General features: G+C 68.0%; 98 protein-coding genes, 1 tRNA gene, 1 other RNA gene and 2 pseudogenes (2 of these 102 cut by a window edge). 30 read left to right on the top strand and 72 right to left on the bottom strand.

Translation table 11 applies throughout. The annotated features are described in order from the left end of the window. From WFH44_RS07065 to argS, 12 genes are all read right to left on the bottom strand, one after another. Nucleotides 1–163, bottom strand: partial view of a hypothetical protein gene (locus tag WFH44_RS07065; RefSeq protein ID WP_336712792.1) — the beginning only. 347 nt of this gene lie to the left of the window's left edge; only the first 163 of its 510 coding nucleotides appear in the window; the start codon lies at nt 161–163; the stop codon falls past the left edge of the window. Nucleotides 164–257: 94 nt separating this feature from the next. After that, entirely contained in the window at nt 258–1262 is a 1005-nt protein-coding gene (locus tag WFH44_RS07060; protein ID WP_336712790.1) for an MraY family glycosyltransferase, read from the bottom strand. Further along, nucleotides 1259–3073, bottom strand: coding sequence for a polysaccharide biosynthesis protein (locus tag WFH44_RS07055; RefSeq protein ID WP_336712789.1), 1815 nt, complete (start codon nt 3071–3073; stop codon nt 1259–1261). Before WFH44_RS07055 ends, WFH44_RS07060 begins: the two co-directional genes overlap by 4 nt. Next, nucleotides 3070–3828, bottom strand: coding sequence for an L-threonylcarbamoyladenylate synthase (locus tag WFH44_RS07050; RefSeq protein ID WP_336712940.1), 759 nt, complete (start codon nt 3826–3828; stop codon nt 3070–3072). Before WFH44_RS07050 ends, WFH44_RS07055 begins: the two co-directional genes overlap by 4 nt. Nucleotides 3829–3856: 28 nt before the next feature. Next, entirely contained in the window at nt 3857–4702 is an 846-nt protein-coding gene (prmC, locus tag WFH44_RS07045) for a peptide chain release factor N(5)-glutamine methyltransferase (protein ID WP_336712787.1), read from the bottom strand. A gap of 5 nt (nt 4703–4707) precedes the next feature. After that, nucleotides 4708–5787 (bottom strand): peptide chain release factor 1, encoded by a 1080-nt coding sequence (gene prfA, locus WFH44_RS07040; protein ID WP_336712785.1) that lies wholly within the window; start codon nt 5785–5787, stop codon nt 4708–4710. Between the two features lie 208 nt (nt 5788–5995). Beyond that, entirely contained in the window at nt 5996–8068 is a 2073-nt protein-coding gene (rho, locus tag WFH44_RS07035; RefSeq protein WP_336712784.1) for a transcription termination factor Rho, read from the bottom strand. Nucleotides 8069–8390: 322 nt separating this feature from the next. Continuing rightward, the gene (gene thrB, locus WFH44_RS07030) at nt 8391–9353 is read right to left on the bottom strand and encodes a homoserine kinase (RefSeq protein ID WP_336712783.1); all 963 of its coding nucleotides are present in this window, start codon (nt 9351–9353) and stop codon (nt 8391–8393) included. A gap of 7 nt (nt 9354–9360) precedes the next feature. Continuing rightward, nucleotides 9361–10461, bottom strand: a complete 1101-nt coding sequence (thrC, locus tag WFH44_RS07025) for a threonine synthase (RefSeq protein ID WP_262105338.1) — start codon at nt 10459–10461, stop codon at nt 9361–9363. Further along, nucleotides 10462–11781, bottom strand: a complete 1320-nt coding sequence (locus WFH44_RS07020; protein ID WP_336712782.1) for a homoserine dehydrogenase — start codon at nt 11779–11781, stop codon at nt 10462–10464. A 75-nt stretch (nt 11782–11856) separates the two neighbouring features. Next, on the bottom strand, nt 11857–13296 hold the full coding sequence (gene lysA, locus WFH44_RS07015; protein ID WP_336712781.1) for a diaminopimelate decarboxylase: 1440 nt from the start codon (nt 13294–13296) through the stop codon (nt 11857–11859). Between the two features lie 4 nt (nt 13297–13300). Further along, on the bottom strand, nt 13301–14944 hold the full coding sequence (argS, locus tag WFH44_RS07010; RefSeq protein ID WP_336712780.1) for an arginine--tRNA ligase: 1644 nt from the start codon (nt 14942–14944) through the stop codon (nt 13301–13303). 183 nt (nt 14945–15127) lie between these two features. On the opposite strand from argS, the gene WFH44_RS07005 reads away from it, so the two are divergent. Continuing rightward, a tRNA-Arg gene (locus tag WFH44_RS07005) sits at nt 15128–15200 on the top strand. Between the two features lie 77 nt (nt 15201–15277). On the opposite strand, the gene WFH44_RS07000 is transcribed toward WFH44_RS07005, so the two are convergent. Then, nucleotides 15278–16249 (bottom strand): GlxA family transcriptional regulator, encoded by a 972-nt coding sequence (locus WFH44_RS07000; protein WP_336712779.1) that lies wholly within the window; start codon nt 16247–16249, stop codon nt 15278–15280. Nucleotides 16250–16330: 81 nt separating this feature from the next. Between WFH44_RS07000 and WFH44_RS06995 the strand changes: the two genes are divergently transcribed. Then, the gene (locus tag WFH44_RS06995) at nt 16331–16492 is read left to right on the top strand and encodes a hypothetical protein (protein WP_336712778.1); all 162 of its coding nucleotides are present in this window, start codon (nt 16331–16333) and stop codon (nt 16490–16492) included. A gap of 79 nt (nt 16493–16571) precedes the next feature. Here the strand turns inward: WFH44_RS06995 and WFH44_RS06990 are convergent, their stop codons facing one another. After that, a complete protein-coding gene (locus tag WFH44_RS06990) occupies nt 16572–17129 on the bottom strand; it encodes a DinB family protein (RefSeq protein ID WP_336712776.1) in 558 nt (185 codons plus the stop codon). 230 nt (nt 17130–17359) lie between these two features. On the opposite strand from WFH44_RS06990, the gene WFH44_RS06985 reads away from it, so the two are divergent. Further along, entirely contained in the window at nt 17360–18331 is a 972-nt protein-coding gene (locus tag WFH44_RS06985) for a helix-turn-helix transcriptional regulator (protein WP_336712774.1), read from the top strand. Nucleotides 18332–18375: 44 nt separating this feature from the next. Here the strand turns inward: WFH44_RS06985 and WFH44_RS06980 are convergent, their stop codons facing one another. From WFH44_RS06980 to WFH44_RS06970, 3 genes are read right to left on the bottom strand one after another with little or no spacing between them, the layout of a single operon-like run. Beyond that, entirely contained in the window at nt 18376–19167 is a 792-nt protein-coding gene (locus WFH44_RS06980) for an ABC transporter ATP-binding protein (RefSeq protein WP_336712772.1), read from the bottom strand. A 2-nt stretch (nt 19168–19169) separates the two neighbouring features. Beyond that, the gene (locus tag WFH44_RS06975) at nt 19170–20075 is read right to left on the bottom strand and encodes an ABC transporter permease (RefSeq protein WP_336712771.1); all 906 of its coding nucleotides are present in this window, start codon (nt 20073–20075) and stop codon (nt 19170–19172) included. A 20-nt stretch (nt 20076–20095) separates the two neighbouring features. Further along, entirely contained in the window at nt 20096–21097 is a 1002-nt protein-coding gene (locus WFH44_RS06970) for an ABC transporter substrate-binding protein (RefSeq protein ID WP_336712770.1), read from the bottom strand. A 325-nt stretch (nt 21098–21422) separates the two neighbouring features. Between WFH44_RS06970 and WFH44_RS06965 the strand changes: the two genes are divergently transcribed. Next, a complete protein-coding gene (locus WFH44_RS06965; RefSeq protein WP_336712768.1) occupies nt 21423–22652 on the top strand; it encodes a multidrug effflux MFS transporter in 1230 nt (409 codons plus the stop codon). A 31-nt stretch (nt 22653–22683) separates the two neighbouring features. Next, entirely contained in the window at nt 22684–26685 is a 4002-nt protein-coding gene (gene hrpA, locus WFH44_RS06960; protein ID WP_336712767.1) for an ATP-dependent RNA helicase HrpA, read from the top strand. Between the two features lie 106 nt (nt 26686–26791). Here hrpA and WFH44_RS06955 read toward each other — a convergent pair whose 3' ends face one another. The 4 genes from WFH44_RS06955 to WFH44_RS06940 form a co-directional block, all read right to left on the bottom strand. Next, entirely contained in the window at nt 26792–27220 is a 429-nt protein-coding gene (locus WFH44_RS06955; RefSeq protein WP_336712765.1) for an HIT family protein, read from the bottom strand. After that, nucleotides 27217–28347: an NAD(P)-dependent alcohol dehydrogenase gene (locus tag WFH44_RS06950; protein ID WP_336712762.1), complete on the bottom strand. Its 1131-nt coding sequence runs from the start codon at nt 28345–28347 to the stop codon at nt 27217–27219. The genes WFH44_RS06955 and WFH44_RS06950 overlap by 4 nt, the downstream gene beginning before the upstream one ends. A gap of 25 nt (nt 28348–28372) precedes the next feature. Next, nucleotides 28373–29269, bottom strand: coding sequence for a sulfurtransferase (locus WFH44_RS06945; RefSeq protein ID WP_336712760.1), 897 nt, complete (start codon nt 29267–29269; stop codon nt 28373–28375). A 77-nt stretch (nt 29270–29346) separates the two neighbouring features. Next, nucleotides 29347–30003, bottom strand: coding sequence for an MBL fold metallo-hydrolase (locus WFH44_RS06940; RefSeq protein WP_336712757.1), 657 nt, complete (start codon nt 30001–30003; stop codon nt 29347–29349). A 101-nt stretch (nt 30004–30104) separates the two neighbouring features. Between WFH44_RS06940 and WFH44_RS06935 the strand changes: the two genes are divergently transcribed. After that, nucleotides 30105–30542 (top strand): Fur family transcriptional regulator, encoded by a 438-nt coding sequence (locus WFH44_RS06935; RefSeq protein ID WP_336712755.1) that lies wholly within the window; start codon nt 30105–30107, stop codon nt 30540–30542. Here the strand turns inward: WFH44_RS06935 and WFH44_RS06930 are convergent. The 6 genes from WFH44_RS06930 to WFH44_RS06905 form a co-directional block, all read right to left on the bottom strand. After that, nucleotides 30529–31419 (bottom strand): metal ABC transporter permease, encoded by an 891-nt coding sequence (locus WFH44_RS06930; RefSeq protein ID WP_336712754.1) that lies wholly within the window; start codon nt 31417–31419, stop codon nt 30529–30531. The two genes, WFH44_RS06935 and WFH44_RS06930, sit on opposite strands and share 14 nt — an antisense overlap. A 2-nt stretch (nt 31420–31421) precedes the next feature. Continuing rightward, complete coding sequence (locus WFH44_RS06925; RefSeq protein WP_442892880.1) at nt 31422–32318, bottom strand: metal ABC transporter ATP-binding protein; 897 nt, start codon at nt 32316–32318, stop codon at nt 31422–31424. Next, complete coding sequence (locus WFH44_RS06920; protein WP_336712753.1) at nt 32305–33276, bottom strand: metal ABC transporter solute-binding protein, Zn/Mn family; 972 nt, start codon at nt 33274–33276, stop codon at nt 32305–32307. Before WFH44_RS06920 ends, WFH44_RS06925 begins: the two co-directional genes overlap by 14 nt. Before the next feature lie 100 nt (nt 33277–33376). Next, complete coding sequence (locus WFH44_RS06915) at nt 33377–34438, bottom strand: hemolysin family protein (protein WP_336712752.1); 1062 nt, start codon at nt 34436–34438, stop codon at nt 33377–33379. After that, complete coding sequence (locus tag WFH44_RS06910) at nt 34435–35808, bottom strand: hemolysin family protein (protein WP_336712750.1); 1374 nt, start codon at nt 35806–35808, stop codon at nt 34435–34437. Before WFH44_RS06910 ends, WFH44_RS06915 begins: the two co-directional genes overlap by 4 nt. Before the next feature lie 242 nt (nt 35809–36050). Then, a complete protein-coding gene (locus WFH44_RS06905) occupies nt 36051–37505 on the bottom strand; it encodes a GuaB1 family IMP dehydrogenase-related protein (protein WP_336712748.1) in 1455 nt (484 codons plus the stop codon). Nucleotides 37506–37812: 307 nt separating this feature from the next. Between WFH44_RS06905 and WFH44_RS06900 the strand changes: the two genes are divergently transcribed. Both WFH44_RS06900 and WFH44_RS06895 read left to right on the top strand, forming a co-directional pair. Continuing rightward, nucleotides 37813–41619, top strand: a complete 3807-nt coding sequence (locus WFH44_RS06900; protein WP_336712746.1) for a multifunctional oxoglutarate decarboxylase/oxoglutarate dehydrogenase thiamine pyrophosphate-binding subunit/dihydrolipoyllysine-residue succinyltransferase subunit — start codon at nt 37813–37815, stop codon at nt 41617–41619. A gap of 82 nt (nt 41620–41701) precedes the next feature. Continuing rightward, nucleotides 41702–42301: a GDSL-type esterase/lipase family protein gene (locus WFH44_RS06895; protein ID WP_336712744.1), complete on the top strand. Its 600-nt coding sequence runs from the start codon at nt 41702–41704 to the stop codon at nt 42299–42301. 44 nt (nt 42302–42345) lie between these two features. Here the strand turns inward: WFH44_RS06895 and WFH44_RS06890 are convergent, their stop codons facing one another. Beyond that, complete coding sequence (locus tag WFH44_RS06890; RefSeq protein ID WP_336712742.1) at nt 42346–43293, bottom strand: zinc-binding dehydrogenase; 948 nt, start codon at nt 43291–43293, stop codon at nt 42346–42348. 127 nt (nt 43294–43420) lie between these two features. On the opposite strand from WFH44_RS06890, the gene WFH44_RS21435 reads away from it, so the two are divergent. Then, a complete protein-coding gene (locus WFH44_RS21435; RefSeq protein ID WP_369299106.1) occupies nt 43421–43495 on the top strand; it encodes a 50S ribosomal protein bL37 in 75 nt (24 codons plus the stop codon). Between the two features lie 112 nt (nt 43496–43607). Here the strand turns inward: WFH44_RS21435 and rsrA are convergent, their stop codons facing one another. Together rsrA and WFH44_RS06880 are read right to left on the bottom strand one after the other, a co-directional pair. Next, the gene (gene rsrA / locus WFH44_RS06885) at nt 43608–43883 is read right to left on the bottom strand and encodes a mycothiol system anti-sigma-R factor (protein ID WP_336712740.1); all 276 of its coding nucleotides are present in this window, start codon (nt 43881–43883) and stop codon (nt 43608–43610) included. Further along, on the bottom strand, nt 43880–44560 hold the full coding sequence (locus WFH44_RS06880; RefSeq protein ID WP_336712738.1) for a sigma-70 family RNA polymerase sigma factor: 681 nt from the start codon (nt 44558–44560) through the stop codon (nt 43880–43882). Before WFH44_RS06880 ends, rsrA begins: the two co-directional genes overlap by 4 nt. A gap of 319 nt (nt 44561–44879) precedes the next feature. On the opposite strand from WFH44_RS06880, the gene WFH44_RS06875 reads away from it, so the two are divergent. From WFH44_RS06875 to WFH44_RS06830, 10 genes are all read left to right on the top strand, one after another. After that, nucleotides 44880–45467 carry a DoxX family membrane protein gene (locus tag WFH44_RS06875; RefSeq protein WP_336712736.1) on the top strand — a complete coding sequence of 196 codons (588 nt, stop codon included), beginning with the start codon at nt 44880–44882 and terminating at the stop codon, nt 45465–45467. Between the two features lie 11 nt (nt 45468–45478). Further along, the gene (gene aroA, locus WFH44_RS06870) at nt 45479–46804 is read left to right on the top strand and encodes a 3-phosphoshikimate 1-carboxyvinyltransferase (protein WP_442892879.1); all 1326 of its coding nucleotides are present in this window, start codon (nt 45479–45481) and stop codon (nt 46802–46804) included. Between the two features lie 2 nt (nt 46805–46806). After that, nucleotides 46807–47907 (top strand): ribosome small subunit-dependent GTPase A, encoded by a 1101-nt coding sequence (gene rsgA, locus WFH44_RS06865; protein ID WP_442892885.1) that lies wholly within the window; start codon nt 46807–46809, stop codon nt 47905–47907. 67 nt (nt 47908–47974) lie between these two features. Next, on the top strand, nt 47975–48820 hold the full coding sequence (hisN, locus tag WFH44_RS06860) for a histidinol-phosphatase (protein WP_336712732.1): 846 nt from the start codon (nt 47975–47977) through the stop codon (nt 48818–48820). 37 nt (nt 48821–48857) lie between these two features. After that, nucleotides 48858–49595, top strand: coding sequence for a class I SAM-dependent methyltransferase (locus WFH44_RS06855; RefSeq protein WP_442892884.1), 738 nt, complete (start codon nt 48858–48860; stop codon nt 49593–49595). Between the two features lie 117 nt (nt 49596–49712). Then, nucleotides 49713–50624 carry a metal ABC transporter substrate-binding protein gene (locus tag WFH44_RS06850; protein WP_336712728.1) on the top strand — a complete coding sequence of 304 codons (912 nt, stop codon included), beginning with the start codon at nt 49713–49715 and terminating at the stop codon, nt 50622–50624. Next, complete coding sequence (locus WFH44_RS06845; protein ID WP_336712726.1) at nt 50621–51397, top strand: metal ABC transporter ATP-binding protein; 777 nt, start codon at nt 50621–50623, stop codon at nt 51395–51397. The genes WFH44_RS06850 and WFH44_RS06845 overlap by 4 nt, the downstream gene beginning before the upstream one ends. Continuing rightward, the gene (locus tag WFH44_RS06840) at nt 51384–52271 is read left to right on the top strand and encodes a metal ABC transporter permease (RefSeq protein WP_336712725.1); all 888 of its coding nucleotides are present in this window, start codon (nt 51384–51386) and stop codon (nt 52269–52271) included. The genes WFH44_RS06845 and WFH44_RS06840 overlap by 14 nt, the downstream gene beginning before the upstream one ends. A 21-nt stretch (nt 52272–52292) precedes the next feature. Next, complete coding sequence (locus tag WFH44_RS06835; RefSeq protein WP_336712936.1) at nt 52293–53018, top strand: metal-dependent transcriptional regulator; 726 nt, start codon at nt 52293–52295, stop codon at nt 53016–53018. 88 nt (nt 53019–53106) lie between these two features. Continuing rightward, nucleotides 53107–54207 (top strand): carboxylate-amine ligase, encoded by a 1101-nt coding sequence (locus WFH44_RS06830; RefSeq protein ID WP_336712724.1) that lies wholly within the window; start codon nt 53107–53109, stop codon nt 54205–54207. A gap of 103 nt (nt 54208–54310) precedes the next feature. Here WFH44_RS06830 and WFH44_RS06825 read toward each other — a convergent pair whose 3' ends face one another. Both WFH44_RS06825 and ssrA read right to left on the bottom strand, forming a co-directional pair. Then, nucleotides 54311–55039, bottom strand: a complete 729-nt coding sequence (locus WFH44_RS06825) for an AfsR/SARP family transcriptional regulator (protein WP_336712722.1) — start codon at nt 55037–55039, stop codon at nt 54311–54313. A gap of 257 nt (nt 55040–55296) precedes the next feature. After that, nucleotides 55297–55666: a transfer-messenger RNA gene (ssrA, locus tag WFH44_RS06820) on the bottom strand. 190 nt (nt 55667–55856) lie between these two features. Here ssrA and WFH44_RS06815 point away from each other — a divergent pair. Then, nucleotides 55857–56960: a carboxylate-amine ligase gene (locus WFH44_RS06815; protein WP_336712720.1), complete on the top strand. Its 1104-nt coding sequence runs from the start codon at nt 55857–55859 to the stop codon at nt 56958–56960. A gap of 12 nt (nt 56961–56972) precedes the next feature. On the opposite strand, the gene smpB is transcribed toward WFH44_RS06815, so the two are convergent. The 13 genes from smpB to prfB form a co-directional block, all read right to left on the bottom strand. Continuing rightward, nucleotides 56973–57440, bottom strand: a complete 468-nt coding sequence (gene smpB / locus WFH44_RS06810; protein WP_262105409.1) for an SsrA-binding protein SmpB — start codon at nt 57438–57440, stop codon at nt 56973–56975. A 49-nt stretch (nt 57441–57489) separates the two neighbouring features. Then, nucleotides 57490–58956, bottom strand: coding sequence for a peptidoglycan DD-metalloendopeptidase family protein (locus WFH44_RS06805; protein WP_336712719.1), 1467 nt, complete (start codon nt 58954–58956; stop codon nt 57490–57492). Between the two features lie 4 nt (nt 58957–58960). Further along, nucleotides 58961–59875 (bottom strand): permease-like cell division protein FtsX, encoded by a 915-nt coding sequence (gene ftsX / locus WFH44_RS06800; RefSeq protein WP_336712718.1) that lies wholly within the window; start codon nt 59873–59875, stop codon nt 58961–58963. Continuing rightward, on the bottom strand, nt 59872–60573 hold the full coding sequence (gene ftsE, locus WFH44_RS06795; RefSeq protein WP_336712716.1) for a cell division ATP-binding protein FtsE: 702 nt from the start codon (nt 60571–60573) through the stop codon (nt 59872–59874). Before ftsE ends, ftsX begins: the two co-directional genes overlap by 4 nt. A 279-nt stretch (nt 60574–60852) precedes the next feature. Then, on the bottom strand, nt 60853–61815 hold the full coding sequence (locus tag WFH44_RS06790) for an alpha/beta fold hydrolase (protein ID WP_336712715.1): 963 nt from the start codon (nt 61813–61815) through the stop codon (nt 60853–60855). Beyond that, nucleotides 61808–62458 (bottom strand): TetR/AcrR family transcriptional regulator, encoded by a 651-nt coding sequence (locus WFH44_RS06785; protein ID WP_336712714.1) that lies wholly within the window; start codon nt 62456–62458, stop codon nt 61808–61810. The genes WFH44_RS06790 and WFH44_RS06785 overlap by 8 nt, the downstream gene beginning before the upstream one ends. Then, nucleotides 62455–64023, bottom strand: a complete 1569-nt coding sequence (locus tag WFH44_RS06780) for an AMP-binding protein (protein ID WP_336712713.1) — start codon at nt 64021–64023, stop codon at nt 62455–62457. Before WFH44_RS06780 ends, WFH44_RS06785 begins: the two co-directional genes overlap by 4 nt. Then, nucleotides 64020–65240, bottom strand: coding sequence for a branched-chain amino acid ABC transporter permease (locus WFH44_RS06775; RefSeq protein ID WP_336712711.1), 1221 nt, complete (start codon nt 65238–65240; stop codon nt 64020–64022). The genes WFH44_RS06780 and WFH44_RS06775 overlap by 4 nt, the downstream gene beginning before the upstream one ends. Next, nucleotides 65237–66112, bottom strand: coding sequence for a branched-chain amino acid ABC transporter permease (locus WFH44_RS06770; protein WP_336712709.1), 876 nt, complete (start codon nt 66110–66112; stop codon nt 65237–65239). Before WFH44_RS06770 ends, WFH44_RS06775 begins: the two co-directional genes overlap by 4 nt. After that, nucleotides 66109–66960: an ABC transporter ATP-binding protein gene (locus WFH44_RS06765; RefSeq protein ID WP_336712707.1), complete on the bottom strand. Its 852-nt coding sequence runs from the start codon at nt 66958–66960 to the stop codon at nt 66109–66111. The genes WFH44_RS06770 and WFH44_RS06765 overlap by 4 nt, the downstream gene beginning before the upstream one ends. After that, nucleotides 66960–67724, bottom strand: a complete 765-nt coding sequence (locus WFH44_RS06760) for an ABC transporter ATP-binding protein (RefSeq protein WP_336712705.1) — start codon at nt 67722–67724, stop codon at nt 66960–66962. Before WFH44_RS06760 ends, WFH44_RS06765 begins: the two co-directional genes overlap by 1 nt. 89 nt (nt 67725–67813) lie before the next feature. Continuing rightward, nucleotides 67814–69010: a substrate-binding domain-containing protein gene (locus WFH44_RS06755; protein WP_442892878.1), complete on the bottom strand. Its 1197-nt coding sequence runs from the start codon at nt 69008–69010 to the stop codon at nt 67814–67816. Between the two features lie 449 nt (nt 69011–69459). Then, nucleotides 69460–70575 carry a peptide chain release factor 2 gene (prfB, locus tag WFH44_RS06750; RefSeq protein WP_336712702.1) on the bottom strand — a complete coding sequence of 372 codons (1116 nt, stop codon included), beginning with the start codon at nt 70573–70575 and terminating at the stop codon, nt 69460–69462. 108 nt (nt 70576–70683) lie between these two features. On the opposite strand from prfB, the gene WFH44_RS06745 reads away from it, so the two are divergent. Then, nucleotides 70684–71415: a DUF72 domain-containing protein gene (locus tag WFH44_RS06745; protein WP_336712700.1), complete on the top strand. Its 732-nt coding sequence runs from the start codon at nt 70684–70686 to the stop codon at nt 71413–71415. 93 nt (nt 71416–71508) lie between these two features. Here the strand turns inward: WFH44_RS06745 and WFH44_RS06740 are convergent, their stop codons facing one another. The 7 genes and pseudogenes from WFH44_RS06740 to WFH44_RS06710 all read right to left on the bottom strand — a co-directional run. Further along, nucleotides 71509–72015 carry a pilus assembly protein TadG-related protein gene (locus WFH44_RS06740; protein ID WP_336712699.1) on the bottom strand — a complete coding sequence of 169 codons (507 nt, stop codon included), beginning with the start codon at nt 72013–72015 and terminating at the stop codon, nt 71509–71511. Next, entirely contained in the window at nt 72012–72503 is a 492-nt protein-coding gene (locus WFH44_RS06735; protein WP_336712698.1) for a hypothetical protein, read from the bottom strand. Before WFH44_RS06735 ends, WFH44_RS06740 begins: the two co-directional genes overlap by 4 nt. Then, the gene (locus WFH44_RS06730; protein WP_336712696.1) at nt 72484–72894 is read right to left on the bottom strand and encodes a TadE family protein; all 411 of its coding nucleotides are present in this window, start codon (nt 72892–72894) and stop codon (nt 72484–72486) included. Before WFH44_RS06730 ends, WFH44_RS06735 begins: the two co-directional genes overlap by 20 nt. After that, entirely contained in the window at nt 72894–73079 is a 186-nt protein-coding gene (locus WFH44_RS06725) for a hypothetical protein (protein ID WP_336712934.1), read from the bottom strand. Before WFH44_RS06725 ends, WFH44_RS06730 begins: the two co-directional genes overlap by 1 nt. Nucleotides 73080–73185: 106 nt before the next feature. Beyond that, complete coding sequence (locus tag WFH44_RS06720) at nt 73186–74127, bottom strand: type II secretion system F family protein (RefSeq protein WP_336712695.1); 942 nt, start codon at nt 74125–74127, stop codon at nt 73186–73188. Continuing rightward, nucleotides 74124–74987, bottom strand: coding sequence for a type II secretion system F family protein (locus tag WFH44_RS06715; protein WP_336712693.1), 864 nt, complete (start codon nt 74985–74987; stop codon nt 74124–74126). Before WFH44_RS06715 ends, WFH44_RS06720 begins: the two co-directional genes overlap by 4 nt. Further along, nucleotides 74984–75748, bottom strand: a pseudogene (locus WFH44_RS06710) (CpaF family protein); the annotation flags it as partial. The pseudogene WFH44_RS06710 and the gene WFH44_RS06715, both read right to left, overlap by 4 nt. A gap of 32 nt (nt 75749–75780) precedes the next feature. Between WFH44_RS06710 and WFH44_RS06705 the strand changes: the two are divergent. Continuing rightward, nucleotides 75781–77028: a tyrosine-type recombinase/integrase gene (locus WFH44_RS06705; protein ID WP_336712691.1), complete on the top strand. Its 1248-nt coding sequence runs from the start codon at nt 75781–75783 to the stop codon at nt 77026–77028. Continuing rightward, nucleotides 77018–79354 carry a tyrosine-type recombinase/integrase gene (locus WFH44_RS06700; RefSeq protein WP_336712689.1) on the top strand — a complete coding sequence of 779 codons (2337 nt, stop codon included), beginning with the start codon at nt 77018–77020 and terminating at the stop codon, nt 79352–79354. Before WFH44_RS06705 ends, WFH44_RS06700 begins: the two co-directional genes overlap by 11 nt. A 45-nt stretch (nt 79355–79399) precedes the next feature. Here WFH44_RS06700 and WFH44_RS06695 read toward each other — a convergent pair. Next, a pseudogene (locus tag WFH44_RS06695) lies at nt 79400–79867 on the bottom strand (CpaF family protein); the annotation flags it as partial. 161 nt (nt 79868–80028) lie between these two features. Here WFH44_RS06695 and WFH44_RS06690 point away from each other — a divergent pair. After that, nucleotides 80029–81843 carry an ABC transporter ATP-binding protein gene (locus WFH44_RS06690; protein WP_336712688.1) on the top strand — a complete coding sequence of 605 codons (1815 nt, stop codon included), beginning with the start codon at nt 80029–80031 and terminating at the stop codon, nt 81841–81843. A 19-nt stretch (nt 81844–81862) separates the two neighbouring features. On the opposite strand, the gene WFH44_RS06685 is transcribed toward WFH44_RS06690, so the two are convergent. The 6 genes from WFH44_RS06685 to WFH44_RS06660 are packed head-to-tail and all read right to left on the bottom strand — an operon-like array spanning nt 81863 to nt 87378. Then, nucleotides 81863–82819: a glycosyltransferase gene (locus tag WFH44_RS06685; RefSeq protein ID WP_336712686.1), complete on the bottom strand. Its 957-nt coding sequence runs from the start codon at nt 82817–82819 to the stop codon at nt 81863–81865. Between the two features lie 47 nt (nt 82820–82866). Further along, nucleotides 82867–84015, bottom strand: coding sequence for a glycosyltransferase (locus WFH44_RS06680; protein WP_336712685.1), 1149 nt, complete (start codon nt 84013–84015; stop codon nt 82867–82869). Next, complete coding sequence (locus WFH44_RS06675; protein ID WP_336712684.1) at nt 84012–85190, bottom strand: glycosyltransferase family 2 protein; 1179 nt, start codon at nt 85188–85190, stop codon at nt 84012–84014. Before WFH44_RS06675 ends, WFH44_RS06680 begins: the two co-directional genes overlap by 4 nt. After that, complete coding sequence (locus WFH44_RS06670; protein WP_336712683.1) at nt 85183–85548, bottom strand: DUF2304 domain-containing protein; 366 nt, start codon at nt 85546–85548, stop codon at nt 85183–85185. The genes WFH44_RS06675 and WFH44_RS06670 overlap by 8 nt, the downstream gene beginning before the upstream one ends. A gap of 4 nt (nt 85549–85552) precedes the next feature. Beyond that, nucleotides 85553–86251 carry a glycosyltransferase family 2 protein gene (locus WFH44_RS06665; RefSeq protein ID WP_336712682.1) on the bottom strand — a complete coding sequence of 233 codons (699 nt, stop codon included), beginning with the start codon at nt 86249–86251 and terminating at the stop codon, nt 85553–85555. 8 nt (nt 86252–86259) lie between these two features. Beyond that, on the bottom strand, nt 86260–87378 hold the full coding sequence (locus WFH44_RS06660) for a glycosyltransferase (RefSeq protein WP_336712680.1): 1119 nt from the start codon (nt 87376–87378) through the stop codon (nt 86260–86262). 154 nt (nt 87379–87532) lie between these two features. On the opposite strand from WFH44_RS06660, the gene WFH44_RS06655 reads away from it, so the two are divergent. Then, a complete protein-coding gene (locus WFH44_RS06655) occupies nt 87533–88696 on the top strand; it encodes a hypothetical protein (protein ID WP_336712679.1) in 1164 nt (387 codons plus the stop codon). Between the two features lie 14 nt (nt 88697–88710). Here WFH44_RS06655 and WFH44_RS06650 read toward each other — a convergent pair whose 3' ends face one another. From WFH44_RS06650 to WFH44_RS06630, 5 genes are read right to left on the bottom strand one after another with little or no spacing between them, the layout of a single operon-like run. After that, entirely contained in the window at nt 88711–89871 is a 1161-nt protein-coding gene (locus tag WFH44_RS06650) for a glycosyltransferase (protein ID WP_336712676.1), read from the bottom strand. 4 nt (nt 89872–89875) lie between these two features. Next, nucleotides 89876–90898: a Gfo/Idh/MocA family protein gene (locus WFH44_RS06645; protein WP_336712674.1), complete on the bottom strand. Its 1023-nt coding sequence runs from the start codon at nt 90896–90898 to the stop codon at nt 89876–89878. 3 nt (nt 90899–90901) lie between these two features. After that, a complete protein-coding gene (locus WFH44_RS06640) occupies nt 90902–91996 on the bottom strand; it encodes a DegT/DnrJ/EryC1/StrS family aminotransferase (RefSeq protein ID WP_336712672.1) in 1095 nt (364 codons plus the stop codon). Next, on the bottom strand, nt 91993–92631 hold the full coding sequence (locus tag WFH44_RS06635; RefSeq protein WP_336712670.1) for an acyltransferase: 639 nt from the start codon (nt 92629–92631) through the stop codon (nt 91993–91995). Before WFH44_RS06635 ends, WFH44_RS06640 begins: the two co-directional genes overlap by 4 nt. Nucleotides 92632–92690: 59 nt before the next feature. Further along, the gene (locus WFH44_RS06630; RefSeq protein ID WP_336712668.1) at nt 92691–93980 is read right to left on the bottom strand and encodes a nucleotide sugar dehydrogenase; all 1290 of its coding nucleotides are present in this window, start codon (nt 93978–93980) and stop codon (nt 92691–92693) included. A 188-nt stretch (nt 93981–94168) separates the two neighbouring features. Between WFH44_RS06630 and WFH44_RS06625 the strand changes: the two genes are divergently transcribed. Next, nucleotides 94169–98074, top strand: coding sequence for an FtsK/SpoIIIE domain-containing protein (locus WFH44_RS06625; protein WP_336712666.1), 3906 nt, complete (start codon nt 94169–94171; stop codon nt 98072–98074). A 14-nt stretch (nt 98075–98088) separates the two neighbouring features. On the opposite strand, the gene WFH44_RS06620 is transcribed toward WFH44_RS06625, so the two are convergent. Continuing rightward, nucleotides 98089–98511, bottom strand: a complete 423-nt coding sequence (locus tag WFH44_RS06620; RefSeq protein WP_336712664.1) for a hypothetical protein — start codon at nt 98509–98511, stop codon at nt 98089–98091. A gap of 260 nt (nt 98512–98771) precedes the next feature. Here WFH44_RS06620 and WFH44_RS06615 point away from each other — a divergent pair, with 260 nt between their 5' ends. Continuing rightward, nucleotides 98772–99020, top strand: a complete 249-nt coding sequence (locus tag WFH44_RS06615; RefSeq protein WP_005267230.1) for a WhiB family transcriptional regulator — start codon at nt 98772–98774, stop codon at nt 99018–99020. 69 nt (nt 99021–99089) lie between these two features. Here the strand turns inward: WFH44_RS06615 and WFH44_RS06610 are convergent, their stop codons facing one another. The 4 genes from WFH44_RS06610 to WFH44_RS06595 form a co-directional block, all read right to left on the bottom strand. After that, the gene (locus WFH44_RS06610; protein WP_336712662.1) at nt 99090–100568 is read right to left on the bottom strand and encodes a sensor histidine kinase; all 1479 of its coding nucleotides are present in this window, start codon (nt 100566–100568) and stop codon (nt 99090–99092) included. Nucleotides 100569–100574: 6 nt separating this feature from the next. Then, nucleotides 100575–105407, bottom strand: coding sequence for an NAD-glutamate dehydrogenase (locus tag WFH44_RS06605; RefSeq protein WP_336712661.1), 4833 nt, complete (start codon nt 105405–105407; stop codon nt 100575–100577). Between the two features lie 72 nt (nt 105408–105479). Continuing rightward, a complete protein-coding gene (locus WFH44_RS06600; RefSeq protein ID WP_336712659.1) occupies nt 105480–106766 on the bottom strand; it encodes an AAA family ATPase in 1287 nt (428 codons plus the stop codon). Beyond that, the gene (locus WFH44_RS06595) at nt 106763–107338 is read right to left on the bottom strand and encodes a hypothetical protein (RefSeq protein WP_336712657.1); all 576 of its coding nucleotides are present in this window, start codon (nt 107336–107338) and stop codon (nt 106763–106765) included. Before WFH44_RS06595 ends, WFH44_RS06600 begins: the two co-directional genes overlap by 4 nt. 329 nt (nt 107339–107667) lie before the next feature. On the opposite strand from WFH44_RS06595, the gene WFH44_RS06590 reads away from it, so the two are divergent. Further along, complete coding sequence (locus WFH44_RS06590) at nt 107668–107886, top strand: helix-turn-helix domain-containing protein (RefSeq protein ID WP_262105486.1); 219 nt, start codon at nt 107668–107670, stop codon at nt 107884–107886. Nucleotides 107887–107914: 28 nt separating this feature from the next. On the opposite strand, the gene WFH44_RS06585 is transcribed toward WFH44_RS06590, so the two are convergent. Then, on the bottom strand, nt 107915–108454 hold the full coding sequence (locus tag WFH44_RS06585) for a hypothetical protein (protein WP_336712656.1): 540 nt from the start codon (nt 108452–108454) through the stop codon (nt 107915–107917). Nucleotides 108455–108632: 178 nt separating this feature from the next. Between WFH44_RS06585 and WFH44_RS06580 the strand changes: the two genes are divergently transcribed. Beyond that, nucleotides 108633–109385 carry a LysM peptidoglycan-binding domain-containing protein gene (locus WFH44_RS06580; RefSeq protein ID WP_336712655.1) on the top strand — a complete coding sequence of 251 codons (753 nt, stop codon included), beginning with the start codon at nt 108633–108635 and terminating at the stop codon, nt 109383–109385. Between the two features lie 27 nt (nt 109386–109412). Next, nucleotides 109413–110045: an Rv3235 family protein gene (locus WFH44_RS06575; protein WP_336712653.1), complete on the top strand. Its 633-nt coding sequence runs from the start codon at nt 109413–109415 to the stop codon at nt 110043–110045. Between the two features lie 13 nt (nt 110046–110058). Here WFH44_RS06575 and secA read toward each other — a convergent pair whose 3' ends face one another. Beyond that, nucleotides 110059–112803: a preprotein translocase subunit SecA gene (gene secA, locus WFH44_RS06570; protein WP_336712651.1), complete on the bottom strand. Its 2745-nt coding sequence runs from the start codon at nt 112801–112803 to the stop codon at nt 110059–110061. 94 nt (nt 112804–112897) lie between these two features. Beyond that, nucleotides 112898–113718: the 3' portion of a winged helix-turn-helix domain-containing protein gene (locus tag WFH44_RS06565; RefSeq protein ID WP_336712650.1), read on the bottom strand. The gene runs 394 nt beyond the window's last position; the window shows 821 of its 1215 coding nt (coding positions 395–1215); the start codon falls outside the window, past its right edge — the gene reads right to left on this strand; its stop codon occupies nt 112898–112900.

The following is a 113718-nucleotide window of genomic DNA, read 5'->3' as shown; positions in this document are numbered from 1 at the left end:
CGCCGGCGAGCACGGCACCCAGCAGCATGACCACCAAGGTGGCGGCACCGGCCGCCGCTGCCGCCTTGGCCAGGATGCTCAGCCAAGGCGAAACTGTGGGACCCGCAGCCCGGAGGGGTACACCGGCAACGGCACGGCGGCCGTTGGATTCGGGTGCACTCATGGCTGTCCATTCAGTCAGTAGGCGGGGAAGACCGTTTTAGCGGCCAGATGAATTCTACACGAGATAGAACTCGTTCGGTCCCCGGCTGTCCCGTTCACCGACCAGTTGCGTAACCTTGCCGCCAATGCCCCAGGATCCGGGGCGCCTGCAGATACACAACGAGGACTGCGGCCCCTGCTGCCAGCGCGGCCACCTTGACCGGCAGGGCGCTCTCTCCCGCGGCAATGCCGCAGATTCCGGTGAGCAGCGAGCACACGGTGACCAGCACCGCGGACTGGAGGTGGCTCAATCCAACGTCGGTCAGCCGCTGGTAGACATGCTGGCGGTGCGGGGCGTACCACCGCTCCCCCGCGCTGATGCGCCGCAGCAGGGTCGTCGCGGTATCGGCCAGGTAGACGGCGACGGGACCCAGCAGCATTTCGGGTCCCACGCCGGAGAGGAACGCGGCCACCCCCGTCACCGCCAGGGATCCGCCCAGCAGGTAGCTTCCGACGTCGCCAAGGAAGTTGCGTCCGCGCAGGTTCCACGGGAGGAACGCCGCAAAGGCCATGGCGATGACCAGGGCTGCCGAAACGAGCCAGGGCATCCCGTACATCGCCCCGACGGCGGCGAACGTGCCGCCGACGGCCAGGCCATGCAGTCCCGAGATCCCGTTGACACCGTCCATGAAGTTGGCCACGTTGATATAGCCGGCAACCGCGACGGCGCCGAGCGGGACCCACCACCAGACCGCATCCGTCAGCTGGACCAGCGCCGCCGTCGCCGCCGCACCGATGGCCAGCTGCAGCAGGAACCTGACCTTGATGCCCAGCCCCCGGAAATCCTCGGCCCAGCCAAGGAGCGCGGCGGCCAGCGAGGCACCGGCCACAGTGGCCAGCAGCGGACCCTCGCCCGCGTCCGCTCCGACGATGGCGACGAGCAGGCCGCCGGCCACGCCCGCGGCGACGGTGATGCCCATCCCCCGGACCACGGCCTCGGTGTGCGAGGACCGTTCGTTGGGAATATCGAGGACGCCGTGCCTGAGCAGCACGGGCTTAAGCAGGACGGGCAGCCCCAGGCTGAGGCCGAACGCCACGACGGCGGCCACCAGCTGGGTCATTTCGCCGTCTCCGCCACGTGGCCCGCAATCGGCTGATGCTGGCGGCTTTTCCACTCCTCAAGCGACATCCGGGTCGGGTCGAGGGCGTCTATGCAGGCATGGGAGATCTTGGGGTGCAGCGGCCTCGAGTCGCCCTCGCCCTCGCCGATCAGGTCCTCGTGCAGCTTCTCCCCCGGGCGAAGTCCCGTGAACACGATGTCGACCTGCTTGCCGGACATGGCGATCATGCGCTGCGCGACGTCGAGGATGCGCACGGGCTCGCCCATGTCGAGGATGAGCACCTCGCCGCCGCGGCCGATGGCGCCGGCCTGGATCACGAGCTGGCAGGCTTCCGGAATCGTCATGAAGAACCGGGTGGCTTCCGCATCAGTGACCGTTACCGGGCCACCGTTGCGGATCTGCTCGTTGAACAGCGGCAGGACCGAGCCGCGGCTGCCGAGCACGTTGCCGAACCGCACGGAAACATACTTCAGCCCCGATTCACGGGCGACCCATGCGGTGATCTTCTCGGCCACACGCTTGGAATGGCCCAGGACCGTCGTGGGGTTGGCCGCCTTGTCGGTTGAGATGTTCACGAACGTCTGGACGTTGGCCGCACGGGACGCCTCGAGCACGTTGAGTGTGCCCAGCACATTGGTCTTCCACGCCTCTTCCGGATACTGCTCCAGCAGGGAGACGTGTTTGAGCGCCGCGGCGTGGAAGACCACCTCGGGCTTGCGGTCGAGGAAGATCGAGGTCAGCGCCTCCGCGTCGCGGATGTCGGCCAGCACGGTGTCTTTGCCGTCGAGCAGGCCCTGCCCGGTCAGGGAAATCTGGGTGCCCTGCAGGCCGGTCTCGTCCCGGTCCAGCATGATCAGCTCCGCCGGCTCGAAGTGGTTGATCTGGCGGCACAGCTCGGATCCGATCGAGCCGCCGGCGCCGGTGACGAGGACGCGCTTGCCCTTGACGTAGCCGGCGATCTCTTCGACGTGGATATCGACCGGGTGGCGTCCGATCAGGTCTTCTATGGCAACTTCGCGGAAGGAGAACTCCGAACCGCCGGTCAGCATGTCCTTCAGCGGCGGCACCACCAGGACCTTGATGTTCAGGCCCGCGACAACGTCGGAAATGTGCCGGACCTGCTTGGCGTCGACATTGGCAATCGCGATCAGCAGCACCGTCGCGTTGGTCCGGGCGACAATGTCCGGAAGGTCCGCCATCCGCCCGAGGACCGGGACGCTGGCGATGCGCAGATGCTTCTTGGCCGGATTGTCGTCGATCAGCCCCACCGGCAGCCAGGGCGAGGCCGGGTCGTTGCTCATGCGGGTGACGATGGATTTTCCGACGAAACCTGCCCCGTAGACCAGGGTCCGCGCCGCCTGCTCCCCCGGCTTGGCCTTGCTCTCGACATACATCCGCTTGAGGTAGCGGATGGCGGCCATGAACAGGCAGGCGAACGGGAAGGCGATGAGGCCGATGCCGCGGGCGATGCTCATCGAGATGCCGAAGAACAGCAGCGCCACTGTCATGATCGCCGAGACGGACACCGTCACGATCACCAGCAGCTTTGCTTCGTGGAAACTGCCGAAGCTGTAGCGGCCGCGGTACAGCGCGAAGGCCGATCCCACCGCGAACTGCGATGCGATGGCGATGCCGCAGAGCACCAGGATGCCGGGCAGGCGCAGCTCGCTCAGCTGCATTTCATAGCGCAGGTAGACCGCCAGCACGATGGCGACGATCCAGGAGAACGAGTCCAGCAGGAACTGCGACCAGAGCCAGAGCGCCTTATCGCTGCTGGCGGTCCTGCCGGGGGCCGGGGCGGGCTGGCTCATGCCCCGACGGTCCCTTCCCGGGACTGCGGCGCGGATTCGTCGTCGTCCTCAGCCTCGCTCCGCGGTTCGGCGGGCGCATCCTCGGGTGCCTGCTGCGGCAGTTCCTCGCCCAGGCCGACGATGCCGGGCACCGCTTCGCGCAGCCGCTCGAGGCTGAGCGCACCCTCGCGCACCACCCGGAGCGGGGTGGACGTGCAGTCAACGATCGTCGACGGGACCGATCCGGCTTCGCGCTCCCCCGCTTCGAGGTAGACCTCGACCGACTCGCCAAGCTGCGCAAACGCCTCGGCTGCAGTCTGCGCAGCCGGCCGGCCCGTCCGGTTAGCGGAGGAAACGGCCAGCGGCCCGGTCAGCGCGAGCAGGTCCAGGGCAATCCGGTCATCCGGCATTCGCAGGGCCACGGTGCCCTTCGTCTCCCCCAGGTCCCACGTCAGCGACGGCTGGGCATGGAAGATCAGCGTCAGCCCGCCGGGCCAGAACGTGTCGGCCAGCAGCCGGGCGTCGGCGCTGATGTCAACCGCGAGTCCGTCCATGGTCTGGGGCCGCGGGATCAGGACCGGGGGCGGCATCTTCCTGCTCCGCCCTTTCGCCGCCAGCAACGTGGCGACGGCCTGCGGCGAGAAGGCATCGGCGGCGATCCCGTAGACCGTGTCGGTCGGGATTACCACGCACTGCTTGCTGCTGAGGGCCGTCTGTGCGGCGGCCAGCCCTTCGCTCCGGTCGACTTCGTCCTGGCAATTGAATGTGGGGGTCACAGGTTTCATTCTTTCATTCTTGGCGCCACTACCGCTTGACAGCGGCGGTCGCACGCTCTCGTCCGGTGAGATCGGAGACCGTGCCAACATCGTTCCAGCAGCCGGCGTCCACGAGCAATTTCGACACGGCCGGCGCCTGCACTTCTGCGTGTTCCATGATGAAATAGCCCCCGCTTTTCAGCAGGCGTGCGGCGCTGGCGGCGGTGGCGCGCGGCAGCTCCATGCCGTCCGCTCCCCCGCCGTAAAGGGCCAGCTCGGGGTCGTGTTCGGCTACTTCCGGGTCAACGGGCACGGCATCCGGGGGTATGTACGGAGGGTTGGAAACAACGACGTCGAACGTTCCGTCATGTTCTTCCAGCGCGGTCCGCAGGTCCCCCCGGACCAGCGTGACGCCGAGCGGTTCCAAATTCCGGGCGGCCCACGCGTGGGCGAGCCCGCTGAGTTCGACGGCGTATACCTCGGCGCCGGGGACCTCGCTGGCGATGGATCCGGCGATGGCGCCGGAACCGGTGCCCAGGTCCACGACCTTGGCGCCCGGCGTCCGGCGGGCGGCGTCGATGGCGTGCTGGGCGACCGTTTCGGTCTCCGGGCGCGGGATGAAGACGCCCGGTCCGACGTCGAGCTCCAGGTGCCGGAAGTACGCCTTGCCCGTAATGTGCTGCAGCGGAACGCGGCGCGCGCGCTCGGCCACGAGTTCGGCCAGGCCCTCCGGGCTGGCGGCGCCGGTCAGCGCCAGTGCCCTGACCCGGCCCGCGGATTCACCCAGAAGGTGCGCGGCCAGCAGCTCGGCATCCACCCGCGGGCTCGGCACGCCGGCCTCCGCCAGCAGCCTGGCCGCCTCGGCCAGCGCCTCGGCGAGAGTTACTGCAGCCACGTCGCCTAGTGGTCCTCGCCCAGTGCGTCGAGCCGCGCCTGTTCGTCCATTTCGATGGCCGACTGGATGACCGGCTCCAATTCCCCGTTCATCACGGCATCAAGGTTGTAGGCCTTGTAGCCCGTGCGGTGGTCGGCCACCCGGTTCTCCGGGAAGTTGTAGGTCCGGATCCGCTCGGAACGGTCCATGGTGCGGATCTGCGACTTGCGGGTCTCCGAATTGGCGGCGTCGATCTGCTCCTGCTGGTGCGCCAGCAAGCGGGCGCGCAGCACGCGCATGGCCGCTTCGCGGTTCTGCAACTGCGATTTCTCGTTCTGCATGGCGACCACAATGCCGGTGGGCAGGTGCGTGATCCGGACCGCCGAGTCCGTGGTGTTGACCGACTGGCCGCCCGGCCCCGAGGAACGGTACACGTCGATCTTGAGGTCGTTCTGGCTGATGTCGATCTCTTCCGGCTCGTCCACCTCGGGCAGCACCAGCACGCCGGCGGCCGACGTGTGGATACGGCCCTGGGATTCGGTGACCGGCACGCGCTGGACGCGGTGGACGCCGCCCTCGAACTTCATCCGTGCCCACACGCCCTCGGCCGGGTCGTTCGACGAGCCCTTGATGGCCATGGAGACGTCCTTGTAGCCGCCCAGGTCGGACTCGGTGGCGGAGATAACCTCCGTCTTCCAGCCCCGGCCTTCGGCGTAGCGCGTGTACATGCGCAGGAGGTCGCCGGCGAACAGCGCCGCCTCGTCGCCGCCTTCGCCGCCCTTGACCTCGATGATGACGTTGCGGGCGTCGTCCGGGTCCCGGGGAATGAGCAGCCGGCGCAGCCGCTCCTGCGCGGTTTCGAGCTCGGCTTCCAGCCCGGGGACTTCCGCGGCGAACTCCGGATCCTCCGCCGCCATTTCCCGGGCCGCGCCCAAGTCTTCGGAGAGCTGCTTCCACCGCTTGTGGGCCTCGACGATCCCGTTCAGCTGGGCGGAGCGGCGCCCCAGCTTGCGCGCCAGCGCCTGGTCGGCGTACACGGCGGGGTCGCTCAGCTGCTGCTGCAGCTGCGCGTGCTCATCCAACAAGCCCTGGACGGACTCAAACATCTTTAACCTCTTCCGACTCTTATCTCAGTCTAAGTAACGACGGCGGCTTCCGGGACAGCCGGTGCACCGCTGGCGGTTTAACAGCAACAGCCGCCCAAAATATGCCAGCCTGCTCGGCTCCGGCCCGGCCGGTCCGCGGAAGCGGATCCGTAGGGGCCGCGGCCATCGCAATCATGGAGGGCCGGCATATCTTGGGCGGCTAGGGCAGCTACCTGTCGTCGTCGGACTTGGAACCCAGCGTGGTCTTCTGGACCTGCATCAGGAATTCGACGTTGGACTGCGTCTCGCGGATTTTGCCGGTGAGCAATTCAAGCGACGACTGCGTGTCGAGGCCCGAAAGGACCCGGCGCAGCTTCCACATGATCTTGACTTCCTCGGGCGAGAGCAGGTTCTCTTCGCGGCGGGTACCGGACGCGTTGACGTCCACGGCCGGGAAGATGCGCTTGTCGGCCAGGCTGCGGGAGAGCCGCAGTTCCATGTTGCCGGTGCCCTTGAATTCCTCGAAGATCACTTCGTCCATCTTGGAACCGGTTTCCACCAGCGCCGTGGCGAGGATGGTCAGCGATCCACCGTTCTCGATATTGCGCGCAGCACCGAAGAAGCGCTTCGGCGGGTACAGCGCGGACGAGTCCACACCGCCGGAGAGGATGCGGCCGGAAGCCGGCGCGCTCAGGTTGTAGGCGCGGCCCAGGCGGGTCATCGAGTCCAGCAGGACGACGACGTCCATGCCCATTTCCACCAGGCGCTTGGCCCGCTCGATCGCGAGTTCGGCGACCGTGGTGTGGTCATCGGCGGGGCGGTCGAAGGTGGAGGCGATGACCTCGCCCTTGACCGTGCGCTGCATGTCCGTGACTTCTTCCGGACGCTCATCGACCAGGACCATCATGAGGTGGACCTCGGGGTTGTTGATGGTGATGGCGTTCGCGATGGACTGCAGGATAAGCGTCTTGCCGGCCTTGGGCGGCGAGACGATGAGGCCACGCTGGCCCTTGCCGATCGGCGCGACGAGGTCGATGACGCGCGGGCCGATCTTCTTCGGCTCGGTTTCCAGGCGCAGTCGCTCGGAGGGGTACAGCGGAACCAGCTTGGTGAAGTCCACGCGGTCCTTGTTGTCCTCGGCGGGCTTGCCGTTGACCGAGGTCAACCGGACCAGGGCGTTGAACTTCTGCCTGCTGTTCTGGTTCGGGTTCTCGCCGTCCCGCGGTGCGCGGATGGCACCGACGACGGCGTCGCCCTTGCGCAGGTTGTACTTCTTCACCTGTGCCAGGGAGACGTAGACGTCGTTCGGCCCGGGCAGGTAGCCGGAGGTGCGGACGAAGGCGTAGTTCTCCAGAACGTCGAGGATGCCGGCGACCGGCAGCAGGACATCGTCGTCGCTGATCTCGGTGTCATCCACGTCCGGGCTGCGGTCACGGCCGCGGCGGCGGTCGTTCCGGTCGCGGAAGCGGGTGTTGCCGGACTCCCCGTCGCGGTCGCGGCGGTTGCGGCTGCGGCGGTTGCGGTTGCGTCCGCCGTCCTCGGAGTCATCGCGAGTGTCCGTGTCGCGGCCGTCGCCGTCACGGCCTCGGCCACGGCCGCGGTCGCGCCGCTCGCGGCGGTCGCCCTGTCCCTCCTGGCTGCCCTGCTGGCCCTGGCTCTCCTGGCCGCCCTTGGGTGTTTCGGCGCCGGCGGTTTCGCCCTGCTCGCGGCGCTCGGCGCCGCCTTCGACCTGCTCCGGCTGCTGCTCGGCGCGGCGGTTACGGGTGCGTCCCTGCCCGCGGCCGCCCTCGCGGCCGGTTTCGGCCTCGGGCCGCTGCTGTGCCTCGGGCTGCGCCTGGGCAGCGGCTTCGGCTGCCGGAGCGGCGGCCTCGGCGGCAGGCGCCTGTGCTGCGGCGGGCGCCTCGGTGACGGTGCCGTCGCTCGAAGCCCGGCGGCTGCGGGTGCGGGACCGGGTCACGCGTTCCGCGGCCTTGTTCAGGTCCCCGCCGGTCTTCGGAGCAGTCTTCGCCTGGCCGTTGGACGCGGCGGTCTCGGCCGTCGCCTCAGGCGCGGCCGGCGCTTCCGCCGCCGCGGCACGTGCCGCGGCCTTGGCGGGCCGATCCGCGACGGACGAACCGCGCTGGTGGTCGGAGATCGCCGCGACCAGGTCGCTCTTGCGCATCCGCGAACCACCCGTGATGCCCAGCTGGGTGGCCAGAGCCTGCAGCTGCGCAAGCTTCAGTCCGGCAAGTCCCGCGCTCTTTGGCGCAGGTGAGTCTGATGTTGTCGCCACACCTGCAGTCAGGTCAGTGGTTTCTGTCACGAAGGATCCTTCCCCCTCGTCGGGCGGCCGCATCGGAAGCGGACCGCGTTGTTTGCATCCCGGCTGATGCATAAGAAACATAGCCGGGTCGGGTTTGCCGAAGTGCGGCACCTGGCAAAGCCGAGTGATTGTGTAAAAACCTCGGACGACGTCCGTTCAATCGGTCTTAGGGATGCGCCGTCCGCGTTTGCTGCGCGTGGCACGGCACTCAGTAATTCCTCAACGGATCCTCAGGAGGCTGCACCGGATCATGGCCCCGCTGCCGGTACTTCATGGCCGGTGCCAAATTGCCAGCGGCCGCTGCGACAGGTTGCCAAGCCGGTTAATTCCGGCGGTGCATCTCTACTTTAGCACCATCTGTGTCGACTTCCAGTTCCAGAACACGCCAGCCGTCGGCAGTTGGGGATGCCGTGACGATGGCGTGGATCTGCTCCTGGATGCGGTCCGCCTGCTGACGTCCGCGGGCCAGCGTCATGACGGTAGGGCCGGCCCCGGACACCACGGATGCGAAGCCTGCGGCACGCAGCGACGCCATGAGATCGGCGCTGGGGGCCATGGCCGGCGCCCGGTGGCTTTGGTGCAGCGCATCCACCGTAGCCGGCAGCAGGAGCGACGGGTCGCGGGTGAGCGCCTGCACCAGCAGGGCGGCCCGGCCCGCGTTGGCGGCGGCGACGTGGTGCGGGACGGAAACCGGGAGCAGGTTGCGCGCCGTCTCGGTGGACAGCTCGTACGACGGAATCGCCACGATCGGAATGATGTCCGGGTGCACATCGACGGCGGTGCTGAAGAAGGACCCCGCCGTCTCCCAGGAGATGGCCAGCCGGCCGGCCAGCGCGGGCGCGACGTTGTCCGGATGCCCTTCCTGCGCCGAACACAGCTGGAGGACCTCCTGCGCGGACAGCCTGTCACCGGCCGGCAGCAGTGCGTTCGCCAGGAGCACAGCGCTGACGATCGCCGCGGCCGACGAGCCCAAGCCGCGTCCGTGCGGAATGACGTTCGTGGCTTCCAGCCGCAGGCCGTTGCTTTCGAAGCCGACCCGGCCGAGCGTGTCCCTGATCGTGGCGATGATCAGGTGGCTCTCATCCCGGGGCAGTTCCGCGGAACCCTCGCCCGCGACCTCGGCGCTGAACACGCCGTCGTCGGTGGATTCCACCGAGACCTGGTCGTACAGCGTCACCGCCAGTCCGAGGCTGTCGAAGCCGGGGCCCAGGTTGGCGCTCGTCGCCGGGACCCGCACGCTCACGCGCTGGCCCGCGGCGATCGCCGTGCGTTCGAAGGTCCTCACGGGAGCGCTACTCGAGGCCAAGGGCTGCAGCCACGCTGACAACGTCGAAATCAACCTTCACAGGGGTCACTTCGCCGCCGTCTTCGGTCCGCAGGGCCCACTGCGGGTCCTTCAGGCCGTGACCGGTGACCGTGATGACGATGGTCTTGCCGGAGGGCACTTCGCCGGCCTCGTGCTTCTTGATCAGTCCGGCGACGCCGGCCGCGGACCCGGGCTCCACGAAAACCCCTTCGCGGGAGGACAGCCACCGGTGTGCCGCAAGGATCTGCTCGTCCGACACGGACTCGATCAGGCCGCCCGATTCGTCACGGGCGGCAACCGCGGTCTGCCAGGAGGCGGGGTTGCCGATCCGGATGGCGGTCGCGATGGTCTCGGGTTCGGTGACCGGATGCCCCAGGACCAGCGGGGCGGCCCCTTCCGCCTGGAAGCCCCACAGCTGCGGGGTCTTGGTCGCTACGGCGGGCAGCGTGCCGGCCGTCTTGGACTCGTACTCGGCCGCGTACTCCTGGTAGCCCTTCCAGTACGCGGTGATGTTGCCCGCGTTGCCGACGGGCATGACGTGGATGTCCGGGGCGTCGCCGAGGTAGTCGACGGTCTCGAAGGCCGCCGTCTTCTGCCCCTGGATGCGTGCCGGGTTCACCGAATTGACCAGGAAGACCGGGTACGCCTCGGAGAGCTTGCGCGCCACGTCGAGGCAGTTGTCGAAATTGCCGTTGATCTGGATGATCTCCGCGCCGTGGGCGATCGCCTGGCTCATCTTGCCCATCGCGATCTTGCCGGCCGGCACCAGGACCGCGCACTTCAGCCCGGCCTGGGTGGCATACGCGGCGGCCGAGGCGGAGGTGTTCCCCGTCGAGGCGCAGACAACGGCCTTTGCGCCCGCTTCCACCGCGGCCGTGATGGCCATGGTCATGCCGCGGTCCTTGAACGACCCGGTCGGGTTCATGCCCTCGACCTTCAGGTACACGGTCGAACCGGTCAGCTCGGAGAGCGCCTTGGCATGGACCAGCGGCGTTCCGCCTTCGCCCAAGGTCACGATCTCGGTCTCGTCCGTGACCGGCAGACGATCGGCGTACTCGCGGATGACGCCGCGCCATTGGTGAGCCACTTAGACTCCTTCTACTCGCAGGACAGAAGTTACTGAATTGACAACGTCGAGGTCTTTGATCGCTTCAACCGTGGCGGCCAGCGACGCCTCGGTGCCGCGGTGCGTGATGATGCGCAGCTCGGCGGCGGCGCTGCCGTCCGCGATGCTGGGCAGGTCCTCGGTGTGCATGGTCTGGCGCATGACCTCGATCGATACGCCGTGGTCGGCGAAAACATGCGCGATCTTCGCGAGCACGCCGGGCTGGTCCGCCACGTCCAGGCCGATGTAGTAGCTGGTGAGGATGCTGTCCTCGCCCAGCACCTGCAGCTGCTCCCCGGTGGTCTCGGTGCGCCCGCGCCCGCCGCTGACGATCCGCCGCGCGGCGGCAACCACGTCGCCCACCACGGCCGACGCGGTCGGACGGCCGCCGGCGCCCTGGCCGTAGAACATCAGCTGGCCGGCGTTCTCCGCTTCGACGAAGACCGCGTTGAAGGCGCCGTGGACGGCGGCGAGCGGGTGGGTGCGCGGCAGGAGGGTCGGGTGCACGCGCACCGATACGCCGGCAGTGCCGTCCTTCGCGGTCTGCTTCTCGGCGATCGCCAGCAGCTTGATGACGAAACCCGTGTCGCGGGCGGCCTCGATGTCCGCGGCCGTGATCGACGTAATGCCCTGGCAGCGCACGGCGTCGAGCGGGAAGACCGTGTGGAAGGCCAGCGAGGCCAGCAGCGTCCCCTTGGCCGCCGCGTCCAGGCCCTCGATGTCCGCCGTCGGGTCCGCTTCCGCGTAGCCGAGCGCCTGCGCGGCCCTCAGTGCGTCGGCGAAGTCCGCGCCGGTGGTATCCATCTGGTCGAGGATGTAGTTCGTGGTGCCGTTGACAATGCCCAGCACGCGCGTGATCCGGTCGCCCGCGAGGCTCTCGCTGATCGGCCGCAGGATGGGGATGGCGCCTGCGACGGCGGCCTCGAAGTACAGCTCGACGTCGGCCGCGGCGGCCTTCTCGTACAGTGCCGGGCCGTCCGCCGCCAGCAGCGCCTTGTTGCCGGTGACCACGGAGGCGCCGTGCTCCACGGCGCGCAGGATCAGCGACCGTGCCGGTTCCATGCCGCCCATGAGTTCGATGACGACGTCGGCATCCTTCACGAGGGCCTCGGCATCGTCGGTGAACAGTTCGCGCGGCAACTCGACGTCCCGCGGCGCGTCCACGTTGCGCACGGCGATGCCGGCCAGTTCCAGGCGCGCCCCGGAGCGGCGCGCCAGGTCTTCGCCGTCGTCAAGGAGTATCCGCGCCACCTGGGATCCGACATTTCCGCACCCCAACAGTGCCACTTTCAGCGTGTTCATTGCTGCTCTAACTCCCGTGTTGGTAAAAAACTGCCATGCGTAGTTCTCTGGCCTGGCGCCTGCTCGGCCGAAGGCTCAGCCCAGGTCGCGTGCCAGCAGGTCTTCTTCGGTTTCGCCGCGCACGATCAGGCGGGCCCCGCCCTCAGACACGGCCACCACGCCCGGGCGGGCCACATAGTTGTAGTTGCTGGCCAGTGCCCAGCAGTACGCCCCGGTGCCCGGCACGGCCAGCAGGTCGCCGGCAGCGATGTCGGCAGGCAGGTACGCGTCCCTGACTACAATGTCACCGCTCTCGCAGTGTTTGCCAACCACGCGGGAAATAATTGCCGGCTGCTGCGTCACACGCGAGGCCAGGACCACGGAGTAGTCCGCGTCGTAGAGCACGGGACGGGCATTGTCGCTCATGCCCCCGTCGACCGAGACGTACCGCCTCGGGTACGTCCCGCCGTCGGGCGTGTCCACATTGACCGTCTTGAGGGTCCCCGTTTCGTACAGGGTGAAGGTGCTGGGTCCGACGATGGCGCGTCCGGGTTCGATGGAGATCCGCGGGACCTCGATCCCCAGGCGGTTGCAGGTGGAACGGACGACGGCGGCCATCGCCTTGGCCAGGTCGGCCGGCGGGCGGGGCGTGTCCGCGTCCGTGTAGGCGATGCCGTAGCCGCCCCCGAGATCCAGCTCGGCCAGCTCCGCGCCGTGGTCCGCACGCATCCGGGCCACGAACTCGAGCAGCCGCTCGGCGGCCAGGGCGAATCCTTCCGGCTCGAAGATCTGGGATCCGATGTGGCAGTGCAGGCCCAGCAGGTTGATGGAATCGTGACCGAGGGCCGCGCGGACCGCCTGCTCGGCTGGCGAGTCCGTCATGGCCTCGGAGATACCGGCCATCGACAGGCCGAACTTCTGGTCCTCGTGCGCGGTGGCGATGAACTCGTGCGTGTGCGCGTGCACGCCCGGGGTCAGCCGGAACATCACGTTGGCGCGCTCGTTGCGGTCCGCCGCGATGGCCGCCAGCCGGTGCAGCTCGTCGAGGCTGTCGACCACGATCCGGCCCAGGCCCATGTCCAGCGCGCGGCGGAGCTCGGCGTCGGACTTGTTGTTGCCGTGCAGGCCCAGTTTGCTGCCCGGAACCCCTGCCCGGGCGGCGACGGCGAGCTCGCCGCCGCTGCAGGTGTCCAGGCGCAGGCCCTCCTGCTCCACCCAGCGCGCCACCTCGGTGCAGAGGAAGGACTTGCCGGCGTAGTAGACGTCCACTCCCCCGCAGAGCTCGGCGAAGGCTTCATCGAAGGACTGCTTGAAGTCGCGGGCGCGGGCGCGGAAGTCCGCCTCGGACATGACGAACAGCGGCGAGCCGAAGCGGGCCTTCAGCTCGCTGACCGGGATGCCGGAGATCTCCAGCTCCCCGCCGGCTCCACGGGCCACATCCCGGGCCCACATCTTCGGCAGCAGTTCGTTGGCGTCTTCGGGGTACTCGAGCCACTCCGGGGCCAGCGGCGAGGCGGCAGAAGTCTGAGCTGTCATTGGGCTACATCCTTTCCGGGGCGGTCACGCCGAGGAGCCCGAGCCCGTTGGCCAGCACCTGCGTGGTTGCGTCGTTGAGCCAGAGCCGGGTGCGGTTCAGGTCCGTCACTTCGGCGTCGCCCAGCGGCGTGACCCGGCAGGAATCGTACCAGCGGTGGTAGGCGCCGGCGATGACCTCCAGGTGGCGGGCAACGCGGTGCGGCTCGCGGAACTTGGCGGCCGTCGCGACGACCGAGGGGTACGCGCCCAGGTGGGCCAGCAGCTCGTTCTCCGTCGCGTGGTCCAGCAGCGACGCGTCGAAGGCGCTGCGGTCCACGCCGGCGTCCACGGCGTTGCGGGCCACGGCGCAGGTGCGCGCGTGGGCGTACTGCACGTAGAAGACGGGGTTCTCGTTGCTCCGGCGGGTCAGCAGGTCCAGGTCGACGTCGATGTTCGAGTCCGCATGCGAGCGGGTCAGGGCGTAGCGGGCGGCGTCGACGCCCACGGCGTCCACCAGGTCCTCCATCGTGACCACGGTGCCGGCCCGCTTGGACATCCGCACCGGCACGCCGTCCTTGACCAGGTTGACCATCTGGCCGATCAGCACCTCCACCCGGTCGGCGCTGTCCCCCATGGCTGCCGCCGCGGCCTTGAGCCGGGCCACGTAGCCGTGATGGTCCGCGCCGAGCATGTAGATGCACAGGTCGAAGCCGCGGTCCCGCTTGTTCTTGAAGTAGGCGATGTCCCCGGCGATGTAGGCGGCGTCGCCGTCGGACTTGATGACCACGCGGTCCTTGTCGTCCCCGAAGTCCGTCGACTTCAGCCACCAGGCGCCGGCTTCGAAGTACAGGCTGCCGGAGGTCTTGAGCTGCTCCAGCAGCGCCGAGACGGCCCCGGAGTCGAAGAGGTCGTTCTCGTGGAAGTAGACGTCGAAGTCCACGCCGAACTCGTGGAGGGACTTCTTGATGGCCGCGAACATCAGCTCGACGCCGCGGCTGCGGAATTCCTCCTGCGGGTCGGCGGCCGAAAGCGCCTCGGGGTTCTGTTCCAGGACCGCCCGGGCGATGTCGGAGATGTACTCCCCGCCGTAGCCGTCCTCCGGCGCCGGCTCCCCCTTGGCGCTGGCCAGCAGCGACCGGGCGAAACGGTCGATCTGCGTGCCGTGGTCATTGAAGTAGTACTCGCGCGTGACCTCGGCCCCCTGCGCCTGCAGGATCCGCGCCAGCGAATCGCCCAGCGCCGCCCAGCGGGTTCCGCCGAGGTGGATCGGACCGGTGGGATTGGCCGAGACGAATTCCAGGTTGATCCGCTTCCCGGCGTACTCAGCGGCGGTGCCGTAGGCGGGGCCCGCTTCCACGATGGTGCGGGCCAGCGAGCCGGCGGCGGCCGCGTCCACGGTGATGTTCAGGAAGCCCGGACCCGCGATGTCCACCTTCGCGACGCCGTCGATTTTGGCCAGGCGTGCGCTCAGGATCTCCGCGAACTGGCGCGGGTTCATGCCCGCTTTCTTGCCCAGCTGCATGGCCACGTTCGTGGCCCAGTCTCCGTGCTCGCGGTTCTTCGGCCGCTCCACCCGGACCTCCGCCGGAATTTCGACGGCGAAATCACCCGCGGCGACGGCGTCACGCAGGCAGGCGGCAATGGCAGCGGAAAGTTCTTCAGGAGTCACCCGTTAAGCATAAAGGTCCGGCGCCAGCCCGCCGTCCGCCCGGAAATCCATTGTGAGCATGCGCACACTGGCTGCCCCGGCACGCCCGCGGCGGGGGCGGTTTGCGCCTTGGGCCCCTCTTACTGATAAGCTCTATGAGTCCCAAACGCACCGGCACGCATCACCACGCAGCCAAGGTGCGGCGCCCTCGTAGCTCAGGGGATAGAGCGTCTGCCTCCGGAGCAGAAGGCCGTAGGTTCGAATCCTATCGAGGGCACATGCAAGGCCCGCTGCTGTAGCAAACAGCAGCGGGCCTTTTTGTTTGCCCGGCTGTCCTGCCTGCCCCGCCCTCGCCTATCCGACCGGAACCGGAGCTGCCCCGCGGAAGGTCCTTCGGTAGCTGGCCGGAGAGATACCGAGCGCCTTCACGAAGTGGTGCCGCAGCAGGACGGCCTGGCCGAAGCCGGTGGCCCGGGCAACCTCATCGATATTCAGGTCCGAGCTTTCCAGCAGTTCCTGCGCCAGCAGCACCCGCTGCGCGTTGACCCACGCCGCTGGAGTCGTCCCCGTCTCTGCCCGGAACCGCCGGGCGAAGGTCCGCTCGGACATGTGCACACGCCTCGCCAGCTCGGCGACCGACACCTCCTTGTCGAGGTTCTCCCCCAGCCAGACGACGAGGTCCCGGAGGGTGTTGCAGCCTTCGAGCGACATCGGCCGGGCAATGTACTGCGCCTGCCCGCCCTCGCGGTGCGGCGGCACCACCATGTCGCGGGCTATCCCTGCGGCGACGCCGGCGCCGAGCTCGGTGCGGACCAGGTGCAGGCAGGCGTCGATGCCCGCGGCCGTGCCGGCGCTGGTGATGATCCGCCCGTCTTCGACATAGAGGACGTTCTCATCGACGCTGATCAGCGGGTACTCCTGGGCCAGCTGCCGGGAATAGCGCCAGTGCGTGGTGGCCCGCCGGCCGTCCAGCAGGCCGGCTTCGGCCAGCACGAATGCCCCGGAGCACAGCGACATGACCCAGGCGCCGCGGGCGTGGGCCCGCCGGAGCGTCTGCTTGACCTCTTCGGGCAGCGGCTCCCCGTTCTCGTAGGGCGCCACCACAACGAGGTCCGCCGCATCCGCGCCGTCCAGTCCGTGCGGCACCTCGATAGAGAATCCGGTCTTGGTATCGATCGGTCCGGGATGGACGGAACAGACCTTGAAATCAAAGGCAGGAACGCCCGTGCCGCGAGCCGAGCGGTCGATGCCGAAGACCTCGCAGGCCACGCCGAACTCGAACGGCGAGGCCCCGGGGAGCACGATGGCGGCTACGTTTTTCAGCATGGTTCCAGTATGGCAGTTTTTTGATGATTAGCGTCGTTTCTGCCACTCTTTTTTGCCGCCCGGCCGGAGGAGCATAAAGGCATGGAACTCTTCCTGGTCTTGGTTTTCATCGCAATCATCGTGGCCACCTTCGCCATCATCCACGGCGACGGTCTCGGCCATACTCCGGAGGAGCGGTCCCTGCGGGACTGGTCCGACGGCTCCCTCCCCAGCCGGCCATTCACCGAGCAGCCGCATCACTAAGCGCCCGCCGCGGCGTCCTCCACCCCGCCTCTGCCGGACGGTTCCCAAGCGGTCCGGCAGAGGCAACCGCCCGCCGTCGTTATTGCCGGTGGGCGAACAGGTCCCGCAACAGAGCGACTTCCGCGAGATGGTGGATCATCTCCCGGTTGATATGCAGGACCAAGGCGGCCATCGAACGGTCGCCCCACGGTCCCTCCGCCGGTCCGCACGGCCGGGCCAGGCCTTCTTCCCCGAGTCCCCGGACACCGTCGATCCAGTGCCGGTACCCGCCGTCCAGCAGCGCCAGTGCCTTGTCGGCCGTCCCCGGGTAGTCGTAGCTTTCGTAATCGACGGCCGGTCCGCCGAAATGCGAGGCATTCCTCGCACCCAGGATGCCCACCAGAATGTGGCCGAGCCGCCAGGCAACCGTCGTCACCGGCGCCGGGACAGGTTCCGGCAGGGCGAAGTCGATCGTAAAGTCCCCGGAGCCCACGGCCATCGGCGCATGGCTCGTGCCACGGTGGCGCACGTTCCAGCAGCCCTCCGCCGGTTCCCAGAAGTACTCCTCGTCCGTCAGGCCATCCAGCCGGGGCCTGGCCTGGTTTTCCCAGTGCCAGTCGAGCTGGTCCACGAGTTCACCCGCCACGTTCAACGCCATCTTTGCCGTCCTTTCCCGGGTCTCCCGGCGCGCTTGCCGGTGCCGGTTCCATCTTCGCCGCCGGATGCGCGCCCTGCCAGCCCCTGCCGTCCCGATGCCGCTGCGGGCTCGCCCGGAAGCGGGCCCTTAGGCGAGGCCCGCAAGGTGTCCGGAGCGAATTCCGCCGCTGCACCCACGATAAGCACCATCGCGGACAGCTTCGGGCCGCATTGGCCAGTACATTTGCTTCCATGCTTGAGACCTCGGCCCGCCTGCTGCAACTACTGTCGCTCCTGCAGGTGCGCCGCGAGTGGACGGGCCCGGCGCTGGCGGAGCGGATGGGCGTCACCGAGCGGACGGTCCGGCGGGACGTCGGCAAGCTGCGCAGCCTCGGCTACCCCATCAACGCTTCTCCGGGCGTGGCCGGAGGCTACCAGTTGGGAGCCGGCGCCCAACTGCCGCCGCTGCTGCTCGACGATGACGAAGCCGTCGCCGTCGCCCTGGGCCTGAGTGCCGTGGCCGCGAGCCCGGTGGCCGGCGTTGCCGAGGCCTCCGTCCGGGCGCTCACCAAGCTGGAGCAGGTGCTGCCGGGAAGGCTGCGGCCGAAGTTCGGCATGCTCAGGGCCGCCGTGACGACGCTGCCCGGGCCCCGCGCCGCCGTGGATCCCGAGATCCTGACCAGCCTGTCCGCGGCGATCACCGACCGGCGGGTGGTGGGATTCCGCTATGCCAAGGCGGACGGCGAGAGCTCGCGCCGGCTGGCTGAGCCGTACGGGCTCGTGGATGCCGGGCACCGCTGGTACCTGGTGGCGTGGGACCTTGGCCGGGAGGACTGGCGGACCTTCCGCGCCGACCGATTCGGAAGTGTGCCGGTGCCTCGCGGCCGCTTCACGCCGCGACCCCTGCCGGGCACGGATCTCGCCGGCTACGTCCACGAGTCCATCGTCCGCTCGCCCTACCGGTACGACGTGGTGGTCCGCATCGACGCGCCGGTGCAGCAGGTGGCGGAGAAGGTGCCGCCCCAGGTGGCCGAACTGGAGGACGACGGCGACGGCACCGTCCTGCGGGCGGGTTTCGATTCGCTGGAGTACCCGTTGATCCAGCTGGCCGGCATGGGCTTCGCCTTCGAGATCATCGAACCGGCGGAATTCCGGGACCGCGCCCGCGAACTGGGCTCCAGACTGCGTGAGGCCGGGCGCACGGAGCGCCCGGCCTCACCGTAGGAGCGCGGCTGCTGCCGCTGCTTCTACTGCTATTGCTGGAATGGTTACTGCAGCATGGTGCGGTCGTCCAGCGCCGCGCCCTTGATCTTCTCGAACTCGTGCAGCAGGTCCGGGACCGTGGTCTTCTCCTTCTGCTGCCGATCCAGGTCCAGGATGATGCGGCCCTCGTGCATCATGATCAGGCGGGTGCCCAGCCGCAGCGCCTGCTCCATGTTGTGCGTGACCATCAGCGTGGTCAGCCCGTGCCGCTCGACCACCTCGGCGGTCAGGCGGCTGACCAGGTCGGCGCGCTGCGGGTCCAGCGCGGCCGTGTGCTCGTCCAGCAGCAGGATCTTCGGGCTGGAGAACGTGGCCATCAGCAGGGACAGGGCCTGGCGCTGGCCGCCGGAGAGCAGGCCGACCTTGGCCTTGAGCCTGTTCTCCAGTCCCAGCTCGAGGGATTTCAGCTCCTCCTGGAAGAACTCGCGCTTCCTGCGGGTCACGCCCGGTCGCAGGCCGCGGCTCTTGCCGCGCTCGTAGGCGATGGCGAGGTTCTGCTCGATCGTCATGTCCGGCGATGTGCCGGCCATCGGGTCCTGGAACACCCGGCCGATGAACCTGGCGCGGCTGTAATCCGCCAGCTTGGTGACGTCGGTGCCGTCGATCGTGACCGTCCCGGTGTCCGGGCGCAGCTTGCCCGAGGTGATATTCAGGATGGTCGATTTGCCGGCGCCGTTGCTGCCGATGACGGTCACGAACTCGCCGGCCGCCAGGGACAGGTTGATGTCCCGCAGGGCGGCCCGTTCATTGACCGTTCCCGCGAAGAACGTCTTGTGCACATTGGTGATTTCCAGCATAGTCAGCCCCTGGCTCCTGTCCCGGAAAGTGCTTTCTTCATGTTACTGAGCCCGCCTATGCGTCTGAAGACCTTCCACTGCGGCAGCACGAGTGCGATCACGACCAGGACGGCCGAGATGAGCTTCATGTCGTTCGGGTTCAGGCCTGCCTGCAGGGCGAGCTGGATCACGACGCGATACAGCACCGAACCGAGGACCACCGCCAGCGTGGCGATCACGATGACGCGCGAACCGAAGATCGCCTGGCCGATGATGACGGATGCCAGCCCGGCGAGGATCAGGCCGATTCCCATGCCGATGTCGGCGAAGCCCTGGTACTGGGCGATCAGGGCGCCGCACAGTGCCACCAGCCCGTTCGACAGTGCCAGGCCCAGGATCTTCATCCGGTCCGTGCTGACGCCGAAGCTGCGGATCATCTCTTCGTTGTCGCCGGTGGCCTGCATCGCGAGGCCCAGGTCTGTGTGCAGGAACCAGTCGATGATGAACTTCACCGAAAGGGCCAGCAGGCCGAAGACGATGATGGACCCGACAGTGCCGAGCATGCCCGCGTCGCGCAGCGGAGTGATCAGCGTGTCCTCGCGCAGCAGCGGCAGGTTGGCCTTGCCCATGATGCGCAGGTTGATCGAGTACAGCGCGATCATGGTGAGGATGCCCGCCAGCAGCCCGTTGATCTTCCCCTTGGTGTGCAGGATGCCGGTGATCCAGCCCGCCACCAGGCCGGCGCCGAATGCGGCCACCGTCGAGAGCACCGGAGGGGCTCCGTTGATGATCATGATCGAGGCGACGGCCGCACCGGTGGTGAAGCTGCCGTCCACGGTCAGATCGGGGAAGTTGAGAATCCGGAAGGTCAGGTAGACCCCCAGCGCCATGACCGCGTAGATCAGGCCCAGTTCAACCGCAACAATCATGCGAGGTAAACCTTCAGTCCCTAGTCGATGACGCGGTCGGCGGAATCAAGCACGGCCTTGGGGATCTCGACGCCCATCCGCTCGGCCGCACCCTTGTTCACCACGACCTCCAGCTCGGAGGCGGTTTCGATCGGCATGGACGCCGGCTCATCGCCCTTGAGGACCTTCACGGCCATCAGGCCGGTCTGGTAGCCAAGGTCCTCGTAGTTGATGCCCTCGGTGGCCAGGGCGCCGCCCTCGACGCTGGCCGCGTCGGAGGCAATGACCGGGATCTTCTTCGACTCGGCCACGCCGATCAGCGACGCCAGCGAGGAGACCACGTTGTTGTCGGTGGGGACGTAGAAGGCGTCGACGTCCAGCGACTGCGCGGCCTGCTGCACTTCGCCGGAGTTGCTCACGGTCGCCTCGCGGAGTTCAAGGCCGAGCTTCTTGGCGGCTTCCTTGGCCAGGTCCACCTGGACCTGCGAATTCACTTCGCCCGAGCTGTACACGATGCCGACCGACTTGGCGTCGGGCACCAGCTCCTTCAGCAGCCCCAACTGCTCTTCGACCGGGTTGAGGTCGCTGGTGCCGGTGACGTTGCCGCCCGGAGCCTCGAGCGAGTCGACGAGGCCGGCAGCGACGGGGTCCGTGACGGCCGTGATCATGATCGGGCTGCTGGTGATCGCCTGGGCCGCGGCCTGGGCCGTCGGGGTGGCGATGGCCAGGACCAGGTCCTTCTGGTCAGTGTTGAACTTGCCGGCGATGGACGTGGCCGTGGCCTGGTCTCCCTGCGCGTTCTGCTCGTCGTAAGTGACGTTCCCGCCTTCGGTGTAGCCGTTCTCGGACAGCGCCTTCTTGAATCCTTCCCGGGCCGCATCCAGCGAGGGGTGGGAAACGATCTGGGTGATGCCGATATTGACGGACTCGCCCCCGGCGCCGGCGGTGCTGCCGGCATCATTGCCGCCATTTCCGCAAGCCGTGGCCAGCAGCGCCGTCGCGACGAGAGTGGCCCCCAGAGCTGAGTAGCGCAAGCGTTTCATACGGTGGTCTTTCCTTTCAGATCCCAACACTGGCCGGGAATCGATCCGGCCGCCCTGCCGCGGCCGCGGCAGTAGAACATCCTGATGCAGAAGTCCCACCAGGTAGTCCCGAAAGATAGTACCTGTGAACGGCATCACAATGTCTAATCCTGCCCGTGGAGTCGGGACACCTGTTCAACCATTCCAGCTCCAGCCGGACATTCCGGCACAAAAACCGGCCCCTCAATCCGATGTGTCCAATTCCACACACGCCTCGGACCGGAGGTAGGCTGAACAGGCTCCGGCAGGTCCGGCGCACTTCTGATTGTCCCGAAGGAAGCCACCCATGACCTCTGAGAGCCCGGCTATTTCCGTCCGCTCCCGGCTCAACCTCTCCCGCGGCAAGGATCCGGTCGTGCTCCTGGCGGCGCTCGGCATCCTGAGCGCAGTCAGCCCCTTGGCCACCGACATGTACCTGGCCTCCATGCCCGCGATGGCCGAGTACTTCGACACGTCCGCTTCGGCAGTGCAGTTGACGCTGACCGCATACATGGTCGGCATGGCGGTCGGCCAGTTCCTGCTCGGCCCCATCTCCGACGTGCTGGGCCGGCACCGGCTCATGGCCGCGGGCAACGTGCTCTTCCTGCTCAGCTCCGTGGCCGTGATCCTGGTTCCAACCATCGAGGCGGTCATGGCGCTTCGCATCCTGCAAGGCCTCTCCGGAGCGGCGGGCGTCGTAATCGCCCGGGCCGTCGTCACGGACATCGCCTCCGGACGCAAGGCCGCCAAGCTCTTCTCCGTGCTGGCGATGATCACCTCCCTCGCGCCGGTTGTGGCGCCGCTCCTCGGCGGAGTCATCGCCTCGGTGGCGCCCTGGCAGGCGGTGTTCTGGGTCCTGGCCGGCTTCGGGCTCGTCATGCTGGCCTGCACCGTGTTCGTCGTGCCGGAGACGCTCCCCCGCGCAAAGCGCCACCGCGGAGGTCTCGCCACAGTCGCCGCGAATTCCTGGAAGGTGCTGCGCACGCCGTCGTTCATGGCCTATGCGCTGACCTTCGGCTTTGCCTTCAGCGCCCTCTTCTCCTACATCTCCGCCTCCGCGTTCGTGGTGCAGAACGTGCTTGGCTTTTCGGCGCTCGGCTACTCCTTCGTCTTCGCCGCCAACGCGGCCGGCTCGATCGTGACTGCCATCGTCAATACCCGGCTGGTCGATCGCATCGACCCCGGCCGCATCCTGCGCACCGCCATCGTGGCCATGTTCCTGGTCAATGCCGCAGGACTCGTCCTGGTCCTCGCCGGCATTAGCGGCTGGCCGACGCTGCTGCACCTCTTTGCGAGCCAGGCCTGCCTCGGCTTCATCTTCGGCAACGCCACGGCCCTTGCACAGGGCCGGGTCCCCGAGCGGGCGGGAGCGGGTTCGGCGGTCCTGGGCCTGCTCCAGTTCGTCCTGGGCGGCATTGCCAGCCCGTTGACCGGCATCGCCGGCCAGCACACGGCCGTGCCGATGGCCCTCTCCATGGCCATATGTTCCGCACTGGCCCTGGCCGCTGCGCTGGCCGCCCGCCGGCTCAGCCGGTGACACCGCCCATCCACTAGACTGGTGGGCGATCATGGCACTGAATATCACCTACCCTGCCGCCCTGCCCGTTTCCGGACGGCGGGACGAAATCATGGCAGCCATAGCAGCCCACCAGGTCGTCGTCATCGCGGGCGAAACCGGATCGGGCAAGACCACGCAGATTCCGAAAATGTGCCTGGAGCTCGGGCTGGGCGACCGCGGCCTGATCGGGCACACGCAGCCGCGCCGGCTCGCCGCACGCACCGTAGCCGAGCGCATCGCCGAGGAGCTGGACGTGAAGCCCGGCGAGGAGGTCGGCTTCCAGGTCCGCTTCACCGGCGAAACCGGCCCGAAGACCAAGATCAAGCTGATGACGGACGGCATCCTGCTGGCGGAAATCCAGCACGACAAGCTGCTGAAGAAATACAGCACGATCATCATCGACGAGGCCCACGAGCGAAGCCTCAACATCGACTTCATCCTCGGCTACCTGCGGCGCGTCCTGCCCCAGCGGCCGGACCTGAAGGTCATCATCACGTCGGCCACCATCGATCCGGAGCGGTTCGCCAAGCACTTCGGCACGGACTCCGGTCCGGCCCCGATCATCGAGGTTTCCGGCCGCACCTACCCCGTCGAGATCCGCTACCGGCCGCTGAACCAGCCGGCCGAAGACATGGACCCGGACGACGACTCCGCCGAGCTTGAGGAGGATCGGGACCCGCTGGACGCCGTCTGCGACGCCGTGGACGAACTGGCCCAGGAGGCACCCGGGGACATCCTCATCTTTTTCTCCGGCGAACGCGAGATCCGCGACGCGGCGGACGCCCTCGCGGGCCGGATCCAGGCCAACCCGCGGCTCGCCGGAACCGAAGTCCTTCCCCTCTACGCCCGGCTCTCGCTGGCCGAGCAGCACCGGGTCTTCTCCCCCGGCGGTAGGCGCAGGATCGTGCTCGCCACGAACGTCGCCGAAACATCCCTCACGGTTCCGGGCATCAAGTACGTCGTGGATACCGGCACCGCCAGGATCTCGCGCTACTCGCACCGCACCAAGGTCCAGCGGCTCCCGATCGAACGCATTTCGCAGGCCTCCGCCAACCAGCGGTCCGGGCGCTGCGGCCGCGTCAGCGACGGTATCGCCATCCGCCTCTACTCCGAGGAGGACTTTGCCGCCCGGCGCGAATTCACCGACCCGGAAATCCTGCGGACCAACCTCGCCGCCGTGATCCTGCAGATGACGGCGATGGGAGTGGCGCGCAGTCCCAAGGACATCGAGGACTTCCCGTTCGTCGAGCCCCCGGAGACCAAGGCCATTAACGACGGCGTTTCCCTCCTGCGCGAGCTCGGCGCCCTGGCCGAGCCAGCGGGCCGGAAGGCGCCCGGAACGAAACCTGCCGCTGGAGGCAGAGGCGGCCTGACCGCCGTCGGACACCAGCTGGCGCAGCTGCCGGTGGACCCGAAGATCGGCAGGATGATCGTGGAGGCCGGCCGTCGCGGCTGCGTGCGCGAGGTCATGGTGCTGGCCGCTGCGCTGACCATCCAGGACCCCCGGGAACGCCCCACGGACAAGCAACAGCAGGCGGCCGAAAAGCACAAGCGGTTCGTCGACGAGAAGTCGGACTTCACCGGCATCCTCAACCTCTGGCGGTACCTGCAGGAGAAGCAGAAGGAGCTGTCCTCCAGCCAGTTCCGCAAGCTGTGCCGCAACGAATTCATCAACTACCTGCGCGTGCGCGAGTGGCAGGACCTCTTCGTCCAGCTCCGCCAGCTGGCCAAACCCCTCGGCATCACGCTCGCCTCCAACCCGGAGGTCGATCCGGTCGGCAACCACGACGCGATCCACCAGAGCCTGCTGGCCGGCCTCCTCAGCCACATCGGGCTCTACGACGAGCGCAGGCGCGAATATGCGGGCGCGCGCGGCACGAGGTTCGCGATCTTCCCTGGTTCGGCGCTGTTCAGGAAGTCACCCGAGTGGGTCATGGCCGCCGAGCTGGTCGAGACATCGCGGCTCTGGGCTCGCGTCGCCGCGCGGTTCGATCCGCTCTGGGCGGAGGAGATCGCCCCGCAGCTGGTCAAGCGCAGCTACTCCGAGCCGCACTGGTCCAAGCGCCAGGGCTCCGTGATGGCGTACGAGAAGGTCACGCTGTACGGGGTGCCGATCGTGCCGCAGCGCCGGATCCAGTACGGCCGGATTGATCCCGAGCTGAGCCGTGAGCTCTTCATCCGGCACGCGCTGGTGGAGGGCGACTGGCGCACCCACCACAAGTTCTTCCACCGCAACCGCGCCCTGCTTGCCGAGGTCGAGGAGCTCGAGACGCGCATGCGCCGGCGCGACCTGCGGGTGGACGACGAGACGCTTTTCGAGTTCTACGACCAGCGGATCGGCCAGGGGGTCGTCTCCGAACGGCACTTCGACAAATGGTGGAAGGCTGCCCGCCACGAAAACCCGGGCCTGCTGGACTTCGATCCCGAGGCCCTGCTCACCCAGGATGCCGACGAGCTCGACACCGCCGCTTTTCCCAAGCACTGGCACTACGGTTCCTTCGAGCTGCCGCTGAGCTACGAGTTCTCGCCGGTCGCGCCCGGCGCCGCGCCGAACCCGTCCGACGGCGTGACGGTGGAAGTGCCGGTCCTTTTCCTGAACCAGCTGGCCGAGGCGCCCTTCCGCTGGCAGATTCCGGGCCTCCGCGCGGACCTGCTGACTGCCCTGATCAAGTCCCTGCCGAAGCAGGTCCGGAAAAACTTCGTGCCGGCGCCCGACGTCGCCCGGGCGGCAGCGGCGGCGCTGGCCGAGGACTTCGATCCGCAGCGGGACGAGCTTGAGCCCTCCCTGGAACTGGTTCTGCGCCGGCTCAAGGGCCACGTTATTCCGCCGGGCTCCTGGAACCGGGAGGCCGTCCCGCCGCACCTGCGCATGACCTTCAGGGTGGTGGACTCCAAGGGGAAAGTCCTGGACGAGGGCAAGGACCTCGCCCGGCTGCAAGAGGAGCTTGCGCCGGCCACCCGCCGCGCCATCGCCGACTCCCTCGGCGCCACGCCCGGCACCGTGAAGCCTGCATCGAAATCCGGAAACCGCCCCTACGGCGTCCGCGCCACGGAACAGGCCGCCGGTGCGGGGACCAAGACGCGCCTGTCCGGGGCAACCGGAGATCGTGCCGAGGCCATGACGCTGGCCAACGGCGACGTGCTGGCCGAGCGCTCCGGGCTCAAGGGCTTCGCGCCGTCGGTGCTGCCGCAGCAGGTTTCGCGCCTGGTCGCCGGGCATACCGTCACCGGCTATCCCGCGTTCGTCGACGAGGGCGAGGCCGTCGGCCTGCGGATCTACCAGACGCGCGCCGAGCAGGAATCGGCGATGCGCTCGGGCATCATCCGGCTGCTGGCGCTGAAGGTCCCCTCCCCGCAGCGTTACGTGCTGGACCATTTGAACAACACCGAAAAGCTCACGTTCAGCCAGAACCCGCACGGCTCGGTGACCACGCTGATCGACGACTGCACCCTCGCCGCCATCGACAAGCTCGTCCCGCAGCAGCTGCCGTGGACACGCGAGGAATTCGACAGCCTTTACGAACTGGTCCGCGCCGAACTGATCGACACGGTGTTCACCGTGACCGCCGTCGTCGAAAAGGTCCTGGCCGCAACCCGGCGGATCCAGAAGGCGCTTAAGGCGGGCACCAGCCCGGCCCTGATAAGCGCCTTCAATGACATCAAGAGCCAGCTGGAGCAGTTGGTCTACCCCGGTTTCGTGGCCCGGACCGGGTATGCCCAGCTCAGCCAGCTGCCGCGGTACCTGGCCGCGATCGAGCGCCGGCTCGAGAAACTTCCGTCCGCCGTCGCCCGGGACGCAGCCCAGATGGCCACGGTCCAGAAGCTGGAAGACGATTACGACGACGCGGTGGCCGCCTTGCGCCCCGGGGCGCGGACGCCCGAGGGGCTGCGGAAGGTGCGCTGGATGATCGAGGAGCTGCGCGTGAGTTTCTTCGCCCAGGAACTGGGCACGGCGTTCACGGTGTCCGAGAAGCGGATCCGGACGGCCCTGAACGAGGCGCTCAGCCGCTGAGCGCCCCGGGCGGACAGCCTGCCACCTTGGCTTCCCGCCCGGCGGCCGGCGGGCTGGCATCTCAGGTGGCGGGCTGCCCCGCGAGGGAAGCGCAGCCGCGGGCCGGCTACCCGGCCGGGACGAATTCGCCGTAGCCGGCAGACCGGAGCCCGTCGCGCAGCTTTTGCGCGTTCGCTTCCAGCCGCTCGGGATCCGGGTTGTGCTCCGCCTTTTTGAAGTCGAACTCCGCCTCCGAGCTGGCCGGCCAGACGTGCAGGTGCAGGTGGTCGACCTCGAAGCCGGCGATGATCATGCCGGCGCGCGGTACTCCGAAGGTGTCGACCTGCACCTTGCCGATGGTCTGGGCGACGTCGGTCACCTTCCGCCACAGCTCCGCCGGCGCGTCGGTCCAGCGGTCCACCTCCTGCCGGGGCACTACCAGGGTATGGCCGTCGGCCAGCGGACCTATGCTGAGGAAGGCCACGACGTCGTCGTCCTTCCAGACAAACTTCCCGGGGATGTCGCCATTGATGATCTTGGTGAACAGCGTGCTCATGCATTCTCCTTCAGTGATGCGATGTCCAGGACGAAGCGGTACTTGACGTCTCCGGCGACCATCCGGTCGAAGGCCTGGTTCAGCTGCGGGGCCGCCACCAGCTCGACGTCGGCGGTGATCTCGTGTTCCGCGCAGAAGTCGAGCAGTTCCTGGGTTTCGGAAATTCCGCCGATGAGCGAGCTGGCGTAGGCGATGCGCCGGCGCATCAGCACGCCGACCGGGATCGGCGGCATGTCTTCGCCGGGCACGCCGAGCTGGATCAGGGCACCGTCGCGCCGAAGCGTGCGCAGGTAGGGCACCAGGTCGTGGCTGGCCGCAACGGTATCGATGACCAGGTCGACCGACTCGGCAGCCTCGGCCATGGCCGCCGCATCGCTGGACACGACGACGGCGTCGGCGCCGAGCAGCATCGCCGCCTCCGTCTTTTCCGGCGACGTCGTGAAAACGGTGACGCCGGCGCCCATGGCCTTCGCGAGCTTGACGGCCATGTGGCCCAGCCCGCCCAATCCGACGACGCCGACGCGGTCGCCGGGCTGCACACCGAAGTAGCGCATCGGCGAATAGGTCGTGATGCCCGCGCACAGCAGCGGCGCGGCGGCGGCCGGGTCAAGGTTGGCCGGCATCCGCAGGCAGAAGTTCTCGTCGACGACGATCGAGGTCGCATAGCCGCCCTGGGTAGTTTCCCCGGCGTGCCTGCGGTCCGCGGCACCGTAGGTGCCGACCGAGCCCTCTTCGCAGTACTGCTCGAGCCCCTCTTCGCAGCTGGCGCAGCTGCGGCAGGAATCCACCATGCAGCCGACCCCGACGAGGTCTCCCTGGCCGAAGAGCGTCACGTCCGCGCCGATGGCGGTGACCCGGCCGACGATTTCATGGCCGGGCACCAGCGGATAGCGCTGCGGGCGCCACTCGCCCCTGGTGGAATGGACGTCCGAGTGGCAGAGGCCGCAGTAGGCGATGCTGATCTGGACGTCGTGCGGTCCCGGTTCGCGGCGCCCGATCTCCAACGGCACGAGCCCGGAGTCCGCCGACGTGGCCCCGAAGGCCGCGACGGACGCGCCTCCGCGGGCGGCGGCCGGGTCGGAAAGGGGTTTGCCCAAGGGTGGCGGTGCGGGGCGGCCGAGAGTCATAGTGCGACGCTACCGGCTGGCATGCTCAGCCTGCCAGTTCCGAATCGGCGTGTGACCGCGCTTCGCCCGGCTCTCCGGCGGGCGCACCATGCGGCTCGCTGCCTGTGGCCGCCGGCCGGCCCAGCTGCGACCACTGGGACCAGGAGCCCGGGAACAGCGCGGCGGCGAACCCGGCCTCGGCCAGGGCCGCGATCTCGTGTGCGGCACTCACGCCGGAGCCGCAGTAGACGGCAACCGGCTTGCCCGTCTGCACGCCGAGGCTGCGGAACCTGGCCGCCAGGCGGTCCGCGGGCAGGAAGCGTCCGCCGGCATCCAGGTTGCCGGCGGTCGGCGCGCTGAGGGCGCCGGGGATGTGGCCGGCCCTGGGATCGATGGGTTCCTTCTCACCGCGGTAGCGTTCTCCGGCGCGGGCGTCCAGCAGCACGCCGTCCGCCGCGAACGCCGCCACATCGTCGAGGAGCAGCACCGGCATGTTTCCCGGTTGCAGCTGCACGTTGCCCAGGCAGGGCAACTCCTCGCCCCGCTCCAGCCCGAGGCCCTCCTGCCGCCAGGCCGCGAGGCCGCCGTCGAGCAGGAAGACCCGCTCGAATCCCCCGTCGCGCAGCAGCCACCACAGCCGCGCCGCAGACTGTCCCCCGGCATCGTCATAGACCACCACCGTGTCGTCCCGGTTGATGCCCCATTCGCGGGCCGATTCCTCGAAAGCCGCCGCCGCGGGCAACGGATGGCGGCCGAGACCGTGGCCGCCGGGTGCTGCCAGGCCGGTCTCAAGGTCTACGAAGACGGCGCCGGGAATGTGTCCTTCAAGGTAATGCTTGTGCCCGTCCTGGTCTTCCAGGGACCAGCGCACATCGAGTACCACCGTGCGTGCCCCGGAGGTCATCCGGTCCCGCAGCGTCGGCACGTCCATCAGAGTCTTCATGGGATCTCCTTCTGGCTCAGCCGCCGGCTCCCTCGCCGGCATTCGTACTGCAGCCCGGGTCGGGCGGCAGGGTCTGCTCACACCGTGACGCTTTGGCCCGGCTCCAGGTGTTCATAACGGGTGCCGTACTGTTCGCCGAACCGGACCAGGTGCTTTTCGACGATCCCCTGCCCGTTGGTGTTGAGCAGGCCGTCGTGGATGGGATAGGCACGGGCCGGCCGCACGGAGGTGAGGAAGTCGATGACCTCGGCGGTCTTGGACCAGGGGCCGTGGACCGGCACCAGCAGGACGGGCACCGCCTGGCGGTGCGGGACGATCAGGGCATCTCCCGGATGGTAGACCTCGTCGTTGATGAGGTAGCCGATGTTGTCCACCATCGGGATGTGGGGGTGGATGAGGGCATGCTGGCCGCCGTAGGTGCGGATGTCGAAGCCTGCCACGGAGAAACGGGTCTGCGGCGCCGCGGCGTGGATGCGACCGGCGGCCTCGGGGACGAGCTCCCGGAGTTCTTCGGCCACGCCCTCCGGCGCATAGACCTGGATAGTGTCGCTGGCGGAGAGGATGCCGGGGAGCCGCTCGCGGTCCACGTGGTCCTCGTGCTCGTGGGTGATCAGCACGGCCGCCGCATCCTTGAGCGCCACGTCGAGTTCGGAGAAGCCGCCCGGGTCGATGACCAGGGCGTGGCCGTCCTTTTCGAGCCTGACGCAAGCGTGGGTGTACTTGGTGAGCAGCATGCTCCAAGCCTACCCAGCTCAAGTCGGGCGGCAACCGGCTGATAGGCTGGACGGCAAGGTTCAGGCCTTCGAACGTGCCCCGCCAAGGAGACTTACCCGCCATGCCATCCCCTTCCGCCGACCCCACCTCGCGCCGCCGCGGTTCAGAGCAGCGGGTGACCAGGCAGCGGCTGGCTGTCGGCCAGGCGCTGGACAATCTGGACGATTTTGTCAGCACCCAGGAACTGCACCGCGTGCTGCAGGAGCGCGGCGAATCCGTCTCGCTCGCGACGACCTACCGCATTCTGCAGTCCATGGCCGACGACGGCCTCGTGGACGTGCTGCGCAAGGACGACAATGAGGCCGTCTACCGCCGCTGCGCCGCGGAGCACCATCACCACCACCTGCTCTGCCGGGAGTGCGGCAAGGCCGTGGAGATCGAGGCGCCGGCGGTGGAACGGTGGGCCGCACGGGTCGCCGAGGAACATGGCTACACCCAGGTGGCGCATACCGTGGAGATGTACGGCCTGTGCCCGGACTGCAGCGCTAGGACGCAGTAGCAACCTTCCGCGCGGCCGGCCCTCCGGTGCGCCCGTAGCCCGTTCGCCGGTTGCCGATGATCCGGCACACCACGTAAATCAGGAAGGAAATCGTGGTCACGTAGGGGCTGATCGGAATCCTGCCGCCCAGCGCCAGCAGGATACCGCCCAGCACGGAACCGGTGGCGAACAGCACGCTGAGCAGGGCCACCAGCCTCGGCGAGGCCGTCACCCGCATGGCCGCGGCGGCCGGGGTGATCACCAATGCGAGCACCAGCAGCGCACCGACGATCTGGATGGAAAGCGCCACGGCCAGCCCGAGCAGGACCATGAACACCACCGACAGCTTGCCCGCGGGAACTCCGCGGGCCACCGCCAGTTCCGGATCCGCGCTGGCGAAGGTCAGCGGCCTCCAGATGGCCAGCAGCGCCGCAATGACGACGGCGGAGCAAATGAGCATCAGGTTCACCTGGACCGTATCCACGGAAACGATCTGGCCGGTAAGCAGCCCGAACTTGTTCGCCGAGCGGCCCTCGTACAGGGACAGGAACAGGATGCCCAGTCCCAGCCCGAAAGGCATGATCACGCCGATGCTGGAATTGCGGTCGCGCGCGCGCTTGCCCATGAACCCTAGGATGACGGCGGCGATCACCGAGCCGGCCAGCGAACCGAAGATGACGTTGGCCCCCACCAGCAGCGCGAACGCGGCACCGGCGAAGGACAGCTCCGCGATGCCGTGGACCGCGAAGGCGAGATCGCGCAGCATCACGAAGGTGCCGATCAGTCCCCCGACCAGGCCGAGTGCGGCCCCGGCGATGAGCGAGTTCGTCACCAGCGGCAGCAGTTGCCCGTAGTCCTCGAAGTTGAAGATCGCCGGGAAGATGTCGTTCGGGTCCATGCCTAGTCCTCGTCGCCTTCGTGCTGCCCGTGCTCGTGCGTGGTCGCGTCCGGCAGGCCGACGACCACCAGACGGCCCTCGTTCCGGATGACCCGTACCCGCGTGCCGTACATGTCGGAGAGGACCTCGGTGGTCATGACCTCTTCCGGGGTGCCGACGCGGAACTGGCCGCCGGCCAGGTAGAGCACGCGGTCGACATAGTCGATGATCGGATTGATTTCGTGCGTGACGAACACAACCGCCGTGTCGCTGCGGCGTCGCTGCCCGTCGATCAGCGCGCTCACCGCCTGCTGGTGGTGCAGGTCCAGCGACAGCAGCGGCTCGTCGCAGAGGAGCACCCGCGGATCCGTCGCCAGCGCCTGCGCCGCCCGGAGCCGCTGCTGCTCACCGCCGGAGAGCATGCCCACCGGCACGTCCGCATAGGCCGACGCGCCGACCACCTCAAGCAGTTCGTCGACCCGCTGCCGGAAGGCGCGGCCCCTGAGCCGGACCCCCCAGCGGTGCCCGTCCAGCCCCAGGCCCACGAGGTCGCGCGCCCGCAGCGGGCTGCCCGCCCGGAACGCCTTCTGCTGCGGGATGTAGCCGATGTGGCGGCTGCCGGTCCTGACCCGTTGCCCGGCGATCAGGGCCGTCCCGGTGGTCAGCGGCTGCAGGCCGAGCAGTACACGGAGGAGGCTGGTCTTGCCCGAGCCGTTGGGCCCCAGGACGGCTAGGAACTCCCCCGGGGCCACACTGAGGTCGAGGTTTTCCCACAGGACGCGGTCACCGTATGAAAGGCCGGCGCCGCGCAGCTCTATGGCCGTAGCGCCGGCGGTTGCGGCCGGCGCCACACCGGCGGCTCTGCCTTCGAGTGCGGCGGCCGCTGACGTGCCGGCCTGCTCGGGCTCAGCCTCGGACATTGTCTTCGATGCTCTTGATATTGGCCGCCATCCAGGTCAGGTAGTCCTCGCCCTCCGGGAGGGTTTCGGTGAAGACGACGACGGGAATCCCGGCCTGCTCCGCCGCCTTCCGCAGCTGCTGCGTCTGGCTCGACTCGGTCTGCTCGTTGTAGGCCAGGAATTCCACCTCGCCGGGCTTGAGCAGGTCCATGGTCGCGCGCAGCGCGGTCGGCGGCGCGTCCGTACCCTCCTCGACGGCCTCGATGAAGTCCGCCGGCGTACGGTTCTTCAGGCCTGCCGCGTCCAACAGGTGCAGCGGGACGGGATCCGAGGCGGCCACGGCCGCGCCGGAGACCTCGGCGGCCACCTCGTCGAGCTGGCCCTGCAGCCCGTCGACGCGCTTCTGGAAGGCGTCGGCGTTGGCGTTGAATTCGGCGGCGTGCTCGGGGTCCAGCGCCGCGAGCCTCTCGGCGATCTTGTTGGCGACGGCGCCGGCAGTCGCCAGGTCGTACCAGACGTGTTCGTTGAACTCGCCGTGGTTGTGCCCCTCGTGCCCGGCGGCGTCAGGCTCATCGGCATGCTCTCCGTCCTCGGGTGCGCCTTCCACCTTGGACAGCCCCGACGCCGTGATGATGAAGTCGTGGTCCTTGCCCGTGTCGTCCGCCAGTTGGTGCATGAAGGCGTCATAACCGCCGCCGTTCTCCACCAGCAGGTCGGCCCCGGAGATTGCCAGCTTGTCCCGCGCCGTCGCCTCGTACGAGTGCGGATCCTGCGACATCCGGTCGATGATGGAGGTCACTTCGACCCGCTCCCCGCCGATCGTCTTGGCCAGGTCCCCGTACACGTTGGTGGAGGTGACGACCTCCACCACTCCCGCGCCGCCGCCGTCGTTAGCGCCCGGTTCCGCCGAAGCGCAGCCGGACAGGAGAAGTCCGGCCGCGGCGGCGGCAGCAATGGCGGCGAGTGACGGACGGCGCATGGAAGAAACCTCACTGGAGTATGCGAAAACGGGAAGGAAACCTGACCCAGTCTACCCCTAACGCGAACCGTTCGCATTACGCGCCCGCGTCCCGTGCGGGTCAGGCGCCGGCCCTGCGCGCGCCGTGGTTCTGCGTGGTGTCGCGGATCTCACCGACCAGCTCCTCCAGCACGTCCTCCAGGAACAGCACGCCGCGCGTCGTCCCGTCCGGCCCGATGACGCGGGCAAGGTGGGAACCCGTCCGCTGCATGACGGCCAGGGCGTCCTCGATCTCCTCGTCCACGGCGAGGTTGGCCAGCGTGCGCACCTTCGTCAGCGGAATGGTGGACTCGTAGCGTTCCTCGGGGATCGTCATGACGTCCTTGAGGTGCAGGTAGCCCGTGAGGTTCTCCTCGGAGTCCGCGACGGCGAAGCGGGAGAACCCGGTCCGCCCCACCACGCGCTCGAATTCCGCGGGGGTGGTGTCGACGCCGATGGTCACCAGGTCCTTCAGCGGAACCATGGTGCTTTCCGCCGTCTGGCCGGAGAACTCCAGCGAACTGGAGATCAGCCCCGCCTCGTCCTCCACCAGGCCATGCCGGGTGGACTCCTGCACGATGGACTGGACCTCCTCCAGCGTGAAGGTCGAGGACACCTCGTCCTTGGGCTCGATCCGCATGGCCCGCAGGATGTGGTTGGCGCTCCAGTTCAGCGTGGCGATCACCGGCTTGACGATCCGCGAGACGAAGACCAGCGGCGGAGCCAGCACCAGCGCGGCCTTGTCCGCCACCGATACCGAAATGTTCTTCGGCACCATCTCCCCGAAGGTCACGTGCAGGAACGTCACCAGCAGCAGTGCGATGACGAACGAGATCCCGTAGGAGACCTCGTGCGGGATGCCGAGCCAGGCCTCCAGAGGCAGCAGCAGCAGTTCCTTGATCGCAGGTTCGGCGACGTTCAGGATCAGCAGCGAACAGACCGTGATGCCCAGCTGCGCGCAGGCCAGCATCAGGGAAACGTTTTCCATCGCCCACAGCGTGGTCTTCGCGCGCTTGGAGCCGGCCTCGGCCAGCGGTTCGATCTGGCTGCGCCGCGCCGACATGACGGCGAACTCGGCGCCGACGAAGAAGGCGTTGCCGATCAGCAGCAGCACCAGCCACACAATGCCCATGCCCGTGCTCATCGCAGGCCCCCTTCGGCTACGGCGTTGCCCGGCACTGCCGGACGGTGCGGAGCGGTAGGCGCCGCCGGCGAACCGGCGGTCCCGGGCACGAAGCGGACGCGGTCGATCCGCCGCCCGTCCATCCGTTCGACCTCCAGCTCTCCGCCGGAGACCGGAACCCGGTCGCCGACGACGGCAATCCGGCCGAGCTCGCTCATGATGTAGCCGCCCACGGTCTCGTAGCCGGCCTCATCGGGAACGCTGAGCAGCGGAATCTGTTCCGTAACTTCGTCCGGACGCATCAGCCCCGGGAAATACCAGTCGCCCTGGGCGCTCTGCAGCACGCCGGGCTTGACCCGGTCATGTTCGTCCGAGACCTCGCCGACGATTTCCTCCACGAGGTCTTCAAGCGTGACGACGCCGGCAGTACCGCCGTATTCGTCCAGCACCACGGCGAACTGCAGGTGGGAGGCCCGCAGCTCGGAGAGCAGGGAGTCCAGGTGGACCGTCTCCGGAACGCGCAGGACCTCGGTCATGATCGTCGCGGCGTCCAGTTCCTGCCGCTTCTGCCGCGGCACCGCGATGGCCTTCTTGATATGGGCCACGCCGCGGACGTCATCCGGCGAGTCGCCCAGGATCGGGAACCGCGAGAAGCCGGTGCGCCGCGCGGCGGCCACCAGGTCCTCGACGGAGTCGTCCGCCTGGATGAACTCCACACGTATGCGGGGAGTCATCACGTCCGCCGCCGTCCGGCCGGAAAAGACAAGCGTCCGGGAGAGGAAGTTGGCGGTCCCGGCATCGAGCGTGCCCATTTCCGCGGAGCGGCGCACCAGCGATGCCAGCTCCGACGGCGTGCGCGCGCCGGACAGTTCCTCTTTCGCCTCCAGCCCGAAGAGGTGCAGGACCTTGTTGGAGAAGCCGTTGAGCAGCACGATCGCCGGCTTGAAGACGGCGGTGAAGACCAACTGCGGGCGCGCCACGGCCTTGCCGATGACCATGGGCAGCGCAATCGAGGCGTTCTTGGGGACCAGTTCGCCGATCAGCATGGAGAGCAGCGTGGCGACGGTCATCGCGATCACGGCGCCGAGCGGCCGGACCACCGCGTCCGGCAGCGAAAGGGCCGCCAGCGGCTCGCGCAGCAGGGAACTGATGGCCGGCTCGAGCAGGAAACCGGTCAGCAGCGTGGTCAGGGTGATGCCCAGCTGGCAGCTGGAAAGCTGGGTCGACAGGGACTTGAGGCACTTCATCAGCGGCACGGCGCCCTTTTCGCCGCGGTCGACGGCGCGCTGCACCGCCGGCTGGTCAAGCGCAACCAGGGCGAATTCGACGGCCACGAAGAAGCCGGTGCCGAGGATCAGCAGCAGCCCTGCAATGATTTGGATCCATTCCATCAGCGCACCGCCCTCAGGAGGGCGTGCCGACGGTTCCCGGGAAGGGCCCCCGGAGGCCGGTCATCAGAGCCCGGACTAGAGGGCTCCTGTCCGGCTGCGGAGGCAGCGGGGAGGCAATGGGAGGTACGGGAGCGGGGGCAGCCGGTGCTGGGCGGGACTGTCCGGTGCCAGGACTTGGCAACTGCAGAACCCACGGACCGGCATCTAGAATAGCTGTCCATCGTTTTTCTAGATTAGCAGGGCTACCAGCTCTGCTGAACCGGCCGTCCCTCCTCATACCCCGCCGCGGACTGCACGCCGACCACGGCCTTCTCGCGGAACTCCGGCAGCGTCACCGCTCCCGCATAGGTCATGGAGCTCCGCAGGCCGGAGGTAATGCCGTCCAGCAGGTCCTCGACGCCGGGCCGAAGCGGGTCCAGGTACATGCGCGACGTGGAGATGCCCTCCTCGAACAGGGCCTTGCGCGCCCGGTCGAACGCCTCTTCATGCCGGGTGCGGTTCTGCACCGCCCGCGCCGAGGCCATGCCGAAGCTTTCCTTGTAGAGCCGGCCCTCGTTGTCGGTGAGCAGGTCCCCGGGGCTCTCGTGGGTTCCGGCAAACCACGAACCGATCATGACCTGGCTGGCACCTGCCGCCAGTGCCAGAGCCACGTCGCGCGGATAGCGGACCCCGCCGTCGGCCCACACGTGCGCGCCCAGCTCCCGCGCGGCTTCCGAGCACTCCTGCACGGCTGAGAACTGCGGCCTTCCCACCGCGGTCATCATCCGCGTCGTGCACATGGCGCCCGGACCGACCCCGACCTTGACGATGTCCGCGCCCGCGTCCACGAGGTCGCGCACCCCTTGGGCGCTGACCACGTTTCCGGCGACCACCGGCACCTGCGGATCCAGGCTGCGCACCGCGCGGAGGGCGTCGAGCATCTTGGCCTGGTGGCCGTGGGCCGTGTCGACGACCAGGACGTCCACCCCGGCTTCCAGCAGTGCAGCGGCCTTCTTGGCAACGTCACCGTTAATTCCGACGGCGGCAGCCACCCTCAGCTTCCCGTGCCCGTCCAGTGCGGGCTGGTAGATCGTGGAGCGGAGCACTCCGGTGCGGGTCAGCGCACCGCGCAGCGCGCCGGCGTCGTCCACCACGGGCGCGAAGGCGGTTCCGGCGGTGTCGAACATCTCGAAAGCCTTCCGCAGCGCCGGCTGCAGGTCGCCCTCGAACATCGAGGCCTGCAGCGTCAGCGGATGCTCGCGCATCACGGACTCCAGGGAGGCGAACCGGTCGACGCCCTCGCAGTCCTCGGCGCGGACGACGCCCTGGCACATCCCCTGCTCGCCCACAATGGCGACGGCGCGGTGCGCGCGCTTGTTCATCAGGTGGATGGCGTCGATGACCGTGTTGCCCGGCTGCAGCTTCAGCGGGGTTTCGAAAAGGGTGTGGCGGGACTTCACCCACGAGGTGACCTCCGCCAGGACTTCGAGTGGCACGTCCTGCGGCAGGACCGCCAGTCCGCCGCGGCGGGCGATGGTCTCGGCCATGCGCCGGCCGGTCACCGCGGTCATGTTGGCGACCACGATCGGAATGGTGCTGCCGGTCCCGTCGCCGGAGGACAGATCGACGTCGAGCCTGGACACGACGTCGGATTGGGACGGAATGAGGAAAACGTCGGAATACGTCAGATCGGTCAGCGGCTGGTTGATGAACTGCATGCCCACTCCTGCGGTCGGGTCGTCCGGCTGATGCCACCGAAGAGTCTATGCCGAACGCGCTTCGATCCGCGATGCGGCCGCTTCCGGCAGGCCTGTGGGGCGGCGCCACGACCTCACCGGGACACCCTCATTGAAACTTCCCGCAAGATTGGCCTGCACATCGAATCTGTCATTAGACTGGCAGGAGGTCCAGACCAGGCGCGTCAGTACGTGCCCGCGCGCCCGGCGCTGAAGCTCCGCAAGGCTTTCCGGGGCGGCGTGTGCGGTCTGAGGGCAAGCGGCAATACACGGAAGAGGCGTATAACAAGTGCCAGAGCATCCCAAGCTTCGTCTACCCGAGGAATTCGGCGGTAACGAATGGCTCGTCGACGAAATCTACGAGCAGTACCTCCAGGACAAGAATTCCGTGGACAAGAAATGGTGGAGCATCTTCGAGAATGCCGGCGCGGCAACGCCGGAGAACGGCAATGCCCCGCAGCGCAAGCAGGCCAGGCCTAGCACGGCGACCGCGGAGCTTCCGGTAGTCAAGCCCGCCAACGGCACGCAGCCGTCCGCAGGAAAGGCGGCCCCGGAACGCGGCGCGGCCCGGCACATCCCCGCCGACTCGAAGCCGGCCCCCAACACTTCCAAGGACAAGGCCGAAGCGGCCGCCGCCCCGAAGCCGGCCGCCGCCCCGAAGACCGCCCCGATCCCCGCGCAGCTTCCGAAGTCCGCGCCCAGCGCCGTTTCCGAGGAAGACACGGTTTCCGTGCTGCGCGGACCGGCCAAGGCCATCGCCACCAACATGGACCAGAGCCTCTCCGTCCCGACGGCGACCACGGTCCGCGCCGTTCCGGCCAAGCTGCTGATCGATAACCGCCTGGTCATCAACTCCAACCTCGCCCGCGCCCGCGGCGGCAAGGTGTCCTTCACCCACCTGATCGGTTACGCCGTGGTCAAGGCGCTGGGGCAGTTCCCCAGCCAGAACGTCCACTACGACGAGGTCGACGGCAAGCCCGTCGCCGTGCAGCCCGCCCACGTGAACTTCGGCATCGCGATCGACATGCCCAAGCCGGACGGCTCCCGCCTGCTGGTCGTGCCGAACATCAAGAAGGCGGAAACGCTCAACTTCTCCGAGTTCTGGCACACGTACGAGGATCTGGTGAAGCGCGCCCGCAACGGCAAGCTGACCGCTGACGACTACGCCGGCACCACCGCGTCGCTGACCAACCCGGGCGGCATCGGCACCGTGCACTCCGTGCCGCGCCTCTCCAAGGGCCAGGCCACCATCGTGGGCGTCGGCGCCCTCGAGTACCCCGCCGAGTTCCGCGGCGCCAGCGAGAAGACGATCGCGGCCCAGGGCGTCGGCAAGATCATCACGCTGACTTCGACTTACGACCACCGCGTCATCCAGGGCGCAGGCTCGGGCGAGTTCCTGCGCCTGGTCGAGTCCCTGCTGCTCGGTGACCAGGACTTCTACGACGAGATCTTCGAGGCCCTGCGCATCCCCTACGAGCCCGTGCGCTGGCATCCCGACAACCAGGTGGATGTCGAGCTGCAGGTCAACAAGATCGCCCGGATCCAGCAGCTAATCCACGCCTACCGCGTGCGCGGCCACCTCATGGCGGACACCAACCCGCTGGAGTACGTCCAGCGCAAGCACCCGGACCTGGACATCAACACCTACGGCCTGACGCTGTGGGACCTGGACCGCGAATGGGTCACCGGAGGCTTCGGCGGCAAGAGCCGGCTGAAGCTGCGCGACATCCTCGGCGTCCTGCGCGATGCCTACTGCCGCACCACCGGTATCGAGTACATGCACATCCAGGATCCGGCGGAACGCGAATGGTTCCAGAACGAACTGGAACGGCCCTACGCCAAGCCGAGCCGTGAAGAGCAGCTGCGCGTGCTGGGCAAGCTCAACGCCGCGGAAGCCTTCGAGACCTTCCTGCAGACCAAGTTCGTGGGCCAGAAGCGCTTCTCGCTCGAGGGCGGCGAGTCGCTCATCCCGCTGCTGGACGCCGTCATCTCCGACGCCGCCGACGACGGGCTGGACGAGGTAGCCATCGGCATGGCCCACCGCGGCCGCCTGAACGTCCTGACCAACATCGCGGGCAAGACCTACGCCCAGGTCTTCCGCGAGTTCGAGGGAACCCAGGATCCGCGCAGCGTCCAGGGCTCCGGCGACGTGAAGTACCACCTCGGCACCGAAGGCACGTTCACCTCGGACAACGGCAACGAGACCAAGGTCTACCTGGCCGCCAACCCGTCCCACCTGGAGGCAGTGGATCCCGTCCTCGAGGGCGTCGTCCGGGCCAAGCAGGACCGGCTGGACCGCGGCGACGGCGCGTTCCCCGTGCTGCCCATCATGGTGCACGGGGACGCGGCCTTCGCAGGCCAGGGTGTTGTGGCCGAGACGCTGAACCTCTCGCAGCTCCGCGGCTACCGCACCGGCGGTACCGTCCACGTGATCGTCAACAACCAGGTCGGCTTCACCACGTCGCCGCACTCCTCGCGGTCCTCCGTGTACTCCACGGACGTGGCCAAGATGATCCAGGCGCCGGTCTTCCACGTCAACGGGGATGATCCGGAGGCCGTGGTCCGCGTCGCGCAGCTGGCTTACCGCTTCCGCGAGCGGTTCCACAAGGACGTCATCATCGACCTGGTCTGCTACCGCCGCCGCGGCCACAACGAGGGCGACGACCCCTCGATGACGCAGCCGATGATGTACAACCTGATCGAGGCCAAGCGGTCCACGCGCAAGCTTTACACCGAAGCACTGGTGGGACGCGGTGACATCACGCAGGAGGAGGCCGACCAGGCCCTGCGCGACTACCAGGAACGGCTGGAGCGGGTCTTCGCGGAGACGCACGCCGCCCAGACCTCGCCGATTCCGGTGGTCACCAAGGACTCCTCGCCCGTCTCGGACCTGGAGCGCCCGCTGTCGCAGCAGGCCGAGGACACCACCAACGTCCCGGCCAACACCGCCGTCAGCGGCGAGGTCATGGCCCGCATCGGCAAGGCGCATCTTGAGGTTCCGGAGGACTTCACGATCCACCCGAAGCTGAAGGCTCTGCTGGAGAAGCGCGAGCAGATGTCCCGCGAGGGCGGCATCGACTGGGGCTTCGGCGAAATCGCCGCCTTCGGCTCGCTGCTCATGGAAGGCGTCCCGGTCCGCCTGGCCGGCCAGGACTCGCGCCGCGGCACCTTCGTGCAGCGCCACGCCGTCCTCCACGACCGCGCCACCGGCGCCGAGTGGACTCCGCTGACCCGGCTGAGCCCGGACCAGGCCAAGCTCTGGATCTACGACTCGCTGCTGTCCGAATACGCGGCCATGGGCTTCGAATACGGCTACTCCGTCGAGCGGCCGGACGCCCTGGTCCTCTGGGAAGCCCAGTTCGGCGACTTCGTCAATGGCGCCCAGACCGTCATCGACGAGTTCATCTCCTCCGCGGAGCAGAAGTGGGGCCAGCGTTCCTCGCTGGTGCTGATGCTGCCGCACGGCTACGAGGGACAGGGCCCCGACCACTCCTCGGCACGCATCGAACGCTTCCTGCTGATGTGCGCCGAAGACAACATGGTCGTCGCCAACCCGACCACGCCGGCGTCGCACTTCCACCTGCTGCGCCGCCAGGCATACGCCCGTCCGCGCAAGCCGCTGATCATCTTCACGCCCAAGCAGCTGCTGCGCCTGAAGGCGGCGGCGTCGAAGGTCGAGGACTTCACCGAGGGTTCGTTCCGCAAGGTCATCCCTGAGGTCCAGGACCTGAACCCGGCCGAGGTCGACCGCATCGTGCTGGTCTCCGGACGCCTGTACTACGATCTGCTCGCGGCGCGGCAGAAGAGCTCCGACACCAGGACCGCCCTGGTCCGGGTCGAGCAGCTCTACCCGATGCCGGTCGAGGAGATCAAGGCGGAGCTTGAGAGGTACCCGAACGCGGAAATCGTCTGGGCACAGGATGAGCCGGCCAACCAGGGACCGTGGCCGTTCATGGGGCTGCACCTGCCGCAGCAGCTGGACCGCAGCATGCGGCTGGTCTCGCGTCCGGCCTCGGCCGCCACGTCGACCGGCTCGGCCAAGCGCCACGCTGTTGAGCAGGACGTCCTCGTCAAGAAGGTCTTCGAGCGCAAATAAGTAAGATGTGGGGTGGGGTGCCCAGGCACCCCACCCTCTTGCTTTTAAGCAGCCGCCGGCCGAACCAACCAGAAAGCATCCCGTGGAGCAACGCAGAATCAGGATCGCCGCTGTCGGCGACGAACTTCTAGCCGGTATGGGCGACCAGCGCGCGCTGGGATGGCTCGGGCGCACCCTGGCTCGGACCAATCCCACCCCCGCGACGCTGGAGACCTTCACGCTGGCCTCGCCCAACGAAGGCACCGAGGAGCTCGCCGGCCGGTGGCTGCAGGAGGCGGGCCGGCGTTTCGACGACGGCTACGAGAACCGGCTGGTCATCGGTCTTTCCGACCGCGACCTCGACCTGGACCTGACCACCGCGCGGAGCCGGTTGAACCTGGCGAACATCCTCGACGGTGCCGCGCAGCTGAGCATCAAGGTGTTCGTGGTCGGCCCGCCGCCCGGGCTGGACGCGGCCCGCAACCAGCGGCTGGCCGAGCTGTCCGCCGCCTTCGCGGACGTCACCACCCGCCGCAAGCACGTCTACGTGGACACCTTCACGCCGCTGCTCAACCACGAACAGTGGCGGACGGACCTCGCAGCAAACGGCGGCCTTCCCGGGCAGGCCGGCTACGGCCTGATGGCGTGGCTGGTGCTGCACCGCGGCTGGTACCACTGGCTGGAGCTGCCGGAGCCGTCCTAGGGCCCCCGCGGGCCCCGGCTGCCGGCCCCAGCAGCCGGGGCCGGTCAGTGCGTGAAGACGATCTTGCCGGCCACTTCGCCCGCGGCCATCTTCGCGAAACCGTCCCGCGCCTGCTCCAGGGGCAGCACGCTGTCCAGCTGCGGGCGGATACCCGTCGCGACGAGGAACTCCTCCCGCGTGCCCATCGTCGATCCGAGGACCCGCAGCTGGAGGAAGAACAACCGGTTCAGGTCCGCGGGCGGATTCGGCCCGCTGGTCGCACCGCAGGTGACGACGGCGCCGCCCGGACGGAGCGACTTCAGGGAATGCGCCCAGGTGGCCTGCCCGACCGAATCGAAGACCGTGTCCACCCGCTCCGGTAGCCGGGCCCCGGGCTCGAAGACGGCGGCCGCGCCCTGCCTGCGGGCATGCTCCCGCTTTTCCTCCGTGCGTCCGGTCGCCCACACTCGGTAGCCGGCCGCCGCAGCCATTGCGATCAGCGCGGACGCTACTCCCCCGCCCGATCCCTGGACCAGGACCGTGGATCCGGGGGCTGCAGGGTTGACCGTGAAGAGCATCCGGTACGCCGTTAACCACGACGTCGGGAGGCAGGCCGCCGCGGTGAAGTCCAGTTCGGGCGGCTTCGGCAGCAGATTGCGGGCCGGGACCAGCACTTCATCGGCCATGGTGCCGGGGTGTACCTCGGACAGCAGGGAGCGCCGGGGATCCATGGTCTCGTCTCCGAGCCAATCCGCACTCGGGATGACGGCATGGACGATGACTTCATTGCCGTCGTCGTCGATTCCCGCAGCATCGCAGCCGAGGATCATCGGAAGCCGATCCGCCGGCAGGCCGATCCCGCGCAGCGAGAACAGGTCGTGGTGGTTCAGCGCGGATGCCTTGACCCGGACGCGGCGCCAGCCCTGGGGCGCCTGCGGCCGCGGGAGCTCGCCGACCACCAAACCGGAGAGCGGATCCTCCGCGGACTGGGACCTGGCGTACACCGCGCGCATGAATTCTCCTTCGGAAGCTGGCATCGGCACCGTCCTAGGTGCCACGGCCCCCGTCACCGGTTAGGCGTGGTGCCCGAGTTATGGGAGACTGTTAGGCGGTTCTTTTCGTCCAGGTAAGGAGGCAGCCATGAGCAAGCGTGCACGTAAGCGTCGTGACCGTAAGCGCGGCGGCGCAAACCACGGCAAGCGTCCCAACACCTAAAGCGGAGCTCCGCTAGGAGCACCGCCGGTGGCAGGCGCCCCGGTACGCGAAGAACCCCCAAGCTCTTGTGGCTTGGGGGTTCTTCGCGTACCGGCCCGGTTCTCCGGCGGCGTCAGGCGTCCGCCTGCACCGAGCCCGACGCCTTGATGTGGCCGATACGGTCGATGATGCGTTCCTTGAGCGTCTGCGGCGCGTGCTCCTGGCACGAACGCCGGACCACGGAGCGGATCAGGCACTCCAGGTCGTGTTCCTGGGAGCACTCCGTGCAGGTCTCCAGATGCGCCTTGATCTCAGAGAGGTCGTCCCGGGACAGGGCCCCGTCGACATACTCGTAGATCCGCTGCATGCGGTCGTCTTCGCAGTCGCCCAAGCCGTGGCAGTCGCTCATTTCCTGTTCTCCTGTTGTGTACCCGCCGGTGACGCCGCCCGGGCCGCGCCGAGGCCGCGGCCCTGTGCATAGTCCGCGAGCAGTTCGCGGAGCATCTTCCGCCCGCGATGCAGACGGGACATCACCGTTCCGATGGGGGTATTCATGATTTCCGATATTTCCTTGTAGGCGAAGCCTTCTACGTCCGAGAAGTAGACGGCCAGCCTGAATTCCTCCGGAATTGCCTGGAGGGCGTTCTTCACATCCGAGTCCGGCAGGTGGTCCAGCGCCTCAGCCTCGGCGGACCGCAGTCCCGACGACGTGTGCGAGGCGGCCTGGTACATCTGCCAATCCTCAACCTGGTCCGTATTGGACTGCTGCGGTTCCCGCTGCCGCTTCCGGTACAGGTTGATGTAGGTGTTGGTCAGGATCCGGTACAGCCAGGCCTTGAGATTAGTGCCCGGCTTGTACTGGTGGAACGCCGCAAACGCCTTGGTGTAGGCCTCCTGCACCAGGTCCTCGGCATCGCTGGGGTTCCGTGCCATCCGCATCGCCGCCGAATACAGCTGGTCGACATACTGCAGCGCGTCCCGCTCAAAGCGCTCTGCGCGTTCAGCCTCCGTCTCGGGCTGTACCGGTTCTCCCGCGGTCCCGCCGCCGTTCCCGGAGATCGACTCTTGGGCATTGTCAGTAGTCATCGCCCCCAAGTCTACGCGCAGGGGCTTCCGGGCAGCATCGGCTTCGGGGCTGCGCTGCTCCCGCTGCTGGTCGAGCGCCAGGGGCATGGCAATCCCTTCTGTTGGTTCAGAGCATTTATCCGTTGGCACAGTATGGCCAGCGCACTGAACACAACGGCGGCGGGCCGCCGAATATTCCGCAGGTGCGGCCTGGGACGCCACATGGGCGCCTAAAGTGTGTCCTGCACGCAAAAGTGCCAGACTAGAGCCAGCGCCACCGGCAGGTTGACGCCTGCGGTGCTTGCCCTTACGGACCCTCAGCGAGAGCCAGGAGGCTTTTATGACCATCGTCCGCGTTGTTGCCCGTCCCTTGCTGGCCACCAGCTATGTTGCTGCCGGCGTCGAACGGCTGCGGAACACCTCGTCCACGGCCCAGGCCCTGCAGCCGTGCCTGGACAGGGCCGCTTCCTCCTTTCCGTCGGCAGCGCCGCTCGCAGGAAACGCCAGGCTGCTCGCCCAGGCTGTCGGGGTCACCCAGATCGGAGCCGGCCTCCTGCTGGGCTGGGGAAAGTTCTCGCGTCTCGCGGCACTGCTGCTGGCCGGAGCCACGGCGGTCAACGCCTACGTCGAATACAAGTCCACGGCGGTGGACACGGCCGAGGGCAAACGCAACCGGCGCGGCCAGTTGCTGAAGAACGGTTCCCTGATGGGCGCGGCCCTGCTGGCAGCGGTCGACACGAACGGACGTCCGGGTCTTGCCTGGCGTGCCGAGCACCTGGCCGCCGATGCCCGCAAGAGCGTGCGCTCCATGAGCAAGGACACGCGCAAGAGCGCTGCTGCTTTGGGCAAGGATTCGCGCCGCAAGCTGGAAAAGGCCGAGCGCGCCGTTCGCGCAACCGTGGCAGATGTGGCGGGTCAGCGCGCTTAATGACTGCCAACATGCCCGCCGCACCCGCTCCCTGGAATGCACCGTTTGTTCCCGGACCGGTGGACGCCGTCGTACAGATCCCCGGCTCGAAATCGCTAACCAACCGCTACCTCGTCCTCGCCGCCCTCGCCGATGGGCCGAGCATGCTCCGCGCTCCCCTGCATTCGCGGGACTCGCGGCTCATGATCGACGCGCTGCGGGCCCTTGGCGCCGTCGTGGAGGAAGTTCCGGGAAGCGGCGCATTTGGCCCGGACCTGCGGGTGACGCCCATCAGCCGCTCCGGTTCTACAACGGCCAAACGGATCGACTGCGGACTGGCCGGAACGGTCATGCGCTTCGTTCCGCCGCTTGCGGCGCTCGGCGACGGGCCCGCGGTCTTCGACGGAGACCCGGCCGCCCGGCAGCGTCCGATGGGCAGCACCATCGCAGCCCTGCGGGAACTCGGCCTGGTGGTCGACGACGGCGGGCGCAACGCGATGCCCTTCACGGTGGAGGGCCACGGCGCGGTGAGGGGCGGGCACATCGTGATCGATGCCAGCGCATCCTCCCAGTTCGTCTCGGCGCTGCTGCTGGCGGGCGCCGCGTTCACCGACGGGCTGCACCTGGAACACTCCGGTCCCCCGGTTCCCAGCCTCGACCACGTCCGCATGACCGTGCGTGTGCTGCGCGGCGTCGGCGTCGAGGTCGACGATTCGGTTCCGAACCACTGGGTCGTGCGGCCCGGCCCCGTCCGCGCGTTCGATGTGGAGATCGAGCCGGACCTGTCCAACGCGGGGCCGTTCCTGGCGGCCGCCCTCGCCACCGGCGGAACGGTCCGGATCCCCGGCTGGCCTGCGGAGACCACGCAGGTCGGCGACCAGTGGCGCAGCATCCTGCCGAAGCTCGGCGCCGAGGTCAGCTACGCGGACGGCACCTTGTCCGTCTCCGGCGGCGGCAGCATCAAGGCAGCGGACCTGGCGGATACCAGCGAGCTCGCCCCCACTGCCGCCGCGCTCTGCGCCTTGGCCGACGGCCCGTGCCGTCTCAGCGGCATCGGGCACCTGCGCGGCCATGAGACGGACAGGCTGGCCGCTTTGGTGGCGGAAATCAACCGGCTGGGCGGTGACGCCGAGGAAACGGCAGACGGCCTGGTCATCCGGCCGCGTCCGCTGCATGCGGGCCTGTTCCGTTCCTACGAGGATCACCGGATGGCGACGGCCGGCGCGATTATCGGACTGGCTGTGGAAGGCGTGCAGGTCGATGACATCGGCACCACTTCCAAGACCATGCCCGAGTTCCCGCAACTGTGGCAGCAACTGTGTGCCACGGCGCCGAGCGCCGCCGCCGGGGCCCGCTGACGGTGGCCGGCCGCAGGACCTGGGACGAGTCCGATGTCCGCATCCGCCCGAACAAGCGCGGTTCCCGGCCCCGGACCAAGGACCGCCCCGCCCATGAAGACGCCGTCGTCGGACGGATCGTGACAGTCGACCGCGGACGCTACACCGCCGTCGTCGACGAGGACACCGCCCGGGAACGCACGGTCATCGCGGCCCGGGCGCGTGAGCTGCGCCGGACTCCCGTCGTGGCCGGTGACTTCGTGGGCCTGGTCGGCGATGTGTCCGGTGAGCCGGACACACTGGCCCGCCTGGTCCGCGTCGAGGAGCGCCGCACCCTGCTGCGCCGCAGCGCGGACGACACCGACCCGGTGGAACGGGTGGTGGTCGCCAACGCGGACCAGCTGGTGATCGTCGTCGCCGCGGCGAACCCGGAACCGCGGACCGGATTCATCGACCGGGCCTTGGTGGCGGCGTACGACGCCGGCATCACCCCGCTGCTGTGCGTCACCAAGGCGGACCTGCGGGATCCGGAGGTCCTGCTCTCCAACTACAGGCACCTTCCGCTGCCGGTGATCGTCAGCCGCACGGCGGAGGAGGACGCGGCCGGCGTCGACTCCAGTTCCGACGAGGGCGCCTCAGCCAGGCTGGACGCCGAGGCCCTGGACCAGCTTCGCGGCTACCTGGACGGCTCGGTGAGTGTCCTGCTCGGCCACTCGGGCGTCGGCAAGTCCACCATGGTCAACGCGCTGACGGGCGCGCACCGGGCGACCGGCGGGGTCAACGCGGTGACCGGGCGCGGCCGGCACACGTCGTCGTCGGCGCTGGCCCTGAAACTCCAGGACGCCGCGCCGGGGAGCTGGATCATCGACACGCCGGGAATCCGGTCCTTCGGCCTGGCCCACGTCGACCCGAACCGGATCCTCGCCGCGTTTCCGGACCTGGAGCCCGGGAGCGCGGACTGCGACCGTGGCTGCAAGCACGACGACCGCGCCATCGACTGCGGACTGGACGCTTGGGTGGCCGCAGGCCGCGCCGGCGAATCCGGGCCCGCCAGGCTGGCCTCGCTTCGCCGGCTGCTGGGCAGCGAAGTGCGCCAGCAGGTGAAGGAGCTGGGCACGCAGTAGGCCCGGCGGCAGGCCCGCGGACTTCACATGCGGCATCCACGGAGCAAGAAGCGGTAGGTTGAAGCCTATGATCCGCGACCTACAGACCTACAACGATGATCTGCGCCTGGCCCATGTGATGGCCGATTCCGTAGACTCCCAGACCATGTCCCGCTTCAAGGCGCTCGATCTGAAGGTGGAGACCAAGCCGGATCTCACCCCGGTCACGGATGCGGATAAGGCCGCAGAGGAAGCCATCCGCGGGCAGCTGTCCCGCGCCCGCCCGCGGGACGCCGTGCTCGGCGAAGAGTTCGGCAGCAGCGGCCACGGTTCGCGGCGCTGGATCATCGACCCGATCGACGGGACCAAGAACTTCGTCCGCGGCGTGCCGGTCTGGGCGACCCTGATCGCGCTGATCGACGAGGGCAAGCCAGTGGTCGGGCTGGTCAGTGCCCCCGCGCTCGGCAAGCGCTGGTGGGCCGCCGCAGGGACCGGCGCCTACACCGGGCGCTCCCTGTCCTCCGCGACCCGGCTGCACGTTTCCAACGTCGGCCAGCTGGAAGATGCCTCGCTCTCCTACTCGAGCCTGACCGGCTGGCAGGAACGCGGCAATCTCACCGAGTTCCTGGGGCTGACCGAATCCGTCTGGCGGACCCGTGCCTACGGGGATTTCTGGTCCTACTGCCTGGTGGCGGAGGGCGCCGTGGACATCGCGTGCGAGCCGGAGCTGAACCTGTACGACATGGCAGCGCTGGTGCCTATCGTGACGGAGGCCGGCGGCCGTTTCAGCTCCCTCGAAGGCGAGGACGGTCCCTTCGGCGGCAATGCCCTTGCCAGCAACGGCATCCTGCATGAGGAGGTCCTGCACCGCCTCAACCCGCAGCTGATCGGCCAGCGCCCCGCCGCCGCACCCGGGGAGCACGCCGAAGACTGACGGCAGGGACCAGGCAGTGGAACACCGCGGCCCGCGGATGGACGATGAGCGGCGCAGGGAATTCGGCCGCAGCTTCGAGCAGGGCGGCGAACACTATGACCGCATCAGGCCCGGCTACCCGGACGACGCCGTGGACTGGCTGGTGCCGGAACGGGCCCGGGACGCCGTAGATCTGGGTGCCGGTACCGGCAAATACACGGAACAGCTGGTGCGCCGGGGACTGCGGGTCACCGCCGTGGACCCGTCGGCGGACATGCTGGCCCAGCTGCGGCAGAAGCACCCCGAGGTCACGGTCCGGCTGGGTACGGCCGAACAGACCGGCCTCGCCGATGCCTCCTTCGACCTCGTGACCGTTGCGCAGGCCTGGCACTGGGTAGATGCCGGGGCCGCCAGTACCGAAGCTGCGCGGATCCTGCGGCCGGGCGGTGTCCTCGGCCTGGTCTGGAACCAAATGGACGTTTCCATACCGTGGGTCCATCGGCTCTCGCGGATCATGCACGCCGGCGACGTCTACAAGCCCCACTCCCGTCCGGATGTCGGTGACGAGTTCACCGGCTTGGAGAACCACCTGACGCGGTGGACGGATCCCCTGCAGCCGGCCGACCTGATGGAACTGGCCAAGTCGCGCAGCTACTACCTGCGCGCCAACGAACAGACACGAGCCAAAGTGCTCGCCAACCTCGACTGGTACCTGCACAAGCACCTCGGACACGATCCGTCCGCCGTTCTGCAGCTCCCCTACCTGACCCTCAGCTGGCGCGCTTTCCGACGCTAGCGGCCCCGCGCGTACCGGAGGGGCCACCACCGCGCTGCGGGCCCGGGCGACCGGACACCGCGCGTCATCCAGCGTAGGCACCTTTTCTTTAGGCAGGTCGGCGAAGTAAATTTAGGCATGCCGAAAAAATGGACCGTCGCACTGCTCGTCGTGCTGGGCCTCCTCGCGCTCCCGGCCTGCGCGCCCGGCAGCGCCCGTCCCGCCGCCTCCACCGACGAGCGGCCGATGGTCCTGACCACTTTCACTGTGCTGGCCGACCTGGTCCGGCAGGTGGGCGGGGACTATGTCCGGGTCGAATCGGTCACCAAGGTCGGCGCCGAGATCCACGGGTACCAGCCAACGCCCTCGGACCTGGTCCGGGCGCAGGACGCGGACCTCATCCTGGACAACGGCCTCGGGCTTGAACGCTGGTTCGCCCGTTTCGTCGCCGCGGTGCCCGCGCCCCATGCCGTCCTCTCCGAAGGGGTGGAGCCCGTGGACATTCGGTCCGGCAACTACCAGGGCCGCCCGAACCCGCACGCCTGGATGTCCCCGAAGGCAGCCAAGATCTACGTGGACAACACCGTGGCGGCGCTCAGCAAGCTGGTCCCGGAACATGCCGGCGACTTCGCCGCCAACGGCGAGGACTACAAGCGGCAGCTCGACGGAGTGATGCGCGAACTCCACGAGGCATTCGCCGGTTCGGCCGCGGTTCCCGCGCTGGTCACGTGCGAGGGGGCCTTCTCCTACCTCGCCCGGGATGCGGGACTGCGCGAGGCCTTCCTCTGGCCGGTGAATTCCGACGCCGAGGGCACTCCCCGGCAGATCAAGGACGCCATCAATTTCGTCCAGCGGCACGATGTGCCCTCGGTCTTCTGCGAGTCCACGGTCAACCCGGGGGCCATGGAGCAGGTCGCGGAGGCTACGGGAGCCCGGCTCCTCACTCCCCTCTACGTCGACTCGCTCTCCCGCCCGGACGGCCCCGTCCCCAGCCACCTGTCGCTGATCCGCCACGACATCGAACTCATCAAGGAAGGACTGGCACCATGAGCCTCCGCCAGCTGCCCCCAGGCGCAGACGCCATCGACGTGGCCTCGCTTCGGGTCTCCTACGACGACGTCACCGCCCTCGAACACGTCAGCGTGCGCGTGAGGGCGCAGACCATCTGCGGCCTGATCGGGGTCAACGGCTCGGGCAAATCGACCCTTTTCAAGGCGCTGATGGGACTCGTCCAGGCGACCTCGGGGACGGTCCGGATCTTCGGCGCCGCGCCGAAGGACGCCCGCAAGCTGAACGCCGTTTCCTACGTGCCCCAGGCCGAGGACGTCGACTGGACTTTCCCGGTCTCCGTGCGCGACGTCGTCATGATGGGGCGCTACGGGAGCCTGGGCCACTCCCGCCGTCCGCGGCCCGCGGACAGGGCCGCCGTGGCGGCGGCTCTGGAACGGGTCGGCCTGGTCGACCTGCAGCACCGACAGATCGGAGAACTCTCCGGCGGCCAGCGCAAGCGTGCTTTCGTTGCCCGCGGCATTGCCCAGGACGCGGGCCTGCTGCTGCTCGACGAGCCGTTCGCCGGCGTCGACAAGGCCTCCGAGGCCGGCCTGACAACCCTCTTCAAGGCACTGCGGGACGAGGGCAAGACCATCCTCGTCTCGACGCACGACCTTGCCGGCATCCCCCAGCTCTGCGACGAGGCGATCCTGCTCCACCAGCGGGTGCTGGCCCACGGACGGCCGGAAACCGTCCTCACCAACGAGAACCTGGCGCTGGCCTTCGGCACGGCCCTCAGCGACGTTCCGGAAGGACATCATGGAGATCGTTAACTGGTTGTTCGAACCGCTGCAGTACGGCTTCCTGACCAAGGCCCTGCTGGTCACGGTCGCCGCCGCGGCCGTCTCCGCGGCCCTGTCCTGCTGGCTGATCCTGATGGGCTGGTCCCTGATGGGCGACGCGGTATCTCATGCAGTGCTGCCGGGCGTGGCCCTGGCCTACATCTTCGGCCTGCCGTTCTCCCTAGGCGCCTTCGTCTTCGGCGCCGGGGCCGTGGCACTGATCGGCGCGGTGCGCTCCACGACCAAGCTCAAAGGCGACACCGCCATCGGCGTCGTCTTCACGGCCCTGTTCGCGTTCGGCCTGGCCATCATCTCCAAGACACCCAGCCAGACCGACCTGCAGCACATCCTCTTCGGCAATGTGCTGGGCGTGTCGCTGCCGGAACTGCTGCAGGTGCTGGTCCTGGGCGCTGCGACCCTCGCGGTCCTGCTCTACAAGCGCCGCGACCTGACCCTGCTGGCCTTCGACCGCATCCATGCCCATGCCATCGGGCTGAATACCCGATGGCTCACCGCCTTGCTGCTCGGGCTGCTGGCCCTGACCGTCGTCGTCGGGCTGCAGGCCGTGGGGATCATCCTCGTCGTCGCCATGCTCATCACCCCGGGCGCAACGGCGTTCCTGCTCACCCGGAACTTCGACCGGATGCTGCTGATTTCCATCACCGTGACCGTGGCCGCCGCCATCGCCGGCATCTACGCCAGCTATTACCTGGACGTCTCGACCGGGGCGTCGGTGGTGCTGGCGCAGGCCCTGGTGTTCCTCGCCGTCTACCTGCTCGGCCCGCGCAACGGGATAGTGTGGCAGTGGCGCCGCCGCCGCGCCCGTGCCGCCGAATCGCGGCAGCATGAGCAGATCCCAGCCTGAAGAAGCCCAACCATGTCGCCGATGAGCCGGAACAGCCCTGCGCTTAGCATCGAATCCGCGAGCGTCCAGGACTACGTCAAAGTCATTTACACCTCCACCGAGTGGCAGGACCAGCGGGTCACCCCGTCCCAGCTTGCGGCCCGCCTGGGGGTCGCCAACTCCTCGGTGACGGGAATGGTGCGCAAGCTGGTGGACCTCGGCCTGGCCGTCCACCAGCCCTACCAGCCGGTCGAGCTGACCGGCGAGGGCAAGGCACTCGCCCTCGCCATGGTGCGCCGGCACCGGTTGATCGAGACCTTCCTGGTCCAGGAACTCGGCTATGCCTGGGACGAAGTCCACGATGAGGCCGAACTCCTCGAACACACCGTTTCGGACACCTTCGTCGAACGGCTGTCCGCCAAGCTCCGCCACCCAACCCGGGACCCGCATGGAGACCCGATCCCGGCCGCGGACGGCACGGTCCAGATGCCCGCCGCCCATCAGCTCGGCGAGCTCGACCCGGGGCACACCGGGCACATCATCCGGATCAGCGACGCGAACCCGGAGCTGCTGCGTTTCCTCAGCACGGAAGAGATCGGGCTCGACGACCGCGTCGAGGTCATGGGCCACCGGCCGTTCGGCGGCTCGCTCGTGGTGCGGATCGGCTCGGCCGACCGGCCCCGGGAGATCGACCTAGGCCAGGAGGCCACCGCGGCGCTCTGGGTAGCCAGCGACGGGCCGCACGAGAACTGCCTGCTCCGCTCCTGACGAGCACTCCTGATGGCCAGGAATGCCCGACGGTACTGGAATCATAGGTAAGCTCGTGATGGTATCCGCACCGGCAGAAGGGACGTCCATGGCAACCTTGGGCATCGAAGAAGAGTACCTGCTCCTCAACCCGGAGACAGGCCTCCCTGTGCCCGAGGCCGACCGGGTCGCCGAGTACCTCGAGGGCTCGCTGCACGTGGCCCGGGACGACATCCAGCGGGAACTGCTCAACTGCCAGATCGAAACGGCTACGCCCGTCTGCACGACCCTTACCGAGGCCGAGGAATCGCTGCTCAATTTCCGGCGCCAGCTCGACTCCGCGGCCAGGAAGGCGGAGGTACGCGCCGCCGCGACGGGGACAGCCGAGCGGATCGAAGACGACTACCCGCAGCTGACGGACAAACAGCGCTACCACGAGCTGAAGGCCAGCGCCAAGGGCATCGTGGCGGACCAGTTCGTCAATGGCCAGCATGTCCATGTCTCCGTGCCGGACAAGGAGTCGGGCGTGCAGGTGCTCAACCGTATCCGGCCCTGGATGCCCGCGATTGTTGCCCTTGGCGCCAACTCCCCGTATTGGCTGGGCCGGGACAGCGGCTTTGCCAGCTGGCGGATCGTCCACTACCGCCGCTGGCCGGTCCAGGGCTGCACCCCGATCTTTGCCGACGCCGCCGACTACGAGCGGCGGATCCAGCGCCTCGTGGATGCCGGCGTCATCATCGACCGCGGAGTCCTGACCTGGCTGGCCCGCCTGTCGGACCACTACCCCACCCTGGAGGTCCGCGCTGCCGACGTCCAGCTTGAGGCGCAGGATGCCGTACTGATCGCTGCCATCGTCCGAGGCCTGGTGGTGACCGCCCTACAGGACGAGGAGGCCGGCAAAGACTACCCGGTCCCCGACGTCGAACTGCTCGACGCCGCCGTCTGGCAGGCCGGACGGGAGGGCCTCTCCGAGAAGCTGATCGACCCTCACTCGGGTGTCCTGCTGCCGGCCCGGGACGTCATGAACCTCCTGGTGCGCACCATTCGCCCCGCCCTGGAGGAGGCCGGAGATTCGGCCTGGGTGGACGCGTCGCTCCAGCGGATCTGGGCCGAGGGCACGGGTGCCGACCGGCAGCGGCGCGCCATGCAAAGCGGCGGCCAGACCGCGCTGATGGACCTGTACGCGCGCTCCCTCACCGCGGAGGCGTAGGCACCTGGTTTAGACCAGGACCGGCAGAAACCAGCCACAGCAGCACGACGGCGGGTCCGCGGCCGGGCGCTTCGCTCCCCGGTCGCTTCGTCCCCTCGCGCGGTTACCGGACCTTGCGCTCGCTTCCGGCGTCGTCCATCAGGAGCGGCCCGATCAGGTCAGCGATGATAGCTGACGGGGCCACCCCGAATTCGCGGCGGAGCCGGACCCGGAAGCTTTGGTAGAGGCGCAGCGCCTCGGCGTGGTTGCCCTCCGCCAGGCAGGCCTGCATGAGCAGGCGTTGCGCGCTCTCCCTCAGCGGCTCGATCATTGTCGCCGCCCTGGCAGCCTCCATCGCCTGCTCGGTGTTCCCCTGGTCCAGGTATTGCCGGGCCAGCCGTTCCAGCACCGTTAGCCTCAGCCGCTGCCAGCGTTCCTGCTCAGCGACAACCCAGTCCTCGTACCAGCCGGGGAGCAGGTCTGCGTCCTCGACCAGGCGCAGCAGCCCGCGGTTGAGACCCGGATGGTCCTGCAGGCGGGACGCACGCATCCGCACATCCAGCACATCCACGCTGACGGCACGCGACAGATCAAGCGGATCCGTCGTCTGGCCGAGCAGTCCCGGCAGATGCTTGTTGATCAGGAAGATGCTCTCGCGCAGGCTTCCGGCGGCCTGGCTCTCGGAACTGTCCGGCCAGAGCAGGCCGGCCAGGAAGGCGCGGGACTGCCTCCCGTACAGCGCGAGGGCAGCAACCAGCCGCTGCTGGCGCATGGCTACCTTGACCGGCACATGGTCCCGGCGAAGCTGCCAGCCCCCTATCAGCTGAAGTTCCCAACGGCCTTCAGATCCCATTGCGGCCCCCAAGTCGTTATGGATCGCATTGGCTGCCCGCCACCCGCCTTCCCCAAGGCTGGCCCCCCGGCTGCATCCTATGTTTTCAGCATTGCCGACGCCGCTGGCAGTGTCAAACACCAGTCCCGGTCCGTTCAAGGTTCCTGCAAGAACACCTCGGGGAAATGCAGCGACCGGCACACCCCCAGTGGAAAACACGGCGGGGCCGGCGGATGCAAAAAAGAGGGGAAGCGCCGCTGGGCGCTTCCCCTCTTCATCAGTGGAGATGGGGGGAATTGAACCCCCGTCCGATGTTGTGTTGCCAGGACTTCTCCGGGCGCAGTTTGCGTCGGGTTTTCTTGGCCCCAGCCATCCTGCAAACAGGTGGCTGACCCGGGCCCAGCCGTCTAAAAGTCCCGGACACTCCGACGGCGAAAGTGTCCAGCAGTGGCCCCCTAAATGACGCCAGCATCCGGGGCGGGAGCGTCCCCGGGCTGACGGACTCGGTCTACTGCTTAGGCAGCGAGAGCGAAGTCAGTGCGCTTAGATTCGGCACTTATTGTTTTGCAGAGGGCGTTTCCGAGATAACTCTGCATCCTCGGCCCGCTTCCCCTGGCGCGACTAACATCGTCGAAACCTGTCATCCCCGTATTGAATTACCAAACCGCACCATCGATGCGGACTACCATTGTAACCACATTCCGCGCTGATCCATTCCCGGGCGATGTTTCCGGCCGGGCGGGAGCGGGACTGGCGGTGCGGAGGCGGCCGCACTGAACTAGTCTCTACACAGGGGTTGGAGGTAAGGAAGCCTCCCCTCATAGGCCAGGAGGTGCCCATGGTGCTGTTCGGGATCGAAGAAGAATTCCTCCTGGTCGATCCGGTCAGCAGCGAGCCGCGGCCGATGGCGCCGGCGCTGAGGACCAGGCTGGGGCAGCAGGACCATCCGCTCTTCAAGGTTTCCGCCGAATTGCTCGACTGCCAGATCGAGCTGGCCACCTTCCCCTGTGCGGACCGCTCCGAGGCGGCCGCCGCACTCGTTACCATGCGCCGTGCGCTCGCCCGCGCGGCCGGTGAATCAGGCGCAGAGCCGGCGGGCATCGGCGTCGTCTACAACGCCTCGCAGGTGCCCGCAAAGGTGACGGATACGCCGCGGTACCTGAAGGTCGCCAGCAACGCTCCCGCCGTCGTCGCCGACGAGTACGTCACCGGCCTGCACGTCCACGCCGAGATCGAGGACCCGGAGCTGCGCATCCAAGTCATGAACCGGTGCCGGCCGTGGATACCCACGCTCACCGCGATCGCCGCGAATTCGCCGTTCTGGTACGGCCGTGACAGCGGCTTCGCCAGCTGGCGCACCATCCTGTACCGGCGGTGGCCGATCCAGGGCTGTCCCCCGGTATTCGCGGACGCCGCGGACTACCGGCGCAGGCTGCAGCAGCTGCTCGAGTCGGGCGTGGCGGCCGATCCGGGGTACGTCTCGTGGCTCATGCGGCCGTCGGCGAACTACCCCACCGTCGAATGGCGCGGCGCGGACAGCCAGCTCTCGGCCCGGCACACGCTGCTGGCGGCCTGCGTGTTCCGGGCCCTCGCCGCTACCGAACTGAGCGCGGCGATGGCCGGTGAGCCTCCGGTGCGGCAGCCTCAGCCGGAGCATCTGGACATCGCCCTCTGGCAGGCGGCACGTCACGGCCTCGCCGGAGAGCTGATCGACCTGGAGACCGCGCGGCTCATACCCGCGCATGACCAGTTCGGCAGGCTGCTGGAGCACGTTTCCGGCGCACTGTCCGCACACGGGGATGAGGAGTTCGTCCGTTGCGGCCTGGCCCGCATCAAGCGCGAAGGCAATGGCGCCGAGCGCCAGCGGCGGGCCCACGAGGAGGGCGGTTTCGCAGGATGGCAGCAGCTGCTGCGCGACGAGTTGATCGCCGGCGCGGACTAGGTTGGGTGCGGATCAGCGGTTGCGTTCGCGCATCGCGCGCAGGGCCTCGCGCTTGTCCTGCTGTTCGCGCAGCGTCTGGCGCTTGTCGTAGTCCTTCTTACCGCGTGCGACGGCGATTTCCACCTTCGCGCGCCCGTCCAGGAAGTAGAGCTGGAGCGGCACGAGGGTAAAGCCGGATTCCCGTGTCTTCTGCGAGATCTTGTTGAGTTCTTCGCGGTGCAGCAACAGCTTGCGCCGGCGCCGCGCACTGTGGTTGGTCCAGCTGCCGTTCAGGTACTCGGGAATGTAGACGTTCTCGAGGTACAGCTCGTCGTTGTAGAACGTCGCGAAGCCGTCCACCAGCGACGCGCGCCCCTCGCGCAGGGATTTCACCTCGGTTCCCATCAGCGCCATGCCGGCTTCGTAGGTGTCGAGGACGAGGTAGTCATGCCGGGCCTTCCGATTGGTGGCCACTACCTTACGGCCACTTTCTTTGGGCACGACGGCGACTCCTTCCTGGGTATCAAAAGAACCAGTATAACTGCGGGTGCTACAGCAGCCCCATCGGATTGACGAGGGAGCCGTTCAGCGTGGTCTCGAAGTGCAGGTGGCAGCCGGTGGAATTGCCGGTCGTGCCGACGTAGCCGATGACCTGGCCCTGGCCCACCGACTGTCCGGCGGAGACGATCGATCGGGTCAGGTGGAAGTAGCTGGTGTCCAGCGCATTCCCGCCGACCACACCGTGGCTGATGATCACCATGTTGCCGGCGGCACCGCCCCAGCCCGCCGTCGCGACAGTTCCGCTGGCAGGAGCGGTCACGGGAGTACCGCAGGCCGAACCGAAGTCGATGCCGGTGTGCATGTAGCCGCCGCTGCCGCCGAAGTCGATCGTGCCGGCCGGCGTCGCACGCCAGCCGTAGCCGGAGGTCACGCTGCCTGCGACAGGATAAACCAGGCCGAAAGAGGAGGGCTCGGAGGCGGCGGGCGCCGGTGGCTCCACCGTGGGAACGATCTGTGGCACAGGCCGGCCGGCCGACGCGGCGGACTGGCGGGCTGCCTTGATTCGCGCCTGTTCCCGCTCCCAGGCGGCCTGGGCGGCCTTGCGCTCGGCTTCCTCCTTGCGCTTGCGCTCGGCAGCCTCCCGGCGGAGCCGCTCCTGGCGTTCGGCGATTTCGCCCTGGACCTGCTGCTGCTCCTCCTGGACCTGCGCCAGCTGCTTCTGGATCTGCGGCTTGCGGGCCTGCAGCTGGTCGGAGAGCGCCGAGGTTTCGGCGATCAGGTTGTCGACCTTTTCCTTCTCCGCCGCCGCTGCGTCGCGGGCCTCCTGCTCGGCGGCCAGGGCATCCTCGGCCTGCGCCTTGAGGTCCCGGATTTCCTGCTCTACGGCTTCCAGGCGCGCCTCGGAGTTGACGTTGGTCGCGTTCTGCTGCGACAGCTTGTCCAGCGCGGCATTCTGGCTCCGCAGGGCCTGGTTGGCCAACCCGAAGTCGCTCAGGCCCGAGCTGCCCTCCGAACCGAGGAACAGCTGGAGGTTCGACGGGACGCCGCCCTGCTTGTAGGCCTGGGTGGCTATCTGCCCGATCACCTTCTTCGTGTCCTTGAGCTCGGCCGCGTCGGTCTCCATTTGCCGCGTGATGCTGTCCTTGGTCTGCAGGGCCATGTCCACGCGCTGCGCCAAGGCCGCTACTTTGCCGGCAGCTTCTTCGACGCGCCCCTGGGCTGCGGCGAGCTTCTCCTGGGCCGCAGGGAGCTTGCCCTGGTACTCCTTGAGCCGAGTGACCGTCTTGATGATGTCCGCGTCAAGGAACTCGAGGGATTCCTCGACCTGGGCGACCTCTTGCTTGAGGTCCGCCGCGCGGTCGTCGAGTTCGTCGGCCTGCACCGGACCTGCAGCCCCCAGGGAAAACGCCAGGAACGCGGCCAGGGCGGCGCTGATCACCCCCTGCGGCAAGCACGTTCGCCGCCCCCTGCGCTCCACGATCCGGTTCCCCAACCTGTTGTTGTGCTCGAGTGACATGATTTTAGACCTTCAGGTAGCGACGTAGGGTCAGGAGCGAGGAGACGCCGGCCAGCACTGCTCCCAACAGGATCAGCATGGGGGCAATCAGCAGTACTGAAGACTCGGAGATGAAGGCAGTGTCCGGATATTCACGGGCCAGCCAGTCGCCGATAAAGAAGCGGGCGACCGCCCACAGCGTCACCGAGGCCAGCACGGCTCCGATCATCGCCGCGATGACGCCTTCCAGGATGAACGGCAGCTGGATGACGGCTTTGGACGCCCCGACGAGGCGCATGATGCCGGTTTCCCGGCGCCGGCTGAACGCCGAGAGCCGGATGGTGGTCGCAATCAGCAGGATGGCGCAGACGATCATGATGGCGGCGATGCCCACGGCTACCAGCGACGCGGCGTTCATGACGTTGAAGACCCGTTCGAGGATTTCCCGCTGGTCGACCACGACCTCGACGCCGGGCAGCGACGAGAAGATCTCGTTGATGACTTCGTACTTCTCCGGGTCCACCAGGCTGACCCGGAAGGACTCCGGCAGCTGGTCCGCGGTTACGGAGTCCACGATCGGCGAGTTGGCGAACTGCTCCTTGAAGTGCCCCAGTGCGTCATCCTGCGACTCGTAGACATAGTTGTCCACGTACTGCGTGACCGCCGGGCTCTTCAGGGTGCTCTCGATCTCGCTACGCTGCTCGTCGGTGACCGGACCGGAAGCACAGGTCGCCGCCGTCGACGTATCCACGCAGAGGAACACGGCAACCTGGACCTTGTCGTACCAGAAACCCTTCATCTGGTTGATCTGCAGCTGCAGCATGCCCGCAGCTCCCACGAAGGTCAGCGAAATGAAGGTCACCAGGATGACCGAGGTGACCATCGCCAGGTTGCGCCTCAGGCCCGAACCGATCTCGCCGAGGATGAATGCCAGTCTCATTCGGCTTCCCCCTGGGCTCCGGCGTAGATACCCTCGGCTTCGTCCCGGACCACCCTGCCGTCCTTGAGCTCGATGACGCGCTTGCGCCAATCGTTCACGATGACGTTGTCGTGGGTGGCCATGACGACCGTGGTTCCGTTCTGGTTGATCCGGTCCAGGACCTTCATGATGCCCATGGACGTCGCGGGGTCCAGGTTTCCGGTGGGCTCGTCCGCCAGCAGGATGCCCGGCTTGTTGACCACGGCGCGGGCAATGGCGACGCGCTGCTGCTCACCGCCGGAGAGTTCGTGCGGCATGCGGTGGTCCTTGCCGTCCAGGCCCACGGTCTTGAGGACCTCGGGCACGGTTTCCCGGATCACCGCCCGGCTCTTCCCGATGACCTGCATGGCGAACGCGACGTTTGCCGCGACCGTCTTGTTCGGCAGCAGCCGGAAGTCCTGGAAGACGACGCCGATCCCGCGGCGCAGCTTGGGCACGCGCCAGCTGTGGATGTTGGCGACGTTCTGGCCGGCCACGTAGACGGAGCCGCGCGTGGCCCGGTCCTCCTTCAGGACCAGCCGGATGAACGTGGATTTGCCCGATCCCGAGGGACCGACCAGGAAGACGAAGTCCCCGCGGTCGACTTCCAGCGACACCCTGTCCAGAGCCGGACGGGAGTTCTGGTCGTAGACCTTGGTGACGTTGTCGAATCGGATCATGACTACTTCTGCCCACTATGTACCGAAGGATGGGCTTCTGCTCGGGGGAAGAACCATCGGCTTTTTGACTATATGCGCGATTTCTTGGGATTTGCCTGCAGATCAGGGCCGGGCGTGTCGTTTAACCAAACCGCGCAGCAGAGGGTCCGGAGCGGTTCCGGTAGCCCCCGGAACCGGCCCGGACGTACGAGACCGTCCTTCAGGCCGGCTGCCACAGGGTCAGGATAACTACTGGCCGCTGTACGGGGAAGGCATGGAGGGACCTGCAGGGGCCGACCGTTAGCGGGGCCCCGCCGGCGCGGCAGCTGGCGACGGCCCTCGGGGCTCCGCGGGCATGTCCGGCGGCGGCACGAGCGCCGCGGCAACCGCGCCGGCCACCACGCCGGCTCCCGGGGCATCCATCACGATCGTGTAGTGGTTGACGTCCGGAACGTCCCGGACGTCAAGCCGTTCGAGTTGCTGTTCCCAGCGGCGCGCATGGGCCTGCGTGTAGAGGCCGGCCGGCTCGTCCATCAGGCCGCGGGGCGCCCGAAGCAGCAGGGCGGGGACGACCAGCGCTGCGAGGGCCGCCCTCAGGTCCGGACCGCGGTTCAGGTCCGCCGTGTCCTGGCGCATTGCCTCGAAACGAGTGGCCGGCCGGAGCCCGGGCTCTTCGCCCGCGAGGTCGTAATCGACGTACTCCTCCACCAGCGGATTCCAGTTCCGTGCGAACGCCGGATGCTGCTTCCAAAAGCTTCGGTACGCCTCCCGGCTCGCGTAGCGCGTGCCGAGCCGCTCGGCCGCGGGTCCGAGCACCGCCTCAATGACCTCGTCGTCGCTCAGGCCGGGCGGGACCTGCAGCGGCAGGCCGCCGTCGATGAGGATCAGCGAGCGCACCGCCTGCGGGTACCGGTGGGCCAGCACCACGGAAACGAACGCGCCCATGGAATGGCCGGCCACCACCGCCGACTCCACCTCGAACGCGCGCAGGACGGCCGCCAGGTCTGCCGCGTGGGCGGCCATTCCGTACGGGCCCGGCAGGCCGTTGCTGCGGCCGCGCCCGCGCAGGTCCGGTGCGATGATCCGAACCTCCGGCAGCCGGGCGGCCACCAGCCCCCAGGTCTTGTGGGATGCGGTCACCCCGTGGACGGCCAGCAGGACGGGAGCGGCCGGATCTTCCGGGCCCCAGACGCCGCAGCGCAGCGCCCCGCCGCGCACGGGGACATCCGCCGTCCGGTAGCCGCAGGTAGTGTGCTCACTCATTCGCCGTTCCTTCCGTCAGCGGACCGGGCCCCGGTGCCAGGGCACGCTCGATGAACTGCATCATTTCCTCGAAGACTTCCTCCGGCACGTCCGGCCGCGGCGCCTTCCCCGGCCCGGGGCCCTCCTCGTCCCACAGCACCCAGCGCATCCCGATCAATTCGCCGATCCCCATCAGCGCCCACGCGGCCACCGTCGGGTCCATCGGCCGTACCTCGCCCTCGGCCTGGGCGTGCTTGAGCCCCTCGATGTAGCCGTTGACGATCCGGGTGTAGTGCATCCGCAGCGCCCCGGGCGAGACGAATTCCGCCTGCCGGACGATCCGGTACAGCGCCGGATGTTCGGCGGTGAACCGGAAGAACGCGCGGAAGCCGGCGCGCTCGGCCTGCAACCGGTTGCCTGCCTCGCGGGCCGCCTCGGTCATGGCGTGCCGGACGCGCCGGTTGAGGTCCTCGACCACCTCGTCGAAAATCTCCTGCTTGCCGGAGAAATACAGGTAGAAGGTGCCCAGTCCGACGTCGGCCTCTTCCGTGATCTTCACGATCGAGGCGTCGTGGTATCCCACCGACGCGAAGACCGTTTCCGCGGCCTGCAGCAGCTTCCCCCGGGTTCGCGTACCCCGGGCCGTCCTGGGTGCCGTGCTCATGTGCGGACCTCCGATCCTTCCAGCGCCTGCCCCGCGGCCCGTTGCCGCAGCCGGCTGCGCGCCACCTTGTTGAGCGCGGTCCGCGGCAGCCGGGAGACGAATTCGATGCGGCCGGGCACCTTGAACCGCGCCAGGTGTTGCCCACAATGTTCCAGCAATTCCTCTTCGTCGGTCACCCTCCCCTGCCGGACCACGACGTAGGCCGCCCCGGTCTCGCCCCAGCGTTCATGCGGCTCGCCGACGACGGCGGCCTCCGCGACGGCCGGGTGCTCCAGCAGCACGGCCTCGACCTGGGCCGGCGCCACGTTCTCGCCGCCCGAGATGTAGATGTCCTTGAGCCGGTCGACCACGCGGATGAAGCCGTCACAGTTGCGTTCGACGAGGTCTCCGGTGTGCAGCCAGCCGCCCGCGAGCGCGGCCGCGGTGGCCTGCGGGTCGCGGAAGTATCCTGCGAAGACGCCCGGCCCGCGGACCCGGAGTTCTCCCGTGGCGGCGCCCTCGAGCAGCCGCCCGGTGGCCGGATCAGCCACCGCGACATCGACATGCGGATACGGCTTGCCCGCGTAGCCGAGCATCGAGGCGGCGTCCTCGTTGGGCAGGCAGAGCACGTTCGGCGACGCCTCGGTCAGCCCGTAGCCCTGGCTCAGCGCCACTCCCCTGCGGTGCCAGATCCGCAGCAGCGCCGCCGGCATGGACGCGCCGCCGACGATCGCGTGGGACAGGGTGGACAAATCGGTGGCGGCGAAGTCCGGGTGCTCGGCCAGCATCAGGTAGTGCGTCGGCACACCCATCAGCGTGGTCACGCGCCGTTCCGTGATCAGCTGCAGGACCCGTCCGGCGTCGAAGGAGCGCTCGAGCACGACGGTGGCCCCGGTCCACCAGGCCAGCAGCGGCTGGATGTTCCACCCGCCCACGTGGAACTGCGGCAGGACCGAGAGTACGACGTCGTTGCTGTTCAGTTCCGCGGTGCGCGAGAGCGAGAGGTTCGTCCAGAAGCAGTTGGCGTGCGTCAGCACGGCCGCCTTGCTGCGCCCCTCCGTACCGGAGGTGAACACCATCAGCAGGGCGTCGCCGTCGTGCACTTCCCGCGGTTCCGGGGCGTGGGCGCTGCGGCGGGTCGGCGGCGGGACGTGTGCCTCCACCCCGGCCGGGCCGAGCGGCGCCGTCCGCGCGGCCTCAGCCAGCCGCGCCAGGGCGGCGGCCGCCAGGGCGTCGAACTCGTGCTCCACCAGGACAAGCGCCGGGTCGGCGTGCTCCAACTGGTCCGCCAGCTCCGGCGGCGAGAGCCGCCAGGACAGCGGGACGAGCACCAGCCCCGCTTTGGCGCAGGCGAAGAACAGCACCACGTGGTCCGCCGAGTTTCCCGTCACCGTGGCGATCCGATCGCCGATGGCGTAGCCCGCGGCCCGGAATGCGGCGGCGAGCGCGGCGGCCCGGCGGTCCAGGTCCCGGTAGGCCAGGGTCACGCCGCGGTCGTCGATGGCCACGCGGCCCGGCGTCGAGGAAGCCCGGTCCGATGTCCAGCGCCCCAGAGTGTGCAGCCCGTCCTCGGGCCGGGCCGTCACGCGGCATCCTCCAGCACGGCACGGGCCTTGTCCGCCTGGCCGGCCCTGGCCCGGCGGCCGCGGCCGAGCCGGCCGGCGGCTCCGGTGAGGCCGCCCGGCAGGAAGAGCACCACAAGGATGAACAGGGTGCCCAGGATGAACAGCGGTTCCGAGAGCGGGATCCTCAGGAAGTCCGGCAGGCCCGCGATGGCATCGGAGTTGGCGAGCGAGGTCAGCCGCTGGTCCAGCAGCGTGTAGAAGACGCCGCCCACGATGGCGCCCCAACGCGAGCCGACACCGCCCAGGACCACCATGACCAGGAGCGTGATGGTGAAGTCCGCCGAGACGCTCCGCGGGACCGCCCCGGACTGCAGCAGGAGGTAGACCATGCCCACCAGCGAGGCGAGCACGCCGCCGACGACGAAGACCAGCAGCTTGATCAGGTAGGGCTGCAGCCCGATCACCCGCACCCGCAGTTCGTTCTCGCGCACGGCAGCAGCGACGTGGCCGGCGCGGCTGTACTGCACCCAGGTGACGATGGCGAAGACGAGCACCAGCACCACCAGGGCCAACCAGTAGAGGTTGCGGGTATTGACCACGCCGACCAGGAAGTCCGGGAGGCTGCCCGTGGCCAGCGCGAGTCCTTCCTCGCCGCCGCTCGCCCCGCCCGGGTTGCGGCCGACAAGCACCGAACCTGCTTCCGCGAATGCCAGCGTCACCATCGCGAAGGGAATCCCCGCCACGCGGAGGCTGACCGCGCCGACGACGTGGGCGAGCACGATCACCAGGAGCAGGGTCAGGCCCATCGCCGGCAGCAGCGGGATGTCCAGGTTGTCGAGGATGATGGCCAGCCCGTAGACGCCGGCGCCGAAGTACAGGGCATGGCCGAACGAGAGCAGGCCTGCGACGCCGAGCAGCATGTGGTAGCTCAGCGCGGCGGCGGCCATCAGCATGCACATCGCCATCAGGTGCAGCGATCCCGGCGTGTACGTGGGGCCGGGCAGCACGCCCGGCAGCGACAGGTTGAGCAGCGGCAGCAGGCCCAGCAGGGCCACCGCCGCCCCGCCGATCCCCCACTTCGCCAGGGCCTTCGCGCCGCCGCGCCTTCCTCCGCGTCCCGCCGCGGAGGCGGCCCCCGAGCGGGCGGAGGCGCCGCCGTCGTACGCGGACTCCATCCGGGCCGCGGCGTCCCCCGTTTCCGGAGTCGGGTGCTGGGTATCGGTCTCGCTCGTGGTCATGATTTTCTCCCAAGGAGTCCGGAGGGACGGAAGAGCAGGACAAGGGCCAGGGCAATAACGACGACGAAATCGCCGGTTCCGAAGAGGTAGAAGTTCGCGAACTGCTGCAGCAGCGCCACGGCGACGGAGGCCACCGCGGCTCCGGTCAGCGAGCCCAGCCCGCCGATCACCGTGACAATGAACGCGAAGATCAGCAGCGAGCCGCCGAGCAAGGGCGAGACGTAGCCGAAGTAGTGCGACGCCAGGACGCCGCCCAGGCCGGCCGCCGCGCCGCCGATGGTGAAGACCAGGGTAAAGGCCTTGCGCACGTCGATACCGAGGGCGGTCACCATGGACCGGTTCTCGACGCCGGCGCGGATGATCATGCCGTAGCGGGTGCGCTTGAGGAAGAGCACCATGCCCAGCAGCACCAGGGCGGCGGCGATGATCGAGATGAAGCGGTCGTTCGGGATCTGCGCGCCGAGCAGGTTGGTGGTCTGGCTGAACCAGGCCGGGCCGTCGATGAAGACGGGGTCCGTTCCCCAGATGCCTTCGAACAGCGCCACGGTGGCCAGCGAGAGGCCGACGGTGATGAGCACCTGCTCGATATGCCGCTCGTACAGCCGGCGGATGAGGACCAGTTCGGTGAAGGCCGCGAAGAGCGCTCCCACGGCGGCGCCGATCAGGATGGAGACCAGGAAGGAGAACCAACTGTCGGCTCCCGTGCGTCGGGCGACCTCCCAGCCGGCGAAGGCGCCCAGCGTCAGGAAGGACCCGTGGGCGAAGTTCAGCACGCCCATCAGCCCGTAGATAAGGGAGAGTCCGGAGGCGACGAGGAAGTACAGCGCGCCGAGGCCGAGCCCGGTCACGAGGAGAAGGATCACGGTGCTCACAGGCCTGCTCCCTTCCGTGCCGGGCCTGCCGCCGGGGCGGGCGCCGCCGCCTGCGTGGAGGGCGCCTTCTGCGTGGAGGACATCGCCGCCGCGGCCGCCACGGGAGTTTCCGAATCCTGCGCTTCCTGCTCGGCGTCGGCGTGGACGCCGAGCAGCCGCCGGGTGAGGTCCTCGTCGTCGAGGAAGTCGAGGGCGTTTCCGGTATGGACCACCCGGCCGCCGGACAGGACCACCGCATCGCCGGCCAGGCGGCGGACCACCTGCAGGTTCTGTTCCACCAGCAGGATCGGCACGGTGGCAGCGGCCTGTTCCAGCGCTTCCGCCACCTCCTGGACGATCTTGGGAGCCAGGCCCTTGGTCGGCTCGTCGATCAGCAGCACCTTGTTGTCGTTCAGCAGCGCACGAGCCAGCGACACCATCTGCTGCTGGCCCCCCGAGAGCGTTCCGGCCATCTGTCCGGCACGCTTGACCAGGTCGGGGAAGAGCTGCTCCACGAGTTCGCGCCGCGGGTGCGCGTCCCGTTCGGCCAGTCGCAGGTTCTCCGCCACCGTGAGCTTGCCGAAGACCTCGCGGTCCTCGGGCACGTAGCCCACGCCCCGGCGGATGAGTTTCCAGGTCGGATCCTTGTCGATCCGCTGCCCGTCGAGCTCCACCCGGCCGGTGCGGTCGATCAGGCCGATCAGGGCCTTGATGGTGCTGGTTTTGCCCACGCCGTTGCGCCCCAGCAGCGCGGTAATGCCGCTGGCCGGAACGGTGAAGGAGACGTCCTCGACGACCTGCTGGCCGCCGATGCGCGCGTTCAGCCCGGCGACGTCGAGGATAGGTTTGGCTGTGGTCTGGCTGGTCATTAGACGGGCTCCCCCAGGTAGGCGCTCTGGACGGTCGGATCGGCCATCACGGCCTCTGGCGTGTCGATGGCCAGCAGGCTGCCGTGGTGCATCACGGCTACCCGGTCCACGAGGCCCAGCACCACGTCCATGTGGTGCTCGACCATCATGACGGTGCAGCCCCGGTCCCGGTGCATCCTGCGGATAATGGCGCTCAGTGCCGGCACATCGCCGGAGGCGACGCCGGCCATCGGCTCGTCGAGCAGGATCAGCGCCGGATCCGCCGCCAGCAGCATGGCAATTTCGACCTTGCGCTTATCGCCGTGGGAGAGGTCTCCCGCGTGGGCCGAGCTCTTGGCACCCAGACCGACCTCGTCGACATTTTCCTTCGCCGTCCTGGTCGCCGCGTCCGAAGCCCCGGGAAACCGAAGCACCGAGAGGCTGCCGCCCAGCCGGGCCTGGGCGGCCAGCCGGACGTTTTCCAGCACGGTAAGCCCCGGGAAGAGGCTCGAGGTCTGGAAGGTGCGGCCCAGGCCGGCTTTCGCCCGGCGGTGGACGGGCATCTGAGTGACGTCCTGGCCGTTGATGGCGATCGTGCCCGCCGTGGGCCTCAGGACGCCGGAGATCAGGTTGAACAGGGTGGTCTTGCCGGCGCCGTTGGGGCCGATCACGCCGACCATTTCGCCGCGCGGTACCGAGAATCCGACGCCCTCAAGAATCCGGGCGCCGCCAATCTGCAGGCCGACGTTGTCGACGGCGAGCGCCGGCTGGGCGGGGTTGCTCATGGAAGTCCTTCGCTAGGTGCTGGCGTCATGGGCGGCGGACCGCGCCGGTCGAAGGCGCGGTCCGCCGCACCGGGACGGATGGTGGCCGGTTACTTGGTTTCCGGCGGCGCTACCTCGCCGGCCGGGACGACCTTGATCAGCTCCGGCGCCCAGGCGCCGTCCTTTTCGACGAGCTTGGCCTGGTACATGTCCTGGACGAGCGCGTGGTCCGAGGCCCGTACCGTTGTCTCGCCCTTGGGGCCTTCGAAGGTGAAGCCCTCCAGCGCGGTGACCATGGCGTCGACGTCGTTGCCGCCCTCCTCCACCGCACGCACGATCATCTGGCCGGCAACGAAACCGTCCGGGGTGAACAGGTCCGGCTTGGCTCCCGCCGTCTCGACCGAGGAGATCATCGCCTTCTCCACGTCGTTGCCGGCCGCGCCCGGGAAATAGTGGTTGAGGAAGCGGATCTTGTCCGAAGCCGCTCCGTAGGCGCCGAACGTGGCGGCGTCGCCGAGGCCGGTAACGATGGGCGCCGCATCGAAGGCGCCCTGCTGGCTGAGCGCCTCCCACATTGAGCCGGAAGTGGCGCCGGCCCAGGCTGCGAAGACCAGGTCGGGCTTGGCGTCGATCAACTGGCGGGCGAACGGCGTGAATTCGGTGGCGTCCTCGGGAACCAGCACCTTCTCGACAGTGGCGCCCTGGGCGCCGAGCACGGCTTCGACGGCGGCGAGGTTGCCCTGGCCGAAGGCGTTGTCCTGGGCGAAGACGAGGACCTTCTTGCCCTTGAGGTCGTCGACGAAGGTGCCGGCCGTGGCGACGTCCTGCAGGCTCTGCCGGCCCGACCGGAAGGTGTAGTCATTGATGCCCTGGATGGCATCGGTGGCCGCCGGGCCCGAGATGTACAGGACCTTGTTCTGCTCGGCCTGCTCGGCGAGCTTGAGGGCGATGCCGGAGACGACCGTGCCGGCAAGGATCTTATAGTCCTGGCCAATCAGGTCCTTGGCGACCGTCACCGCCTTGTCCGGATCGCCGCCGTCGTCATGGTACGTCAGGTTGAGCTTGGTCCCGTTGACTTCGCCGCTCCCGTCGGTGGCATAGTCGATGCCGGCCTGCAGGCCCTCGTAGTACGCCTCGCCGTAGGCCGCCAGAGGACCCGTCTTGGAATAGACGATGCCGACATTGACGCTTTCGGGACGGCCGGCCGCGCCGGCGGCTCCTTCCCCGCCGGGACTGGGCGCACAGGAAGTGACTGCCAAACCGGTGGCGAGCGCCGCAGCCATAAGGAACTTCTTCGTAGCCTTCACGGGATGCCTTTCGTCGTGGATCCGCTGAGTCGCTGGAGACTGAACCACCCAAGGGCAACCGCTTGTCTCCCCCAAAACCTGAAAGGTGATTCAGATTACAGAGAATCTATGACGCAAGTCACTCGACTGTCAATGGCCCGGCGCCGCCACGGGGGTTACGTTCCGGTCTCAGATGCTCGGATACCGGCAGAAAGAGGCAGCAGCCTCGAGCCGTGGACCACCGTTCTCCCGCGGCGATCGGGGCAACAGCAAAACCCCGCCCGCCTGAATTGGCGGACGGGGTCCCGTCACTTGTTGGAAGGCCGCTCCGCAGCACGCGCTCTGCTATCCGCACGTCGAGAGTACCTAGGCCTGCCGCGGCTAACGGCCGCGATCGTTCCTGGCTGCCGGGGCTGCGTTGTCCTGCTCGCCCCAGTGCCTACTCGGAAGCGTTCCTACTCGCCGGAGTTCTACTCGGCCGCGTTCCGGTTATTGGCACGCCACCGGATACCGGCGTCGATGAAATCGTCGATTTCGCCGTCGAACACCGCGCCGGTGTTGCCCACTTCGTGTTCAGTCCGGAGGTCCTTGACCATCTGGTACGGGTTGAGCACGTAGGAGCGCATTTGGTCGCCCCAGGAGGCCTTCACGTCACCCGCTAGTGCCTTCTTCTCGGCGTCTTCCTGCTCCTTCTTGAGCAGCAGCAGCCGGGACTGCAGCACGCGCATGGCGGCGGCGCGGTTCTGGATCTGGGACTTCTCGTTCTGCATGGAAACCACGATGCCCGTGGGCAAGTGGGTCAGGCGCACGGCCGAGTCCGTCGTGTTCACGGACTGTCCGCCCGGGCCCGAGGACCGGAAGACGTCCACCTTGATCTCGTTGTCCGGGATTTCGATGGAGTCCGTCTGTTCGATCAGCGGGATCACTTCCACGGCGGCGAACGACGTCTGGCGCCGGCCCTGGTTGTCGAAGGGGCTGATCCGCACCAGACGGTGAGTGCCGGCTTCCACCGACAGCGTTCCGAAGGCGTAGGGCGCCTTCACTTCGAACGTGGCCGACTTCAGCCCGGCCTCTTCGGCGTAGGAGGTGTCGAGCACTGCCGTCGGGTAGCCGTGCCGCTCGGCCCACCGCAGGTACATGCGCATCAGCATTTCCGCAAAGTCCGCGGCGTCAACACCGCCGGCGCCGGAACGGATCGTCACGACGGCTTCGCGCTCGTCATATTCGCCGGCCAGGAGGGTAACCACTTCCAGCTGCGATAGAGCCTTCTTCAAAGACTGCAGTTCCCCGGCGGCCTCGGCCATGGAGTCCTCGTCGCCCGCGTCCTGGCCGAGTTCCACGAGGACCTCAAGATCATCGATCCGCGCCGAGAGCTTCTCGAGGCGTTCCAGTTCCGACTGGCGGTGCGAGAGCTTCGACGTGATCTTCTGCGCCGCGGCCGGATCGTCCCACAGATCGGGGACGCCGGCCTGCTCGCTGAGCACGGCGATGTCTTTCCGGATGGTCTCCACGTCCGAAACAGCTTCAATGGATTCGTACGTCGCGCGAAGGGCACGGATTTCTGCGGGAAAGTCGATCTCAGCCATGGTCCCTCAAGACTACGCCATGCGACCGGCGCTTCCCGTGTCCTGAATACTGGTCCTGCTTGGGTGACTGCGAAACGGGGATGAACGCGTGGCTGATAGTGGCGGAAGGTGAGCGTGCACATCGGCACCTCGGGCTGGAGCTACGACCATTGGGAAAAGGTCCTCTACCCCGCCGGGATGCCGTCCCGCGACCGGCTCGCGTCCTACTGCCGGAAATTCGGCACTGTCGAGCTGAATGCCAGTTTCTACCGCTGGCCGCGCGACTCGACCTTTGCCGGCTGGCGGCGCCGGCTACCCGACGGCTTCGGCCTCTCCGTCAAGGCATCGCGCGGACTGACCCACGCCAAGAAGCTGTACGCGCCCGAGGCATGGATCGAACGGATCAAGCATTCCTGGCATGAGCTTGGCGACAAGCGGGCCGTCCTGCTGGTCCAGCTGCCGCCCGGGATGGAACGCGACGACGCGCGGCTCGACTACTTCCTGGCCCTGCTGCCCGACTGGATCCGGGTCGCCGTCGAGTTCCGCCACCCCAGCTGGCATCACCCAGGCATCTACCGCCTGCTCGAACGCCACGGGGCGGCCTACTGCGTGATGAGCGGCGCCAACCTGCCGTGCGTGCTGGCGGCAACGGCTCCCTTCGTCTACATCCGGATGCACGGCCCCGACCATCAGCATCTCTACGCCGGATCCTATTCAGAACCGGACCTGCACTGGTGGGCTGACAGGATTCATGAGTGGCAGGGATCCGGGAGGGATGTCTACGTCTACTTCAACAACGACGGCTTTGGCCACGCCGTCCGCAACGCCGAGGCCCTCCGCGGCATGGTCGGTGCGGACTGACGCAGCGGGGCGCTCCAGCTGTTCCCGGTGGCAGGCCCTGCGTTACTGCACAAGAACGACGACGCGGCAGTCCGGCAAGCCGGAATGATGATCTCATCGCCGCAGTTCGGAGCGTGCATCGCTGAAGACCGTGATCGGTACGCCGTCCGGAACCAGGAAATTCACCATCGGTGGATGGACGACGGCGGACAGCTCCACGTGCGCCGTGCGGCTTTCCGGTGATCCCGTGCCGCCGCTGACCGCAAGCACGTTGAAACGGCCGGCAGCCCCGGTCTCCGCCAAATAGCGCTGGACCGCACTGTGAACAGCCCCATCGCTGAGCCTCGGAACCGGCGCCCCTTCGCCGGTCTCGACGTCGGCCAAGGTGAACGTGTCTGCGGCGGCCAGGGCAGCCCCGTCCGCGACGGACAGCAGCTTCTTCCGCTCAATGTAGACAGAGGAAGCAGCCATGACGACGGTCAGGGTCAGCAGACTGATCGCGACAAACCCGATAATCAGGACAGCGACCTGCCCCTCTTCCTCCTCTCGGCTGACAGTCGAGGCTGCTGGCTGCGCGGAGCTTCGCCGCCCGGGGGCCCCCGACACCGAAAACGCGCTCATCCGTACTGCTCGACGATCTGCGTGGCCGAGGAGTTGACCCGGGCGAATGACATCCCGAGCCCGCCCGTCAACGGCAGGGGCACATCGAGGGCGATCTCGACCGTCACCGTCGACCCCGGTTCCAGGCACGCCCCGGACCCGCACGCGATCGAGACCGTGAGGTCTCCGGCGTCGAACCCGAAATCCTGGACAGACACGAGGGCGGCCTGCGCTGCCCGGCTGTGGGCTGCACCCGGCTCTTCCGCTGCGGCGAACACCTTCGCCGCGTGGTCGGCCGCACTCACCACGGCAAAGGATCCGCCCTGCACCTGTCCGACGGCGATCACAAAGTACACGACCGGGACGAGCAGGAGCGTCCCCAGGAAAACGAACTCAACGACGGCGCTGCCGGACTCATCGCGGGCTTCCGCCGATGCCCGCCTGGCGGCCCGCCGGCATGCCCGCACTACCGCTGCCAGCCGGGGCTGGTCAGCTAGGTAGCGGCGCATGGCCGTCCACCTCCAGGAGGCCCGCAGGCCCAAGGAGACCTAGCGCAGGCAGCGGGGCCCTGACCGACACACGCAGCGTCCGCAGGCCGGCCCGGCTGATCTCTTCGACCCGGACATCCTGCGAGTAGGCAGGGCTGAGCGTGCCGTCGATCAACGCCTCCGTCCGGGCAAGCGCGTCCGCGGCGCCCCGATCCGCCAGCGAACCGTACCGGGCTCCGGCTCCGGCGGCATCAATCAGCGTGTTCCGGACGTGCAGCACCAAGGCCAGCTGCATGATGGAGACGAAGATGAGCGCCAGCATGCCGCCGACCAGGACGAAGTCCACTGCGGCCGATCCCTTGTCTTGGGAGACGACAAGCCGCACCCTCAAGCGTTGCCTGCCCGACCGCATCAGGGCTGGCTGACCCGTCCCATGGCGTCGTTGAACAGCCCCTCGAGGGCCGGCTTCGCGATCGCCAGTATTCCGGCCACCAGGACCGCCGACATCAACGTGATCATGACCCACCCGGGAACATCTCCGCGTTCCCTGTCACCGTCGGCGAACGTGGTCCGCAGCCGGATTGCCGCCTGCGACATTGTTATCGACAGCAAGGCTGCGATCCACAGGAAGAACGAATGCTTGCTCATGACTGGCCTTCTCTCGTTGGGGCTTTTCGTGATGTTGGAAACCGTGGCCACGCCCTCACCAACCGAGGTCGATCAGGGCGAGGCCCGGGTAGACGGCAAAAAGGACGGTCAGCGGGAGGACACCGAAAACCAGCGGGACCATCATGGCGATCTCTTTCTTGCCCGCCGCCTCCATCAGGTCCCGTTTGGCCATGTCACGCACGTCCTGGGCCTGGGCCCGCAGCACATCGGCCAGGGGTGTCCCTCTTTCGACGGCAACGGTGATGCCATCGACGAACCGGATCAAGGCTGCCAGCCGGCTGCGGTGCGAGAACTCCTGGAGCGCGGCCAGCAAGGGAGTGCCGGCCCGAGTCGCGGCCAGCACGGACGCGAATTCGCCGGCGAGCTCGCCCTGGGAGGTGCGGCAAATCCGTTCCAGCGCCCCGGTTGCGCTTTCCCCGGCGCTGACTGCCAGGGCCATCAGTTCGGCCAGGCTGGGAAACTCCGCCAGCATCTTGGTTTCCCTGCGCTGGATCTGCATGGTGAGCAGGTAGTCGCGGAGCAGGAATCCACCGGCCGCCAGCCCCACGGTGAACACGACCGCGGCGACCGGATCGAAGCCGCCGCTGGCCGCTGAGATGACTGCGAGCGCCACGCCCAGGGCCAGGCCGCCCACCGCCCACATGAGCTGTTCGGCCCGGAAGTCGAGGGGGCTTTGCTTCCGGCCCGCCTGCGCCAGGCGCTTGGTCAGTACCGTCGTGCCGTAGTTGAACCGGCCAAACCACGACATCAGGTCCGAGACCACGGGGCGAACGATGCGCTCCAGCGCGCCGAAGGGAGTCACGGTGCCCGGGCCTGCCGCCAGAAGCCGGGACTGCACGTCCACGGACTTCAGCTGCGGCGAGATCCGATCGACGAAACGCGTCCTGCGCATCACCGGCAGGCGGACAAACACCAGCCACAGTCCGCTTCCCAGCACGGCGCCGACCAGGATTCCGAGAGTCAGCAGGTTGCTCATTGCAGCACCCTCTCGTCTTCCGGGAGGGCCCCGAGCCTGAGCATCAGCCGGTAGCAAACCACCGAAACCACGAGTCCACCCAGAAGCACCATGGCGCCGGCCGCGGTGTTATAGGCGGCGACTGCCTCCGGCCGGGTCGCCATCAGCATCAGGATGATCCACGGCGCCGCCACCGCCAGACGGGCGGCGTTGACAGTCCACGATTGGCGCGCCTCGAGCTCGCTGCGCGTCCGGGCACTGTCCCGGAGGAAGTCGGCCAAGGTTCCCAGTAGCTTCCCCAGGTCCGTTCCTCCCACCTCCCGCGTCATCTTGAGTGCCTCGAAGATGCGGTCCGCGACCGGATCCGCCAGCCGTTCCTTCAGCCGCTCCAGGGACTGGTCGAACCGGCCGCCCGCACGATAATCGGCGCCGAACTCGAGGAAGGCAGCCCGCAGTTCCACGGGTCCGCGGGTACCCAACTGGACCAGCGCTTCCGGCAAGGACAGCCCCGCCCGGATGGCCGAGCGAAGGTGGTCCACCGCGTCCGGCCAGATTTCCCGCATCGCAGCCACCCGCCGTCGTGCGCGCCACCGGACCAGCAGATAAGGCAACCACCCGCCGAAAAGAGCGAAGCAGGCGGCGATCGGAGGCGACTGGGTGATGACCAGAATGAGCAGGGCGGTGAACACCCCGGTACCGGCGCAACTGGCCAGAAGGCCCTGGACACTGACCCTCTGGATGCCAGCCTGCCTGATCATCTCCTGCAGCCGGCTGGGCCGGGTCCGTCGTACGGGTCGCTGGCGCGGGACAGGAACCTCCCAGCAGGACCACCAGACCAGGAAGAGGCCGATTCCGCCCGCCAGCCCGGCGGCGGCCGTCATGGCGTGCTGCCGATCAGCTGCATCACGTTGTAACCGGCCCGGGCGAACTTCTCCTCGCTGGGGCTGGCGGACTCGCTCGCCACCAGATCCCCGTCCCGCCGGCTGAACAGCGTCGAGGTTTCGATGATCCCGTTCTCCACCCGGCGGCCGAGGGAAACGATTTCCGCGACCTGCCGTTTGCCCGAGGCGGCGCGGGTACAGTGCACTACCAAGTCGATGCAGGATGCCACCGTCGGCAGCACGAAGGCGGAAGAGATGTTCTCGCCGGCCAGCAGGGGAAGCGTGCAAATCTTCGTGATCGCGTCGTGCGCACTATTCGCGTGGACGGTGCACATGCCTGGCAGGCCACTATTCAAAGCAATCAGCATGTCGAGGCTTTCGGCTTCGCGCACCTCGCCGACGATCAGCCGGTCCGGGCGCATGCGCAAGGCCTCCTTGACCAGCCGACGCAGAGGGATCTCTCCCCCGCCCTCGAGGTTCGGCTGGCGGCACTGCAGGCCGACGACGTCGCGGAGCGGCAGGCGGAGCTCGAAGATCTCTTCCACGGTGACGACGCGTTCACGGCTGCCGATGCTGGCGGCCAGACAGTTCAGCATGGTGGTCTTGCCGGCCTGTGTCGCTCCCGAGACCAGGATGTTGAGGCCGCTGGCCACGGCCGCGGCGAGGAACCGCGCGGCTTCGGGCGAGAGCGAGCCGAGTTCCACCAGATGTTCAAGCCGCGAGGCCTTGGCGATGAACTTGCGGATGTTCACGGCCCTGTGAACTAACCGAACTGTTGAGCCGATACTGCGGCGTGTCGGTCTCTCCCGCACTCGTCAACTGGTGCGACTTTGGTGTGGTGGACGCAGCGGGTGATGCGGGAGCACGTCAGCCGGTCGAGTCGGTATTGGTGGCCGAACTCGGCAGGGTTGTCGCGACAGCGGGTGTGCCGGGCTATCGAATCCTGGACCCTGTCGGCGAGGAGTTCGTTGCGGCGACTGAGTGGTTTCGGAATCTGATCGCGTGCGACCGTTCGCAGCTCACAATCCGGACCTACGCGAACAGTCTGTTGATCTATCTGCGGTTCCTTTGGAGCGTCGGCCGTCCATGGTTGGAGGCGGGCGAACGGGATACCCAAGAGTTCGTGCTCTGGATGCGGAGCGCCGACAAGTTCCTCGGATCGAAGCGGCCACCCGAAAGTCGTCCTGGCATCAACGGCGTCACCGGCAAGACCAACCTGGGTCCGAAGTACTCCGCCGCCGCGATCAATGGTGCGCTGACCGCTGGCCGTGGCTTCTACGAGTTCCACCGCCGCGGCAGCGGTCCAGTGCTGGTGAATCCGTTCCCGCGGTTAAATCCTCGTTTGAACGCCCACCACAATCCTCTGGAGCCATACAGGACCGGACCGCGTGACGCATACCGGCAGAAGGCCGTCCGGCGGGTGCCGCGCGCTATTCCAGATGCCAAGTTCGAGGCATTGTTCCGCAGCCTGCACTGCAACCGTGACCGTGCGCTGCTCGCCTTCTATGTCACCAGCGGTGCTCGTGCGAGCGAGATCCTCGGGCTCAGGGGAGGCGACATCGACTGGGGTGACTCGCTGATCACAATCCGCGCCAAGGGCGGCATGGTGCGGCAGATCCCGGTCGGTGGGCACGCACTGATCTGGCTCCGTGTCTACTTGCTGGAACGCGGCCCCGCCGCGGCCGACGAAGAGCTGTGGGTGACTGAACGGGAACCCCGCCGACCGCTGGGCTATGACGCGTTCCGTGCCGTCCTGCGACGGGCAAACGATGCACTCGGCAGCAACTGGACCCTGCACGACCTTCGGCACACCTTTGCGATCCGCGCGCTGGACGCCGGGATGACACCGCACCACGTCCAGGAAATCCTCGGGCATGCGTCCCTCGAGACACTGACCCTCTATTCAAAGCCGCGGATCGAGGACGTGCTTGCCGCACACCGCGCAATCCTCACCCCTCCGGCTTCCGATGCGACACCGGCTCAAGCCCTGGGCTATGCACAGGAAGACCTGGAAATCCTCTGGGGCCGCTGTGACGACTGAAGTCAGCCATCGACGGGCAACGCGCCGCGCGGCGCCCTCACAGTTGCACGCAGTCGAAGACGCCACTGCCGACGAAGTGTCCTTCGGCGAGCTCGCAAACGCCCCGTCCGAGAAGATCATCGAGGCCATCTGCTCACAGAATCAGGAAGCGGGGCCGGCTGCGGCTAAGCTGCTCGATTTCCTCGCCGGCTACGACGGTGAAACATGGCACGAGCGGTGGCATAACGCGGTCGAGGAGTCTGGACCGACCGGGAGGAGCTGGCTATTCCCAATAGTGCACCGGGATCTGGAGCGATGGGAGGCAGCCCACTACCACGTTGCACTGCGCTGGATGGTGTCGCTGGACCTGGTGCGACCGTCATATGTGTGGATGAACCGCCGGCGCCTGCAATTCTGGCCAGCCATCGGCCGCGACCGCGATGACAGCACATGGCAGCTGTTCGAAGCCCGCATTGCTACGTTGCGCCTGGTTCCCCAAACCCAGGCGCGAGCTCTGAGGACCGGCGGGCAGTTGGTCGCCCACACGGGCAAGCCGATTCACCAGATCACCGCCGAAGACGTGCTCACCATGGCACGGGCATACAACGACGGCAGGACAGTCGCGAGCAAGCAGTTAGCCTCAGTCTGGCACGTCCTGCGCGAACTTGGCTGGCTGCACAGCGATTCGGTCCGCTTCCCCGGCCGCATCCATCGCGTCGGCCGCAAGACTTGCGAACAGCTCGTCGACCAGCACAATATCGCCGAGCCGCAGCGCAGCGTCCTGATCCGGTACCTCAAAGCGCGCCAGCCTTCGCTGGACTACACGAGCATGAACAGCGTGGCATCGCGCCTCGTGGCACTGTTCTGGGCGGACGTCGTGCACAACTACGGCCAACCCGCCGGCTTCCAGCTGGCCCCCGAACATGGTGAGAACTGGAAAGAGCGGATCAAGATCCTTTCGGACGGCACGCCACGCCGCAATTACCGAGGAGTGATGAACACCGTCGCTGCGTTCTACTCGGATGTTGCACTCTGGGCGCAGCACGACGCGTATTGGGCCCAGTGGGTCGCACCACAGTTCATCTACGACTACGACACTGCCGGCAGCACCAAAGACCGCCGCCGGCGGATTTCCGAACAACACCACAAGATCAGACAGCTTGCCCCGATCCTCCCTCAGCTCGTTACCGCCGCAGAAACCGAACTTGCCCAGGCTCGTGACCAGCTCGCGGAAGCAGCCGCCCTCGGAAACGGCGCCCGCCTAACACTCGACGGACACGAATGGGAGGTCATCCAGGTAAGCCCACATTCACCCATCCGGGTGCGCCGCCCTGGTCAAGAGAAGCACCTGACAGACAAGGAAGACGCCGCATTCTGGATCTGGGCCGCCGTGGAGGTCTTGCGGCATTCCGGCATCCGCATCGAGGAACTGCTAGAACTCACCCACCTGTCCCTGCAGCCCTACACCGTCCCGCAGACCGGGGAAGTCGTGCCGCTGCTGCACATCGCACCCAGCAAATCCGACGAGGAACGTCTGCTGGTCGCGGGACCGGAACTGGCCCACGTGCTGGCCGAAGTGATAGCGAGAGTGCGCGGATCCGACGGCAGGGTTGCACTGGTCCAGCGCTACGACCCCTACGAGAAGATCTGGTCTGACCCACTTCCATTTCTATTCCAAGGTCGGCAAAGGGGCGGCCTCGCCAGAGTCACCAGCCCAGGGGCCATCCGCGCACTACTGAACGGACTACTCAGCCGCGCCGGCATTCAAGTCGCAGGGCGGCCGGCCCGGCTGACACCGCACGACTTCCGCCGGATCTTCGCCACCGACGCACTTGCCTCCGGCATGCCACCACACATCATTCAGCAACTCATGGGCCACAAGTCAATTGTCACGACCCAGGGATACGCAGCGGTCTATCCGCAGCACGTGATCCGTGAGCACCGAAGTTTCATCGCCAGACGACGCCAAACAAGGCCGAGCGACGAATACCGCGAGCCAACCCCTGAAGAATGGGACGAGTTCGAACGTCACTTCGTCACCCGCCGCGTCGAGCTCGGCACCTGCGGCCGCGCCTACGGCAGCAGCTGCCAGCACGAGCACGCCTGCATCCGCTGCTCCCTGCTACGGCCGGACCCAACCCAAAAAGAACGACTAACCAAAATCATCGGCAACCTTCACGACCGCATCAAAGAAGCCGAAACAAACGGCTGGCTCGGCGAGGTCGAAGGCCTGCAGACCAGCCTCACCGCAGCAGAATCGACGCTCGACCAGATGCACAAGACCGACACTCGAAGAGCAACCACAACCCTGTTGCCCATGCCCACCACTCGGATCGAAAACCGGTAACCGCGGCGACGAAAAAGCCCGCTTCACGACCTAACCAGTTCGGAAAAAGTGCTTCCGGGTGATGTCGGGAATCACCACGTGGAGCCGTGAACCGTCCGGGAGGGCGGCGTCGACGAACGGCGACGAGAGGTCCAGCCGGCGCCCGGACGATTTCAGCATGCGTTCCACCAGGTCGCGCACCTGCTGCTGGCTCAGCGTCACCGAGGTCAGCTCGGACTCGCCGCCCCTGGCCACGTACACCTCGGACGGCGAGTTGATCCAGATTTCCTCGATCAGCGGATCATCCAGCAGGGGCTGGAGCGGGCCGAAGCCGGCGACGGCGTCGAAGACGTACTTGCGGGCGTACTCCAGCTGCCCCAGCGGCGGCAGCGTCCCGAGCATGGAGCGCTCGTCGTAGTCCTCGACCGCCGCGTCCACCAGGCGCCGCACTTCGCCGGCCTGCTGGGCAGGATCGATCCCGCGGCGGCGGATCAGCTCGCGCACCTCGTCTTCGACTATCCGGATGCCGTCCATGCCATCCCCCTTGGCGCACAGCGCCGTGTGGCGGCGGCGGGCCTGTTTGAGACTGTGCCCGCCGCCGGTCTGCTATTCCGTTCCGACCCTAGGTGAAACGTGGATATCGGAGAAGAGCCGGGACGCGGATTGTGGATAAGACGTCTAATGTTGGTGCAAGTATGAACAGCATCTTCAAAATCATCGGCCCGTTGCTCAAGACGCTCCCCGACGGCAGCCGGCGCTTCCTCACCGGCTATGCGGCCGCCTCGGCAGCGTTGGCTTTGCTCGATGTCGTCGCCCTGGGGTTGGTGGCGGCGCTGCTGCCCGCGCTCGTCGGCGGTGAAGATGTCACGTTCCCGGTGCTGGGCAACCTGACCGAGCAGGGCCTGGTGCTGCCGCTGCTGATCGTGATCTGCCTGCTGATCGTGCTCAAGGGCGTGCTGGCGGTGCTGCTCCTGCGCTACGCCACGAAACGCTTCGCGCGGCACGAGGTGGCCATCGGCGACCGCCTCTTCGCCGCGTACCTCGCCTCCCCGTGGGAAAAACGGCTAGGACGGAACTCGGCGGAGATCGTGCGCTCAGTGGATGTCGGCGTCGGCATCACCGTTTCCGGCGTGCTGATGCCGGCGATGTCCCTGTTCGGTGAGCTCGGCACCCTGGCCGCGGTCGTCGTCGTACTCTTTGTGGCGCAGCCGGTGATCGCCGTTGTCACGATGATCTACCTGGGCCTGGTGGCGCTGCTGCTGGCGAAGGTGATCTCCCCGCGCGCCGTGGCGATCGGCCGCGAGAACCGGGAATGGTCCAACCGGACGGCGAAGACGCTGTACGAGGCGCTCGGCGCGCTGAAGGAGATCACGCTGGCCGACCGGGCGGGCGAGGTGCAGGAGCAGGTGCACGCCACGCGCACCCGGTCCTCCTACGCCCGCGCCGGAGCCATCCAGATTTCGCAGATCCCGCGCTACGTGCTGGAGACGGCACTGGTCGTCGGCTTCGCGCTGCTGGGCGGCGTGGGCTACCTGACCGGCGGTCCGGCCGGGGCGGTCAGTGCCGTCGGCCTGTTCGCCGTGGCCGGTTTCCGGCTGATCCCGTCGCTGACGCGCATGCAGGCCGTGCAGTCCTCCGTCAACACCAGCGGATCCTTCGCCCGCCAGATCGTGCAGGACATCCGCGAGGGCGAAGCGGAGATGGCCCGGCAGACGGCAGAGCGGCCGCAGCACGAGCTGCCCGACCGCGCCGCCGACATTGTGCTGCGCGACGTGAGCTTCAGCTACCCGGACGCGCGTTCCCCCGCGCTCGATTCGGTGAGCATCCGCATCCCGGCCGGCAGCCACGTGGCCTTCGTCGGTTCTTCCGGAGCCGGAAAGTCCACCATGGTGGACCTGCTGCTCGGGCTCCTCGAGCCGAGCGAGGGCCGCATCGAGGTGGCCGGCGAGCCCCTAGGGTCCGTGCTCAAGTCCTGGCGGCGGCGAATCGGTTATGTGCCGCAGGAGGTCTCGCTCTTCGACGCCTCCGTCGCGCAGAACGTGGCCCTCGCCTGGGATCCGGACAATGTCGACCGGGAGCGCGTGCGCACGGCGCTGGCCCGGGCCCAGCTGCTCGAGACGCTCAATGCCCGCGAGGGCGGCATCGACGCCCTGGTCGGCGAGCGCGGCCTGGCCCTGTCCGGCGGGCAGCGGCAGCGGCTCGGCATCGCCCGCGCGCTCTACGACAACCCCCGCGTGCTGGTGATGGATGAGGCGACCTCGGCGCTGGACACGGCCACGGAGGCGGCGGTGACGACGGCGATCGGCCAGCTGCACGGCGACGTCACCGTCATCACGGTGGCGCACCGGTTGTCGACCATCCGCCACGCTGACGTGGTGTTCTTCATGCGGGACGGGGCCGTGGCGGCGTTCGGCACGTTCGACGAGGTCGTGGCGGAGGTGCCCGACTTTGCGCAGCAGGCGGCCCTGGCCGGGCTGGCGGGTACGACGGAAGACAGCGTCCAGCAGTAAACCGCAGGCGGCGAAGGCCTCAGATCCCGGCGTAGATCCCGGCGAGCTGTTGGACGATGCGCTCGGGGCCGTGGTTGGCACGGACCCAGCCCGGTCCGTCGAGCTGGGCCGAGACGCCCTGCGGGTCTTCGATGGCTTTGCGGACGTGCTCGCCGAAGTCTTCGGCCCGCTCCGGCTGCAGAACCGGCGACGGTCCAGGGTAGTATCCGGCGGCCGGGCGCATCACCACGGGCACGCCGATCCCCACGGCCTGCAGCTCGCTCATCGCCATGATTCCCCCGCTCTGCCCTACCACGCAGTGGGCGGAGGCCAGCCAGCGCAGGTACGCGGGCTTCGGCATCTTGGGCTGCAGCCGCACCCCGAGCGCGGCGGCCTGCGCTGCCCCGTTGCCCCAGTCCAGTCCCTGCACCTCGGTTTCCGGTCCGACGGCGGCCAGCACCGAGCGCGCTGCCTCCAGTTGGGCGCTGCCTCCCTTGGAGTCGTCCCAGCGGGACGCGAAGACGACGCGCGGCCGGGACGCCGGGGTCCATGCCGGCAGTTCTTCGGTGTCCAGCGGGTTGGGGAGATAGACGGCGTCAGAGCGTGCCTCGGCAGCATGTTCCGCCAGGTCCGGCGTCGAATAGAGGACGACGGCGGCGTGGTCAGCTCCCCACTGGAGCGCGGGGCGCCGGGCGGGCTCATAGAACTGGGTGCGGATGTCGGTGCCGTGGAAGTGCAGCACGAAGGGGCGGTAGGGACGCGAGCGGACCACCCCGAGCCGGGAGCCGGAATGTAGATGCAGCAGGTCGGCCCGGAGTATGCCCGCCGCCCGCGCAGCCTGCCAGGCCAGTTCGGCGGCCATGCGCGCGGGGCGCGACCCGGGGGACGGGCCACGGGCGGTATCCGAAGGAGGCAGGCGGTTGAAATGCCGCCACGGCAGTCCCTCCCGGCGCCCGTACTTCACCAGCGTGGCCCCGACGTCCGCAGCGTCATACACGTGCAGCACCTTGGGGGTGGCCGCGGCCCGAGCTGCCCCCTGGCCCGTCAACGCGACTCCCGCCGGTCGCCGTCGAACAGGGCGTCGACGGCACGTTCCCAGCCCCGGTTCTGGTATTCGGACGAGAGTTCCTCGGCCGCCTGGTGGGCGTTCTTCTTCCACTGGTCCACCTGCTCCGGCGCCAGCCCGAGCAGGACCTTCCGCAGGGCCGCGGCGGAGAAGTCCGCCGTTACGGCACCGAGGCCGTGCCGTTCCAGCAGGTCCTGCATCGCCGGGGACGGCCCGATGATCAACGCCGTGCGTGCCTGGACCGCCTCGAAGAACTTGTTCGGCAGGGCGTTCGCCAGGTTGAAGTTGGTGGGCGGGATGACGGAGATAGAGACGTCGTATTCGCTGATGGTGCGCACCAGCTCGCTGTACGGTACGGGCTCGCGGAAGCGGACGTTGGCCAGCGGCTCGGCCTGGCGCCGCAGCTCCTCCACATAGGCCGGCTCATTCGGCATCACGATCAGGTCCAGTTCCAGACCCTCCGGCGCCCCGTCCATCGCCGAGATGATGTCTTCGATCCGCCGGTAGCGCTGGCCCGCCGAGCTGTAGATCAGGCGGATCGGCCGGCTGGTCGGCCTCGGCGCGAGGTCCGCGTAGGGTGCCGCATTGGTTACGACGGCGGCCTCGACCCCGAAGTCGTGGCCATACTGCCTGGCGATCCCGTCCGACACGGTGGTCACCGACTTGGCCTGCGGGAGGAAGGTCCGGCAGACCCAGCGCACGTAGGGTGCAACCAGCAGCCGCCACGCAGGCTTATTGAAGTGTTCCTTGGGCGCGAACTCGTGCAGGTCCGCGTGCACGCCGTGGGTGCTATCGAGGCTCAGCGCCAGCGGGAGGGTGTTGGCGTCGTTGGCCAGGACGGCGTCGAATCGCCGGCCGCGGAGCAGTCTGTTGGCCTCGGCCACGGCCGCTATGTTCCAGTACACCTGCCGGTAGCGGCGCTTGAGCAGCCCCTTCGGGTCCCGTGGCCAGCTCGGCAGGCCGGTCGCCAGCTCCACATGGTCCTTGACGCCGTCGGGGGCCGCCCCGAATCCGCACGTGACGACGTCGTACTTGTCCCGGAACAGGTTGATCTGCTTGAGCACCCGGGGATCGCTGCGCAGCGGCGACAAGGACAGGATCAGCAGCTTTCCGGCTTTCGAACTCATGTGGCGTCCTTCCGCCCCTGCGGGCTGTTGGCGGCGGGGAAGGCCCGCAGCGGGCGGCGGGCCTTCCCCAAGACCGAGGCGAGCAGTGAACTTGCGTTGCTGCGCAGCGGAGCTTCCGAGCGCAGGTTGTCGGCCAAATGTCTGGTCAGGCTCCGCCGCAGCGGGCCGGCGGCCTCCCGCCGCTGCAGGGCCCGGCGCACGTCGGCCGGGCTGCCCGTTCCGCGCAGGGCCGCCAGCAGGTCTGCGTCCGGCCTGCTCAACGCGCGGGACGAGCCCGGCGCGAAGGCGGCGATTTCGCTGGTCAGCGCGGAAAGCTCCTGGCAGTCAGCGGGGTCCCAGGCGAAGCCGGATCCGCGGCGCAGGGCCGCGCTGAGGACGTGGCCGCGAAGGAGCTTCACGGCGATGGCATCCCGCTCGGGCGGACGAAGGCCGGCGAACCATTCTCCTTCGACCAGGTGCCGGACGTCGCGGAACTGCTCCTTCAGCGCAAGGACGGCGGAGGTCACCCGGACCTCGGCATCCTCGCCCACCAAGTAGGCGGGCAAGCCAGGCCGGTAGGCGATGGCGGCGCCGGCGAACCACAGCTTCAGCCCGAATTCGAGGTCCTCGCCGGTCTGCAGGCCCTCCGTCAGCAAAAGCTGGTTCGCCTCGAGCAGGCGGCGGCGGAAAAGGCCCAGCGGCGCCGTCCGGTAGGCCAGCCGGTCTTTGAGCGGGTCAACCAGCGGGCCGCGCAGGACCCGGGCCCGCGGTGTCAGGATCGGGCAGCCGGATCGCGTCCGAAGCGGCGCGATGGCCACGTCGGCGTTGGTGGACGCCGCGAGGTCCAGCCAGGCCGCGACGGCGCCGGGCTCCAGCGCGTCGTCCGAGCCCATGATGCCGACGAACTCCGCCGTAGCGGACCTGAGCCCGAAGTTGAACGGACCGGCCGGGGAGGCGATGCCGTCGTTGAGCTCCAGGACCTTGGCAGCAGACCCGTCCAGTCCCGCGAGGGCCTTCCGGACGGGCGCCGGATCCATGTTGTGGCAAACAACGACGGCGGCGGCCCTGCCTTGGCCCGCCGCTGCGACGGATTCGACCGCCCGCCGGATGGGCCGGTCAGCCGTATGCACGGCGATGACGATCTGCGCTTCCGGCTCGAGGGCCGGGCCGCGACCATGGCCGGCGGCTTCACCCATCCCGCTGCTCCTTGGCGGACGCGTCGGGCCTCGGCGCCTCATCGAGCGCGATCCGGCGCGCGAGCTTGGTGATCCTGGCCTCCAGTTGGCGTGCGCGCTGGAACGAACTCGCCATGAACACCATAAAGGCAACGATCAGCGCGTACAGCACCAGGTCGGTGCCGCGGCCGATACCGAGCAGATTCGCCACCCGGGTCAGCAGTCCCGGAACAAACACGGAGAGCACCGCCACGGCGGCGAAGGCCACCAGCAGGATCCGGCGCACGGCCTGGTGCTTGGCGTCGCCGCCCCCGCGTATGAGCGCAAGCGCGCCGACGATGACGGCCAGGACCAGGACAATTTGGACGAGAATGATCATGAGCTCACCTGAAGAAGAGGTCCGCGAGGATATTGACGCCGTTCAGCAGGGACTGCCCCTTGGCCTTGGAGTACTCGGTATACACGATCTCGACGGGATGTTCCACCAGGACCGGCTTCAGCTCGGCCAGCTGGTGGATCAGCTCCGAGGCATGTGCCATCCGGTTTTGGGTCAGGTTGATTTTCGCGGCGACGGGAGCCGCGATGACCCGCAGTCCGTTGTGCGCGTCGGTCAGCTGCAGCCCGGTGGACATCCGCGACTGCAGGGCGGCGGTGCGCAGGACGAGCCGCTTGAGCCGGGACACGTCGGCGCTGCCTTCAAGGAAGCGTGAGCCCAGGACCACGTCCGCTTCGCCCGCACGGACCCTGGCGAGCATCACGGCTGCGTCGGCGACTTTGTGCTGCCCGTCAGCGTCGAAGGTGACGACGGCGTCAAGCTCCGGGTCCTGCAGGGCGTACTCGAAGCCGGTCTGGAGGGCCGCGCCTTGACCGAGGTTGACGGGATGCTGCACCACCACGGCCCCCGCCGAACGGGCGATCTCCGCCGAGCCGTCCGAGCTGCCGTCGTCGACGCACACCACATGGCTGAACTCTTCGAGCAAGCCGGTAACAACCGAACCGATAACGGTAGCCTCGTTAAACATTGGCACGACTACCCAGGAACGACTCACCAGCCCAGTATTCCACAAGGGACATAGGACCATGGCACCCGTCAGGCGTGGGCCCCGACCATGCGGTAATGGGCATCCAACTGCTCCGCGCTGACGGCCAGCGAGCGGTTTTCGACGACGAACTGCCGCGCCGCCGTGCGCATGTTCTGGTAGCTCGCGTCACTGAGGCTCAGCAGCTCGAGCAGGCCGTCGCGCAGTTGGGAGTAGTCCGCTTCGCCTGCGAGCAAGCCGGTTGTACCGTCGTCGAGCATCTCCGGAATGCCCCCGCTGCGGTACGCGAGCACGGGGGTCCCGCAGGCCTGGGCCTCCAGCACCACGAGGCCCGCTGCCTCCCGCGCTCCCCCGGCCTCCTGGCTCGGTGCCACCAGCACGTGGGCCTTCTGCATCCAGCCGCGGATCGCCTCGCGGTCCATCCGGCCGAGGAAATCTATGTGCGGATGGCTCGCGGCCTGCTCCTCGACGGCGTCGCGCAGCGGGCCGTCGCCGATGACTACGAGCCGGTGGCGGGCCTTGCGCCAGACCGCCAGGGAGGCGTCAATCAGGTCCCGGATCCCCTTCTGCGTGTTCAGCGTGCCCACGAAAAGCACGATCGGTGTTTCCCGTTCCTCCCGTGCGCCGGGAGTGAAGTAGTCCGTGTCGACGCCCTGGTAGTGGACCTCGATCTTGTCCGCATCCATCCCCAGCGCGGTGGCCTGCCCGGCCAGGTAGTTGCTGACGGCGAGCAGCCGCTGGCTCTGTGCGGATGCGGCCAGCACGTTGCGGTGGTGCCACTTGGCCATCATCGTGTCCGCCGGATTCGCCAGTGACACAACGTCGGAGCCATGGAGGGTCGTGATCAGCGGCACCCCGGAGAGCCTGGCAGCTTCCACGGCGGGGCGGGACCAGGTCCCGAAGTGCTGATGGACGATGTCCGGCTTGTACCGGCGCACCGCCAGGGTCATCGCGGGCATGAAGGCCGGCATCACCAGCTCGCGGCGGCGGAATCCGAGCAGCTGCCCGGGCACGAAGTCCGTGATGGGGACCGTGATGGACTTGTCCCGGATCTCGGCCACGAGCGTGAAGACCCGGAAGTCGTGGCTGTCCTTGAGGTGCTCCGCGTGGGCCACGGCGAAGTAGGTCGGCGGGATCCGCAAGGTGCTCTTGGTGATCGCTATCTTCACATGCATCCTGACGGGGTTCTCGGCGGGCGCGGCGGCCCGGCCGCGGTGGACACAGCAATCCTAGCCGGGCCACCTTGGGTTTTCCGCTGGTACCCGGACGGTAGGCTTGTCCTGGCCCCGACCGCGTCCCTGCCGCCGGAGCCAGGCCGTTGGCGTGAGCGCGACAGACAAGGACATGATGGCAGCCCCCCGGATCTTGTGTATCTCCTTCTCCGATATCGAGGCCGATTCCCGGGTGCTGCGTCAGGTTCGGCTGCTGGCCGAAGCCGGCGAGGTCACCACGCTCTGCTACGGCAACCGGCCGCCGGGCGCCACCCACCATCTGGAAGTCGACTCCGCGCTGCCGTCCCTGCCGCAGACCCCCGCGGGCGTGCTCAAGCTGGCCCTGCGGCGCTTTGCCGCCGTCGAGTTGTCCGCGCCGGCCCTCAAACAGGCCCGCGAGCTGGTCGGCGACCGTACCTTCGACCTGGTCGTGGCCAATGAGGCCCGGGCGCTCCCGCTCGCGCACGCGGTTGCCCACGGCGCACCGGTGTGGGGCGACATGCACGAATGGGCGCCGGAGGAACGTGCCCATGTCCTGCCCTGGCGGCTGCTCGTCAAGCCCTACATGTACAGCATCTGCGCCAAGTACTTACCCCGAACGACGGCGGTGACTGCGGTTAACGCCTCCATCGCGTCCCTGTATACGGAACAGTTCGGCTGCCGCACCGAGGTAGTCCGCAACGCCGGCCCCTTCCGCGACCTGGAACCTTCGCCACCGGCGCCCGGCAGGATCCGCCTCGTCCACAGCGGTGCGGCGGTACCGGGCCGGAACCTTGAGGGGACCATCGAAGCCGTCAAGGCGCTCGACGACCGGTTCACTCTGGACCTCTACCTGGTGAAGGCCCGCGACGGGGGCCGGTACTGGCAGCAGCTCAAGGACCTGACCGCCGGAGACCCGCGCATTACCTTCCACGATGCGGTCACGCCGGAGGAACTGCCGGCGACGCTTAACCGGTACGACGTGGGAGTCTTCAGCCTGCCGCCCCAGACCACCAATCACCGGCTGATGCTGCCGAACAAGTTCTTCGACTTCGTGCAGGCGCGGCTGGCCCTGGTCTTCAGTCCCTCGCCCGAAACGGCAAAGCTGATGCAGGAGCACGACCTCGGCGTCATCACCGAGGATTTCAGCAATGCCGCGCTGACGCGGGCGGTGGCATCCCTGACGAACGCCGATGTGGAGCGGTACAAGGCCAACACCCACCGGGCGGCGCGGGCGCTGAGCTCGGCAGAGGACGAATCAGTGACCCGCGCGGTACTGGCCCGGCTGCTCGGCTGAGAGGCCGCCTTTCGTCAGGTTCGGCGGACCGCTGCGGCCACGGCCTCCGCGGCCTTCGAGCCCACGCCGCGGAGCGAATAGTTCTCCCTGACCCAGCCGGCGAGCCTGGCGCGCTCCGCCGGTGCCGCCGGACTTTCCAGCACCGCGGCCATGGCCTCGGCAACCTGGCCGGCGTCCCAGTCCACGCTGGGCCCGAGGTTGTTCTGCTCCACGATGTCCCGCAGCGGGCCGACTCCGGCGTAGATCACCGGCGCACCGCAGGCCAGGCTGGCGAAGGCCTTCGTGGCAAAGGCGAAATCGTAGCCCCGTCCCGGACGCACCGAGGCGAGGCCGGCGGTGGCCTCCCGCAGGGCCGCCGCCGTTTCGGAGCCGCCGGCCACGCCCTTGAACCGGATGCGGCTGCCGGCCGGAGCGGCTCGTTCGGCCAGTTCGGCAAGTTCCACGCCTTGGCCATACATCAGCAGTTCGGCGTCCGGGAAGCGGTCCATGACCTTCAGGAATCCGTCCACGAAGACCCCGGCGCCCTGGATCTCCGACATCGTGCCGGCGTAGACAAAGGTCCGCTTCGAACCAGCCGGTGCGGCTGCCTCCGCCGCTGTCCCGGATGCCGCCGGCGTGAACGTGTCGGTGTCGATCCCGGTGCCGACCTCCGCGACCTTGGCCCGCCCGCGGGTCAGGTTCCGCACAGCGCCGCTCACGCCCGAGGAGACGCTCAGGACCCCGGCGGCGCCGTTCAGGACCCACCGTTCGACGGTCCGCAGCACCGTGACAATCAAGGGGTGGACTCCGATGCCGGCGGCCGCATCGGAGCTGACATCCGCGGCGAAATAGACGTAGGGCCGGCGCCGCAGCCGGCTTGCGACCCGGACAACCACCCCTGTCGTCGGCGGCGGCTCGACCAGCACGGCATCGAACCGCGGCGCGGCCAGCAGCCGGAAGAACAGCGGGATATCGAAGCTTGCGTACTGGACGTAGCCGCGGACGGCCCCGGTCCGGTCCCGCAGCACGGGCCACCGCCGAATGCCGCGAGTGGACCTTGCCGCCCCCGGGGCACGGCTGGTCAGCACCGTCACCGTGTGCCCGGCCTCCTCCAGCCCCTTGACGGTGGCAGCGAGGCGGTAGGCCGCGGCGCCGGCTTCCGGAGCGAAGATGCGGCTGGCAACCAGGATGTGCATGCAGTCAGTCCTGCAGCCGGATGGTCCTGGCCTCGCGGCCGGACGCGGCCATGGCCTCGGCCACCCGCAGCGTGTTGAGGCCTTCCCGCATGGATACGATCGCGGCACCGGACCCGCTGTCCCCCGGTGCCTCCCCGCGGGCGGACAGGACGGCGTCGCGGAAGGCCTCGTGCTCGACCTTCAGCGGCTCCCGCTTGGCGATCGCCAGGCGGGTCACGTCGCCCTCGCTGACTCCGCGGAAGTTGGCCACGGAGTCCCACTCTGTGCTGATGGTCCCGTTCTCGTAGTAGGTCAGGTCCGCCGTCAGCGTGTCCGCCACGAAGGAACCGCGCTCCCCCGTCACCACGGTCATCCGTTCCTTCATCGGCGAGAGCCAGTTGACCAGGTGGCTGGTGATGATGCCGTTGGCGAGCTGGCCGGTCGCGGCCAGCATGTCTTCGTGCTCGCGCCCCGAGCGGGTCGTCGTCCGCGCGCTGACGGACTCGTAGTGGCTTTCCGCCAGCCAGGCGGTCAGGTCGATGTCGTGCGTTCCAAGATCCTTGATCACCCCGACGTCGGCGATCCGGGACGGGAACGGCCCCTGCCGGCGGGTCGCGATCTGGTACACCTCGCCCAGGTCGCCCTTCTGCAGGCGCGCACGCAGCGACTGGAGGGCCGGGTTGTAGCGCTCGATGTGCCCGACGGCGCCGACGAGGCCGCGTCCCTCGAACGCGTCGGCGAGCCGCTGGCCGCCCTCGATGGTGGAGGCGATCGGCTTCTCCACCATCGTGTGGATGCCGGCCTCTGCCAGGGCGAGTCCGACTTCCTCATGCAGGCCGGTGGGCACGGCGCACATCACTATGTCCAGCCCGTGATCGATCAGCTGTTCCACCCTGTTGTAGAAGGGCAGGCCGCCGGCGACGCCGTGCGGGTCGCCGTAGGCATCCGCCACGGCCACCAGTTCCACGCCCTCGGTCTCCTGCAGCACCCTGGCGTGGTGGCGGCCCATCATACCCAGCCCGATCAGGCCGGCGCGCAGCTTACCCATGGATCAGGCACCTGCCTTCGCCAGCGCGTTGACCGCGGTCGCGATGCGGTCCAGGTCTTCCTGGTCCAGCGAGGGATGGACCGGCAGCGACAGCACCTGCCGCGCGGCGGCCTCCGTCACCGGAAGGTCGGCCGGCCGGCTGAAGGACGGCAGGCGATGGTTCGGGATGGGATAGTACACGCCCGAGCCGATCCCGTACTCCTCCTTCAGGGCCGCCGCAAAGCGGTCCCGCTCATTCTCCGGCACACGGATCGTGTATTGGTGGTAGACGTGGGTCGCCCCGTCGGCAACCGCCGGGGTTGCGACGCCCTCGAGGTTGGAGGTCAGGAACGCCGCGTTGGCCTGCCGCTGCTCGGTCCAGCGGCCGATCTTGGTCAGCTGGACCCGGCCGATCGCCGCGTGCAGGTTGGTCATCCGGGCATTGAAGCCGACGAGTTCGTTCTCGTACTGCCGTTCCATCCCCTGGTTACGCAGCAACCGCAGTCGGCGTTCGACGTCGTGGTCCCCCGTGGAGACCATCCCGCCCTCGCCGGACGTCATGTTCTTCGTCGGGTAGAGGCTGAACATGGCAAAGGTACCGAAGGTGCCGACCTGCTTGCCGTGCAGCGCAGCGCCATGCGCCTGCGCCGCATCCTCGAAGAGTGCCAGGCCGCGTTCGGCCGTCAGGGCGCCCAGCGCATCCATGTTCGCAGGGTGCCCGTAAAGATGGACCGGCATGATTGCCTTCGTGCGCTCGGTGATGAGCGGCTCCACCGCCGCGACGTCGAGGCAGTAGTGGTCCGGCTCGATGTCCGCGAACACGGGGGTGGCGCCCGTCAGCGCCACCGAGTTGGCCGTCGCGGCGAACGTGAAGGACGGGACAATGACCTCGTCGCCGGGGCCGATGCCGGCTGCGAGCAGGCCCAGGTGCAGGCCGGACGTACCGGAGTTGACGGCTACTGCCGCCCGCCCGTCAAGCAGGACTTCGGAGAATTCCTGTTCGAAGGAAGCCACTTCGGCCCCCTGCGCCAGCATGCCCGAAACCAGCACCGCGTCCACCGCGGCCCGTTCCTCGTCCCCGATGATCGGCTTCGCGGCCGGGATAAAGTCCTTGCTCACTCAGTTCTGCCTTCTTCCGTGCTAGCCGTTGGCTCCGCCGCGGCTTCCCGCAGCAGCCCGTTCTCCTCCGTGTAGGCGTCCCCGCTCTCCGGGCACAGCCACCGGTCCGACTGGCCCCCGTCCTCCTGGCGCAGGGGGTGTCCCGACTTGCCGACCCAGCCGATCCGCCGCGCCGGAACCCCCGCCATCAGCGCGAAGTCCGGCACGTCCTTGGTCACCACGGCGCCGGCGGCGATCGTGGCCCAACGGCCGATCCGCACCGGCGCCACGCAGACGGCCCGCGCCCCGACCGAGGCGCCCTCCGCGATGGTCACGCCCACGGGAGTCCAGTCGTGCGCGCTCTTGAGCGTGCCGTCCGGGTTGATCGACCGCGGATAAGTGTCGTTGGTCAGGACCGCGGCCGGGCCGATGAAGACCCCGCGGCCGAGCTCCGCCGGCTCGTATACCAGCGCATAATTCTGGATCTTGGTGTTGTCTCCGATCCGGACCCCGGTGCCCACGTAGGCGCCCCTGCCGACGATGCAGTCCGCACCCAGGACCGCGTCCTCGCGAACCTGCGCGAGATGCCAGATCTTGGTGCCCTCGCCCAGCCGGGCGCGTTCGGAGACATCGGCTGTCTCAGCGATAAATCCCACCGTTTTAGCTCCCTTTCGTGCGAAACTGCGTGCCGCCGTCGTACTTTGCCGCGGTGCCCTCAGGCCTTGCCGATCACCCGGTACGTGACTCCCTGCCACTGTTCCGGGCTGCTGACCCTGCGGCCGTCGATGAAGGCCTTGATGCCCGGCAGGTCGTCCGGCCCCAGTTCCTTGTACTCGGCGTGGTTCGCCTGTACGACGGCGGCGTCCGCCGGCTCGCCCAAGTGGTACGGGGCGAATCCGAGCTTCTCCAGCTCGGCGTCGCTGTACAACGGGTCGTGGACCAGCGCCGTGGCGCCGCGGGCCGTCAGCGCCTCCACCGCGCCGAAGACGCCGGAGAAGGCGGTCTCCTTCACTCCCCCGCGGTAGGCGGCGCCGAGAACGACGACGCGTGCCCCGGCCAGGTCGCCGAAGGCGCCTTCGAGCAGGCCGATCGTGTAGTCCGGCATGCCGGCGTTGGCTTCGCGCGCCGCGCGGACCACGGAGGCCTCCGGGTCGTTCCACAAGTAGAGCCGCGGATAGACCGGGATGCAGTGCCCGCCGACGGCGATGCCGGGCTGGTGGATGTGGCTGTAGGGCTGGGAGTTGGACGCTTCGATCACCTGGTAGATGTCGATGCCGGCCGTCGCGGCGTAGCGCGCGAATTGGTTGGCCAGGCCGATGTTCACGTCCCGGTAGGTGGTCTCGGCGAGCTTGGCCAGCTCGGAGGCCTCGGCGGAACCGAGGTCCCAGACGCCGTTGGGCCGCGCCAGGTCGGGGCGGTCATCGAAGTCCAGCACGGCTTCGTAGAAATCCTTCGCGGCCTCGGCTCCGGCCTGTGAGAGCGCACCGATGAGCTTGGGATACTTGCGCAGGTCCTCGAAGACGCGCCCCGTGAGGACCCGTTCGGGCGAAAAGACCAGGTGGAAGTCCTTGCCCTCCGCCAGGCCGGAGCCGGACTCGAGCATCGGCTTCCAGCGGGTGCGGGTCGTTCCGACCGGCAGGGTCGTCTCATAGGAGACCAGCGTGCCGGGCGTCAGGTGCTTGGCCAGTTCCTCGGTCGCCGCATCCATCCAGGCGAAGTCCGGCCGCGCCTCGGCGTCCACGAACAGCGGGACGACCAGGACCACGGCATCCGCGCCCGGCACGGCCTCGGCGTAACTGGCGGTGGCCTTCAGCCGTCCGGCCGGCACCAGTTCGCTCAGTTTGTCCTGCAGATGGGCTTCCCCCGGAAACGGTTCGGAGGCTGCATTGACCTGCGCGACAACGCTTTCGTTGACGTCGACGCCGATCACGTCGTGCCCCTTGGATGCAAACTGTGCCGCGAGCGGCAGGCCGATCTTTCCCAGAGCAATGACGGCAATCTTCACCGGGTGGATACCTCTTCTACATCGTGCTGCGCTGCGGGCGGGCGGACCGGGCGGTCCCTGACAAGATTACCGCTACTGGGCTACGGCGTTTGCCGCCCCGGTTTATCCACAGCCCGCGGGCCACGGGGAGCGGCCGGCCGGCGGCCGCGGCTAGGGTGCAGGAAAAGCCGCTCCGTCCGAGGATCCGCATGCCGCTGCACCTGTCCGTCGCCGCCTCCGAAAACCTGCCGCCGTCCTATGCCCGGCGCACCGCGGAGCTGCGGGAAATCGTCGCCGACGACGGGGCCGCCGATGCCTCGGCCCTGGCCCAGTGGCTTCTGGACCGCCTCGGCGCCGAGGCCGGCGAGCTGTCGCTGACCGTGGCCGGCAGCCGGCTCCAGGACCTCGTTCCGCACCGGCCGCCGCTGGTCAACGGGGCCGTCGTCGTCTGCGGGCTGCCCGCGAGGCATCCGGAGGGCCTGACAATGACGGCGGAGGCGGAGGCCGGCGTGCCGGCGCTGACGTTGGCAGTGACGGGCGGCCCGGACGCCGGCAAGCTCCTCGAACTGGCCCGCGGCGAGCATATCCTTGGCCGGGACGGCGCGACGTTGGTCGTGGAGGACCCGCAGCTGTCCCGGCGGCATGCCCGGATCACGGTGGACAACCGGACCATTAAGGTTACGGACCTCGGGTCTGCCAACGGGCTATGGGCAAGGGGGCGCCGAGTCCCGGCCGCAGACCTGACCTCCGCCTCCGGAATCACGGCAGGCAGCAGCCGGATGGCGCTCTTTCTGGCCGTCGAGCCGGTCCAGGCCCTGACGCCGGACGAGGACCTTGGCACGCCCGTGCAGGTGGCGGCCGCCGCGCCCGACCCGCGGGGCAAACTCACGCTTCTGCTGGGCGGGCTGCCGCTGGTGGCCGGTGTTGCACTCGCCGTGATCACCGGCATGTGGTTCTTCCTGGCCTTCAGCGCGGTCTCCCTGCTGACCGCCGCCATTCCATACGCGGCCGGCAGCCGCAAGCGGAGGGCCTTCGCTGCCGCTGTGGCGGCCGCCGCGGCGGCGGATGCCCGCAGGCGGACGCGGTCGGCACCGGACCCTGCCACGCTGGTCTACGGCCGGCTCCGGGATGGGCCGGCCGACCCTGCCGCGGCTGCCCCGGAGCACGTCTGGCTGCGCCTCGGCACGACCGACCAGGAAGCCAACATCGCGTCCGGCGGTGGAGCAGACGCGCTGCGGAAGCCGCACCTGCCCGATGCCCCGCTGGCTGTCGACCTGCTCGCCGATCGGCGGATCAGCTGCACCGGTCCCGAGTCCGCAGTGCGCCGCCTGCTGAACTCCTGCCTCCTGCAACTCGGTGCCCGGGCAGTGCAATCGGACCTGGTGATCATCTGTTACGGGGAGGCCACCTCGCTGCCGGGCGGGGCGCGGTTCCTGCCGGGCGTGGTGCTCGCCTCCAGGCCCGAAGTCCTGGCCGCCGAGCTGCGGAACACCCGCGGGCCGACGGTCCTGCTGGTCTCAGGCAGGCATGACGAGGCCGAGGCTGCGCTCAAGGAATGCGCGGCGGATCCGACGGTCGTGCGCTTCTACGCCCCGCGGACCGATGATGAGGTCCAGATCCGGCTCGGCTCCGGGCCGGGACGGCTCCACCGGGACGCCGCCACCACCCCCTTTCGTCCGGACCTGGTGAGCGACACAACCCTGGAACGGTTTGCCCGGCTGGTCGCCCGCAGCCCGGGTGCGGCACCGCGGAAGACCGGGGGCGCCGTCCCGGCAACCTGCGGGCTGCGGGAATTACTGTCCGGGGCGCCATCCGGTCGCTGGATCATGAACGCCACCGTGCCCGGGATCCCCGCCGTGATCGGCACGGGCGCCGCGGGTCCCCTGACGCTCGACTTGGCTGCGGAGGGTCCGCATTTGCTGATAGCCGGCACGACGGGGGCGGGCAAGTCCGAGCTGCTTCGCTCGCTCGTGCTCGGCCTTGCCTGCGAACACGCCCCGGACAAGATCAACTTCCTGTTGATCGACTTCAAGGGCGGATCCGGCCTCGGGGTCCTGGCCGACCTGCCGCACAGCAGCGGCCTGCTGACGGATCTGACCCCGTCCAACGTGGCACGGGCCCTCAGCTGGCTCCGGGCGGAAGCCAGGCGGCGCGAGCTCGAATTCGCCCGTCTCGGGGTGGCGGATATCCGCGACTGCCCTCCGGGTCAACTCCCCCGGCTGATCGTCGTCGTCGACGAGTTCCGCATGCTGGCCGACGAGGTGCCGCTGGCCATCCCGGAGCTGATGCGGATCGCCGCACTCGGCCGTTCCCTGGGGCTCCACCTCGTCATGGCAACTCAACGACCGCAGGGAGCGATCTCGGCCGACATCCGAGCCAATGTCACCTCGTCGATCGCCCTGCGGGTGCAGACTGCCTTGGAATCCTCGGACCTCGCCGGCACGAGCAAGGCGGCCGCAATCGCGGTCGATACGCCGGGCAGGGCCTATCTGCGCATCGGTCCGGCGGAAGCCCGCGAATTCCAGTCAGCGTCGGCCTTGATCGTGCCGGAGGCCGCCGCCGCGGCCGCCGCCACGCTCCGGGACTGGCTCGGCCTGCCCGCCTCCGAACGCCGCAGCGCCCCTCCCGCGGCAGCGGACGGCGCTAGCCCGGACCCTGTAGGTGAACTGGTCGCCGAAATTCGGCAGGCGGCCGCCGCGGCCGGCAGTGCGGTGCCGCTGAAGATTCCTCCGCCGCTGCCCGACCTGCTGACCCTGGAATCGCTTCCGGCCGCATCCAGGGCGAACAGCCTGCCGCTCGGACTGCTCGACCTGCCGACCGAGCAGCGGCAGCTTCTGCTGGACTGGCTTCCCGAGGAGGACGGCCACCTTGCCGCGCTCGGAACCAGCGGCAGCGGAACCCGGTTCGTCGTCCAGGCAGTCGCCGCGGGGGTCCTCGCTTCGGCCGCCGAGCGGCATCTTTACGTCCTCGACGGCGACGGGTCGCTGGCCTTCGCCGCCGGGGCCGCCCGAACCGGCGCCTATGCGGGCCCGCTCGAGACCGATCGGGCGGCCAGAATCCTGAGACGCCTCGCCCAGGAGGCGGCCGGACGGATTGCGGCGGACGGGGCGGCGGCGCCCCTGGCCAACGGGGGCGCCGTCCCCCTCATCGTCCTGCTGTCCGGCTGGGGCCGCTGGGCCTCCGCCTTTCGCGACGGACGGCTGGGCTGGGCGGAGGAGTCCCTGCTGCACCTGGCACGGGACGGAGCAGCTGCCGCCATCACCCTGTGCCTTTCCGGCGACCGGGAGCTCGCCGTGGGACGGATGCTGGGCATGGCGCCCAACCGCCTGTTCTTCCCGGCTTTCGCTGGCCCGGAAGCCCTGATGGCCTGGCCCAAGCTGCCCGTCATGGAACCGTTCCCCGGCCGCGCGCTGGTCCACGGCCCCCTGGTTCCTGCCGCCGAAGCAGTCGCTCAGCTGGCCGAGGTTCCGGTAACGTCCCGGCCGGCGGCCGCTCGCGAACGGTCCGGCTCGACAGGGCGCCGCCCCTTCCGGATCGAACCGCTGCCGCAGGAAGTCCGGGCCGAAGACCTCCCTGTGGCCCTCGGGGATGGCCTGGTCATCGGCGTCGAAGGAGACGAACTGGGTCCGTCCGTGCTGCGCGTCGATCCCGGCGGCCCCCTCATGGTCCTCGGCCCCGCCGGCAGCGGCAAGACAAACCTGTTGGCCCTGCTGGCCCGGCAGGCCCAACACCTGTACCGCTGCTTCCGTGTGCCGCCCGATGCGGATCCCAGCGCCTACTGGTCCTCGCTCGATGTCCCGGGACCCGGCGCCCTGCTGCTTGTCGATGATGCGCACCGGCTGGCTCCGCCGGCCCACCAGCAACTGGCCTGCCTGGTGGATGCGGGAGCCTCCGCGGTGCTGGCGGCACGGCCGGGTCCCGGCCTGCTCCAGCAGGTGCCGCTCGCCGTGGCGGCTCGAGCAAGCGGGCGCGGCTATGTACTTTCTCCGGCCTCGCCTGCCGATGGAGACTTCTTCGGCCTTCGCCTGGACAGTCGAGCCGCTCCGCCGGGCCGCGCCTACCGGCTCGAGCATGGCGGGGCTGTCCCCCTGCAGACCGGCCTCGTGCGCGGCTGACCCGAGAGGTGCGGCTATACGGCGCCCGGCGCAGAGCCCTTCGTCAAGAAGTCCGTCACAGGCCGGGTGAAGATGAGCAGGAGGACAACAGCCGCCGGTAGCAGCAAGAGCAGTCCCGGCAGTACGAGCCCGCTGGTGAAGGTGGGAAAGGCGATGACGATCACGAAGAGCTGCCAGACCAGGGCCGCAGCACGGGTCCAGCGGTAGCCGCGGAAGAAGAAGTGTCCGGCCGCCAGGAGCCAGCCGGAGAGCAGCAGCAGAAGGACCAACTGGAAGATGGCTCCGCCCATGGACAACGGGGTCTGCGTCATAAGGCCGTAGACGAACCAGGCCGCGGCCCCCAGCAATGCCAAGGCCTCCAGTACCAGCACCAGCGAGATGACGACTACGGCAGCGGGGCGCTTGGCGGGCGTGGGGTCGGCGGAAGGTATTGACACATTGGCACAGTACCTTAGATAGTCGGTAAGGAACCGAAGCCAGTGATGCTACACCTGTTTCCGGCAAGGCCGTGTGATGAATGACTCAGGGTTTCAGCGCGATTAAGTCTGGGAACACCCTTGTTTACACAGATTTAACGTGAAACGCTTTAAGCGAAGCGAATGGGGGGCCATCAGAGCCCCCTTTACTGTGAGTCCATTCGTGAAAGATTTCACAAAGAATTTTCAGCTGGACCTGTCTAAAGGAGTATGTGATCAGCATGGATTGGCGTAGCCGCGCGGCATGCCTGGACAAAGATCCGGAACTGTTCTTCCCCGTCGGAAACACAGGGCCGGCTTTGCTGCAGATCGAAGAAGCCAAGAGCGTTTGCCGACGCTGCCCCGTCATCGACACCTGCCTGCAGTGGGCCCTCGAATCCGGCCAGGATGCCGGTGTATGGGGCGGAATGAGCGAGGACGAGCGTCGCGCCATGAAGCGCCGCGCCGCACGCGCCCGCCGCGCCTCCTAACGCGCTGCCGCTTCGTTCGAAAGGCCGTCGCCCTGAGGGCGGCGGCCTTTCGCGTTCCCCCTGGACCCGCTAGCGCAGCCGCTGCGGGTCCAGGTTCAGCTCGATCCCGACACGGGTTCCGCCCCCTTCGCGGGACGTCCACTCGATGGTTCCGCCGAGTTCACTCGTCACGAGGGTCCGCACAATCTGGAGCCCGAGCCCCTCTCCGCCCTGGTTGTCGGCCAGCCCGACCCCGTCGTCTTCGACGGTGACCCGCAGCTGTTCCCGGCCGTTCCCGCCATTTCCGCGCCGGGCCGTAAGCCAGACGTTCCCCTTCCGGCCTTTGAGCCCGTGCTCGACGGCGTTGGTCACGAGTTCGTTGATCACCAGGGCCAGCGGGGTGGCGAATTCGCTGGGCAATTCTCCGAACTCGCCGCTTCGCTGGGTGGTCACCGTCTGGGATTCGGAGGCCACTTCCGCCGACAGCCGGAACTGACGTCCGATCAGCTCGTCGAAGTCGACGTTCTGAGCCAGCCCCTGGGACAGCGTTTCGTGGACCATGGCGATAGTGGCCACGCGGCGCATAGCCTGCTCCAGCCCCTGCTTCGCCTCCTCGCTGACCATCCTTCGCGACTGCATGCGGAGCAACGCCGCGACGGTTTGGAGATTGTTCTTCACGCGGTGGTGGATTTCCCGGATGGTCGCGTCTTTGGTGACCAGCTCCATCTCCCGGCGCCGCAGCTCCGACACATCGCGGCAGAGCACGAGCGCGCCGAACCGCTCGTGCTGGTTGCGCAGCGGTATGGCCCGCAGCGACAGGGTGACGCCGCGCGACTCGAGCTCCGTGCGCCACGGCATCCGCCCCGTGACGACCAGCGGCAGTGTCTCGTCGACCATGCGCCGGTCCTTCAGCAGCGCGGTGGTGATCTCGGCCAGGGACCGGCCCTCGAGGGACTCCACGTCGCCGAGCCGGCGGAAGGCCGAAACGCCGTTGGGACTGGCGTACTCGACGATCCCGTCGGCATCCAGCCTGATCAGCCCGTCACCGACCCGTGGTGCGCCGCGCCGGGACCCTGTCGGCGAGGCGAAGTCGGGCCACAGGCCCAGGGTCCCCATATGCAGCAAGTCGTAGGCGCATTGGCGGTAGGTCAGCTCCAGGCGGGATGGCATCCTGGAACTCGAGAGGTCCATATGCGATGTCAGGACGGCCAGGGTGCGCCCGTTGCGGACCATGGGCACCGCCTCCACCCGCATCGCCATCTCCGTGGTCCAGTCGCTCTCGCTTGAACGCTCGATGACCTGGGAACGCCGGGCGGCGTCGGCCAGCGGCAGCAGATCCGCCCGGATCCGCTCCCCCACGAAGTCGGAGTGGAAGACCGTGTGCGTCGTCGAGGGCCGCACATGCGCCAATGCCACGTAGCTGCCGTCCGGCGTCGGCAGCCATAGCGCAAGGTCGGCGAACGCGAGGTCGGCGATCAGCTGCCAGTCCCCTACCAGCAGATGCAGCCACTCTGCATCACCGGGAGCGAAGTCGGCATATTCGTTGATCGGATCGGTAAAAATTGCCAAGGTCGGCTAGCTCCGTACTGTAGAACGCAAGAGGCGCAGGGCCACTGACAGCGAGGCCATGTCGTCCCGGTCAAGCCGGTTGACTTCCTCGAACATCACCCGGGCACGCTCGATGCTTTCGGCATTGCTGCCCTCCCATTCCTCGAGCCGCTGCACTGGCTCCCGATCGGAATCCGTCGTCGTCATGATCGCCAGGGTGATGTCGGTGACCGTCGTATAGAGATCGTCGCGCATCGCTGCCCGGGCCAGCGCCTGCCACCTGTCCGCGCGCGGCAGGTTGGTAATCCGGATCAGCAACGCGTCGACATCGAACCGGTCGTACACCGCGTAGTAGACGTGTGCGACGGACTCGACCGGTTCATCGAGCCGGCCGGCGATCCGGGCGATATCCAGCAGCCCGAAGCTCTCGAACTGCTCGGCCCAGTGGTGGGCAATGGTTTCCGGCAGGTTCCACTGGTCCGCCTGTTCGCGCCACTCGCGGACCCGTTCGAGGTCCTTGCCGCGCAGATAATTCACCAACCGGCTGCGCAACGGGTCCATCAAGGGCTTGAAGGTGCTGATCCCCTCGTCCACCGCCGTGCCGCTCTCGACATGGTTGACGTACCAGCGCACCGCGCGGTCGAGGAGCCGGCGCATATCGAGATGGATCGTGGACCAAATCTCCGTCGGGAAGCTGGCCGGCAGCGCGTTGAGCCCCTCGACGAACTCGTCCAGGTCGTAGATCTCGCGCAGGGCAGAGAAGGCCCGGGCCACCCCGGCCTCGTCCACGGACGTTTCTTCCATCACGCGGAACGCGAAGGTAATGCCGCCCATGTTGATCATGTCGTTGGCCACCACCGTGGCGATGATTTCCCCGCGCAGCGGATGCATTCCCAGGTCGTCGCCGAACCGCTCGACCAGCTGCCTCGGGAAATACCGCCTCAGCACCTTGTCGAAGTACGGGTCATCGGCCAGGTTGCTCGACGCCAGCTCCCGTGACAGCTCGATCTTGGCGTAGGCCGCCAGGACCGACAGTTCGGGCGACGTCAGGCCCTGGCCGCGCTCGATGCGCTCGTGCAGCTCGGCCGTGGTGGGCAGGAACTCGAGCCCTCGGTCCAGTTCCGCATGGCGCTCCAGCCAGTCCATCAGGCGTTCGAAGCTGGGGCTCCAGTCCAGCACCCGCTGGCGGTCGTTGAGCAGCAGGACGTTCTGGTCGATGTTGTCTTCCAGCACCAGTGCGGCCACTTCGTCCGTCATGGAATGCAGCAGCTCGGCACGCTCGCTGGCCGGAAGCTTGCCTGCCGCGACCAGCTGGTCGACGAAGATCTTGATGTTGACCTCATGGTCCGAGCAGTCAACGCCGGCGGAGTTGTCGATGGCATCCGTGTTGAGGATGGTCCCGTTCAGGGCCGCCTCGATGCGCCCGCGCTGCGTCATGCCGAGGTTGCCGCCCTCGCCGATCACCTTGGCCCGGATGTCTCGGCCGTCGACCCGAATGCTGTCATTGGCCTTGTCTCCGACCTCGGCGTTCGACTCGGTCGACGCCTTGATATAGGTGCCGATACCGCCGTTGTACAGCAGATCGACCGGGGCCTGGAGGATCGCCTTGAGCAGGTCCGGCGGGCTCATCGCGGTCAGCCCCTCGTCCAGGCCGAGCACCTGGCGCACTTCCGGCGAGAGGGGAATGGACTTGACCGTCCGGGAGTAGACCCCGCCGCCGGCGCTGATCAGGTTGGTGTCGTAGTCCACCCACGAAGAGCGGGGCAGATCGAACAGCCGGCGCCGCTCAACGAACGACCTTGCCGCGTCCGGCGCCGGATCCAGGAAGATGTGGCGGTGGTCGAAGGCGGCCACCAGACGGATGTGCTCCGACAGCAGCATGCCGTTGCCGAAGACGTCGCCGCTCATGTCGCCGATGCCGACGACGGTAAAGTCCTCCTGCTGGGTATCGACGCCGAGTTCGCTGAAGTGCCGCTTAACGGATTCCCATGCCCCGCGCGCGGTGATCCCCATGGCCTTGTGGTCGTAGCCGACCGACCCGCCGGAGGCGAAGGCGTCACCCAGCCAGTGGCCGTACTCGCGGGAAATCTCATTTGCGAGGTCCGAGAAGCTCGCCGTGCCTTTATCGGCCGCCACCACGAGGTAGGAATCGTCGCCGTCGTGCCTGACCACCCGTTCCGGAGGCACCGTGGCCTGGCCCTCAGGCGTCCGCACGAGGTTGTCGGTGATGTCCAGCAGGCCGCGGATGAAGGTCCGGTAGCTGGCCTGGCCCTCCGCCATCCAGGCCGCCCGGGCCTCCGCGGGGTCGGGCAGTTGCTTGGCGAAGAAGCCGCCCTTGGCACCGGTCGGCACAATCACCGCGTTCTTCACGGTCTGGGCCTTGACCAGCCCGAGGACCTCGGTGCGGAAGTCCTCCCGGCGGTCGGACCAGCGCAGGCCGCCGCGGGCCACCTCGCCGAACCGCAGGTGGACGCCTTCGACCTGCGGGGAATACACCCAGATCTCGTATTTCGGCCGCGGAAACGGCGCGCCTTCGATACTAGAGGGGCTCAGCTTGAAACTCAGGTACGGCTTGTCCTGGAAATAGTTCGTCCGCAGCGTCGCGTCCACGACGTTGGCCAGGGTGCGCAGCACGCGGTCCGCGTCAAGTGTGGGGACGGCCTGCAGGCCCTCATCGAGGTCGGCCCGCGCCTCTTCCACGGCCTTGGCGCGGGTTTCCTCCGGCAGGTCCGGGTCGAACCTGGCCTGGAACAGCCGGGTGAGGCTGTGGGCCACCTGCGGATTGGCCAGCAAAGTGTCAGCGGTGAAACCGAACGACGCCGGGAAGCCGAGTTGGCGGATATACCTCGCGTAGGCGCGGAGCACGGCGACCTGGCGCCACGGTATCCGTTCCTGCAGCACCAGCCGGTCGAAGCGGTCGGATTCGCTGTATCCGGTCACGACGGCGGCGAACGCTTCCTGGATTAGGTTTCCGGTTTCCAGGGGCTTGACTCCGGCCGGATACTTCAGCCCGAAATCGTAGAGGAAGAAGTCTTCGCCGTCGGCCGTCATGATCTCGAACGGACGCTCGTCCAGGACGTCCAGCCCGAGGTTCTGCAGCACCGGCATGATCTGGCTCAGCGCCCTCGGTTCGGGAAGGTACAGCTTAAGCCGCGCGTCCTCGTCACTGCGGGCCTTCGTCTCGGGCAGATACACATGCATCAGCGGGCTCACATCGCTGTCGGCACCGTAGGTCTCGAACCTGGCGATGTCTTCCAGCGCGTCCTCGACTTCGTAGTCCACGCGGTAACTGGCGGGAAACGCGTCGGCCCAACGGCGCGACAGGCGGTCCGTCTCCTTACCCTCGGCCCGGCTCCGCAGCGCCTGGTCGATCGCCTCCGGCCACGACCGGGCGGCAGCCGCGAGCCGCTGCTCAAGCACGCCGGCATCTACCTGCGGCACGGCGGAACCATGCTTGAGGCGGATCCGGAAGAACAGCCGCGCCAATGCCGACTCGGTCATCCGCGCTTCGTAGTCGATGCTATGGGGATCGAAGGTACGCCGCAGCTCGTCCTCGATGCGAAGCCTGACGGCGGTCGTGTACCGGTCCCTCGGCAGGTACACCAGGGCCGAGACGAATCGGCCGTAAATGTCCTCCCGCAGGAAGAGACGGGTGCGGCGGCGCTCCTGCAGCCGCAGGATGCCCATCGCGATTTCGGCCAGCTCTTCCGATTCCATTTGGAAGATTTCATCGCGCGGATAGGACTCCAGGATGGACAGCAGGTCCTTGCCGGAATGCGAATCCGGCGGGAATCCGCACAGTTTCAGGACGCCGTCGACCTTCTCCCGCACGATCGGCACGCTGCGCACCGAACTGTTGTAGGCGCTGCTGGCGAACAGGCCGATGAAGCGCTGCTCGCCGTCGACGTTGCCTTGGGCGTCGAAACTCTTGATGCCGATGTAGTCCAGGTAGGCGGGCCTGTGGACGCTTGACCTTGAATTCGCCTTCGTGATGACCAGGGCGCGCTTCTCGCGGGCTCGTGCCCGGCCTTCCTCGGTGAGGTGCTGCACGTGCCGTCCGGAGGCGACATCGTGCATGATGCCCAGCCCGGTACCTTCGCGGACCAGCAGGACGTCTTCGCCGTTCTCGTTGGCAAGGTCGTATTCGCGGTAGCCGAGGAAGGTGAAATTCCCGTCGTCGAGCCAGGACAGCAGGGCCTGGGCCTCGTCCAGGTCCGGAATCTGCGCCGCGTCCTTGACGGAATCGAGTGAGGCGGCGATTTCCCGGATGCGCCGACGCATGGCGCTCCAGTCCTGCACGGCAGTCCGCACGTCGCGCAGCACCCGTTGGATTCCGGCGACCAGCTCGTCCGACTTCTGCTCGTCCGGGATCCGGGCCGTTTCCACGGCTATCCAGGACTCGATGTAGGAAGCGTTGTCGCCCGTTCCGATGATGTCGGAAAGGTTCTGCATTGCAGCCGTGTCGCCGCTGGAGACGCCGGCGTTGGATGGCACCCGGTTCAGCTTGACGAGTTCGTGGGAGTTGCGGTTCCGCGTGGCGACGAAGATGGGGTGGGTCAGCATGCGGATCGCGATGCCCTGGCGGACGATCTCGGCGGTCACCGAATCCACGAGGAAGGGCATGTCATCCGTGACGATCATGACGACGCTGGCGTTGGCCTCGTGGCGGACCGACACCAGCGGCTGGCCCGGCGCCCGGCCGCCCGCGAGCCCGCGATGCGCCGTCGCCCGGGCCTCGAGGACTTCAGCGCTGTAACTACGTGCGTCGTCGTCTGCCAGATGCTCGTAGTAGTTCTCGATGTAGGCCGAAGGGTAGTTGTCTGAACTTGGCAGATCCGTGAGATTGGATCCAGACGACATCAAAACGCCTCCCGTTAGGTGGTCCTCGGCCGCACCGTTGCGGCCCATGACTGCAAGCCTAACGCCGGTGGGTTAAAACTTCACTTTGGCCCTCCCCCGCCCCCTCCGCGTCGGGACCTCCCTCCCTGCCAATCTGGCGATGGCCAGCCGCAGGGGTGATTCGGGGGCGCTCTCCAGCAGTACGGAACCGGTCAGCAGCGCCGCATCGGCTGCCGCAAAGTCGGCCGGGAGGAAGGCCTTGACTTCCGTGGAAGGGCCGAAGCGCTCCCATGCCTGACCCAGCTGGTCCTCCGGCGCGGGCCCGACCGACGATGCCCGCACCTTGTTCAGGATGATCTGCGGCGCGGCGGTCGGCACGGCCTGCTCCAGGTCGTTCAGCGCGCGGACCAGCCGCGGCACGCCGACGGCGTCCGCCGTTCCGATGGCATAGACGGTGTCAGCCAGCTCCAGGCAGCGCAGCGCAGCACCATTGCGGCGGGGCGCCATCGTGTCGAAGCTAAGTTCTTCGTCCGATTCCAGGCAGAAGCCGCAATCGATCACTACGTGGTCCGCATGCTTCCGGGCCAAGTCGATGACGGTTCCCAGGGCCCCGGGCCGCAGCTCCGTCCACCGCTCGGTCCGGGTGATCCCGGTCAGGACCAGCAGCGGTGCGCCCTGGACGGCGAGTTTGACGCTGATACGTTCGAGCGACGCATCGTCGAGCAGCCCCTGGTCGGCCAGGCGGCAGGCCTGGGCCAGCGCCGCAGATTCATCCATGAGGCCCAGGAACACGGCCACGCTGGCTCCATAGGTATCCGCATCGACGAGCGTCACGCGCATTCCTGCTGCCGCCATTTCGGCAGCCAGGTTGACGGCCAAGGTCGTACGGCCGGGTGCTCCCGCAGGTCCCCATACCGCTGTGACCGCTCCGGCCGGCGCCGCAGGCTCCTCCGGCTCGTTGACCTCCGCCGCAGGAGCGAGGGCAACCGCCGGATCCGCGTAACTGGCGGCCAGGTTCCGCCGTCCCGGATCGCCGAGCGAAGCGACGGCAGCGGCGACGAGATCCGCAATGCGTTCCGGCTCCAGCAACAATGCCCCGTGCGCGACGCCCAAGGCATCAAGCCGATGCTGTTCAGCGTCGTCGTCGGTGAGGACCACGACGGCGACATCGGCGCTGTGCAGCCGTTCGAGCAGGCTGAGGCCTAGGATGGAGCTGCCGTCGGCGATAATCACGGCGCGGGCCAGGCCGGTCTGGGCCGTCGCCAAAAGCTCGGCCATGTCGGTGCACCGCCGGACGACGGTCACGGGACCGTGGAGTCTTTCCAGGCCGCCCACGATGTCCTGCTCTGGCTCGCCGAAGGCGATGACCGGGATCGTCACGAGGAACGACCCGGGTTGAGTACCACGTTGATCTTGGCCCCGTTGGACAGGGCATTGAGCAGGCCGGGCATCTTCTCATCGGTGACCAGCACATGCAGTCGCTCCGATTCGGCCGCGCCGAGGGCCGACGAGGCCTCGCTGAGCTCCGAAACCTCGGCGGCCTCCAGAAGCATTTCCGGTTGGCTGAACCCGTTGCGACCGTCCGGCATGGCTACCCACACGTCCACGCGGGAGCCCGTCCGGGCCCCTTCAGGAAGCGGACTGTCGATCGTCAGCCCCACAGGCTTGCGGTCCAGAAGATCCGGGGCACCGAGTGCCGACGCCGGGATCAGCTCACCGCCCCGGAGCAGGTTCGTTGCGATGGCGCCTTGCGGGAGTTCGTCCTGGGCGCGCAGGTAGGCGCTTTCCACATTGCCGAGGCGTACCTCCACGACCGACAGGTCCTCCATACGGACCGGCTCCCCGACTCCGATGTCGTCCCTGGCCGCCAGCATCGGTACGGTCTTGTCCGCGCTGCCGAGCAGTGCCGTGACTGCCGCCACGGATACCAGAACGAGCAGGATCCCCACCATGAGCCGGGGGTCCTTCCACGACGGACGCTTCAGTCTCGGTGCGGGCGCTGGCGCGTCACCCGGATTACTCATACTTCTCCCTGCTGGAATGGAGCAACGCCCGCGGACCAGGAGACTTTTCCTGGCCGGAGACTCATGGGCGTTGGTGTCTCGGACTGAATCCCATTCTTGTGGGGGCTGGCGCAAAATCAAGGTGCCGGCTCCGGAACCGGACCCCGTGTGGATAACTTGCGCAGCCGTCAATCCACAACACCGTCGCTCAAACGGAACCAAATGTCGGCAAGATGCCATAATTGGGCTGTCCGACTGTTTCCCCGGGAAGAGTTTCAATGTCGCGGTTCCTGACCTTGACCGATATCGCCGAGATACTCCAGATCTCGTCTTCGCAGGCGTACGCGCTGGTGCGAAGCGGGGAGCTGCCCGCCATCCAGATCGGCGGCCGGGGTCAGTGGCGCGTCGAGCAATCCATGCTGGACGAGTACATCAAGGAAAAGTACGCGGAAACCCGCCGCCTCGTCGAAGAAGCCAAGGCCGAGCACAAGCGATAATGGCGGCTCGACGGCAGCCGATATCGAGCTAGCCGCCGTTCCTCGCCGAGGCCAGAGCTGCAACGGCGGTGAAGGGCACGGCGTGGACCGAGCGGACACTCGAAGCCCGGCGCGCCTCTCCGGAGGGAACTGACGCCAGCTCCAGGAAATCGTTGCCGACCCGGTCAATGAAGCCCGTCGCCGTTGCCGATGCAGGGCCCGCCGCGAAGTACAAGACGACCTCGGCACGGTCCCTTGCCAGGGCACGCAATGCCGAGCCGAGGCCGAGGCGCCGAGCCCCGGCAGAGGTCTCCGGGGCTGTTCGGCGGCCAAGTCCCTCCACGAGTTGAACCGCTGGCATGGGGACCAGAATGCTCCGGGCTCGTTCATGCAGGACGAGCCAGGAAGAACCCACGTGGCCAACCAAGCCGCTGAAGGAATGGCCTGACAGGGTTGCGACGCGGACTTCCGCGCCGGCCTGCCCCCGCAGCCGGTCCGCCAGGAGGACTTCCGCCTGCACAGCCCTTGCCAGTTCGTTGGCGTCCGCCTCTAGCCCCAGCTGTCCTGCTGCATGGAGCTGCGCCTCCATGTCCTCGAATAATGAATCCCATCGCACCGCATCAGCATAGAACCGTGATCAAACGTGATCAAACGCGCTTAAACGTCTTTACAGGAGCTCCCGCGACTGCCAGTATCGATGGCTATACGCACGCAAACTTGATCAAACTACATCAAACGCTGTGAATTGAAGCCTGAGAGGGACCGCTATGAAGCGCGTTGGTACCGACGCAATCCTGGCCGCAGCCATCCTGGGATGCGCATCCATGCTGATCTGGTCGGGACTGCGACTGGGTATCGGGAGGTTTCAGCTTGGTCCGCGGAGCTACGCGGACCTGCTGGCAACCGGCGCAGTCGTCCTGGGACTGGTCCTCGTGCTGGGGTGGCTCTTCGGAATGGCCAGCGCCTTCATAGGACTGGTGCTGCAAAAGTCAGGTCACACCAAGCTCGCGGCGGCTCCGCTTGCCGTGAGTCCGGCATTCATGAAGCGGCTCGCGGCCACAGCTCTAGGCATGAATCTGCTGGCCGTGCCGGCCATGGCCCAGGCCGCCGAAGTGGGCCGCGCCCCTGCGGCGGCGTCTGCGTTCGCCGCGGAGGTCATCCCTCCCTACTTCTCCCCCGAGGCAGCCCATAGCCCAGGCAGCCCTGGCCAGCCGCCTTCCGCCGCCCCTGCAGACCCGGCGATTGATCCCTTCTGGAAGCCGTCGGCGCCGCCAGCCAGTCCCGGCTTGATCGCCCGTCAGGTCGCCGGCCCCGCACAACCCGGCGCCGAGGAGCGGACCGTGACGGTGGTTGCCGGGGACAGCCTCTGGCGGATCGCCGCACGGGACTTGGGCGCCTTCGCCACTGATGCCGAGATCGCGGGCCACTGGCCGAAATGGTATGCCGCCAACAAGGACATTATTGGCGGCGATCCGCAGCGGCTCCTGCCCGGGCAGGTCCTGATCGCCCCCACTGACTAGCACCGCCCCACTCGAGGAAGGCAAGCCATGACCAACGTAACCCGACTCCGCCAGGCAGACCTCGCGTCGGCGCCGGAAGCCGATGCAGGACTGCCTGTCCTGGCGCCGGCCAGCGGCGCACCCCGCCCGCTTACGGTGCGCCCCGTACGGCCCGTCGACCCCGAAAGCTATTTCGCGCCCATCGTCAGGCTGGAGCCCCGCGTTCGTGCGCGGAGGCAGGCCGAAGAGCGGCAAAACGAAACCGCCCGACGGGTTCCCGCAGATCCTGCCGCTGCGAAGGAGGATACTGTCGCGCCAGCCGAAGAACTTCGCCAGGTCACCGCCACCGCGAGGTCGGTGGCACAGGCCGCGATGGAGGTCATCGGCGGAACCCGCCCCGTCCAGCAGCTGGCCCGCTGGCTGGAACCCGACTGCTACGAGAAGCTCGTCCAGCGGGCCGCGTTGGTCCAGGCCGGGCAGGAACGGCGCCGATCGGCCCGCGACTCGGAGCCGAGGATGCATCGTAGCGCCGTCGTCCGTTCTTCGAGGGTCTGCCCGGTCTCCGCAGACGCCTACGAAGCCTCTTTAGTGATCGTGGAAACGGCCAGAGTCCGCGCCGTGGCTCTCCGTCTGGAGTTTCGACGCGGACTCTGGAAGGTCGCCGCCCTCGAGATCGGCTAGGGCAAGCCGCCTGCTACTTCCGGCGCTTTCCGTTCCTGCCCGAGCCCGCACGGGTGCCCTTGGCCTGTGCGGAAGAATCGTCGGCCTTTCCTGATGCCTGCCGCTCCACCCGTGTTTCAGCATCGCCGGAGACCGACGGCGCGGTGAACTGCAGGGCGGCCGGGCGCTGCGGCGCCTCGAGTCCTGCGGCGGTGATCTGCGGGCCCTGGACCGCGCCTCGGGCGTCTGCCGTCACGCCAGGCAGGGACGTGGCCGGCTGGTTTACCTTCACCTCGAGATTGAAGAGGTAGCCGATGCTTTCCTCCCGGATGGATTCCATCATGGCCTGGAACATGATGAAACCCTCGCGCTGGTACTCGACCAGCGGGTCACGCTGCGCCATGGCCCGCAGCCCGATACCTTCCTTGAGGTAATCCATCTCGTAGAGATGCTCCTGCCACTTCCGCCCGATGACGGAAAGCACAACCCGGCGCTCGAGTTCGCGCATTGTGGCCGACCCGAGTGCCTCTTCGCGCGCCGCGTAGGCGACCTTTGCGTCCGAAATGATTTCCTCGCGCAGGAAATCGGCGGTGATCTTCGACGTCCCGCCGGCCTCTTCGAGGACCTCGTCGATGGTCAGCTGGATCGGGTAGAGCTGCTTGAGGTTGGTCCACAGCTGCTCGTAGTCCCAGTCGTCGCCATGGCCCTCCATCGTGGCCTCGTTCACCATGGCGGTGACGACGTCCTCGAGGAAGAAGCCGACCTTCTCGTGCAGGTCATCTCCTTCAAGGATGCGCCGGCGGTCCCCGTAAATCGCCTCGCGCTGCCGGTTCAGGACGTCGTCGTACTTCAGGACGTTCTTGCGCTGTTCGGCGTTCCGGCCCTCGACCTGCCCCTGCGCGTTCTCGATGGCCTTGGAAACCATCTTCGACTCGAGCGCCACGTCGTCGGGCATGCGCGAAGAGTTCATGATGCGTTCGGCGGCGCCGGAATTGAACAACCGCATCAGGTCATCGGTGAGCGAAAGGTAGAAGCGGGATTCGCCGGGATCGCCCTGGCGCCCGGAACGGCCGCGCAGCTGATTGTCGATGCGCCGGGATTCGTGCCGTTCGGTGCCCAGGACGTACAGGCCGCCAAGGCCCAGGACTTCCTCGTGCTCGGCCTTCACGGCATTCTGGGCTGATTCCAGGGCCGCCGGCCACGCCGCTTCGTATTCTTCCGCGTTCTCGGCCGGATCGAGGCCCCGCCGTTCGAGTTCGGCAACCGCGTTGAACTCCGCGTTTCCGCCAAGCATGATGTCCGTACCGCGGCCGGCCATGTTGGTCGCGACCGTGACCGCGCCCTTGCGCCCTGCCTGCGCGACGATCGAAGCTTCACGGGCGTGGTTCTTCGCGTTCAGCACTTCGTGGCGGATGCCCTGCTTGGCCAGCTGCTTGGAGAGGTACTCGCTCTTCTCCACGCTCGTGGTGCCGACCAGCACCGGCTGGCCTGTCTCGTGCCGCGAGGCAATGTCCTTGACCACGGCGTCGAACTTGGCCAGTTCGTTCTTGTAGATCAGGTCCGACTGGTCGATGCGGGCCATGGGCTTATTGGTGGGGATCGGCACGACGCCGAGCTTGTAAGTGCTCATGAACTCGGCCGCTTCGGTCTCGGCGGTGCCGGTCATTCCCGAGAGCTTGCTGTAGAGGCGGAAGTAGTTCTGCAGCGTCACGGTTGCCATGGTCTGGTTTTCCGCTTTGATCTCGACGCTTTCTTTGGCCTCGATCGCCTGGTGCATGCCCTCGTTGTAGCGCCGGCCGGCGAGGATGCGTCCCGTGTGCTCGTCCACGATCAGGACCTCGCCCTTGAGGATGACGTAGTCCTTGTCCCGCTTGAACAGTTCCTTCGCCTTGATCGCGTTGTTCAGGAAGCCGATCAGCGGCGTGTTGGCCGATTCGTACAGGTTGTCGATACCCAGATAGTCCTCGACCTTTTCGATGCCGGCCTCCAGGACGCCGACGGTGCGCTTCTTCTCGTCGACTTCGTAGTCCTTGCCGTCGTCGAGCCGCTGGACGACGCGGGCGAACTCGGTGTACCACCGGTTCACGTCGCCGGAAGCCTGGCCCGAGATGATCAACGGCGTCCTTGCCTCGTCGATCAGGATCGAGTCGACCTCATCCACAATCGCGAAGTTGTGGCCGCGCTGAACCAGCTCCTCTTTGCTCCACGCCATGTTGTCGCGCAGGTAATCGAAGCCGAACTCGTTGTTGGTGCCGTAGGTGATGTCCGCGTTGTACTGTTCCCGGCGTTCCGCAGGAGTCTGTCCGGAGAGGATGCATCCGCTCGTGAGGCCGAGGAACCGGTACACGCGGCCCATGAGGTCCGACTGGTATTCGGCCAGGTAGTCGTTGACCGTGACTACGTGGACGCCCTTGCCGGTGAGCGCGTTCAGGTAGGCCGGGGCGGTTGCCACCAGGGTCTTGCCCTCACCGGTCTTCATCTCGGAGATGTTGCCCAGGTGCAGGGCGGCCCCGCCCATCAGCTGGACGTCGAAGTGGCGCAGGCCGAGGGTGCGTCCGGCTGCCTCGCGGACGGCGGCGAACGCCTCCGGCAGCAGGTCGTCGAGATTCTCGCCGTCCTGGTAGCGCTGTTTGAGCGTATCCGTCTCGCCCCGCAGCTCAGCGTCGGTGAGTGCGGAGAAGTCCTCTTCGAGAATGTTGATGGCATCCGCGTAGGTGCGAAGCCTCTTCAGCGTCCTCTTGTCGCCGGTTCTAAGGACTCGTTCGAGAATCGATGGCACTACATTGCTCCCAGTCGTTTGCACAGAAGTCTGGCTTGTTCAGTCTACGGGAGAGACGCGTCAACCAGTGCTTTGGTTCCCGGGGCCCGCTGTCCTAACCCTGCCTGGCCACGCTGAGGGCCAGGGCGGGAGCCAGGTTGCCGCGGTCCGCCACCCGGACTCCCCCAAGCCCGAGCCACCGGGCCATCAGGGCCAGTTCCGCGGCGAGCGCTTCCGAGGTGTCCGGCGGGGCGCCGTCTTCGCTGAAGGCGGAACGGACCTCAAGGTACCCGGCGGACCGGTGGGCCTTCAGGTCGACTCTCGCGCAGAGCTCTTCGCGCAGGAGGAACGGCAGGACGTAGTACCCGTACTGCCGCTTCTCCGCCGGCGTGTAGATCTCGATCCTGTAGCGGAAGCCGAATAGCTTCTCGAGCCGCGCCCTTTCAAAGACCAACGAGTCGAAGGGGCCGAGGAGCGCCCGCCCCTTCGCCTGCCTGGGCCTGGCCGCGGCGGGGTGCAGATAGTGGGTGCCAGGCCATCCCTCGACCTCGACTTCCTCCAGCCGGCCTTCGGCGACCAGGACCCGGATGGCGTCCTGGGCTGCCCGCACCGGAACCCTGAAATAGTCCGCCAGGCAGCGAGCCGTCCCGACGCCGTGGGCGCGGGCCGCCGCGTCCATCAGCCTGACCATCGCTTCGTCCTTGTCGACGGGGCAGTCCGCTCCGGCGTCCTTAGGCATGACTTTCGCCGTCGGGGCGTAGAGCCGTTCGAACTGCGCGTTCCGCCCGGCCGCGCTGATTTCTCCCAGCTCAAAGAGGACCTCCAGGACACGTTTGACTGCATTCCAGTTCCAGCCCCAGTTCGCGGCGTCCTTGTCCTCCTGGTGGCCGATGCGGGAGGCCACTTCCCTCGCCGTCAGCGGGCGGGATCCCGCCA

The organism is Arthrobacter sp. USHLN218, assembly GCF_037144715.1.
Classification (GTDB): Bacteria; Actinomycetota; Actinomycetes; order Actinomycetales; family Micrococcaceae; genus Crystallibacter.
The sequence above is the reverse complement of the archived record's forward strand: the minus strand, read 5'-3'. Positions and strand labels throughout refer to the sequence as shown.

What these genes read in the sequence shown, in the direction of transcription:
- WFH44_RS07060 (WP_336712790.1), bottom strand. Translation starts at nt 1,262, where the DNA reads ATGACCCAGCTGGTGGCCGCCGTCGTGGCGTTCGGCCTCAGCCTGGGG.
- WFH44_RS07055 (WP_336712789.1), bottom strand. Translation starts at nt 3,073, where the DNA reads ATGAGCCAGCCCGCCCCGGCCCCCGGCAGGACCGCCAGCAGCGATAAG.
- prfA (WP_336712785.1), bottom strand. Translation starts at nt 5,787, where the DNA reads ATGTTTGAGTCCGTCCAGGGCTTGTTGGATGAGCACGCGCAGCTGCAG.
- WFH44_RS07020 (WP_336712782.1), bottom strand. Translation starts at nt 11,781, where the DNA reads ATGAACACGCTGAAAGTGGCACTGTTGGGGTGCGGAAATGTCGGATCC.
- lysA (WP_336712781.1), bottom strand. Translation starts at nt 13,296, where the DNA reads ATGACAGCTCAGACTTCTGCCGCCTCGCCGCTGGCCCCGGAGTGGCTC.
- WFH44_RS07000 (WP_336712779.1), bottom strand. Translation starts at nt 16,249, where the DNA reads ATGCTGAAAAACGTAGCCGCCATCGTGCTCCCCGGGGCCTCGCCGTTC.
- WFH44_RS06995 (WP_336712778.1), top strand. Translation starts at nt 16,331, where the DNA reads ATGGAACTCTTCCTGGTCTTGGTTTTCATCGCAATCATCGTGGCCACC.
- WFH44_RS06990 (WP_336712776.1), bottom strand. Translation starts at nt 17,129, where the DNA reads ATGGCGTTGAACGTGGCGGGTGAACTCGTGGACCAGCTCGACTGGCAC.
- WFH44_RS06985 (WP_336712774.1), top strand. Translation starts at nt 17,360, where the DNA reads ATGCTTGAGACCTCGGCCCGCCTGCTGCAACTACTGTCGCTCCTGCAG.
- WFH44_RS06980 (WP_336712772.1), bottom strand. Translation starts at nt 19,167, where the DNA reads ATGCTGGAAATCACCAATGTGCACAAGACGTTCTTCGCGGGAACGGTC.
- WFH44_RS06975 (WP_336712771.1), bottom strand. Translation starts at nt 20,075, where the DNA reads ATGATTGTTGCGGTTGAACTGGGCCTGATCTACGCGGTCATGGCGCTG.
- WFH44_RS06970 (WP_336712770.1), bottom strand. Translation starts at nt 21,097, where the DNA reads ATGAAACGCTTGCGCTACTCAGCTCTGGGGGCCACTCTCGTCGCGACG.
- WFH44_RS06965 (WP_336712768.1), top strand. Translation starts at nt 21,423, where the DNA reads ATGACCTCTGAGAGCCCGGCTATTTCCGTCCGCTCCCGGCTCAACCTC.
- hrpA (WP_336712767.1), top strand. Translation starts at nt 22,684, where the DNA reads ATGGCACTGAATATCACCTACCCTGCCGCCCTGCCCGTTTCCGGACGG.
- WFH44_RS06955 (WP_336712765.1), bottom strand. Translation starts at nt 27,220, where the DNA reads ATGAGCACGCTGTTCACCAAGATCATCAATGGCGACATCCCCGGGAAG.
- WFH44_RS06950 (WP_336712762.1), bottom strand. Translation starts at nt 28,347, where the DNA reads ATGACTCTCGGCCGCCCCGCACCGCCACCCTTGGGCAAACCCCTTTCC.
- WFH44_RS06945 (WP_336712760.1), bottom strand. Translation starts at nt 29,269, where the DNA reads ATGAAGACTCTGATGGACGTGCCGACGCTGCGGGACCGGATGACCTCC.
- WFH44_RS06940 (WP_336712757.1), bottom strand. Translation starts at nt 30,003, where the DNA reads ATGCTGCTCACCAAGTACACCCACGCTTGCGTCAGGCTCGAAAAGGAC.
- WFH44_RS06935 (WP_336712755.1), top strand. Translation starts at nt 30,105, where the DNA reads ATGCCATCCCCTTCCGCCGACCCCACCTCGCGCCGCCGCGGTTCAGAG.
- WFH44_RS06930 (WP_336712754.1), bottom strand. Translation starts at nt 31,419, where the DNA reads ATGGACCCGAACGACATCTTCCCGGCGATCTTCAACTTCGAGGACTAC.
- WFH44_RS06925 (WP_442892880.1), bottom strand. Translation starts at nt 32,318, where the DNA reads ATGTCCGAGGCTGAGCCCGAGCAGGCCGGCACGTCAGCGGCCGCCGCA.
- WFH44_RS06920 (WP_336712753.1), bottom strand. Translation starts at nt 33,276, where the DNA reads ATGCGCCGTCCGTCACTCGCCGCCATTGCTGCCGCCGCCGCGGCCGGA.
- WFH44_RS06915 (WP_336712752.1), bottom strand. Translation starts at nt 34,438, where the DNA reads ATGAGCACGGGCATGGGCATTGTGTGGCTGGTGCTGCTGCTGATCGGC.
- WFH44_RS06910 (WP_336712750.1), bottom strand. Translation starts at nt 35,808, where the DNA reads ATGGAATGGATCCAAATCATTGCAGGGCTGCTGCTGATCCTCGGCACC.
- WFH44_RS06905 (WP_336712748.1), bottom strand. Translation starts at nt 37,505, where the DNA reads ATGCAGTTCATCAACCAGCCGCTGACCGATCTGACGTATTCCGACGTT.
- WFH44_RS06890 (WP_336712742.1), bottom strand. Translation starts at nt 43,293, where the DNA reads ATGCGCGCGGTGTACGCCAGGTCCCAGTCCGCGGAGGATCCGCTCTCC.
- rsrA (WP_336712740.1), bottom strand. Translation starts at nt 43,883, where the DNA reads ATGAGCGACTGCCACGGCTTGGGCGACTGCGAAGACGACCGCATGCAG.
- WFH44_RS06880 (WP_336712738.1), bottom strand. Translation starts at nt 44,560, where the DNA reads ATGACTACTGACAATGCCCAAGAGTCGATCTCCGGGAACGGCGGCGGG.
- WFH44_RS06875 (WP_336712736.1), top strand. Translation starts at nt 44,880, where the DNA reads ATGACCATCGTCCGCGTTGTTGCCCGTCCCTTGCTGGCCACCAGCTAT.
- aroA (WP_442892879.1), top strand. Translation starts at nt 45,479, where the DNA reads ATGCCCGCCGCACCCGCTCCCTGGAATGCACCGTTTGTTCCCGGACCG.
- hisN (WP_336712732.1), top strand. Translation starts at nt 47,975, where the DNA reads ATGATCCGCGACCTACAGACCTACAACGATGATCTGCGCCTGGCCCAT.
- WFH44_RS06855 (WP_442892884.1), top strand. Translation starts at nt 48,858, where the DNA reads ATGGACGATGAGCGGCGCAGGGAATTCGGCCGCAGCTTCGAGCAGGGC.
- WFH44_RS06850 (WP_336712728.1), top strand. Translation starts at nt 49,713, where the DNA reads ATGCCGAAAAAATGGACCGTCGCACTGCTCGTCGTGCTGGGCCTCCTC.
- WFH44_RS06845 (WP_336712726.1), top strand. Translation starts at nt 50,621, where the DNA reads ATGAGCCTCCGCCAGCTGCCCCCAGGCGCAGACGCCATCGACGTGGCC.
- WFH44_RS06840 (WP_336712725.1), top strand. Translation starts at nt 51,384, where the DNA reads ATGGAGATCGTTAACTGGTTGTTCGAACCGCTGCAGTACGGCTTCCTG.
- WFH44_RS06835 (WP_336712936.1), top strand. Translation starts at nt 52,293, where the DNA reads ATGAGCCGGAACAGCCCTGCGCTTAGCATCGAATCCGCGAGCGTCCAG.
- WFH44_RS06830 (WP_336712724.1), top strand. Translation starts at nt 53,107, where the DNA reads ATGGCAACCTTGGGCATCGAAGAAGAGTACCTGCTCCTCAACCCGGAG.
- WFH44_RS06825 (WP_336712722.1), bottom strand. Translation starts at nt 55,039, where the DNA reads ATGGGATCTGAAGGCCGTTGGGAACTTCAGCTGATAGGGGGCTGGCAG.
- WFH44_RS06815 (WP_336712720.1), top strand. Translation starts at nt 55,857, where the DNA reads ATGGTGCTGTTCGGGATCGAAGAAGAATTCCTCCTGGTCGATCCGGTC.
- WFH44_RS06805 (WP_336712719.1), bottom strand. Translation starts at nt 58,956, where the DNA reads ATGTCACTCGAGCACAACAACAGGTTGGGGAACCGGATCGTGGAGCGC.
- ftsX (WP_336712718.1), bottom strand. Translation starts at nt 59,875, where the DNA reads ATGAGACTGGCATTCATCCTCGGCGAGATCGGTTCGGGCCTGAGGCGC.
- ftsE (WP_336712716.1), bottom strand. Translation starts at nt 60,573, where the DNA reads ATGATCCGATTCGACAACGTCACCAAGGTCTACGACCAGAACTCCCGT.
- WFH44_RS06790 (WP_336712715.1), bottom strand. Translation starts at nt 61,815, where the DNA reads ATGAGTGAGCACACTACCTGCGGCTACCGGACGGCGGATGTCCCCGTG.
- WFH44_RS06785 (WP_336712714.1), bottom strand. Translation starts at nt 62,458, where the DNA reads ATGAGCACGGCACCCAGGACGGCCCGGGGTACGCGAACCCGGGGGAAG.
- WFH44_RS06775 (WP_336712711.1), bottom strand. Translation starts at nt 65,240, where the DNA reads ATGACCACGAGCGAGACCGATACCCAGCACCCGACTCCGGAAACGGGG.
- WFH44_RS06765 (WP_336712707.1), bottom strand. Translation starts at nt 66,960, where the DNA reads ATGACCAGCCAGACCACAGCCAAACCTATCCTCGACGTCGCCGGGCTG.
- WFH44_RS06760 (WP_336712705.1), bottom strand. Translation starts at nt 67,724, where the DNA reads ATGAGCAACCCCGCCCAGCCGGCGCTCGCCGTCGACAACGTCGGCCTG.
- prfB (WP_336712702.1), bottom strand. Translation starts at nt 70,575, where the DNA reads ATGGCTGAGATCGACTTTCCCGCAGAAATCCGTGCCCTTCGCGCGACG.
- WFH44_RS06740 (WP_336712699.1), bottom strand. Translation starts at nt 72,015, where the DNA reads ATGAGCGCGTTTTCGGTGTCGGGGGCCCCCGGGCGGCGAAGCTCCGCG.
- WFH44_RS06735 (WP_336712698.1), bottom strand. Translation starts at nt 72,503, where the DNA reads ATGCGCCGCTACCTAGCTGACCAGCCCCGGCTGGCAGCGGTAGTGCGG.
- WFH44_RS06730 (WP_336712696.1), bottom strand. Translation starts at nt 72,894, where the DNA reads ATGCGGTCGGGCAGGCAACGCTTGAGGGTGCGGCTTGTCGTCTCCCAA.
- WFH44_RS06725 (WP_336712934.1), bottom strand. Translation starts at nt 73,079, where the DNA reads ATGTCGCAGGCGGCAATCCGGCTGCGGACCACGTTCGCCGACGGTGAC.
- WFH44_RS06720 (WP_336712695.1), bottom strand. Translation starts at nt 74,127, where the DNA reads ATGAGCAACCTGCTGACTCTCGGAATCCTGGTCGGCGCCGTGCTGGGA.
- WFH44_RS06715 (WP_336712693.1), bottom strand. Translation starts at nt 74,987, where the DNA reads ATGACGGCCGCCGCCGGGCTGGCGGGCGGAATCGGCCTCTTCCTGGTC.
- WFH44_RS06690 (WP_336712688.1), top strand. Translation starts at nt 80,029, where the DNA reads ATGAACAGCATCTTCAAAATCATCGGCCCGTTGCTCAAGACGCTCCCC.
- WFH44_RS06680 (WP_336712685.1), bottom strand. Translation starts at nt 84,015, where the DNA reads ATGAGTTCGAAAGCCGGAAAGCTGCTGATCCTGTCCTTGTCGCCGCTG.
- WFH44_RS06675 (WP_336712684.1), bottom strand. Translation starts at nt 85,190, where the DNA reads ATGGGTGAAGCCGCCGGCCATGGTCGCGGCCCGGCCCTCGAGCCGGAA.
- WFH44_RS06670 (WP_336712683.1), bottom strand. Translation starts at nt 85,548, where the DNA reads ATGATCATTCTCGTCCAAATTGTCCTGGTCCTGGCCGTCATCGTCGGC.
- WFH44_RS06665 (WP_336712682.1), bottom strand. Translation starts at nt 86,251, where the DNA reads ATGGTCCTATGTCCCTTGTGGAATACTGGGCTGGTGAGTCGTTCCTGG.
- WFH44_RS06650 (WP_336712676.1), bottom strand. Translation starts at nt 89,871, where the DNA reads ATGCACATCCTGGTTGCCAGCCGCATCTTCGCTCCGGAAGCCGGCGCC.
- WFH44_RS06645 (WP_336712674.1), bottom strand. Translation starts at nt 90,898, where the DNA reads ATGGGTAAGCTGCGCGCCGGCCTGATCGGGCTGGGTATGATGGGCCGC.
- WFH44_RS06625 (WP_336712666.1), top strand. Translation starts at nt 94,169, where the DNA reads ATGCCGCTGCACCTGTCCGTCGCCGCCTCCGAAAACCTGCCGCCGTCC.
- WFH44_RS06615 (WP_005267230.1), top strand. Translation starts at nt 98,772, where the DNA reads ATGGATTGGCGTAGCCGCGCGGCATGCCTGGACAAAGATCCGGAACTG.
- WFH44_RS06605 (WP_336712661.1), bottom strand. Translation starts at nt 105,407, where the DNA reads ATGTCGTCTGGATCCAATCTCACGGATCTGCCAAGTTCAGACAACTAC.
- WFH44_RS06595 (WP_336712657.1), bottom strand. Translation starts at nt 107,338, where the DNA reads ATGGTGGGGATCCTGCTCGTTCTGGTATCCGTGGCGGCAGTCACGGCA.
- WFH44_RS06590 (WP_262105486.1), top strand. Translation starts at nt 107,668, where the DNA reads ATGTCGCGGTTCCTGACCTTGACCGATATCGCCGAGATACTCCAGATC.
- WFH44_RS06585 (WP_336712656.1), bottom strand. Translation starts at nt 108,454, where the DNA reads ATGGAGGCGCAGCTCCATGCAGCAGGACAGCTGGGGCTAGAGGCGGAC.
- WFH44_RS06580 (WP_336712655.1), top strand. Translation starts at nt 108,633, where the DNA reads ATGAAGCGCGTTGGTACCGACGCAATCCTGGCCGCAGCCATCCTGGGA.
- WFH44_RS06575 (WP_336712653.1), top strand. Translation starts at nt 109,413, where the DNA reads ATGACCAACGTAACCCGACTCCGCCAGGCAGACCTCGCGTCGGCGCCG.